General features: G+C 71.7%; 92 protein-coding genes, 3 tRNA genes and 1 pseudogene (1 of these 96 cut by a window edge). 41 read left to right on the top strand and 55 right to left on the bottom strand.

Features of this window, described 5'->3' with window-relative positions:
• Positions 1–818, bottom strand: partial view of an ROK family protein gene (locus tag ACFQSB_RS26715; RefSeq protein WP_380829688.1) — the 5' portion only. Its footprint begins 394 nt before the window's first position; 818 of the gene's 1,212 nt are visible here — the first part of the coding sequence; the start codon lies at positions 816–818; its stop codon lies off the left edge, out of view.
• A 329-nt stretch (positions 819–1,147) separates the two neighbouring features.
• Between ACFQSB_RS26715 and ACFQSB_RS26710 the strand changes: the two genes are divergently transcribed.
• From ACFQSB_RS26710 to ACFQSB_RS26695, 4 genes are all read left to right on the top strand, one after another.
• The gene (locus ACFQSB_RS26710; RefSeq protein WP_380829687.1) at positions 1,148–2,860 is read left to right on the top strand and encodes an extracellular solute-binding protein; all 1,713 of its coding nucleotides are present in this window, start codon (positions 1,148–1,150) and stop codon (positions 2,858–2,860) included.
• A gap of 84 nt (positions 2,861–2,944) precedes the next feature.
• Positions 2,945–4,000 (top strand): ABC transporter permease, encoded by a 1,056-nt coding sequence (locus ACFQSB_RS26705; protein WP_380829686.1) that lies wholly within the window; start codon positions 2,945–2,947, stop codon positions 3,998–4,000.
• Positions 3,997–4,902, top strand: coding sequence for a carbohydrate ABC transporter permease (locus ACFQSB_RS26700; RefSeq protein ID WP_354849937.1), 906 nt, complete (start codon positions 3,997–3,999; stop codon positions 4,900–4,902). Before ACFQSB_RS26705 ends, ACFQSB_RS26700 begins: the two co-directional genes overlap by 4 nt.
• Positions 4,903–4,912: 10 nt before the next feature.
• The gene (locus ACFQSB_RS26695; protein ID WP_380829685.1) at positions 4,913–6,541 is read left to right on the top strand and encodes an alkaline phosphatase family protein; all 1,629 of its coding nucleotides are present in this window, start codon (positions 4,913–4,915) and stop codon (positions 6,539–6,541) included.
• 51 nt (positions 6,542–6,592) lie between these two features.
• Here ACFQSB_RS26695 and ACFQSB_RS26690 read toward each other — a convergent pair whose 3' ends face one another.
• A complete protein-coding gene (locus tag ACFQSB_RS26690; protein ID WP_354849931.1) occupies positions 6,593–6,841 on the bottom strand; it encodes a hypothetical protein in 249 nt (82 codons plus the stop codon).
• A gap of 301 nt (positions 6,842–7,142) precedes the next feature.
• Here ACFQSB_RS26690 and ACFQSB_RS26685 point away from each other — a divergent pair, with 301 nt between their 5' ends.
• Together ACFQSB_RS26685 and ACFQSB_RS26680 are read left to right on the top strand one after the other, a co-directional pair.
• Positions 7,143–9,203: a serine/threonine protein kinase gene (locus ACFQSB_RS26685; RefSeq protein ID WP_380829684.1), complete on the top strand. Its 2,061-nt coding sequence runs from the start codon at positions 7,143–7,145 to the stop codon at positions 9,201–9,203.
• Between the two features lie 5 nt (positions 9,204–9,208).
• On the top strand, positions 9,209–11,269 hold the full coding sequence (locus ACFQSB_RS26680) for a protein kinase domain-containing protein (RefSeq protein ID WP_380829683.1): 2,061 nt from the start codon (positions 9,209–9,211) through the stop codon (positions 11,267–11,269).
• Positions 11,270–11,369: 100 nt separating this feature from the next.
• Here the strand turns inward: ACFQSB_RS26680 and ACFQSB_RS26675 are convergent, their stop codons facing one another.
• Both ACFQSB_RS26675 and ACFQSB_RS26670 read right to left on the bottom strand, forming a co-directional pair.
• Complete coding sequence (locus ACFQSB_RS26675; protein ID WP_380829682.1) at positions 11,370–11,570, bottom strand: DUF397 domain-containing protein; 201 nt, start codon at positions 11,568–11,570, stop codon at positions 11,370–11,372.
• On the bottom strand, positions 11,561–12,391 hold the full coding sequence (locus ACFQSB_RS26670) for a helix-turn-helix domain-containing protein (RefSeq protein WP_380829681.1): 831 nt from the start codon (positions 12,389–12,391) through the stop codon (positions 11,561–11,563). The genes ACFQSB_RS26675 and ACFQSB_RS26670 overlap by 10 nt, the downstream gene beginning before the upstream one ends.
• Positions 12,392–12,736: 345 nt before the next feature.
• Here ACFQSB_RS26670 and ACFQSB_RS26665 point away from each other — a divergent pair, with 345 nt between their 5' ends.
• Both ACFQSB_RS26665 and ACFQSB_RS26660 read left to right on the top strand, forming a co-directional pair.
• Complete coding sequence (locus tag ACFQSB_RS26665) at positions 12,737–13,039, top strand: type II toxin-antitoxin system VapB family antitoxin (RefSeq protein ID WP_380829680.1); 303 nt, start codon at positions 12,737–12,739, stop codon at positions 13,037–13,039.
• Positions 12,984–13,406 carry a PIN domain nuclease gene (locus ACFQSB_RS26660; protein ID WP_380829679.1) on the top strand — a complete coding sequence of 141 codons (423 nt, stop codon included), beginning with the start codon at positions 12,984–12,986 and terminating at the stop codon, positions 13,404–13,406. Before ACFQSB_RS26665 ends, ACFQSB_RS26660 begins: the two co-directional genes overlap by 56 nt.
• Positions 13,407–13,423: 17 nt before the next feature.
• On the opposite strand, the gene ACFQSB_RS26655 is transcribed toward ACFQSB_RS26660, so the two are convergent.
• The 11 genes from ACFQSB_RS26655 to ACFQSB_RS26605 all read right to left on the bottom strand — a co-directional run bounded on the left by ACFQSB_RS26655 (position 13,424) and on the right by ACFQSB_RS26605 (position 28,068).
• A complete protein-coding gene (locus tag ACFQSB_RS26655) occupies positions 13,424–14,995 on the bottom strand; it encodes a SpoIIE family protein phosphatase (protein WP_380829678.1) in 1,572 nt (523 codons plus the stop codon).
• Positions 14,992–16,659, bottom strand: coding sequence for an ATP-binding response regulator (locus ACFQSB_RS26650; RefSeq protein WP_380829677.1), 1,668 nt, complete (start codon positions 16,657–16,659; stop codon positions 14,992–14,994). Before ACFQSB_RS26650 ends, ACFQSB_RS26655 begins: the two co-directional genes overlap by 4 nt.
• Positions 16,656–17,651, bottom strand: coding sequence for an ATP-binding protein (locus tag ACFQSB_RS26645; RefSeq protein WP_380829703.1), 996 nt, complete (start codon positions 17,649–17,651; stop codon positions 16,656–16,658). Before ACFQSB_RS26645 ends, ACFQSB_RS26650 begins: the two co-directional genes overlap by 4 nt.
• Positions 17,648–18,049 (bottom strand): anti-sigma regulatory factor, encoded by a 402-nt coding sequence (locus ACFQSB_RS26640; RefSeq protein ID WP_380829676.1) that lies wholly within the window; start codon positions 18,047–18,049, stop codon positions 17,648–17,650. The genes ACFQSB_RS26645 and ACFQSB_RS26640 overlap by 4 nt, the downstream gene beginning before the upstream one ends.
• Positions 18,046–18,411 (bottom strand): STAS domain-containing protein, encoded by a 366-nt coding sequence (locus ACFQSB_RS26635; RefSeq protein ID WP_380829674.1) that lies wholly within the window; start codon positions 18,409–18,411, stop codon positions 18,046–18,048. Before ACFQSB_RS26635 ends, ACFQSB_RS26640 begins: the two co-directional genes overlap by 4 nt.
• Positions 18,411–19,247 carry an STAS domain-containing protein gene (locus tag ACFQSB_RS26630; protein ID WP_380829673.1) on the bottom strand — a complete coding sequence of 279 codons (837 nt, stop codon included), beginning with the start codon at positions 19,245–19,247 and terminating at the stop codon, positions 18,411–18,413. The genes ACFQSB_RS26635 and ACFQSB_RS26630 overlap by 1 nt, the downstream gene beginning before the upstream one ends.
• A 241-nt stretch (positions 19,248–19,488) precedes the next feature.
• A complete protein-coding gene (locus ACFQSB_RS26625; RefSeq protein WP_380829672.1) occupies positions 19,489–22,449 on the bottom strand; it encodes a glycoside hydrolase family 3 C-terminal domain-containing protein in 2,961 nt (986 codons plus the stop codon).
• A 51-nt stretch (positions 22,450–22,500) separates the two neighbouring features.
• Positions 22,501–23,391 (bottom strand): carbohydrate ABC transporter permease, encoded by an 891-nt coding sequence (locus ACFQSB_RS26620; RefSeq protein ID WP_380829671.1) that lies wholly within the window; start codon positions 23,389–23,391, stop codon positions 22,501–22,503.
• Positions 23,388–24,329 (bottom strand): carbohydrate ABC transporter permease, encoded by a 942-nt coding sequence (locus ACFQSB_RS26615; protein WP_380829669.1) that lies wholly within the window; start codon positions 24,327–24,329, stop codon positions 23,388–23,390. The genes ACFQSB_RS26620 and ACFQSB_RS26615 overlap by 4 nt, the downstream gene beginning before the upstream one ends.
• Before the next feature lie 115 nt (positions 24,330–24,444).
• A complete protein-coding gene (locus ACFQSB_RS26610) occupies positions 24,445–25,764 on the bottom strand; it encodes an ABC transporter substrate-binding protein (RefSeq protein WP_380829668.1) in 1,320 nt (439 codons plus the stop codon).
• A gap of 18 nt (positions 25,765–25,782) precedes the next feature.
• Positions 25,783–28,068 (bottom strand): TIM-barrel domain-containing protein, encoded by a 2,286-nt coding sequence (locus tag ACFQSB_RS26605; RefSeq protein ID WP_380829667.1) that lies wholly within the window; start codon positions 28,066–28,068, stop codon positions 25,783–25,785.
• A 463-nt stretch (positions 28,069–28,531) separates the two neighbouring features.
• Between ACFQSB_RS26605 and ACFQSB_RS26600 the strand changes: the two genes are divergently transcribed.
• The 5 genes from ACFQSB_RS26600 (at position 28,532) to ACFQSB_RS26580 (ending at position 33,623) form a co-directional block, all read left to right on the top strand.
• Positions 28,532–28,705, top strand: a complete 174-nt coding sequence (locus ACFQSB_RS26600; RefSeq protein WP_354849880.1) for a hypothetical protein — start codon at positions 28,532–28,534, stop codon at positions 28,703–28,705.
• 163 nt (positions 28,706–28,868) lie between these two features.
• Complete coding sequence (locus tag ACFQSB_RS26595) at positions 28,869–29,279, top strand: hypothetical protein (protein ID WP_380829666.1); 411 nt, start codon at positions 28,869–28,871, stop codon at positions 29,277–29,279.
• Between the two features lie 33 nt (positions 29,280–29,312).
• Positions 29,313–29,483 carry a hypothetical protein gene (locus ACFQSB_RS26590; RefSeq protein ID WP_380829665.1) on the top strand — a complete coding sequence of 57 codons (171 nt, stop codon included), beginning with the start codon at positions 29,313–29,315 and terminating at the stop codon, positions 29,481–29,483.
• 19 nt (positions 29,484–29,502) lie between these two features.
• Entirely contained in the window at positions 29,503–30,354 is an 852-nt protein-coding gene (locus ACFQSB_RS26585) for a cupin-like domain-containing protein (protein ID WP_380829664.1), read from the top strand.
• On the top strand, positions 30,297–33,623 hold the full coding sequence (locus tag ACFQSB_RS26580; RefSeq protein ID WP_380829663.1) for a lantibiotic dehydratase: 3,327 nt from the start codon (positions 30,297–30,299) through the stop codon (positions 33,621–33,623). The genes ACFQSB_RS26585 and ACFQSB_RS26580 overlap by 58 nt, the downstream gene beginning before the upstream one ends.
• Here the strand turns inward: ACFQSB_RS26580 and ACFQSB_RS26575 are convergent.
• Positions 33,571–34,227: a class I SAM-dependent methyltransferase gene (locus ACFQSB_RS26575; RefSeq protein ID WP_380829662.1), complete on the bottom strand. Its 657-nt coding sequence runs from the start codon at positions 34,225–34,227 to the stop codon at positions 33,571–33,573. The genes ACFQSB_RS26580 and ACFQSB_RS26575 overlap by 53 nt on opposite strands.
• Positions 34,228–34,376: 149 nt before the next feature.
• On the opposite strand from ACFQSB_RS26575, the gene ACFQSB_RS26570 reads away from it, so the two are divergent.
• From ACFQSB_RS26570 to ACFQSB_RS26550, 5 genes are read left to right on the top strand one after another with little or no spacing between them, the layout of a single operon-like run.
• Entirely contained in the window at positions 34,377–36,350 is a 1,974-nt protein-coding gene (locus ACFQSB_RS26570; protein ID WP_380829661.1) for a B12-binding domain-containing radical SAM protein, read from the top strand.
• Positions 36,351–36,409: 59 nt separating this feature from the next.
• Positions 36,410–36,601, top strand: coding sequence for a hypothetical protein (locus ACFQSB_RS26565; RefSeq protein ID WP_354917548.1), 192 nt, complete (start codon positions 36,410–36,412; stop codon positions 36,599–36,601).
• Positions 36,598–38,112 carry a polyprenyl synthetase family protein gene (locus ACFQSB_RS26560; RefSeq protein WP_380829660.1) on the top strand — a complete coding sequence of 505 codons (1,515 nt, stop codon included), beginning with the start codon at positions 36,598–36,600 and terminating at the stop codon, positions 38,110–38,112. The genes ACFQSB_RS26565 and ACFQSB_RS26560 overlap by 4 nt, the downstream gene beginning before the upstream one ends.
• A 10-nt stretch (positions 38,113–38,122) precedes the next feature.
• Entirely contained in the window at positions 38,123–40,192 is a 2,070-nt protein-coding gene (locus ACFQSB_RS26555; RefSeq protein ID WP_380829659.1) for a prenyltransferase/squalene oxidase repeat-containing protein, read from the top strand.
• Complete coding sequence (locus ACFQSB_RS26550) at positions 40,192–40,464, top strand: ester cyclase (protein ID WP_380829658.1); 273 nt, start codon at positions 40,192–40,194, stop codon at positions 40,462–40,464. Before ACFQSB_RS26555 ends, ACFQSB_RS26550 begins: the two co-directional genes overlap by 1 nt.
• Before the next feature lie 15 nt (positions 40,465–40,479).
• On the opposite strand, the gene ACFQSB_RS26545 is transcribed toward ACFQSB_RS26550, so the two are convergent.
• Together ACFQSB_RS26545 and ACFQSB_RS26540 are read right to left on the bottom strand one after the other, a co-directional pair.
• Positions 40,480–41,280: an MBL fold metallo-hydrolase gene (locus ACFQSB_RS26545; RefSeq protein WP_380829657.1), complete on the bottom strand. Its 801-nt coding sequence runs from the start codon at positions 41,278–41,280 to the stop codon at positions 40,480–40,482.
• Positions 41,281–41,516: 236 nt separating this feature from the next.
• Positions 41,517–42,035 carry a winged helix-turn-helix transcriptional regulator gene (locus ACFQSB_RS26540; protein WP_380829656.1) on the bottom strand — a complete coding sequence of 173 codons (519 nt, stop codon included), beginning with the start codon at positions 42,033–42,035 and terminating at the stop codon, positions 41,517–41,519.
• Positions 42,036–42,114: 79 nt separating this feature from the next.
• On the opposite strand from ACFQSB_RS26540, the gene ACFQSB_RS26535 reads away from it, so the two are divergent.
• Positions 42,115–43,482 carry an MFS transporter gene (locus tag ACFQSB_RS26535; RefSeq protein ID WP_380829655.1) on the top strand — a complete coding sequence of 456 codons (1,368 nt, stop codon included), beginning with the start codon at positions 42,115–42,117 and terminating at the stop codon, positions 43,480–43,482.
• Between the two features lie 10 nt (positions 43,483–43,492).
• Here ACFQSB_RS26535 and ACFQSB_RS26530 read toward each other — a convergent pair whose 3' ends face one another.
• On the bottom strand, positions 43,493–43,975 hold the full coding sequence (locus tag ACFQSB_RS26530) for an Lrp/AsnC family transcriptional regulator (protein ID WP_380829653.1): 483 nt from the start codon (positions 43,973–43,975) through the stop codon (positions 43,493–43,495).
• A gap of 99 nt (positions 43,976–44,074) precedes the next feature.
• Between ACFQSB_RS26530 and ACFQSB_RS26525 the strand changes: the two genes are divergently transcribed.
• Genes ACFQSB_RS26525 through ACFQSB_RS26510 form a run of 4 tightly spaced genes read left to right on the top strand, consistent with a single transcriptional unit; the run spans position 44,075 to position 48,787 of the window.
• Positions 44,075–45,523 carry an amino acid permease gene (locus ACFQSB_RS26525; RefSeq protein ID WP_380829652.1) on the top strand — a complete coding sequence of 483 codons (1,449 nt, stop codon included), beginning with the start codon at positions 44,075–44,077 and terminating at the stop codon, positions 45,521–45,523.
• Between the two features lie 48 nt (positions 45,524–45,571).
• Positions 45,572–46,267: a TetR/AcrR family transcriptional regulator gene (locus tag ACFQSB_RS26520; RefSeq protein ID WP_380829651.1), complete on the top strand. Its 696-nt coding sequence runs from the start codon at positions 45,572–45,574 to the stop codon at positions 46,265–46,267.
• Positions 46,260–47,180 (top strand): ABC transporter ATP-binding protein, encoded by a 921-nt coding sequence (locus ACFQSB_RS26515; protein WP_380829650.1) that lies wholly within the window; start codon positions 46,260–46,262, stop codon positions 47,178–47,180. Before ACFQSB_RS26520 ends, ACFQSB_RS26515 begins: the two co-directional genes overlap by 8 nt.
• The gene (locus ACFQSB_RS26510; protein WP_380829649.1) at positions 47,177–48,787 is read left to right on the top strand and encodes an ABC transporter permease; all 1,611 of its coding nucleotides are present in this window, start codon (positions 47,177–47,179) and stop codon (positions 48,785–48,787) included. Before ACFQSB_RS26515 ends, ACFQSB_RS26510 begins: the two co-directional genes overlap by 4 nt.
• A 50-nt stretch (positions 48,788–48,837) precedes the next feature.
• On the opposite strand, the gene ACFQSB_RS26505 is transcribed toward ACFQSB_RS26510, so the two are convergent.
• The 3 genes from ACFQSB_RS26505 to nrdR form a co-directional block, all read right to left on the bottom strand.
• On the bottom strand, positions 48,838–49,770 hold the full coding sequence (locus tag ACFQSB_RS26505) for a diacylglycerol/lipid kinase family protein (protein WP_380829648.1): 933 nt from the start codon (positions 49,768–49,770) through the stop codon (positions 48,838–48,840).
• Positions 49,771–49,900: 130 nt separating this feature from the next.
• A complete protein-coding gene (locus ACFQSB_RS26500) occupies positions 49,901–52,759 on the bottom strand; it encodes a vitamin B12-dependent ribonucleotide reductase (RefSeq protein ID WP_380829647.1) in 2,859 nt (952 codons plus the stop codon).
• Between the two features lie 122 nt (positions 52,760–52,881).
• Complete coding sequence (gene nrdR, locus ACFQSB_RS26495; protein WP_354849823.1) at positions 52,882–53,343, bottom strand: transcriptional regulator NrdR; 462 nt, start codon at positions 53,341–53,343, stop codon at positions 52,882–52,884.
• Between the two features lie 574 nt (positions 53,344–53,917).
• On the opposite strand from nrdR, the gene lexA reads away from it, so the two are divergent.
• The gene (gene lexA / locus ACFQSB_RS26490) at positions 53,918–54,697 is read left to right on the top strand and encodes a transcriptional repressor LexA (protein WP_380829646.1); all 780 of its coding nucleotides are present in this window, start codon (positions 53,918–53,920) and stop codon (positions 54,695–54,697) included.
• A 107-nt stretch (positions 54,698–54,804) separates the two neighbouring features.
• Here the strand turns inward: lexA and leuS are convergent, their stop codons facing one another.
• A complete protein-coding gene (leuS, locus tag ACFQSB_RS26485) occupies positions 54,805–57,270 on the bottom strand; it encodes a leucine--tRNA ligase (RefSeq protein ID WP_380829645.1) in 2,466 nt (821 codons plus the stop codon).
• 522 nt (positions 57,271–57,792) lie between these two features.
• On the opposite strand from leuS, the gene ACFQSB_RS26480 reads away from it, so the two are divergent.
• Complete coding sequence (locus ACFQSB_RS26480; protein ID WP_380829644.1) at positions 57,793–59,412, top strand: hypothetical protein; 1,620 nt, start codon at positions 57,793–57,795, stop codon at positions 59,410–59,412.
• A gap of 66 nt (positions 59,413–59,478) precedes the next feature.
• On the opposite strand, the gene ACFQSB_RS26475 is transcribed toward ACFQSB_RS26480, so the two are convergent.
• The 3 genes from ACFQSB_RS26475 to ACFQSB_RS26465 form a co-directional block, all read right to left on the bottom strand.
• The gene (locus ACFQSB_RS26475; RefSeq protein WP_380829643.1) at positions 59,479–60,759 is read right to left on the bottom strand and encodes a cytochrome P450; all 1,281 of its coding nucleotides are present in this window, start codon (positions 60,757–60,759) and stop codon (positions 59,479–59,481) included.
• Between the two features lie 70 nt (positions 60,760–60,829).
• Positions 60,830–62,089, bottom strand: coding sequence for a cytochrome P450 (locus ACFQSB_RS26470; protein ID WP_380829642.1), 1,260 nt, complete (start codon positions 62,087–62,089; stop codon positions 60,830–60,832).
• Position 62,090: 1 nt separating this feature from the next.
• Positions 62,091–63,635, bottom strand: a complete 1,545-nt coding sequence (locus tag ACFQSB_RS26465; protein WP_380829641.1) for a GMC family oxidoreductase — start codon at positions 63,633–63,635, stop codon at positions 62,091–62,093.
• Positions 63,636–63,805: 170 nt separating this feature from the next.
• Here ACFQSB_RS26465 and ACFQSB_RS26460 point away from each other — a divergent pair, with 170 nt between their 5' ends.
• Both ACFQSB_RS26460 and ACFQSB_RS26455 read left to right on the top strand, forming a co-directional pair.
• Positions 63,806–65,359 (top strand): long-chain-fatty-acid--CoA ligase, encoded by a 1,554-nt coding sequence (locus ACFQSB_RS26460; RefSeq protein ID WP_380829640.1) that lies wholly within the window; start codon positions 63,806–63,808, stop codon positions 65,357–65,359.
• 177 nt (positions 65,360–65,536) lie between these two features.
• A complete protein-coding gene (locus ACFQSB_RS26455) occupies positions 65,537–66,847 on the top strand; it encodes a M14 family zinc carboxypeptidase (RefSeq protein ID WP_380829639.1) in 1,311 nt (436 codons plus the stop codon).
• 218 nt (positions 66,848–67,065) lie between these two features.
• On the opposite strand, the gene ACFQSB_RS26450 is transcribed toward ACFQSB_RS26455, so the two are convergent.
• Positions 67,066–68,325, bottom strand: a complete 1,260-nt coding sequence (locus tag ACFQSB_RS26450) for a class I SAM-dependent methyltransferase (RefSeq protein ID WP_380829638.1) — start codon at positions 68,323–68,325, stop codon at positions 67,066–67,068.
• Positions 68,326–68,338: 13 nt separating this feature from the next.
• Complete coding sequence (locus ACFQSB_RS26445; RefSeq protein WP_354849795.1) at positions 68,339–69,688, bottom strand: FAD-binding oxidoreductase; 1,350 nt, start codon at positions 69,686–69,688, stop codon at positions 68,339–68,341.
• Between the two features lie 597 nt (positions 69,689–70,285).
• Between ACFQSB_RS26445 and ACFQSB_RS26440 the strand changes: the two genes are divergently transcribed.
• Entirely contained in the window at positions 70,286–71,383 is a 1,098-nt protein-coding gene (locus ACFQSB_RS26440; protein WP_380829637.1) for a CaiB/BaiF CoA transferase family protein, read from the top strand.
• 343 nt (positions 71,384–71,726) lie between these two features.
• Here ACFQSB_RS26440 and ACFQSB_RS26435 read toward each other — a convergent pair whose 3' ends face one another.
• Entirely contained in the window at positions 71,727–72,233 is a 507-nt protein-coding gene (locus ACFQSB_RS26435; RefSeq protein WP_380829636.1) for a GyrI-like domain-containing protein, read from the bottom strand.
• A 195-nt stretch (positions 72,234–72,428) separates the two neighbouring features.
• On the opposite strand from ACFQSB_RS26435, the gene ACFQSB_RS26430 reads away from it, so the two are divergent.
• From ACFQSB_RS26430 to ACFQSB_RS26410, 5 genes are all read left to right on the top strand, one after another.
• Complete coding sequence (locus ACFQSB_RS26430; protein ID WP_380829634.1) at positions 72,429–73,868, top strand: GuaB1 family IMP dehydrogenase-related protein; 1,440 nt, start codon at positions 72,429–72,431, stop codon at positions 73,866–73,868.
• Between the two features lie 272 nt (positions 73,869–74,140).
• Complete coding sequence (locus ACFQSB_RS26425; RefSeq protein ID WP_380829633.1) at positions 74,141–75,442, top strand: general stress protein; 1,302 nt, start codon at positions 74,141–74,143, stop codon at positions 75,440–75,442.
• Positions 75,443–75,956: 514 nt separating this feature from the next.
• Positions 75,957–76,331 (top strand): FKBP-type peptidyl-prolyl cis-trans isomerase, encoded by a 375-nt coding sequence (locus tag ACFQSB_RS26420; RefSeq protein WP_354849782.1) that lies wholly within the window; start codon positions 75,957–75,959, stop codon positions 76,329–76,331.
• 442 nt (positions 76,332–76,773) lie between these two features.
• Positions 76,774–78,309, top strand: a complete 1,536-nt coding sequence (locus tag ACFQSB_RS26415; RefSeq protein WP_354917468.1) for an ATP-dependent DNA ligase — start codon at positions 76,774–76,776, stop codon at positions 78,307–78,309.
• Between the two features lie 497 nt (positions 78,310–78,806).
• Positions 78,807–79,649, top strand: coding sequence for a septal ring lytic transglycosylase RlpA family protein (locus ACFQSB_RS26410; RefSeq protein ID WP_380829702.1), 843 nt, complete (start codon positions 78,807–78,809; stop codon positions 79,647–79,649).
• A 67-nt stretch (positions 79,650–79,716) separates the two neighbouring features.
• On the opposite strand, the gene ACFQSB_RS26405 is transcribed toward ACFQSB_RS26410, so the two are convergent.
• Positions 79,717–80,325, bottom strand: a complete 609-nt coding sequence (locus ACFQSB_RS26405; protein ID WP_354917462.1) for a DUF1707 and DUF4870 domain-containing protein — start codon at positions 80,323–80,325, stop codon at positions 79,717–79,719.
• A 145-nt stretch (positions 80,326–80,470) separates the two neighbouring features.
• Here ACFQSB_RS26405 and ACFQSB_RS26400 point away from each other — a divergent pair, with 145 nt between their 5' ends.
• The gene (locus ACFQSB_RS26400) at positions 80,471–80,815 is read left to right on the top strand and encodes a hypothetical protein (RefSeq protein WP_354849773.1); all 345 of its coding nucleotides are present in this window, start codon (positions 80,471–80,473) and stop codon (positions 80,813–80,815) included.
• 335 nt (positions 80,816–81,150) lie between these two features.
• On the opposite strand, the gene ACFQSB_RS26395 is transcribed toward ACFQSB_RS26400, so the two are convergent.
• The 6 genes from ACFQSB_RS26395 to ACFQSB_RS26370 form a co-directional block, all read right to left on the bottom strand.
• Positions 81,151–82,233, bottom strand: coding sequence for a DUF4192 domain-containing protein (locus ACFQSB_RS26395; protein ID WP_380829631.1), 1,083 nt, complete (start codon positions 82,231–82,233; stop codon positions 81,151–81,153).
• Positions 82,234–82,616: 383 nt separating this feature from the next.
• On the bottom strand, positions 82,617–83,408 hold the full coding sequence (locus ACFQSB_RS26390) for an EI24 domain-containing protein (protein WP_380829630.1): 792 nt from the start codon (positions 83,406–83,408) through the stop codon (positions 82,617–82,619).
• A 40-nt stretch (positions 83,409–83,448) separates the two neighbouring features.
• A complete protein-coding gene (locus ACFQSB_RS26385) occupies positions 83,449–84,078 on the bottom strand; it encodes a Maf family protein (protein ID WP_380829629.1) in 630 nt (209 codons plus the stop codon).
• A 139-nt stretch (positions 84,079–84,217) separates the two neighbouring features.
• Positions 84,218–85,174 carry a hypothetical protein gene (locus tag ACFQSB_RS26380; RefSeq protein ID WP_380829628.1) on the bottom strand — a complete coding sequence of 319 codons (957 nt, stop codon included), beginning with the start codon at positions 85,172–85,174 and terminating at the stop codon, positions 84,218–84,220.
• A 355-nt stretch (positions 85,175–85,529) separates the two neighbouring features.
• A complete protein-coding gene (locus ACFQSB_RS26375) occupies positions 85,530–86,237 on the bottom strand; it encodes a peptidyl-tRNA hydrolase (protein ID WP_380829627.1) in 708 nt (235 codons plus the stop codon).
• Between the two features lie 61 nt (positions 86,238–86,298).
• The gene (locus ACFQSB_RS26370; protein ID WP_380829626.1) at positions 86,299–87,720 is read right to left on the bottom strand and encodes an MFS transporter; all 1,422 of its coding nucleotides are present in this window, start codon (positions 87,718–87,720) and stop codon (positions 86,299–86,301) included.
• Positions 87,721–87,783: 63 nt separating this feature from the next.
• Between ACFQSB_RS26370 and ACFQSB_RS26365 the strand changes: the two genes are divergently transcribed.
• Together ACFQSB_RS26365 and ACFQSB_RS26360 are read left to right on the top strand one after the other, a co-directional pair.
• Positions 87,784–88,767 carry a GlxA family transcriptional regulator gene (locus ACFQSB_RS26365; protein ID WP_354917439.1) on the top strand — a complete coding sequence of 328 codons (984 nt, stop codon included), beginning with the start codon at positions 87,784–87,786 and terminating at the stop codon, positions 88,765–88,767.
• A 108-nt stretch (positions 88,768–88,875) separates the two neighbouring features.
• Positions 88,876–90,756: a propionyl-CoA synthetase gene (locus ACFQSB_RS26360; RefSeq protein ID WP_380829625.1), complete on the top strand. Its 1,881-nt coding sequence runs from the start codon at positions 88,876–88,878 to the stop codon at positions 90,754–90,756.
• 172 nt (positions 90,757–90,928) lie between these two features.
• On the opposite strand, the gene ACFQSB_RS26355 is transcribed toward ACFQSB_RS26360, so the two are convergent.
• A tRNA-Ala gene (locus ACFQSB_RS26355) sits at positions 90,929–91,001 on the bottom strand.
• Between the two features lie 401 nt (positions 91,002–91,402).
• On the opposite strand from ACFQSB_RS26355, the gene ACFQSB_RS26350 reads away from it, so the two are divergent.
• Entirely contained in the window at positions 91,403–91,951 is a 549-nt protein-coding gene (locus tag ACFQSB_RS26350) for an EF-hand domain-containing protein (RefSeq protein WP_354849717.1), read from the top strand.
• A gap of 137 nt (positions 91,952–92,088) precedes the next feature.
• Here ACFQSB_RS26350 and ACFQSB_RS26345 read toward each other — a convergent pair whose 3' ends face one another.
• Positions 92,089–93,615 (bottom strand): vWA domain-containing protein, encoded by a 1,527-nt coding sequence (locus ACFQSB_RS26345; protein ID WP_380829624.1) that lies wholly within the window; start codon positions 93,613–93,615, stop codon positions 92,089–92,091.
• 197 nt (positions 93,616–93,812) lie between these two features.
• Positions 93,813–94,466, bottom strand: coding sequence for a class I SAM-dependent DNA methyltransferase (locus ACFQSB_RS26340; RefSeq protein ID WP_354849711.1), 654 nt, complete (start codon positions 94,464–94,466; stop codon positions 93,813–93,815).
• Positions 94,467–94,874: 408 nt separating this feature from the next.
• On the opposite strand from ACFQSB_RS26340, the gene ACFQSB_RS26335 reads away from it, so the two are divergent.
• The gene (locus ACFQSB_RS26335) at positions 94,875–96,284 is read left to right on the top strand and encodes a cellulose binding domain-containing protein (protein WP_380829623.1); all 1,410 of its coding nucleotides are present in this window, start codon (positions 94,875–94,877) and stop codon (positions 96,282–96,284) included.
• A 96-nt stretch (positions 96,285–96,380) separates the two neighbouring features.
• On the opposite strand, the gene ACFQSB_RS26330 is transcribed toward ACFQSB_RS26335, so the two are convergent.
• The 7 genes from ACFQSB_RS26330 to ACFQSB_RS26300 all read right to left on the bottom strand — a co-directional run bounded on the left by ACFQSB_RS26330 (position 96,381) and on the right by ACFQSB_RS26300 (position 103,183).
• A complete protein-coding gene (locus ACFQSB_RS26330) occupies positions 96,381–97,202 on the bottom strand; it encodes a GNAT family N-acetyltransferase (protein ID WP_380829622.1) in 822 nt (273 codons plus the stop codon).
• A 51-nt stretch (positions 97,203–97,253) separates the two neighbouring features.
• Positions 97,254–97,928 (bottom strand): GntR family transcriptional regulator, encoded by a 675-nt coding sequence (locus tag ACFQSB_RS26325; protein WP_380829621.1) that lies wholly within the window; start codon positions 97,926–97,928, stop codon positions 97,254–97,256.
• Positions 97,929–98,034: 106 nt separating this feature from the next.
• A tRNA-Ala gene (locus ACFQSB_RS26320) sits at positions 98,035–98,107 on the bottom strand.
• A gap of 191 nt (positions 98,108–98,298) precedes the next feature.
• On the bottom strand, positions 98,299–99,525 hold the full coding sequence (locus ACFQSB_RS26315; RefSeq protein ID WP_380829620.1) for a CynX/NimT family MFS transporter: 1,227 nt from the start codon (positions 99,523–99,525) through the stop codon (positions 98,299–98,301).
• Between the two features lie 202 nt (positions 99,526–99,727).
• Positions 99,728–100,498: an SRPBCC family protein gene (locus tag ACFQSB_RS26310; RefSeq protein WP_380829619.1), complete on the bottom strand. Its 771-nt coding sequence runs from the start codon at positions 100,496–100,498 to the stop codon at positions 99,728–99,730.
• 180 nt (positions 100,499–100,678) lie between these two features.
• Complete coding sequence (locus ACFQSB_RS26305) at positions 100,679–101,545, bottom strand: COG1361 family protein (protein ID WP_380829618.1); 867 nt, start codon at positions 101,543–101,545, stop codon at positions 100,679–100,681.
• 351 nt (positions 101,546–101,896) lie between these two features.
• Positions 101,897–103,183 (bottom strand): MFS transporter, encoded by a 1,287-nt coding sequence (locus ACFQSB_RS26300; protein ID WP_380829617.1) that lies wholly within the window; start codon positions 103,181–103,183, stop codon positions 101,897–101,899.
• 99 nt (positions 103,184–103,282) lie between these two features.
• Here ACFQSB_RS26300 and ACFQSB_RS26295 point away from each other — a divergent pair, with 99 nt between their 5' ends.
• Entirely contained in the window at positions 103,283–104,155 is an 873-nt protein-coding gene (locus ACFQSB_RS26295; RefSeq protein ID WP_380829616.1) for a DUF5937 family protein, read from the top strand.
• Between the two features lie 691 nt (positions 104,156–104,846).
• On the opposite strand, the gene ACFQSB_RS26290 is transcribed toward ACFQSB_RS26295, so the two are convergent.
• The 4 genes from ACFQSB_RS26290 to ACFQSB_RS26275 all read right to left on the bottom strand — a co-directional run bounded on the left by ACFQSB_RS26290 (position 104,847) and on the right by ACFQSB_RS26275 (position 108,852).
• Positions 104,847–105,659 carry a hypothetical protein gene (locus tag ACFQSB_RS26290; RefSeq protein ID WP_380829615.1) on the bottom strand — a complete coding sequence of 271 codons (813 nt, stop codon included), beginning with the start codon at positions 105,657–105,659 and terminating at the stop codon, positions 104,847–104,849.
• Between the two features lie 131 nt (positions 105,660–105,790).
• The gene (locus tag ACFQSB_RS26285; protein WP_354917394.1) at positions 105,791–107,062 is read right to left on the bottom strand and encodes a D-arabinono-1,4-lactone oxidase; all 1,272 of its coding nucleotides are present in this window, start codon (positions 107,060–107,062) and stop codon (positions 105,791–105,793) included.
• A gap of 195 nt (positions 107,063–107,257) precedes the next feature.
• Positions 107,258–107,815: a GNAT family N-acetyltransferase gene (locus ACFQSB_RS26280; RefSeq protein WP_354849677.1), complete on the bottom strand. Its 558-nt coding sequence runs from the start codon at positions 107,813–107,815 to the stop codon at positions 107,258–107,260.
• A 119-nt stretch (positions 107,816–107,934) separates the two neighbouring features.
• Positions 107,935–108,852 carry a LysR substrate-binding domain-containing protein gene (locus ACFQSB_RS26275; RefSeq protein ID WP_380829614.1) on the bottom strand — a complete coding sequence of 306 codons (918 nt, stop codon included), beginning with the start codon at positions 108,850–108,852 and terminating at the stop codon, positions 107,935–107,937.
• Between the two features lie 261 nt (positions 108,853–109,113).
• On the opposite strand from ACFQSB_RS26275, the gene ACFQSB_RS26270 reads away from it, so the two are divergent.
• Positions 109,114–110,643 carry an MFS transporter gene (locus ACFQSB_RS26270; protein WP_380829613.1) on the top strand — a complete coding sequence of 510 codons (1,530 nt, stop codon included), beginning with the start codon at positions 109,114–109,116 and terminating at the stop codon, positions 110,641–110,643.
• A gap of 84 nt (positions 110,644–110,727) precedes the next feature.
• On the opposite strand, the gene ACFQSB_RS26265 is transcribed toward ACFQSB_RS26270, so the two are convergent.
• The 4 genes from ACFQSB_RS26265 to nadD all read right to left on the bottom strand — a co-directional run bounded on the left by ACFQSB_RS26265 (position 110,728) and on the right by nadD (position 112,637).
• Positions 110,728–110,800 (bottom strand) — tRNA-Ala (locus tag ACFQSB_RS26265).
• Between the two features lie 124 nt (positions 110,801–110,924).
• Positions 110,925–111,581 (bottom strand): histidine phosphatase family protein, encoded by a 657-nt coding sequence (locus tag ACFQSB_RS26260; protein WP_354917385.1) that lies wholly within the window; start codon positions 111,579–111,581, stop codon positions 110,925–110,927.
• The gene (gene rsfS, locus ACFQSB_RS26255; protein ID WP_354849662.1) at positions 111,574–111,981 is read right to left on the bottom strand and encodes a ribosome silencing factor; all 408 of its coding nucleotides are present in this window, start codon (positions 111,979–111,981) and stop codon (positions 111,574–111,576) included. The genes ACFQSB_RS26260 and rsfS overlap by 8 nt, the downstream gene beginning before the upstream one ends.
• Before the next feature lie 50 nt (positions 111,982–112,031).
• Entirely contained in the window at positions 112,032–112,637 is a 606-nt protein-coding gene (gene nadD, locus ACFQSB_RS26250) for a nicotinate-nucleotide adenylyltransferase (RefSeq protein WP_354849659.1), read from the bottom strand.
• Positions 112,638–112,776: 139 nt separating this feature from the next.
• Here nadD and ACFQSB_RS26245 point away from each other — a divergent pair, with 139 nt between their 5' ends.
• Positions 112,777–113,793 carry a M48 family metallopeptidase gene (locus ACFQSB_RS26245; RefSeq protein WP_380829612.1) on the top strand — a complete coding sequence of 339 codons (1,017 nt, stop codon included), beginning with the start codon at positions 112,777–112,779 and terminating at the stop codon, positions 113,791–113,793.
• Positions 113,794–113,975: 182 nt separating this feature from the next.
• Here the strand turns inward: ACFQSB_RS26245 and ACFQSB_RS26240 are convergent.
• Positions 113,976–115,054 (bottom strand): annotated as a pseudogene (locus ACFQSB_RS26240) (serine/threonine protein kinase); the annotation flags it as partial.

Here is a 115,054-nt window from a genome sequence, read left to right as displayed (position 1 = left end):
ACGGCCTCCAGGCAGCCGCGGCGCCCGCAGCGGCACTCGGCGCCCGAGGGGTCGATCTGGATGTGGCCGATCTCGCCGGTGAAGCCCTGGCCGCCGCGGCGCAGCCGGCCGTCCATGATGACGCCCGCGCCAACGCCGACCGCGCCGGTGAGGTAGACCAGATCCGCCGCCCCGCCGTGCGGGCCGAAGCGGTGCTCCGCGAGCGCGGCGAGGTTGGCGTCGTTGTCCACCAGCACGGGGAAGCCCGGGTCGCGCAGGGCCTTGGCAAGGTCGCCGGCCAGGTCGACGTCATGCCAGCCCAGGTTGGGCGCGATGCGCACCGAGCCGCCCACGTCGACCAGGCCCGGCACCGCGACCGTCAGGCCGAGCACCTGGCGGGCCTCCTTGCCCATGCGGCCGAGCACCCGCCGGGCCAGGGCGGCGACCGCGGCGACCGCCTGGTTCGGGGTGGCGGTCGCGCCGGGGAAGGACCGGCGCCACGACAGCAGCTCGGTGCCCGCCAGGTCGACGGCGACGGCGGTCAGGTAGTCGACGTTCACCTCGATGCCGATGGCGGCGTAGGGGGAGCCGTCCAGCACGAGCATGGTGGCCGGCCTGCCGACGCGGTTCTCGGTGAGGCCGGTCTCGCGCAGCAGCCGCCGGTCGATGAGGTCGGCGACCAGGCTGGACACCGTGGCCTTGTTGAGCCCGGTGGAGGCCGCGATGTCGGCCCGGGAGCAGGGCGCGTTCTCCCGTACGAACCGCAGCACGACCGCGAGGTTGGTGGCCCTGACGTCGGCGAAGTCCGCCGGCTGAGGCCCGGTGTGCGTATTGATCAAAATCAGCCCCGTTCCCGCTGAGCCCCGGTGGGCCCATCATGCCGCATCGTCGAGCCGCTGGTCATACCTCGCCCCTGTGCTCCCTCGCCGCGCTCCCTCGACGGCCGCTGTCACCAATCCGTGACCGGCCGCCCGGGGGAACGGCCGGGCCGTCCCTTGTGGCGCCCGGGCCCCTGGACTAATTTGTTTGGTCATCAGACGAACTAACTCTACCCCGGGGCCCGCCCCTCCCGACACCCTCGACCCTTCACACACCTGGCCCGACCTGAAGGAGCGCCGTTGACACCCCCCGTACGAAGCGCCGCACACCCCCGCGAAGGGAGCCTCCGATGACATCTCCCACTGACGGCGCGAGCGCCGTCACCCATCCCAGCCGCCGGGGGTTCCTCGGCCTGGTCGGCCTCGGCGCGGCCTCGCTCGCCGGAGGCGGCCTCGTGGCCGGCTGCTCCACCCCCTCCGGGCGCAGGCCCGGCAGCGGTGGCGCCACCGCGGCCGCGGCCGACAAGCTGAAGTCGCTCACCCCGTCCTACGTGCCCTTCCAGGGCGTGAAGCCGGACGTCCCCGGCACCGTCTCCAACCTGCTCGGCGTGCCCGACGTCGGCGGCGGCTTCCTGAACTACCCCGCCACCCTGGCCGACGCCGTTTCCGGCACGGCCGGCAAGGGCGGCTCCTACAAGGCGATGACGCCGCTGTGGGGCCCTCCCCCGCCCGGACTGTCGGAGAACGCCTACTTCCAGGCGTGCAACGCCGACATCGGCGCGACCATCGACTTCCAGATCGCCGACGGGATCACCTACGTCGACAAGGTGACGGCCCGGCTCGCGGGCGGCGACATCCCCGACCTCATGGTCATCCCGCAGTGGGAGATCGAGAAGATGGCCGACTTCAACCGGGCCGTCGACCAGGCGTTCGAGGACCTCACCCCCTACCTGCAGGGCGACAAGGTCAAGGCCTACCCGATGCTGGCCAACCTGCCCAGCCCCGCGTGGGGCTTCTCGGTCTTCAACGGCAAGCTCATGGCGGTGCCCTTCCCGACCGACCCGTTCCCCCTCGCCCTGCTCTACCGCAAGGACATCTTCGACCAGCACTCCGACTGGAAGATGCCCACGACCGCCGACGAGCTGTTCGACCTGGGCAAGGCGATCACCGATCCCAAGGGCAAGCGCTGGGCGTTCGGCGACATCCACGAGATGGTGTGGCCCGTCTTCAAGGTCCCGCAGGAGTGGCGGCTGGAGGGCGGCAAGCTCGTCTACAAGTACGAGACGCCCGAGTGGGAGGCGTGCGTCGCCTTCATGCGCAAGCTCTTCCAGGAGGAGCTCATCCACCCGAACGTGGTCAGCGCCAACCGCGGCGCCAACGAGAAGGACCTGTTCGCCTCCGGCCAGATCGTCATCTACCGCGACGGCCTCGGCGCCTGGCACGAACTGCTGCAGCAGCACCGCGGCAAGAACCCGAAGTTCGCCATCGAGGCGATGCCGCTGTTCTCCCATGACGGCAGCACGCCGATCATGTACCACAACAAGCCGGCGGGGATCTTCACGTTCGTGAAGAAGGGCCTGGGCAAGGACAAGATCGCCGAACTGCTGTCGATCCTCAACTGGTGCGCCGCCCCGTTCGGCACCAAGGAGTACGAACTGGCGACCTACGGCGTGGAGGGCAAGCACTTCACCCGGGACGACAAGGGCGTGCCCCAGTTCACCGACCTCGGGCGCAAGGAGGCGCAGCCGACCTACGTCTTCCTCGGCGGCAGGCCGATCGCCGCCGACTACGTGGCCTTCCCCGACGCCGTCCGGGGCAGCGTCGGATGGCAGAACGCGTCGTTCAAGTACATCGAGAAGACCCCGCTCGACGGCATCCGGGACCAGCGGCCGTCCCGGATGGCGGGCCTGCAGATCCCCACCGAGGACAAGTTCACCGACATCATGCGCGGACGCCGGCCGGTGAGCGACGTCAAGCAGATCGTCGCCGAGTGGCGGCGCGACGGCGGGGACGAGGCGCGCGAGTTCTACATGAAGGTCCTGCGGGACAACGGCCGTGCGTAGCCGCCCGACAAGCATGGCGAGCGCGACGACCGTGCGCGACGTCCGAACGGGCCGGCCCCGGCCGGGCGGGCGAAGGCGGCCGGAGTGCTGAGAAAGGCCACGGAGACCGGCCCGGCGGGTGACCTGACCTCACCCGCCGGAACCGGCACCACTAACAATGTCCGCAACACCGCCTCCAAAGCAAGCCGGAACGGCAGGAAACCGGGCGGCGGCGGCGCCGATCCCGCCCGCAGGCCGTTGCCGAGCCGCCTCCGGCGGGACTGGCCGCTGCTGCTGATGACGTTCCCGGCGGCCGGACTGCTGCTGGTCTTCCACTACGTGCCGCTGCTCGGCAACGTCATCGCCTTCCAGGACTACTCGCCCTACGTCGGCTTCAAGGACAGCCCGTTCGTCGGGTTCAGCAACTTCCAGTGGCTGCTGGCCGACCAGAGCTTCTGGGACGCGACGCTGAACACGCTGAGCATCACCGCGTTCCAGCTCGTCTTCTACTTCCCCGTGCCCATCGCGCTGGCCATCCTGCTCGACAGCGTCGTGCGGCCCCGCCTGCGGTTGCTCATCCAGGGCATCGTCTACATGCCGCACTTCTTCTCCTGGGTGCTGGTCGTGACGCTGTTCCAGCAGATGTTCGGCGGGGCCGGGCTGATCTCGCAGATCTTGCGCGACCACGGGCACAAGGGCGTCGAGCTGATGACCAACCCCGACACCTTCCTGCTGCTGGTCACCGCGGAGACCGTCTGGAAGGACGCGGGATGGGGAACGATCATCTTCCTGGCCGCGCTCGCCGCCATCGACCAGAACCTGTACGAGGCGGCGGCGGTGGACGGCGCGAGCCGCTGGAAGCGGATGTGGCACATCACGCTGCCCGGCCTGCGCCCGGTGATCATCCTGCTGCTGATCCTGCGCCTCGGCGAGGCGCTCAACGTGGGGTTCGAGCAGTTCTTCCTCCAGCGTGACGCGGTCGGCAGGGAGGCGGCCGAGGTCTTGGACACCTTCGTGTACTGGCGCACGCTGACCACCGGCGAGTGGAGCTACGGAGCGGCGGCGGGCCTGGTCAAGGGCCTGGTCGGGCTGCTGCTCATCCTGGTGGCCAACAAGGTGGCCCACCGATTCGGCGAGCAGGGGATCTACAAACGATCATGACGACCACGACTTCGCGCCCGGCCTGGGACGAGGCGCCGCGCCTCGCCGGACGGCTGGCCAAGAACCTGACGCTCACGCTGATCGCGGCCTGCGTCGTCTTCCCGGTCTACATGGTGGTGCTCACCAGCCTGTCCACCCAGGAGACCGTCACCCGGGCCGGCGGGCTGGTGTGGGTGCCCGGCGAGCTGTCGTTCGCCGCCTACGGCGAGCTGTTCTCCGGCGGAGTGGTCACCCGCGCCGTCGTGGTCAGCCTGGCCGTCACCGCCGTCGGCACGGCGATCAGCCTGTCGGTGACCGTGCTGGCGGCCTACGGGCTGTCGCGGCCCGGCTCGCTGTTCCACCGCCCGCTGCTGTTCATGATCCTGCTGACGTTCCTGTTCGGACCGGGGATGATCCCGAACTATCTGCTGGTCAGTTCGCTCGGGCTGATCGACAGCTACTGGTCGCTGATCCTGCCCGGGGCCGTGAGCGCGTTCAACCTGGTCGTGATGCGCGCGTTCTTCATGAACATCCCCGGCGAGATGACCGACAGCGCGCGCGTGGACGGCGCCGGCGAGTTCCGCATCCTGTGGCGCATCGTGCTGCCGGTCTCCAAGGGCGTCATCGCGGTCATCGGCCTGTTCTACGCGGTCGGCTACTGGAACTCCTTCTTCAACGCCGTGCTGTACCTCAACGACGCGAGCAAGTGGCCGCTGCAGGTCGTCCTGCGGCAGTACGTCCTGCAGGGGCAGTCGCTGATCGTCGGCCAGACCAGCGACACCATCGCCGGCCATCCCCTGCCGCCGAGCCTGGCCATCCAGATGTCGATCGTCACGGTCGCGCTGATCCCCGTGCTGTTCGTCTACCCGTTCGTGCAACGCCATTTCACAAAGGGAGTCATCATCGGCGCGGTCAAGGGGTGATGATGTGCGGATGCGAGCGAGAAGAAGACCTCTGACGGCCGTCGCCGCCTGCGGGTTGCTGGGCGCCCTGTCGCTGCCGGCCTGCGCGGCCGTGGCCGACGGCGGCCACGGCCGCCCGGAGCCGCACGTGATCGGCGGTTACCGCCACCTGGTCGTCATCTACGAGGAGAACCACAGCTTCGACAACCTGTACGGCGACTGGGGCACGGTCGGCGGGCAGCGCGTGGACGGCCTCGGCCGGGACGCCGTCCGGGTCAGGCAGGTCGCCCAGGACGGCACTCCCTACCGCTGCCTGGCCCAGAACGACGTCAACCTCGCCACCCCTCCACTGGCGGACACCTGCCAGGACGCCGCGCACGGCGTGGCGGCCAGCCACTTCGCCAACCGGCCGTTCACCATCGACGACTACATCGGGCCCGAGGACAGGACCTGTCCGGCGCCGGGCGTGTCGGCTCCCAACGGCGTGCCGGAGGACGCCGACGGCGCCGAGCCCGGAGGCTGCACGCGCGACCTGGTGCACCGCTTCTACCAGGAGCAGTACCAGATCGACCACGGCCGGCAGGACCGCTACGTGACCGGCAGCGACGCCATCGGCCTCACCATGGGCGTCTACGACACCCGTGAGCTGCCCATCTGGAAGTACCTCCACTCGGCCGGCGCGCCCAAGTACGTGATCGCCGACCGCTTCTTCCAGGGCGCCTTCGGCGGCTCGTTCCTCAACCACCAGTGGCTGATCGCCGGCCGCGCGCCCGTCGACACCAGCGCGGGCCCGGGCGGGCCGAACGAGGGGCTGCACTCGGTGCTCGACGCCGCGGGGTTCCCCAACGCCGGCTACCCGCTGTACAAGCCGGCGACGGCGGTCAAGGACGCCCAGCTCACACAGGCGTGCGGGCCCACGGCCAACCCGGCGTTCGCCTGCGGCGACTACGCGGTCAACACCATCCAGCCGGCGAGCGCGCCGCACGGCGGCGGGGCGCGGCTTCCGCTCATCGACGACGCCGAGTACCCCAACATCGGCGACCGGCTCAGCGGCAAGGGCGTCAGCTGGGCCTGGTACTCCGGCGGCTGGGACGACGCGGAGGCCGGGCACCCGGGCCCGCTGTTCCAGTACCACCACCAGCCGTTCAACTACTTCGCGGCGTACGCGCCCGGGCAGCCCGGCCGCGCGCACCTGAAGGACGAGACGGCGTTCGTCGAGGCGGCCGAGGAGGGGACGCTCCCGGCGGTCAGCTTCGTCAAGCCCTACGGCGCCGAGAACGAGCACCCGGGCTACGCCAGCGAGCCGAACGGCAGCGACCACCTGGTGGACCTGCTCAAGACCGTCCAGAGCGGGCCACAGGCCAAGGACACCCTGGTGGTCGTCACCTACGACGAGTTCGGCGGCCAGTGGGACCACGTCGCGCCGCCCGGCAGGGACGGCCGCACCCGCGGCGCATCCGACCGGTTCGGGCCCGGCACCCGCATCCCCGCGCTGATCGTCGGCGGGTCGCTGCGGCACTCGGGCGTGGACCACACGGTCTACGACACCACTTCCATCATCGCCACGATCGAGCGAGGGCTGAGGCTGGCCCCGGTCGGCGTCCGTGACACCAAGGTCAACGACCTGACGGGCGCCCTGCGGGCCGCCGGCTCGCTGTGACCTCGGCGCCGGCCCTCTGGTGACACAGGGGGCCGGGCCACGGGCCGGTGGTCAGCGGGAGACGGCCCCAACGTGGTCGACCAGCTCGGAGATGCCCTTCTCGCGGGCGCAGTGGGCGCAGCAGTACCAGTGGCCGCTGGCCTCGACACCGTGGCCGATGATGCGGCACCCGCAGTGCTCGCACACGGGCGCCATGCCCTGGATGGCGCACTCGAAGCAGTCATAGGTGTGCACGCCGCCCTTGGCATGCACTTCGAAGCTCATCTCATAATCATTACCGCATACTTCGCATCTAGCCATGATCTTCCTTTCGAGTCGACTTTATCCCGAAGTACCCAGAAAGAACGCCCAACCCGCTAAGCCGGTCGATTCCGTACACACCTTTGATGCACTCCGGAAAGCCGGGCACCGGCCCGGACGGCGTGCCACATCGGGCCTCGCCGCCCGCCCGCTCCCCGTCGCCGCCAGGCGCTCCCGCAGGGCACCCAGGCGTGAGAGTCTGGTCAAAGTCCGGCAAAAGTGATGAGCACTCCCCCACCATCGCTTTTCATCCGCATAATTGACGATCTACCGATGGACTTTCCCTAAGGAGAATCCCGACATGCCGGAGGCTTCGCCCCTCCTCACGGATGATCCACCCGATTTAGGCGGCTACCAGGTCCTCGGCCGGCTCGGCGAGGGGAGCAAGAGCACGGTCTACCTGGCGAAGGGGCCGGATGACGAGCACGTCGCGCTCAAGCTGCTGCACGCCGGCCTGACCGGCGCCGACCGGTTCCTCGCGAAGGTCGAGGAACTGCGGCAGGTGTCGGCCTTCTGCACGGCCCAGGTCATCGAGACCGGGCTGGCGGGCGAGCGGCCGTACGTGGTCAGCGAGTACATCGACGGGCCCACCCTCAGGCGGGCCGTCGAGCAGGACGGCCCGCTGCGCGGCCCGGCGCTGCACCGGCTGGCCATCGGCACCATGACCGCGCTCGTCGCCATCCACCAGGCCGGCATCGCCCATCGCGAGTTCGACCCCAGCAGCGTCCTACTCGGCCCGGACGGCCCCCGGGTGATCGACTTCGGCATCGCCGAGGCCCTGGACGCCGGGGTCTCCAGCACGACGCGCTCGGTCGGCAGCCCGGCCTACCTCACTCCCGAACAACTGGAGGGCTCGGCCGTCGGCGCCGCGTCCGACATGTTCGCCTGGGCCGCGACCATGCTCTTCGCCGCCTCCGGGCGCGACCCGTTCGACGCCGGCAGCATGTCCGCCACGATCAACAAGGTCCTGCGGGACGAGCCCGACCTGAGCGTCCTGGACGGCGACCTGCTCAGCCTGGTGGGCCAGTGCCTGTCCAAGGATCCCGTCCGCCGCCCCACCTCCGGCGAGGCCCTCCTCCGCCTGGTCGGCCACTCGCAGATCCTCGCCACGGCCGAATCGATCGCCGCGGCGCCCGGCGCGTCCTCCCCGCACGCGGCGGACGCGACGCCGCCGTGGCCCCCGGGCGACCTGCGTTCGGCGCCGCCCCCCGACCCGGCGTCCCGCGTGACGCTCCCTCCCCCAGGAAGGGGCGCTCGCCGGCGCCGCGCCCTGCTGCTCGCCGCGGGCGCCGTCGCCATCGCCCTCGTCTCGGGCGGCGCGGTCTACGCGCTGGTTCCGCGCACGACCGTCACCGCCGTCGCGCGCGCCACCCCGACGCCCGTGCCGGCGCCGTCCGCCTCGGTCATCCAGGCCTCGCCCAGCCCGCCGGCCCCGCCGACCAAGGACGTGACCCTCCCCGACACCAAGATCGAGCTGCACGAGAACCCGGCGGACCCACTCCAGGTCAACGCCTACCTTCTCCAGAACATCGACGACAAAGTGCTGAGGAGCTACGCCCGCGACGCCGGCACCGACACCTTCCGCAAGATCGCCGAGAACGGCGAGTTCGGCGATCCGACCATCTCGCCGGACGGCGCCTGGGTCGCGATCAACCCGATGCTGAAGTTCGCGGCCGGGAACTACGACAACGTCGTCTTCCTCAACCGCAGGACCGGCGAGAGATTCGTCGTCGACACCCTCAAGCAGCCGCTGCGCGGGCTGGCCGGCGTGTGGAGCAGGGACGGCAAGCGCTACCTGCTCACCTTCTACCACTTCACCGACAAGAAGGAGCAGCAGTACCCCGGTGGCTTCGTCGTGGTGGACGTCACCACCCGCAAGGCCACCGTCGTGATGACCGACGACCAGCGGGACGGGTTCGGCAACTTCGACTGGAGCCCGGACGGCGCGTACGTCGTCGGCGGCTACGAGACCAAGGGCAAGCCGAGGTTCGGACTGCGCTTCCGCGACCTGAACGGCGACGTCGTGCGCACCCTGCCGTGGGTGAGCCAGATCCCCGGGGCGGGACTCTTCTCCCCCTCCGGCGCCTCCTTCTACAGCTACTGCCCGGAGTCGGAGTCGACGAAGGACACCAGCATCTGCGTGTGGAACCTCGCCTCCGGCAACCGCACGGCCACCATCCCGGCCTGGACCGAGATGTCCATCCAGGGCTGGTGGGACGAGCACCACCTGGTCCTGTACGACCAGCGCAAGGCCGACAGGAAGCTCGTCGTCATCGACTTCCACGGCAAGACCACCCGCACACTGGCCGAGATCCCGAAGAAGGACGCCAAGGCGGTTCAGCTCCGCCTCGGCCGGAAGTAGCGGGCATGAGCTCCACGGTCCCCCTGCGCCCCGGCGATCCGGTCCGCGTCGGCGACTACGAGGTCACCGGCCGCATCGGTGAGGGCGGCCAGGGCTCGGTGTTCCTCGCCAGGACCCCCGCCGGCGAGTCCGTGGCGATCAAGGTGCTGCGGCCCGGCCCGGCGGGGCAGGACACCGTAGGGCCGGGTTCACCGGACCGGTTCCTGCGCGAGACCGAGATCCTGCGCCGGGTGGCCCCGTTCTGCACGGCCCAGGTCGTGGAGAGCGGCACCGCCGACGGCCGCCCGTACATCGTCAGCGAGTACATCGAGGGCCCCACCCTCCAGCAGGTCGTCGACGCCGAGGGCCCGCTGCGCACCACCCGCCTTCACCGGCTGGCCGTCGGCACCCTCACCGCGCTGTCCGCGATCCACCGGGCCGGGGTGGTGCACCGCGACTTCAAGCCGAGCAACGTGCTGCTGGGCCGCGACGGTCCGCGGGTGATCGACTTCGGCATCGCCCGCGTGCTGGACACCTCGGCGACCGGCTCCGGCGCGATCGGCACGCCGCCGTACATGGCCCCCGAGCAACTGGAGGGCGGGCTCGTCGAGCCGCCCGCCGACCTGTTCGCGTGGGGATCGACGATGGTCTTCGCGGCCACCGGGCGTCCGCCGTTCGGGATGGACTCGCTGCCGGCGGTCGTGAACCGCATCCTGCACCGCGAACCCGACCTCGGCGACCTCCAGGGCGACCTGGGCGACCTGATCGCCGACTGCCTGTCCAAGGACCCGGCGCGCCGCCCGGCCGCCCGCGACGCCCTGCTGCGCCTGCTCGGCGCCCAGGAACGGCCCGCCGGGACCGACCTGCTCTCCGCCGGCTCCGCCGTCGCCGCCGGCGCGACGCCGCCCCCGTCCCCTCCCGGCGAGACCTCCGCCCCATCCCCTCCCGTCGAGACGCCGGCCCCGGCCTCTCCCGGCGAGATCGTCACCGTGCCGGGCGCGGCCTCCGCCGGGCGCCCGGGGGTCGTGCGGCTCGCGGCGGGCGCGGTGGCGCTGGCGCTGCTGTCGGGGGGCGTCGTGTACCTGCTCGGCCGGACCGGCGACGCGGAGGGAGGCGGCCCGGCGAGCCCGTCCGCCGGCTCGGTCAAGGCCGTCGCGGAGGTCACCGCCGCACCGGGCCCGGCAACCTCGACCACGCGGCTGCCCGGTCTGAAGACCACGCTGCACGAGAACCCCGCCGACCCGGTCCGGATGTCCTCCTTCATGTACATCGGGGGTCAGTCGACGCAGAGCTACGAGCGTGACCCCGTCTCGGGCCGCTTCACGGCCACCGGCCCCCTGCTCGAACCCGCGATGTCGCCCGACGGCAGGTGGACGGCCATGCTGCCCTGGCTGAAGGACCAGACACCCCAGCCGTACGACTTCGTCCGGCTGGTGGAGCGGGCGAGCGGGCGGGAGTTCGTCGTCCGGCTGACCGACAAGCGGCTGCAGAACTACAACCCTCAGTGGTCCTCCGACAGCCGCAGGCTGCTGCTGACCACCTACGACAATTCGTCCGGGGTCAGGAAGCCGGTCGGGTTCGCCGTCGTGGACGTCGCCACGACCGCGGTGACACCGGCCACTCTCGACGCGGAGGGCGCGGACGGGGCGCCGGTCATGTGGGCCCCGGGCGAGAGGACCGTCGCACTGCGCTACGGGCGGGGCCCGAGCGCCGGCCTGCGCTTCTACGACCTGCGCGGCAGAACCGTTCGCACCATCCCGGACGTGGGCGAGGCCTACGCCACCGAGAACGCCATCTCCCCCGCCGGCAAGTCGTTCGTCACCACCTGCCCCGACGTCTACGGCAGCATGTGCGTCTGGGACACCGCGACGGGCCGCCGCCGCTCCTCGTTCTCCGTGGGGAAGTCGTTCCTCACCATCGGGTGGTTCAACGACGCCTACGTGATGTACCAGGACACCTCGAAGAACCCCCAGCAGATCATCGTCGCCGACCTGAAGGGCAGGACCGCCCGCGTGCTCGCCGACATCCCGGCCTCCGAGGACAACGGCAAACCCGGCACCTCCGTCCACCGCTTCACCAGACGCTAGCCGGACGGGCACCACACCGGGGCGTGCGCCGGATCCCGGCATCTCACCACTCAGGAGCCCCCGAGCAGACGCGCCGGGGGCTCGGTCACTTCATGTGTCGTCAGACAGCGAACCGGCCCGCCTTGACGCCTTGGAGAAACGCCGCCCACCCGTCGTCCGCACACACGACAACAGGCCCGCGCACGTTTTTGGAGTCGCGCACGAGAACCGCCCCGGCGACATTGGTCGCCACCTCGACGCACTCGCCGCCGTCCCCACCCGACCAGCTCGACTTACGCCAGCGCGCACCGCTCAGGTCCATTTCTCCGTCACCGCTTCCTTGATGATCTTGCAGGACAGGTGTTGCGGGTAGGCGTCCGCCCGGACGGCGTCATAGCGGTCGATGATTTCGGTGATGGTGTCTCTGTCGGTTATCGTCCGCCCTCGCGGTTGGGACTCCACTCGAACCGTATACGCGTTACCGCGCATTTCGGCAATGGCGTACGCGCCGATCAGGCCCGACAGGGCCTCCGCGCCGTAGGGGACGATCTGAATGGTCACCTTGGGCCTGGTCGCCATCTCCAGCAGGTGTTCGAGCTGTTCACGCATCACCTCGGCGCCGCCGACGGGCCTATGCAGAACGCCCTCGTCGATCAGGCACATGACGGTCGGCGGATCGGTCCGGGAGAAGATCGACCTTCTCTGCATGCGCCCGGCGAACCGCTCCTCCATCTGCTCACAGGTCAGGCCGGGCTCCCGCTCGAAGATGCGGCGGGCGAACGCCTCGGTCTGCAGCATGCCCGGGATGAGAAGCGGGGCCCAGAAGCGGAGTGCGGTGGCCCTCTGCTCCTCTATCGCCCAGTCGCGGAAGTGGGCGGGGACGGGAGGCGGGGGCGGCCAGACCTCCAGGTAGAGGCGGCCCAGATCACCCTCCAGCCCGAAGACCTGGTCGCACAGCCCGGCGAAGTGCTCCGAGGGCCGGAACTTGCACGTTTCGACCATGGCGACGGCGCTGGTGGAGAAGCCGATGCGCCGTGCCAGCTGCTTCTGGGTGAGCCGCGCCGCCAGCCGGTGGCGGCGCAGCTCGTAGGCGAACCGCGCCCGAGGCGACTCCTCGGGATCGATGTCGATCATCTTGGTCATGAGGTCCCCTCGCGACACCTGGCCAGACCTGACTCACCGACCTCAGAGCGACTCTGAAGCCGTTGCGTAGTCGATTCGCCACCAAGAGTAAAGGCAGCGCTCCAAGCCTGGGGCGGGAAAGAGCGACTCCGTGGACGCATACGGAAAGTCACCGATATCGCGATGCGTCATCCCACCGACGACAACCGCCCACGACCGACGATCCACAAGCCACGGGAAAGGGCAACGGACATCCGCTCTCAGCATTACCATCCGTTGACATGACGATGACTACGTTAGGTGAACGACAGAGCACGGTGCGCTCGAGTACACTCCTGACAGAGCGTGGCGGACCGGAGGTGGGCTATGTCCGAGATAACGGTCGACGTGGACGATCAGGTCTTGACGGCAGCGGCACAAGCCCTGCGGACGTCCACCGAGAAGGACACAGTCAACGCCGCACTGCGCGCAGCGGTCGAACACGGCGGCATCTCTCACTCCGCCCCTCCCACTGCCGACGCCGACGAAGCCTTCGATCACGCCTGGAACAGGCTGGCGGAGATCGCGGAGTCCGGCGTATGGGACTGGATGTCCGACAAGAGAGCGTATCGCGGTGGCTACCCACTACCTGATCGACTCGAGCGCCCTCTGGCGGATGATGCGCAATGAGGCCGTCCGCGACCAGTGGCATGAAGAGACCAAGGCGAGATTGATCAGCCTCTGCCCTCTCGTCGAGATCGAGATGTTCTTCGGCGTGCGATGCCCACGCGAGCGTCGCGAATGGCGCGACCTGTTCCATGCGATGTTCGGATGGGTCTTCATACCGGACCGCGTATACGAGCGCGCCATCCAGACGCAGGAACTCATGATCGAACTGGGCCAGCATCGGTGTGCCAGCCCTGTTGATCTGCTGGTGGCGGCGACCGGGGAGCTCAATGGTCTGACCATCCTGCACTACGACCGTGACTACGAGACCATCGCCAAGGTCACCGGACAACCAGTGGAATGGCTGGCCCCTCCTGGATCCTTGAACTGACCTTGGGAGCGGCGGGGTCAGGGGTTGCGGCGGACCGCTACCAGGGCTACGTCGTCGGTGCGGGGGCCGAATCTGCGGGTGAGGCGGTCGCAGAAGTCGTTGAGGTCGTCGCCGATCGTCTCGGAGATGCCCCTGACGATCTCCAGGCCGTCGTCGAGCAGCATGGTGCGTTCCTCGACGAGCCCGTCGGTGAACAGCACGATGCTGTGCCCGGGGGCCAGGTGCAGCTTGTCGACGCGGTAGACCTCGTCGGTCACCCCGAGCAGGAGGTTGCCGAACCCGTGGTACTGGGCGGCCTCGCCGACCAGGAGCGGCGGAATGTGCCCGGCGTTGGCCAGTTCGACCTCGCCGGTGGCGGGGTCGATGATCAACATGCAGACGGTGGCCGTCATGCCGGGGTGGTAGCGGCGCAGGACCTTGTTGAGCAGAGCCATGATCTCGCTCAGGTCCTCCGTGCCGATGATCGAGGCGTGCAGCGCGTACCGGAGCTGGGCCATCACCGTCGCCGCGTACAGGGAGTGGCCGACCACGTCGCCGATCGCGACCAGCAGCCGCGCCCCCAGCGGCAGGATCTCGTAGAAGTCGCCGCCGACCTGGACGTTCTCGGCGGCCGGTTCGTAGCGGACGGCGAAGGCGATGCCCGGGACCTCGGGAAGGCGGGACGGCAGCAGGCTGCGTTGCAGGGTGAGCGCGATGGTGTGCTCTTCGGTGTAGACGCGCAGGGCGTCGACGGCCAGGGCCAGGGCCTGCCCGAGCTGCTGGAGCAGGTTGACCTCGTCGGGATCGAGGGGCGAGTGGGTGCGGGTGCCCAGATAGACCGACGGCCGGCCCTTCTTGCTGCGGCACAGCACGCCGGACGCCGGGGCGGCCGGGTCGGCGCCGGGCATGCCCGGCGGCCAGTCGCCGGGGTCCAGGACCACGGCCCGGACGCCCGCCTGGTCGTCCGGTGCTATGCGCTCGAATCTCTCGAGCATGTCCGGGGAGCCGTCGTTGGCCACCGCCGTGCCCCCCGCCCGGCCGTCGTACCAGCGCACTCTGCCGTCCGGCGGGAGGGCCAGCACCTCCGTGTGGCGTCTGAGCATCTCGCCGGCGCCCACGACGGCCACCTGCAGCAGGTGGTCGAAGGTCTCGGCCTCGTTGATCTTCCGGGTCACCTCGGCGAGGAGCGCCAGGCGGGCGGCCATCTGCTCGGCCCGCTGCCGCGCCCGCGAGTAGCGCAGCGTCGCCTCGACCGTGGCCGTGAACTCCTGGGGCTCGACCGGTTCCGACAGGTAGACGTCGGCGCCGCGCTCCAGTCCCTCGGTGCGGTCGGCCGGCGTCACGGCCTTGCCCGATATCTGGATGACCGGGATGGAGGCGGTGGCCGGGTCGGCCTTGATCCGCTCGCAGACCTCGAAGCCGTCGATGTCGGGCAGCCGCACGTCCAGCACGACGAGCTCGGGCCGCAGTTCGGCGACCTTCTCCAAAGCCTCCTGCCCGCCCGCCGCCTCGTGGACCCGGTGGCCGGCCCGGCGCAGCCAACTGGAGAGGATGTAGCGCTTGGTCTGGGTGTCGTCGACGACCAGCACCGTGGCGGGGGTCTCGTTCATGTTCTTCTACCCATGGCGGTGTGGATGGCGGCGAGCAGCTTGTCCCTGCGGAGTCCCTGCTTGGACAGCGCGGGGTGGGAGGCGGAGCTCTGCTGGGCGTTGTTGGTCACCGTCACGACGGGCACGTCTCGGAGCAGGTCGTCGTCGGCCATGTGCTGCAACAGGGCGGTGCCGTCCAGGCGGGGCATCAGCAGGTCGACCAGGACCACGTCGGGCGCGTTGGCCCGCATGAGCGCCAGGGCCTCGGTGCCGTCGCGGGCCTCGTCGACGTGCGCGGCGACCCCGCTCAGCAGGCGTCTGGCCAGGGCACGGAAGTCCGCGTCGTCGTCGGCGATGAGCATCCGCCCCATCTCGGGCGGCTGCATCTGGTGCGGCAGCCGCAGCACCACCGTGGTGCCCTGGCCGGGACGGCTGCTCAGCTCCAGCGTGCCGCCGAGCGCCTCCGCCACCCTGCGCGCGTAGGGCAGCCCGAGGCCGGTGCCCTTGGCGGTGACCTGGATGGGGCCGGGGACCTGGAAGAACTCCTCGAAGACCTTCTCCAGATTGTCGGCGGCGATGCCGATGCCGGTGTCGGCGACGGTGAAGACGACCTCGTTGGTCGAGGCGTCCAGGTCGGCCAGCAGTCTCACGGTGCCGCGCTCGGTGAACTTCAGCGCGTTCGACACCAGGTTGCGCAGCACCCTGCTCAGCAGCACCTCGTCGACGAGCACCTCCTGGACGGAGTCGGCCACCTCGACGTCGAGCGTCACCGCCTCGGCCTCTCCGGAGGGGCGCAGCGTCATGGCGAGCTGTTCGGCCAGGGCGATCAGGTCGATGACCGAGGGCCGGGGCTCCAGCCGGCCCGCCTCGGCCTTGGCCATGTCCAGCAGCTCGTCGACCAGGTTGAGCAGGGTTCTCGCGGAGGACTCGATGAGGCTCACCTGGTGCGGCTGTTCCCCGGTGAGCGGGTCGCCGCCGGGGCCGGCCATGAGCCGGACCAGCCCGATGATCGAGTTCAGCGGGGTGCGCAGCTCGTGGCTGACACTCGTCCAGAAGCGCTTGCTGGCTTCGCTCGACTCGCGCAGCTGGCGCGACTTGTCGTCCAGTTCCGCATACAGCGCCACCACGCCGCGGTTGGTCTCGTCCAGCTCCGCCGACAGCTGGCTGTACAGGGCCATGACCCCGTGGTTGGTCTCCTGCAGCTCCTCGTTGAGCCGCAGGACCTCCTCCAGGGTCGCGGCGAGTTCGCGGTTGTGCTCACGGAGCTCGTCCAGGACGGAGGCCGGAGCCAGATGGCCGAGCCGGGCGCGCATGTCGTCCATGCCCGCCACGCGGCCGCCCGAGGGCAGCCTTTTGATCATGCGGATCCGGCCGCCCGCGGGGTCGAGGGCGACCTCGTCGACCAGGCGCCCGGCCAGTTTGACGCCTTCGGACCTGCCGAGGTCCACACCCGAGGGGTGGTCCACGGTGATGAGCAGCTCGTGCTCGCTCACGGAGAACACGACGGAGGTGCCGGCGTGCACGCTGAACGCCTCCCGGCCCACCTCGCTCAGCGCGGTGGCCACCCTGATCTGATCCTGCCCTTTGAGCCCCACCAGCTCGGCGATCTCGCGGCCGATCCGGCGGATGGCGAACACGTCCTGGTGGTCGCCCAGGGCGATCCGGATCAGCTCCTGGTGGGTCATGTCGCGGCCTTCACCGTCACCACGCACGCGTCGTCTCTGCGGGTGCCGGCCTCGCGCAGCAGGGTCGCGCTGATGACCGATGGCGACCGGGCGAAGAGGCCCGGCATGGTCGCCGCGTTCCAGCGGCTGGTCAGCCCGTCGGAGTGCAGCACCACCGAGGCGCCGGCGGGCAGCGGGTAGACGAACTGCCGCAGCCGCCTGCTCTGGTGGCCGACGATTCCGGGCAGCGACACCATGCCCTGGCGTTCGTCGCCGTGGACGATCCAGCCGGCCACGTTGCCGAGGCCGGCGAAGGACACCTCGTCCCGGCCCACCCTGGCGACCGCGATCGCGCCGCCCCGGGTGTGGGTGAGGCCCCGGTGCACCCGTTCGAGGATCTCGGTGGGCCCGAGATCGGGCGTCTGGCGGAACACGCGCATCGCCTCGCGGGACGCCTCGGCGGCCAGGTAGCCGTGGCCGAGCCCGTCGCACAGGACCACGGTGGTCCCCGCGCCGGTCTCGACGGCGGCGTAGGAGTCGCCGCACACCGTTTCCTCGCCGATCGGCCGGGTCAGGCCGCTCGCCCGCAGCGGCGGCCCGGCCGCGCCGTCCTCCCAGAAGTGCATGGTCAGCACAGTGCCCTTGCCGGGCTGGGAGTACACGTCGTACCCCGAGGCCATGCGGGACATGGCGCCGAGCCCGATGCCGAGCGTGCCGGCCGTGGAGTGGCCGTCGCGCAGCACCCGGGCGAAGTCGCTGAAGCCGGGGCCCTTGTCGATGGCCACGAACTCGACCGCGGCGGCCGACTCGGGGTGCGCGCGGAGCAGGACGGTGCCCTCCGTCGCGTGCTTGACCAGGTTGGAGACCGCCTCGCCGACCGCGATCGCCATCTGCTCGGTGCGCACGGGGGTGAACCCGGCGGCCACGGCGAGTGTGGCGGCGGTCTTGCGCAGGGCCCCGACGACGCTGCGGTCCTCGGCCCGGGTCCAGGTGTCCCCGGGGGCGATCGTCATCTCGCCCACTTGGTCACCGTCACCACCGTGCCCACGCCGGGCGTGGAGGTGAGGTCGAACTCGTCCATCAGACGGCGTGATCCGGTGAGCCCGAGCCCCATCCCGCGGCCGGTGCTCCATCCTTCGGTGAGCGCGAGGTCGAGGTCGGGGATGCCGGGCCCCTCGTCGCCGAAGGTCAGGCGCAGGCCCTTGCGCGCGCCTTTGGTGACGACCTCGACGCGCGCCCAGCCGCCGCCGGCGTACACCAGTGCGTTGCGGGCGAGTTCGCTCGCCGCGGTCACGACCTTGGTCTGGTCGACCAGGGACAGCCCCACATCGATCGCGGTGTTCCTGACATGCTGACGCACGAGCACCACGTCGCCGTTGGCGGCGATGGGCAACTCCCGGGCTTCGGTCACCGCGCGGGATCCCAGACGTGATCCAGGAGCGCGATGCCCTTCTCCAGGTTGAGCGCCGTGCGCACCCCTCCCAGCGACAGGCCGAGCTCGACCAGCGTGATCGCCACGGCGGGGCGCATGCCCACCACGACCGTCTGCGCGTCCAGCATCCGCGCCACCCCGGCGATGGTCGCCAGCACCCGTCCGATGAAGGAGTCGACGATGTCCACGGCGGTGATGTCGATGATCACGCCGTGCGCGCCCGTGCTGACCACCATGTCGGACAGATCCTCCTGCAGGGCCAGCACGCTCTGGTCCTCCAGGTCGACCTGGATGGTGACGATGAGGACGTCGCCGAGCTTGAGGATGGGGATGCGCTCCATCAGGACCTCTCAGCCCTGACCGAGATGCGGGCCGAACGGGCCGCGGTGATCTCGACCCCGCTGCGCCTCAGCGCGTGGGCCAGAGCGTCGGCCAGCGTCGCCTTGGTGACGATGTCGCCGAACTCGACCCCGAGGGTGACGATGGTGTTGGCGATCTGCGGGCTGATGCCGGAGATGGCGCACTCGGCGCCCATCAGGCGCGCCGCGGCCACGGTCTTGAGCAGGTGCTGGGCGACCTCGGTGTCGACGGCCGGGACGCCGGTGATGTCGATCACCGCGTGCTCGGAGCCGGTGTCGACCAGCATCTGGAGCAGCTTCTCCATCACGACCTGGGTGCGCGCGGAGTCGAGCGTGCCGATCAGCGGCACCCCGACGATGCCGTCCCACAGCTTCACCACCGGGGTCGACAGCTCCAGCAGCTGCTCCGCCTGGTCACCGATGATCTTTTCCCGGGCCGCGGAGTAGGTCTCGAACGTGAACAGGCCGAGGTCGTCGATGAGCTTGGAGAACCAGATGTATCCGCGCAGCGTCTCGGCGTCGCTATCGGCCTCCACCGCCTCGTACACCGCTTCCTTGAGCCCGAAGATGGCGCGTGAGGTCTCCGAGGGGGTCAGGCCCTGCCGTGCCCGGGCGCGGGAGAACTCCGCGAGCAGGCCGCGCACGTCGCTGAAGTCCCCCTGGGGATGGGACAACGCCGTGCGCAACGCCGCGTATATCTCGCGCAGCTCGTCCGGCGAGGTCTCCGCTATCTGCCGCCAGCGCTCGAGCACCTGGGCCTCGGCGGCGCCGAGCAGGTCTTCGATGCGCTGCCGAGCCGCGATATTAGAGGTGGTCAAAAAGACTCCTAATTGTGTCGCCCCAAGGGATACTCGTCGGTCAGCCTATTGGCCGCGTCCCTCGCCACATAAGTGCGCATCCCATCGCAGGACGGCGCAAAACGAAAACAGTGGGTCATCGACTCTAACCCAGGCCCGATCGTGCTGTGACACCGGACACCGGACACCGGACACCGGACAGCGGCACGGCGCCTCGCCATGACGGGCGAGGCGCCGTGCCTTCCTGCGGATCGTGTGCGGACTACTTGGTCAGGGTGAGGTCCCTGACGCGGAGGTCGCCGGTGAAGACGAGGTAGAGGTCGTGGCGGCCGCCCGCCTTGGCGAGGGGCGTACGGGCGGTGGTGTAGGTGTACAGGCCGCCGGTGGCCGGCACCTGGAGGGTGCCGAGCGTCCTGCCGGTGGGCCCGTCGAGGCGCACCTCGATCTTCCCGGGGGCGGTGGCGGCCACGCCGGCGGTCAGGCCGGTGGCGCCGGTGCGCAGGTCGGCGTCCTTGAAGGCGATCCAGTCGCCGGTGGCCGTCCTGCCGACCGCGTCGCCCGCCGCCTTGGTCTCGTCGACCAGCTCGACGCCCGCGTAGTCGTCGAAGTCGGCGGCGCGGGTCGTCCTGAACAGGTCGCGGGGCGGGATCTTCTCCCCCGCGACGTCGAGCGTCGTGCGCTGGTGGACGGCGGAGGAGGAGCCGCCGACCATGACGTCGTGCCGGGCCTTCTCGACCGTCCACCTGCCGCGGGTGACGTCCCACAGGGCCAGGTCGGCGGCCTTGAACGACAGAGTGACGGCCTTGGTCTGCCCGGGCGCGAGGTGGACGCGCTGGAAGGCGCGCAGCTGCTTGACCGGCTGGGTCACCCGCGAGGTCGCCTGGTGGGTGTAGAGCTGCACCACCTCGTCTCCGGCCCGGCCGCCGGTGTTGGTGACCTTGACCGTCGCGGTGACCGTGCCGTCCGGCCGCGCCGTGCCGCTGTTGAGCTTCAGCCCCTGGTAGGCGAAGGTCGTGTAGCTGAGCCCGTGCCCGAAGGGGTACAGCGGGGAGCCCTTGTAGTAGAGGTAGGTGTGGCCGGTCTTGGTGATGTCGTAGTCGAGGATGCTCGGCAGGCCGGCCTCCGACTTGTACCAGGTCTGGGTGAGCCGCCCGGCGGGGTTGACGTCACCGAAGATCACATCGGCCAGCGCGTGGCCGGTCTCCGCGCCGGCGTGGGTGGTCCACAGCAGCGAGCCGACCTGGTCCTGCACCTTGGGCATGGTCGTCGGGTAGCTGTCCTCGAGGACGACGACGGTGTTGGGGTTGGCCTTGGTGACGGCCGCGATGAGGTCCTGCTGGCTGTCGCCGAGCGCCAGCCCGGTGCGGTCGTGGTTCTCCCGCCCGGCGACGAACGGGTCGCTGCCGACCACGACGACGGCGGCGTCGGCGGCCTTGGCCTGCGCGGCCGCGGTGGCGGCGCCGCTGGTGAGGACCTCCTTGGCGAAGCGGGCGGCGTCGGCCTTGGCGCCCATCTTCAGCGTGCCGTCGGCGTCGATGGTCACGTACGGATCCGCGGGCGACCACCAGCTCTCGTTGATCTCGTAGCCCACGTACTTGACGAGGTAGGCGCCGTCGGCCTGCTTCTCCAGCTTGAACTGCTGCTGGACGAACCAGCCGCCGGGGGTGTCGGAGTTGGCGAGGAAGGTGCCCCAGTTTCCGGTGAGCAGCTTGCCGTTGCCGGCGTTGCGCAGGGTGGTCACGCCGTCGGTCCAGTCGGTCAGGTCGAACTGCGAGGCGGCCGTCGGCGTCGTGTCGGACACGGTGACCGCGGCCGAGTCCCCGGTCACGGTGATGTACTTGCCGGTCTTGACGTCCTTGAGGGCGACCCGGTCCAGGGCCTCGGAGCCGGTCACGGTGGCGCCGGCGCCGAGCCGCTCCTTGATGCCGTCCAGCGGGGTGACCTGGTAGGGCATCTTGCCGCCGTACCAGTCGCTGAGCAGGGTGTCGTGCAGCGGGCCGATGACGGCGACCTTCTTGGCGCGGGCCGGGTCGAGCGGCAGGGTCCTGCGGGAGTTCTTCAGCAGCACCATGGCCTTGCCGGCGGTCTCGCGGTTGAGCCGCTGGTTGGCCGGGCTGTTGACCACCTCCTTGGTGATGGAGCCGTAGGGGCCGCCGCCGGGGTCGAACTGGCCGAGCCGGAAGCGGATGGACAGGGCGTGCCGCACGGCGCGGTCGATGTCGGACTCGGCCAGCAGGCCCTTGGCGAGGGCGTCCTTGATCAACCCGGTCATCACGGCCGGTTTGTCGTCGTCCACGGTGAAGCTGTCGATGCCCGCCTTGAGGGCGGCCGCGAACGCCTCGGTCTCGTTGTCGAAGTAGTGCTCGGGGTCGGTGAGCGCGTGCGGCGCCCAGGCGTCGCTCACGTTGTACAGGGTCTTGTCCGTCCAGCTCCGCACCAGGCCGCCGAGGTCGGGGTTGACGGTGTTGGGCCGCCCGTTGACCAGGTTGTAGGACCCCATCACGCCGGTGGCCGCGCCGGCGGAGATCGCCGGCCTGAACGCCGCCTCGTCGTACTCGTGCTTCACCCTCGGCGGGAGGTTGGAGGAGGTGAGGCTGCGCTGGTACTCGTTGTTGTTGGCCAGGTAGTGCTTCAGCACCGGGGCGGTCTTGAGGTGGAGCGGGTCGTCGCCGGACAGCCCCTTGCCGTAGGCGACCGAGATCGCGCCGGTCAGCAGCGGGTCCTCGGAGTAGCCCTCCTCGTTGCGGCCCCAGCGCGGGTCGCGCAGCAGGTTGACCACCGGCGCCCACACCTGGGTGCCCCAGGCGACCGGGTCGGCCGAGTTGTAGCCGCGCACCTCGTCGCCGACGGCCGAGCCGACCTTCTTGATCAGCTCGGGATCCCAGGTGCTGGCCAGGCCGACGGCCTGCGGGAAGACCGTGCCGCTCGCGAAGGTCTGGCTCCAGCCGTTGGCGTCGTCGTTGGACCAGGCCACGCCGTGCAGGGCCTCGGTGCCGTTCTTGTGGTACGGCACGCCGAGGCGCGGGATCGCGGCCTGCGACTGGTGCAGCAGCGAGATCTTCTCGTCCAGCGTGAGCCGGCCGAGCAGGTCGTCGACGCGCTGGTTCAGCGGCAGGGACGGGTCACGGAAGGGCGGGTCCTCGGCCGCCGCGGCGGGGGCCGCCAGCAGCGTGGTGAGCAGGCCGAGGACGGCCGCGAACAATAACGGTCGCCGGGGGGACATGGGGCGCCTCCAGGTCAGGTGGTGTGCGCGTTCGACAGGGGATTCAGCGGGTCATTTGACGGCGCCCACCGTGACGCCGCGGGTGAGCGTGCGCTGGAAGATCAGGAAGAAGGCGACGGCCGGGACGATGCCCAGCAGGGCCGAGGCGCTGCTCATGGTGGCGTCCATCATCTTCTCGCCCTGGAGCACGCCGAGCGCGACGGGCACGGTCTGGTTGTCGTTGGAGATGAGGAAGATCAGCGGAAGGAAGAACTCGTTCCAGGTCCAGATGAAGAAGAAGATCATCAGGACCGAGAGCGTGGGGCGGCTGATCGGCACGACGATGCGCCACAGGATGCGCCACCGGCTCGCGCCGTCCATGGCCGCCGCCTCGATGATCTCCTTGGGGAAGTCGCCGAGCACCGCCGACAACAGGTAGGTGCCGAAGGCGCCCTGGACGACGGTGAAGATGATGATCACCGCGAGCCGGCTGTCGTACAGGCCGGCGGCCTTGGACAGGTAGTACAGCGGATAGGCCAGGGCCTCCTGCGGAAGGGTGTTGGCCACCAGGAACAGCACGAGGATCCACAGCCGGCCCCGCACCCGGCCGATGCCCAGGGCGTAGGCGTTGAGCACCGACAGCACCACGGCGAGCACCGCGACCGACGCGCTGATCACCAGGCTGTTGAGCAGCTTGCGCCCGAAGTCGACCCGGTTCCAGAACTCGATGATGCCGTCGAGGTAGAGACCGTGCGGCAGGCTGAGCGGCCCGCCGGAGGAGTACTCGGCCGGGCTCTTGACGGCGTTCAGCGTGACGATGGCGAACGGCAGGAGCATCACCACGGCGAGCACGGCCAGCGCGGCGAGCACCGCCCACCTGCCGGGCCCGGCCCCGGGGGCCCGGCCGCGCACCTGGCCCGCCCGTCCCGCGCGCGTGGCCCGGGGTACCGGGAGCGTGGTCATGACGAGCGCTCCTGGATGCGCAGGAACAGGAAGGTGACGACCACGATGATGATCGCCAGGACGGTGGCGATGGCCGAGCCGTAGCCGACGTTCGCCTTCTCGAAGAAGTTCTGGTAGCTGAAGTACGACGGCACGATCGTCGCCTTGCCCGGGCCGCCCCGGGTGAGCACGAAGATCGGCCCGAAGACCTTGAGCGCGGCGATGGTGCAGGTCAGCAGCACCACGAAGGTCTCGGGCCTGATCTGCGGCACGGTGATGTGCCAGAACCTGCGCCACCAGGACGCGCCGTCGATCTCCGCCGCCTCGTACAGCGCGGGGTCGACGCGCTGGAGCCCGGCCATGAAGATGACGACCGGGTAGCCGAGCTGGAACCAGACCATGACGGCCATGACGGTGGCCAGGGCCACGTCGGGGTCGCCCAGCCAGTTCTCGGCCAGGGCGCCGAGCCCGACCGCCTTGAGCACCTGGTTGAGCGCGCCGTAGGACGGGTGGAGCATCCAGCCCCACACGACGCCGGCGACCGCCACCGGCAGCACCTGGGGCAGGTAGTACGCCGCCCGCAGCGCGCTCGCCGTGCGGGGTCCGAAGCGCTTGCCGATGTAGTCGAACAGCGCGGCGGCCAGGATCAGGCCGGCGAAGGTGGGCAGGACCGCCATGGCGAGGATCAGCGCGACGTTGTGCTGGAAGGAGGCCCAGAAGGTCTCGTCCCGCAGCAGCCGCCGGTAGTTGTCGAGCCCGGTCCAGGTGGGCGTGCCGACGCCGCTCCAGCGGGTGAAGCTGGTGGCGACGTTCATCAGGAACGGCACGATGATGACCGCGAGGAAGAGAACCGCGCTGGGTACCAGGTAGACCCAGTACCCGGCGCTCCCGCGCGACCGCCGGACGGGCTCGGGCGTCCGGGCCCTCGCGGGCCGGGCCGCCGGAGCTTGTACTGCCATCTATTGCTCGGCCCCGGCCCCGCCGCCTGGTGGCGGCGGGGCGTGCCGTCCCTCCCCTACGTACACGATGTTCCGGTCTTCTCCGGCTTTGTCACGACTTGTTCGGGCGTGCGGGTCAGCCGCCGATGTCGGCGAGATTGTCGTTGTAGGGCTGCGCCAGCTCGTCCAGCACCTGCGCCGGCGCCTTGCCGCCGTTGATCAGTTCCTGGACGCCGGCGACCAGGACGTCGTAGTAGCCGGGCGCCGGCCAGTCGGGGTAGAAGGCCAGCCCGTCCTGGGTGGACAGCTTGTTGAAGTTCTCGATCAGTTCCTTGTTCTTCTCATCGGTGATCGCCGAGGGGTCGGCCGCCACCGGCACGCCGCCCGCGTTGCCGAGCTTGTTCTGGATGTCCTTGTTCATGGTGATGTCGATGAAGTCGTAAGCCAGGTCCTTGTTCTTGGACTTCTCCGGCACGACCCACAGGTTGCCGCTGGAGCCGGCGCTCATCTGGTTGCCCGGCCACAGGAAGCTGCCCCACTGGAACCCCTTGGCCTCGGTGGCCACCCGGCCGTACCACCAGCTGCCCGAGATCATGATCGGGAACTTGCCGGACATGAAGGCCGTGCCCATGTCCTCGGCCTTCAGCCCCGCCGAGTCCTTGGCGATGTAGCCCTTCTTCACCCAGTCGGCGAAGGTCGTGGCCGCGTAGGTCCATTCGGGGCCGTGGAAGTCGACCTTGCCCTTGTAGAGCTGGAAGGCGTCCACCCAGGGACGCTGCGCCTTGCTCAGCGCGAGCTGGTACACGATCTGCTGGGCGGGGTACTCGGCGCCGCCGAGCGAGATGGGCGTGACGCCGGCCTTGGCGAACTTGTCCAGCGCGGCGGTGAACTCCTCGAACGTCGTGGGCACCTTCACGCCCTGCTTGTCGAAGGCGTCCTTGTTGTAATAGACCATCACGTACTCGGCGTAGTTCGGGATGCCGAACCACTTGCCCGTCCCCATGATGCCGCGGTCGTCGTAGCGCGCCGTGGTCTGCAGGCTCGGGCTGAGCAGCTTGTCCCACCCGCGCTTGGCGACCTGCTCGCTGAGGTCGGTGAGCAGCCCCTGCTTGGACAGCAGGCCCGCGGTCGCGTTGCCCTTGTTGTACTCCATGATGTCGGGCGCCTGGTCGGACCCGAGGACCATGCTCGCGGTCTTCTGGATCTGCTCGAAGCCCTTCTCCTCCACCTTCACCTTCACGTTCGGGTGGCTCGCCTCGAACCGCTTGACGGCCTCGGCCCAGGCGACGCCCATGGCGCTGGTGGCTCCCTCGTAGTGCCACAGCGTCAGGGTCTTGGCAGCGTTCGAGCCGCCCCCGCCGCTCGTGCCACTCGTGCCCGAGGAACCCGATGAGCCGCAGGCGGCGAGTGTCAGCGCCGCCGCGACCAGCGCGGCGACGATCCCTGTCTTGGACATGGTGTTTCTCCAGTTGTGCTAGCCGACGACGACCGTGGCCGGAGCGCCGGCGACGGGGGCGATCTCGACGGTGGTGATCGGCAGGGGACCGGTGACGCCGACGCGCAGCACATCGCCGTCCCGGACGGTGGTGATCGTGGTGTCGCCGTCGACGTCCCTGATGATGGTGCTGCCCCCGCCGCCGTAGGCGACGACGGCGACATCGGTGAACGGGCCGTCGCCGACCGTGTCGCGGACCTCGGTCACCGGGATGAGGGCGCCGTGCCGGACGAACAGCGGGATCTGCTCCAGGGGCTTGGTGACGGTGATGTAGCGCCCGCCTTGGTGGACCTCGTGGGTCCAGTAGTCCACCCACTCACCCTGGGGCAGATACACCTGCCGGGTGCCGTCGGCGGAGGTCATCGGGGCGACCAGCAGGTCGCGGCCGAGCAGGTACTCAAGGTCGGCCTGCCAGGCCACCGGGTCGCCGGGGTGGTCGACGCACAGCGCGCGCATCATCGGCGCGCCGGTGCGGGCCGCCTCGACCGCGGCCGAGTAGATGTAGGGCATGAGCCGGTAGCGCAGCCTGATCGCCTCGACCGCCAGGTGCTCCACCGCGGGGAACTCCCATGGCTCGCGGCTGGTGGTGCCGTGGAAGCGGACCAGCGGCGACAGCGCGCCGAACTGGGCCCACCGCACGTACAGGTCGTCGGAGGGGGTTCCGGTGAAGCCGCCGGCGTCGTGGCTCCAGAACGGGATGCCCGACAGGCCGTGCGACAGGCCGCCGCGGATGGTGCTGCCCATGGCGGGATAGGAGGTGTAGGTGTCCCCGCCCCACTGCGCCGAGTGCCGCTGGCCGCCCAGGAAGGACGAGCGCGCCCACACCATGCCGTGGCCGTTCACCTCGCGGGTGACGCCGGAGACGACGTCGTTGAACATCAGCGAGTAGACGTTGTGCAGCTCGGTGCCGCTCATGCCGTTGTGCGCCACCGCGTCGCTCGGGACGCCCTCGGCGAAGTCGGTCTTGAACAGCGCCACGCCCTGCCGCAACAGCCCGCGCAGCAGTCCGGTGAACCACTCGACGGCCTCGGGGTTGGTGAGGTCGATGATGCCGCAGGCCGGGTACGAGCCGTGCCAGGAGTCCGCGACGTAGGTCTCACCGTCCTGGTCCTTCAGGAAGTACCCCTTGGCGGCGGCGTCGGGAAAGTCCGGGCTGAGGTGGGAGACGTAGGGGTTCATCCACAGGCAGGTCTCGAAGCCCTGCTCGCGCAGCGTGGCGAGCATGCCCTCGGGGTCGGGGAAGCTCTCGGCGTCCCACCGCAGGTCCGACCAGTGGCCGAGGGTCTGCCAGTAGCAGTCCAGGTGGAGCACGTCGCAGGGGATGCCGCGCTCGCGGATCTTCCTGGCCCGCGCCAGCACCCGCTCCTGGCTGTCCTTGAAGAAGCCCGAGGAGATCCAGCTGCCGAAGGCCCACTTGGGCGGCAGGGCCGGCGCGCAGGTCAGCGTGTCGTACCGGGCCAGGACCTCCGGGATCGACGGGCCGGCGATCAGGTAGTAGTCGATCAGGTCGTCCGGGACGACGATCTCGACACAGCTGTGCGTCGCGCGGCAGAGGTCGAACTCCACCGGCATGCCGCTGTCCACCAGCAGGCCGTAGCCGCGGCTGGAGACGAAGAATGGAACGTTCTTGTAGGAACGGTCGGACTCCGCGCCGAAGGCGTCGAAATTCCACATCAGCGGGCGCTGGCCCCGCTTGTCGAGCGGGGTGAACTTCTCCCCGAATCCGCCGAAGTGCTCGTCCGGCTGGGCGACCAGGCTCTCCTGGTAGGCCACCGCCGCGCCCTCGACCAGGGACCGCCCGAACGGCAGCGTGCGCAGCCGGCCGCTGATGTCCACATGGCCGCGGTCCTGCTCGGTCAGCAGCCGCCCGTCGCCGTCGGTGAAGCGCAGGTGCCAGGGGTCCAGGGTGATCTCGGCGCGCACCGCGCCCGCGTCGACGACGACCCGGCCCTCGCCCGCCTCCACCCGCGCCCCGCCGAACCGGCCCGGGCGGACCATCTCGATCGCGCGCGCCGACCGGGTGCGCGCCGCGACGTCCTCTCCGAGCCGCACGCGGATCACACCCTCGCCGGCCACCCCGACCTGGACGACCAGCACCTCCTCGGCGGAGGTGGAGGCCTTGAAGGTCACCCCGTCGCCGCCGGAGGCCATCACCTCGGCCCGGACGAGCGCGGAGAGCCCCTGCTCCCCCTGGGCGCGTACCGGCAGCTCCGGCGGATCAGCGCTGAAGTACTCGTGCGCGACCAGGGGGGGACGGTACGGCATTGCGGCGCTCCTGGCGGTCCGGGTGAAGACGACGCGAATTAGTTTGCCGACTATACGAACAAACGTCAACGCCATGGGCGCCGGTGGACGTCCCGTTGACAGCGCGGCGGACCCGTCCTTAGTTTGAGCACCGTACGAATTCACGGCGGCCCGCGACCGTAACCCGAGGAGAGGCCATCGACCGCCCGCGCGCCTCGCCGGGCGGGTGCAAGCGGGCGGCAACAGGATCGCAAGCGAGCGGAGGGATGGTTCTCCCAGACACTCGGCCTCCATTGGAGGGAGAACGCGATGAGACGCGTCAGGATCGCCCGGCCCCGCCCGGGACACCGTCCCGAGACGATGATCCCTCTCGATCTGCGCTCGCCTTCCGGGCGTCCGCTGCCATACTAGAGATCTTTACAATAGTCTTACGCCGACCTCTGTAGACATCTCATGTAACGAGATCATCACGCCGGGGGGCTAGATGAGAAGGCTGGCCGTGGTGCCCGCGTACGTTCCGCGGCACAAGGTGCGCGACATCGGTTCGGCGCACCGTCGAAAGCCCGCGAACGAGAGCAAGGTCGTCCACCTGCAGGCCTACACCGGCCGCAACGTGATCCGCTTCCCCCGCCCGGGCGGCGGCACCCCCGCCGCCTGACCGGCGTGCCCTCATCGTCCCGCTACGGGTATTCGCACGGGGTATTCGCACGGGGACGGAACGTGTCTATGCTGAGTGCCTGGAGCGCAGGGGGCCGGGGATTCGCGGGGGCCCGCCCACCGAGGCATGACGCGACGAGTCGCGAAGCACCAGGGAGGGCACCGTGATCGAGAACGACGAGTCACCGCCGGCCGCCTCCGCGGCGAACGCCCGCCGGGAGTTGCCGTTCACCGAGGGCTCGGTCTGGTCCATCCAGTTCGCCCAGACCAAGCCGGGCATGACCGCGGAATACCTGCGCAACCTGGGCGCCGGTTGGACACCGCTGATGGACGAGGCCAAGCGCGAGGGCCTGATCCTCGACTACCGCGTGCTGGTCGCTCCGCATGTCAATCGCGACGACTGGGATGTGATGCTCATGGTCGAGGTGCGGAACATGGCCGCCCTCGACGGATACCAGGAGAGGATGAACGACCTGGCCGGCCGGGTCAGCGCGGGGAACGCCAAGCAGGACTGCGGCCAGTTCCGCGACTTGCTCGGCATGAAGCTGGTCCGCGAGATCACCCTGAGGAAATAGGCGTCGTCGGCCGAGACCGGAGGAGTTCGCGTCATGGACGCAGCATCTGAGACGACCACCCCCAAGAAGAGACTGGCGCTCAAGCGGGAGACCGTGCGCGATCTCAACGACCCGATACTCACCACGCAGGGGTGGAGCCTGTGGACCTGCGAAGAGACCGCCGGCATGGGGCGGGGCGAAGGCGGGGGCGAGCAGGGCGGGTGAGCGCCGGAACCGGCCGCGGATGCGCCTGAGGCCGATCCCGCGCGTTTCCCGGGGAGACTTCCGGCCGGCGCGGCTGGCCGGCCGTCCCCTGGTGGTCCTGGACAACACGCCCGGCTGGCCCGCCTTCACCCGCTGGCACGAGGGATACCTGAGATCCGTGGCCGGCCACCGCGAGGTGGCCGTGCGCGAGACGAACGGGCCACCCCGCAACATCTTCCAGAACCTCGCCGAGGGCGGTCGCGTGCCGTTCGGCGACTACCTGGACTGGGTGGTCGAGACGGCGCGGGAGCTGGAAGGCATCGCCGGTCACTCCGGCGTCCGGGACATCACCCGCGCCGTCGCCGGCAGCGGATTCGACGTCTCCTACTACCTGGACGCGAAGCTGGGCCAGTTGTCGCGGACGCTCCTCGCGGACGCGCCGGCCCCCGGCTGGTACCGCTCCGCTCCAGTGGACACCAACCTGTGGCTGGGCGTCCTCGGCACCTCCTCCGGGCTCCACTGCGACGTGACGCCCAACTGCAACGTGCAGGTGATCGGCCGCAAGCACTTCATCCTCTTCCCGCCCTCGCAGTCGCGGCGGGTATATCGCATTCCACGCCTCACACATTGCCGGTTCGATCCCAACGACCCGGACTTCGACCGCTTCCCGCTCGCGCGCCGCGCGTCGGGCTGGCAGTGCACGCTTTCGCCGGGCGAGTCGCTGCACATCCCGGTCGGCTGGTACCACCAGGTCACGGTGGTGTCGTCCTGGGCGCTGAACGTCAACTTCTTCTGGCGACGGCCGTTCCCGCAGGGCATCGCGACGCCGCCGCTGTGGCGGTTCCTGCTGCGGCGAGGGTGGGCACGGGCGAGACGGCGGCGCGGGGAGTGAGGAGCGGGCGCGGGGAACCCGCCTGGGAGGCGTCGGGCTTCTTCGTGCTCCGCACGCCCAGTCTCCCGCTCGACGCGCTGCTCGCGCTCGGCGAGGGCCTCGAAGGCGCGGCCCACCCGCATGAGGAGGCACTGCTGGACCGCGACCGCGCCCGCGTCCTCGACAGGCTGCGCGCGCTGTGCCTGCGGCCCGACGTGCGCGAGGCGCTCATGGTCGCGTCCCCGTCGCTGGAGCGGCGGCTGGACGACTGGGCAGGCGCCCCGGACGGCGCGCCCCGCGCCGGGCACAGCCTCCTGCGCTACGTCGCCCGCATGGCGGGACGCGCCACCCCGTTCGGGCTCTTCGCCGGCTGCTCGGTCGGGGTCGTCGGCGACGAGACCCGGCTGCGCCTCCCGGGAGGGGAGACCTACCGGCGCCACACCAGCCTGGACGTCCGCTACCTCGACGCCGTGACAGAGGCCCTGCAATGTGATCCGGCCGTGCGGCGGCACCTCAGGTACAGGCCCAATTCCAGCCTGTACCGGGTGGCCGGGCGGCTGAGGTACACCGAGGCGCGGCCGGCCGGCACCGGGACGTCGTACCATCTGGTGGCCGTCGAGCCCTCCGCCCACCTGGACGCCGCGCTCGCGCGTGCGGCGGCGGGCGCGCTGCCCGGCGAGGTGGCCGACGCCGTCCGCGCCGCCGTCCCCGAAACCGGCCCCGATGAGGCGCTGGACTTCGTGGACGACCTGATCGGCGCCCAACTGCTGGTCTGCGAGCTGACCCCGGCGGTCTGCGGGCCGGAGCCGATCGACGAGGTCCTCGGAAGGCTGGCCGGCGCGGCCGGAGCGCGCGCGGCGCGGGCCCGCGCCGTCCTGGGCAGGGCGCGTGCGATGCTCGCCGGCCTCGACCGGTCGCCGCCCGGCGCCGCGCCGGCACGCTATCGCGAGGTATCCGAGGCGCTCGACGCGCTGCCGATCGGGCCCGTGACCCCCGTCGCCTTCCACGTGGACCTGACCAAGCCGGCCGCCGTGGCGCTGGGGCGCGAGGTGGCCGCCGAGATCGAGCGCGGCGTGCGCGTCCTGCATCGCGTCAGCGGCGTGGGCCGGCGCACCGACCCCCTGGAACGGTTCCGCGAGGCGTTCGACCGCCGGTACGGCGGGCGTGAGGTGCCGCTCTGCGAGGCCCTGGACGAGGAGATCGGCATCGGATTCCCCGCCGCAGAGGCGCCCGGCGCGGCGCCGGCACCGCTGCTGGACGGCCTGGCGTTCAGGCCTGCGCCGGACGTCGGCGCGGCGCATTTCGGCCGCCGGGACGCGCTGCTGCTGCGCTGGCTGTCCGAAGCGGGACGCACCGGAGCGACCGAGATCGCCTTGGGTGGGGAGGAGCTGCGCGCCTTGCGGGAGGCCGGCGAGGAGGCGGCCGTCATGCCCGACTCCTTCGGCGTGATGGCCACGATCCTCGCGACCGGTGAGGAGGCCGTGGCCGCGGGCCACTACCGGATCCTGTTGTCCGGCGCCGGCGGCCCGTCCGGAACGAACCTGATGGCCCGCTTCTGCCGCCGGGACGAGGAGCTGAGCCGCCACGTCCGGGCGCATCTGCGGGCCGAGGAGGCCCTGCGCCCCGACGCCGTCTTCGCGGAGGTCGCGCACCGCCCGCCGGGCAAGGTGGGCGACGTCCTGGTCCGGCCCCATCTCAGGGACCACGAGATCGTCTATCTCGGGCGTTCCGCCGAGCCCGGGCGCCGGATCGCGCTCACCGACCTCGTGGTCGCCGTCACCGGCGGGCGGGTGGTGCTGCGCTCCCGCTCGCTCGGCCGCGAGGTCCTCCCCCGGCTGGCGACGGCACACCGCACCGGCGGGGCCGGCAACCTCGGCGTGTACCGCTTCTTGTCCGCTCTGCGAGGGCAGGGCGTGACGAGCGGGCTGTCCTTCTCCTTCGGGGCGCTGGAGGACGCGCCGTACCTGCCGCGGGTCACCGCCGGCCGGCTGGTGCTGTCCCGGGCGCGCTGGAACCTGTCCGGCGGGCAACTGGCGGAGCTGGACGGGCCGACCGCGGCGGCGCGGTTCGCCGCCGTACAGCGGCTGCGCGCGCGCCTGCGCCTGCCGCGCTGGGTCGCCGTCGCCGACGGGGACCGGCGCCTGCCGATCGACCTGGACAACGCGCTGTTCACCGAGATGGCCGCCGGCCTGCTGCGCGGTCGCTCCTCGGTCCGGATCGAGGAGGTGTTCTTCGGCTCGGACGAGGTGCCGGTGACCGGGCCCGAGGGCCGGTTCGCGCATGAGCTCGTCGTGCCGTTCCTGCGCGTACGAGACCCGGCGACGTCCTCACGGCCGAGCCCGGCGGCGAGGCCGGCCCGTCGCGGCGTCCCGCTCGGCGGGGTGGGGTCGGTCAGGCGAAGCTTCCCTCCCGGGTCCGAATGGCTCTACGCCAAGCTGTACACCGGGCCCGCGAGCGCGGACGCGGTGCTCCGGCGCGTCGTGCGCCCGCTCGTGCGCGACGCGGTGTCCGGCGGCGCGGCCGACCGCTGGTTCTTCGTCAGGTACGCCGATCCGGACGCGCACCTGCGCCTGCGCCTGCACGGCGACCCCGCCCGCCTGACGGGCGAGGTGCTGCCCGCGTTGCTCGGCGGCTGCGCGGCCCTCCACGCCGAAGGCATTCTGTGGCGCACCCAGTTGGACACCTACGAACGCGAGGTCGAGCGGTACGGCGGCCCCGAGGGGATCGTCCTGGCCGAGCGGCTGTTCCACGCGGACAGCGACGCCGCGCTCGACGCGGTCGGGACGGTCCCGGGCGACGCGGACGCGCGCTGGCGGCTGACGCTGGCCGGTCTCGACCGGTTGCTCGGCGACCTCGGCCTGGACCTGACCGACCGGCTCGCCGTCGCCGGGGCGCTGCGCGACCGATTCGGCAGGGAGTTCCGGGTGGACGCCGCGTTCACGCACCGCCTCGGCGCGCGCTACCGCCGCGAGCGCGCGGCCCTTGAGACGCTCCTCGGGCCGGAGTCGCCCGCCGGCCCGCCGCCCTACGCGGCACGGTCTCGCGCGCTGGCCTCCGTGGCCGGCGACCTGGCGGCGTGCGCGGAGGCCGGCCGCCTCACCCGTCCGCTCACCGCGCTCGCCGGCGGCTTCCTCCACATGCACGCCAACCGGATGCTGCCCTCCGCCGCCCGAGCCCAGGAGCTGGTCCTGTACGACTTCCTCGGTCGCTGGTACCGGTCGCGGGCGGGGCGGCGGCTCAACGGGGCCGGCGCAGCAGCAGCGCGTCCGGCCGCCGGTGCTCCACGATGAATCCGGCGCCGAGGAACGGGCCGGCGTGGCGCGGGTTCAGGTAGACGACGTGGAATTCCCGGGGGGCGCGGTCGAGTGATTCGCGTATGCGGTCGACGACCGCGCGCATGGTGTCGGCGCCGAACGGGTTGAACAAGTACGCCACGGTGACCTCCGGGGGCACCTCGAAGGACGCGGCGTCGGCGCACGTGACCGACAACGCGCCCGGACGGCGGCGGCCGTATCTCGCGATGTTCGCGGTGGCGATCGCGCACAGTTCGGGTGATGATTCGACCCCGATCGCCGTGCCGAAGCCGTGTTCGGCGGCGAGCATGAGCGCCCGGCCCTTTCCCGCGCCGAAATCCACCAGGGCGCGGCCGTCCGCGGCGAACCCGGCATGCCGCAGGATCTCCGCGAAGAGCAGCGGATTGGTGCCCTCGTGCGCGGTGGCGCGGCCGGGCGGTTCCATCGAGGTGTCCGTCCCGTGCCGCAGGTCGAACAGCACTTCGTACAGGGCCAGCCGGGCCGTGCGGGCGACGCCGCGTCCGCGGCGCGCGGCCGCGAAGGAACGCGCGATCATCCACGCCTGACCCGCGAGCCGGCGGATCATTGTGCGCCTTCCCATGGCCGTCCTGAATATCATTTCACCGGCATTTCCACAAATCATCTCAATCCACCCAGAACGGATTGGCATGATCGACGCCGAAAAGGCCCTGGACGGAAACAAAAGACGTCTCTAGACTCTGGGAATCTGCACTATCAGCGGGGGTGCGCATGCGCATCGCGCTTGTGACCTGTTTCAATGCCGACTGGCACCACGGCAAGGTGCCCTCACCCTATGTGCCCCTCAATCTGCTCACTTTGGCGGCGCACGTGCGCGCGGCCGGGCACGAGCCCATCGTCGTGGACCAGACGCTCGCGCTTTTCGACGGCACGGCGACCGACGGCCCCGGTTTCCACCGGGACGTCGCCGGCTTCATCGCGGGCTTGAACCCGGACGTCGTCGGATTCACCACGATGTGCAATTCCTATCCGCAAACGCTGGCATTGGCCGGAGAATGCCATGATCTCCTGCCGGAATCGAAGATCGTCCTCGGCGGGCCCCAGGCGAGCGTCGTGGACGTGGCCACGCTGACGGAGTTCCCCTCGATCGACGCCGTCGTGCGCAACGAAGCCGACGTCTCCCTCAGCGCCATGCTCGGCGAGCTGTCCGGCGACGGCGACCTGGGCCGCGTCCCCGGGGTGACGTGGCGGCGGTCCGACGGCACGGTCGTGCGCAACCCCGGCGCGCCGCTGCTCCAAGACCTGGACGAGCTGCCCTACCCCGCGTACGACCTCTACCCTTTCGACCAGATCAGAGTGGGTCTGGCGCCCGTCGAGGCGGGGCGGGGCTGTCCCTACGGTTGCACGTTCTGTTCCACCAACGTCTATTTCAACCGGCGGCACCGCATCAAGTCGCCCGAGCGGCTGGTCGCGGAGATGCGGTTCCTGCACCAGGCCCACGGGTTCTCCCGGTTCGATCTCGTGCACGACATGCTCACCGTCGACCGCCGCTGGGTGCGGCGGTTCTGTGAGGTGCTCCGCGAGGGCGGCGAGGGGTACTCCTGGGGGTGCAGCGCGCGCACCGACAGGGTGGACGACGCGTTGCTGTCGGAGATGGCGGACGCGGGGTGCATGGGGGTCTTCTTCGGCGTCGAGACCGGCGCCCAGCCGTTGCAGCCCTCCATCAAGAAGCGCCTGGACGTCTCCCGTGTCCTTCCCGTCATCTCTTCCTGCGTCGACAACGGCATCTCCCCCACCGCGTCGTTCATCACAGGGTTCCCCGACGAGACGGTGACCGACGCGCTGGACTCCTTCGAGCTCGCGCTGGACGTTCTGGAGCTGTCGCCCAAGACCTCGGCGCAGATGCACCTGCTGGCCCCGCTCACCGGCAGCCCGTTGCACGCCCAGCACCAGGACGACCTGCGGTTCGACGGGCACAGCTCGGACATCTCACTCTTCCTGCTGAACGAGGCCGAGATCACGCTCGTCCGCCGCCACCCGGCCATCTTCGGAAACTTCTACTTCATCCCCACCCCCCACCTCGACCGAGAGCTGGCCAAGGCGGTCTCCGCCGCCACCTACACCTGCCCTCTGCTGTTCATCGCCTTACGGCACGCCGGCGCCGACCCGCGCCGCGTCCTGACCGGATGGACCGCGTGGCAGCGCCGCACCCTTTCCGGCGAGCAACGCGCGCAGGACTATTTCCTGTACCGTTTCGTGCTCGACCTGTGCGCCTACGTCAGGGCCGAACTGCTGCCCGAGCTGATCGACCGGGCCCCGTATCTCCCCGACCTCGTCGAGTACTTCGAGGTGCGTTACGCCCTCCAGCGCGGGCTCATCCCGCGGCCCACGGTCTTCCGCCGGTTCGACTGGGACGTGCGGGCGCTCAGCGAGTCGTTGCGCGGCGCCGGCGGCCCGCCCGACGCCAGGCCCGGCGCGCACGACCTGTTGTTCGTCGACCTGAAACTCATGCGGCAGCGCGGTTACGTCTTCCTGGAAGCGAGCGTGCCACGGACGCCGAACCCGCTCGTGCGGGCCGGCGACGTCCTGGAGATCCGCGACATCGCACGGCAGCTCGTCAGCCGGCCCCAGCTCGTCATCCGCAACCTCTCACAGCAGACGGGCTTCACCACCAGACACCACCTGGAGGAGCGGCATCTCAGGGCGATGGGGCTCATCCCGGCGCAGGCCCCGAGCCCCGTGTAGCCAGGCGCCGATCACGCGGAGCCGGGCCGCAGCCGAACACCAGACCGGAGGAAAACGCGATGGACACCCCCGAGACGACCACGCCCTTCGACGAACTGCCCTTCGAGAAGCTGCCGTTCGACGAGCTGCCGCTCGAAGAACTGCCGATAGAGGACCTCGGGCTCGTGGAGCTCGAGTCGCGCATGGAGGCGGAAGGGGAAGCGGGCGGCGTCGTCACCGTGGTCACGCAGATCGTCACGGCGCAGTGGTGACCGGTCGCCGGCCCGGGAACAACCCGGGCGCGGCGCCCGTCAAGCAGGAGACGCACGTCGGCTGGCAGGGTGACAACGTCCTGGTGAACGACGCCCGCCGCCCGATCACGCGCCGGCTCCGGCGAGCGCTGAGCGTGGACGGCCTGCCCGCCGCCGGCGCCCCGCCCTCGGAACGTCGCATCGCGGCCGGCGTCGACACGCGCGGCTTCTCCACCTACCCGCTGCTGTTCTACGGCGCCTTCCCGAACGTCTCGCTCGCGGAGCTGCGCGCCCTGTGCACCTGCGGATCCCTCCTTTTCGATCACGTGCTGTGCCTGGACCAGTTGTGCGACCGCCCATCGCCGGACGATTCCGGGACGCTGCTGCTGAGCACCGCGCTGTACCGGGAGGCGCTCGGCATGCTGCACGAGCTGTTCCCCGCCGGCAGCCGCTTCTGGACCTGCTTCGACCGCAACTACGAGCACTTCAGCCGGGCCATGCTCGCCGAGGGGGCACGCCATCGCGACCTGGTCACCCCCTACCCGCCGGACGACCTGGAGATGATCTACTCGGGGAAGTCGGCGGTCGCCAAGAGCTGCCTGGCCGCGCTCGCCGCACTCGACGGGAACCAGCAGGTCATCGAGACCCTGGAGGCGTCGCACGACCTGTTCTACATCGGTTTCCAACTGGCCGACGACCTGGACGACTGGCGCGCGGACTACGAACGCCGCATGTACACCTATCCGCTGACGCGCGCCTTCCTGTCCGCCGGCTGGCGGGACCGCGTCGAGTCGGGCGCCAGGCCGAGCGCCGAAGAGGTCGGCGACCTGCTCGCGCGCTCGGGCGCGGCCGAGGAGACGCGGGCGCTCGCCCTCCGCTATCTGGCGCGGGCGCAGGCCGCCGCGTCCGGTCTGGAGGTGGACGGCTGGTCGGGGGCGATCAGGAACGCCCACCGGCGGATCAGCGAGATGCGCTTCGACGGGACACGGACCGCCGAAGCGGACGGCCGGCCCGCGGTCGAACCGGCGCCCGAAGACGGGGTCCGGATGCGCTGGAGCGGCGGGCGTGCGGCCGACGCCCCGATCGCCCGCACCTGGTATCCCTGGCTCGCCCCCGCGAGGGAGCCCCGTGTCACCGACGAGGACATCCTGCGCGAGCAGGCGGGAATCCTGGCCGAGGGCCAGGGCGTCCAATCCCTGAGCGAGGCGCTTTACGACGTCGGCCGGGCCGTCCACGCCTCACTGCGCGCCTTCCCCGGACGCGGCCTCGAAGCGCATCTCGGCGTGTCGGCGGCGGAACTGGCCTGGCTCCGGCGCCACGACGCCTGGCTCGACGGATTGCTGGCCGACGGCCTCGATGAGCCGCCAGAACTGTGGACGCCCGCCGAGCGGAGTTCGGGATGGGCGCCCCCCGCCGTAGGCCGGTATCTCGGCTACCGGCTGATCTCCGACTGCTCCGGGGAACCGGCGGCGGCCGCGGTCCCCTCCATGGACGCCGTCTTCCGGCACCACCGCATCCGGTCGATCGCCTGAGGGGCCCGGGATGACGTTGCTCATGGTCGAGACGCGGCGCGCCGACGAGAGGTTCGGCGCGCTCTGGTCGGCCTGGCAGCGCGAGCAGGGCCGGCCCGGTGCCTTCGGGCGCCGCGGCGCCGAGGCGCTGTTCGACCACTTCCCCTTCCTGCTGTGGGAGCACTTCCCGGCGGTCACGCTGGGGGTCGCGCGCCGCATCGGCCTGGCCGCCCGGGCGCACGGCATGGCCTCCGCGCTGCGGGACGCCTGCGCGCGCGGCGAAGACGAGACCTCCGGCGCCGGGAGCGCCCGCGCCTGGCTGCACGAACTCGCGCGGCGGCAGCTCGAGCCGCTCATCCCGCCGGGCGACCCGTACTGGCGGCTGCTCGCGGACGGCCCCGAATCCGCGGTGCTCCCTGCCTGGAGCCGCCTGCCGCACGCGACGGCAGCGGCCTTCGCCGCCTGCGGCGGCGACCCGGAGAGCCTGCCGCCGGTCCAGGAGTCACAGACGCACCTCTACGCCGGCCTGGTGCTCTACCGCGACTGCGTGCGGTGGAAGCGGGACTTCCTAGGCGGCCACCGCTCGGAGGTCGTCGCCCGCGTACTGGACGCGCTCGGCACACCCGCGTTCGGCACGCTCCCCAGCTTGCCCGGAGCCGGAGCGCTCCCGGCCGCGCCCCAAGCCGAAGCGCTTCCGGCCGCGCCCGGAGCCGGGGAACGCGAGGCGCGACTGACCGCCGCCGCCCGCGCCTTCCACTACGGCGGCATCGCCGAGCGCGCGCTGGACGCGGCGACCGAGCACCTCGCCCGTTCGATGGCCGCCGTCACCGACCTGCCCCCGGTCTCGTGGGCCGCCATGCTCGCCCGCCTACACGGCGAGGTGCTCCGGCTCCGCTCCGACCTCGCCGAGACGCGCGCCCGTCACCTCGCCGCGGCACGCGGCCACACCACCGGTCCCCCGCGCCCCCGGACCGCCGCGCGCCTGGCCGACATGAGCGAGAAGGCGGTCCGCGCCGCCGTCGCCCACATGAGCGGGGAGCAGTACGCGGACGGCCACTGGGGCGACTTCCTGGTGCTGACCCAGCAGAGCACGTCCTGGGCGACCGGCTACGTCGGCTGGAACCTGGCCCGGGCCGGCGTCGGTGGACCCGTCCTGGACGCGGCCGCGCGATGGCTGGTCGAGAACCGCTCGCCCGGCGGAGCCTGGGGGTACAACGGCCACTGGCCCTGGGACATCGACTCCACCGCGAACGCACTGCTGTTCCTGGTCGACCGCCCCGGCGTCGACCGGGCGCTGCTGGAACCGGCGCTGGACCACCTGCTCGCCTCCCAGGCCCCCGATGGCGGCTTCACCACGGTCGACGACCTGGACGCCTGGCTCGTCCGGTTCCGCGCGCCGACCGACGACGCCCCGGGGTGGACGGCGGCGCATCCCTGCGTCACCGCGATGGTGGCGCTGCTGCTGAGCCGCGTCGACGGCGACCGGGCGAAGACGGCGGCGGAGGCGGCGCTGACCTTCCTGCAGCGCGGCCAGCGTCCCGCGGGGTACTGGGACGCCTACTGGTGGGTGGGCGGGCTGTACACGACATGCCGCGCGGTCCAGGCGCTGTGCGCCGCCGGACGAGAGCTGCCGGGCACCGGCAGGACGCTGACCCGCGCGGCCGAATGGCTGCTGCGGAGCCGGCGGGCCGACGGCGGATGGTCCGGAGGCCACCGGGAGGGCAGCGGCGCGTTCCAGACCGCGCTCGCCGTGCAGGCCCTGTGCGCGCTGCTGGACGACCACCACGACCGCGACCACCACGACCGCGACGCCCTCGAACGCGCCGTGGCGGGCGGCGTCCGGTGGCTCGCCGAGCACCAGCTCCCGGACGGGAGCTGGCAGGCCGAGCCCATCCTGCGCGTTCCCCGGCCGGCCGTCGTCGAACCGTGGCGAGGCGTCACCTGGACCGAGTCGATCCTCGGCCTCGACATCGTCGTGCCCGACTGGCGCCGCCTGTTCACCGGCGCGGCGGCCGTGCACGCGCTGCGTCAAGCCGCCGGCCCAGAGAGCGGCCCGGAGAGCCGGCCCACACGAAAGCACGCGTTGAAAGGAGAAAGGTGATGTCAGAGCAGGCGACGCCGAAGAATCTCCCGGTGCGCATCCGCGCCACGGGCCCGGAGGAGGTGCGGCGGCTGACCGCCATGATCCGCCAGGCGCTCCCCGACGCCACGTTCTCCGTCCAGGAGCGGGTGGAGGACGACAAGGGGTCGGTCGCGGTCGTGGTGACGGCCCGCGGCACGCACACCGGCCAGGTGGGGAACTACGCGCCGACCGGCGAGCCGGCGACGGTCGTCATCGTCTCCAGCCTCGCGACCCGCCCGAGAGCCGAGTAGCGCCCGGAGCGCGGGTCAGGGTGCGAGGGGGCGGGCCAGGGCGTCGGAGGTGAAGGGCTCGGGATACGGCGAGCGGGCCAGCGCCTCGGCGCGGGTCAGCTCGCCCGCGGCGACGGCCCGGCACAGCCGGGCGACCTCGGCGAGCTCGTCCCGCTGCCGGGCGACGAACGCCGCGTCCACCGGCTCGCCGTGCCCGGGGACCACCGTGCGCGGCGCGAGCTCCAGCAGCCGGTCGAGCGCGGAGGGCCAGGCCTGCGGGAAGGCGTCCTCGAACGCCGGGGGCGCGCCCTGCTCGACCAGGTCGCCGGCGAACACCACGCCGCTGTCGGGCACGTGGACCACCAGGTCGTGACCGGTGTGCCCGGGGCCGGGACCCGCCAGCCGCACCACTCGGCCGCCCAGGTCGAGCTCGGTCGCCGTCCCGGCCGCGTGATCGGGAAGGACGATGCGCGCGGCGGACAGACGTCCGGCCGCCTCGGGGTCGCCTTCCTTGTGGTAGTGCTCCACCCAGGCCGAGCGTTGCCTCTCGCCGGTCGCGACCAGGTCGGCGCGGCAGCCGGGGTGCGCCCAGACCGCGCACTGTCCGAAGGCCGCCGTGCCGAAACAGTGGTCGAAGTGGGCGTGGGTGAGCGCGACCGACCACGGCAGGCCGGTCAGCTCGCGCACGGCCGCCGCGAAGGCCGCTCCCTGCGCCTCGTCGGCGCCGGTGTCGACCACCAGGCAGGCGCGGTCGCCCGCCACCAGGCCGAGGGTGAGGTCGAGCTCGTCATGGCGCCGCGCCCAGGCCCGGTCACCGACCTCGACCCACCGCCCCATCCGTGCCCTCCGCCCTCGACTACCGGCCCAGTCTAACGAGCGGGACACGGGGACGACGGCGGCGAGCCCACGGCCGGACGCGGGACCACGATGGGGTCGCGCCCGCGGCACGACCCGCGCCCACGCCGCGCCGCAGGTTCGGGCGTCCTGGCATTCCACGTGCTCGCGTGCACGGCGTGGGTACGGCGGGCACGGCCCCAGGCGTTCGGATGTGCCCGGCCGCGGGATCGGCGGGGTCAGGGAAGGGGGGTGAGCATGCGGTGGGGGATGCGCATCGCCACGGTGACGGGGTCTTCCCGGTCGTTCGGCAGGCCGGGGCCGGGGCGCACTTCGACCTGGTCGGGCTCGGTGTGCGCGCCGCACGCGGTGCACGCGGCGTACCGGTCGAGCGGCGCGTCACAGGGCTGGTGGAAGAACAGCCGCCACGGCTCGTTGGTGACGGCGTGCCGCTCGCCCCATCGGCCCAGCATGTAGACCGGCGGCCACAGCTCGCGGCCCGCGGCGGTGATCACGTACTCCTCGCGCGCGGGCGAGTCCTGGTAGCGCCGCTTGGTCAGCACCCCCGCCTCCACCAGCGTGTGCAGCCGCTGCGACAGCACGGCGCGGGGGATGTCCAGGTGGGCGAGGAAGTCGCCGTAGCGGCGCACGCCGTAGAGCGCGTCGCGCACGACCAGGAGGGTCCAGCGCTCGCCGAGCAGTTCCAGCGCCTTGGCCAGCGCGCAGTTCTGCCCGTCGTAGTTCTTGCCCAATGCCATGCCACCATCTTAGTTCATTGAACGAACCGAGCCGTGTTACTGTCGGTTCATTCATTGAACTAATGGGAAGGCCCCCGCCGTGTCCCTCACTGCCGTCACCGCGCCTCCGCGGTCAGGCAAGACGCCGCGTACGACGCTCGCCGTGGCGTGCGCCGCTCCCCTGCTGGCGCTGCTGAACTACACCGTGCCGATGGTCACGCTGCCCGAGACCGCCCAGGCCCTCGGCGCCGGGCCCACCGGCCCGGCCTGGATCCTCAACGCCGTCTCCCTGGGCCTTGCCGCGCTGCTGCTGGTGGCCGGGGCCATCGCCGACGACCACGGACGCAGGCGGACCTTCGTCGCCGGCACGGCCACGCTCGCCGCCGGGGGCGTCGTCGCCGCGCTCGCCCCCACCACACTGGTGTTCGTCCTGGCCCGCCTGGTGCAGGGAGGCGCGAGCGCGGCCCTGCTCGCCGCCAGCCTCGGCATCATCGGGCACGCCTTCCCCGCCGGGCACGACCGCGTGCGTGCCACCGGCCTCTACGGGGCGATGCTCGGGCTCGGCGTCGCGCTCGGCCCACTGGTGTCCGGGGTGCTCGCCACGGCGGCGAGCTGGCGCGGCGTCTACTGGACGGTCGCGCTGTCCGCCGCCGTGCTGGCGGTGGTGGCCCACCGGTCGCTGCCGGAGTCGCGCGCCGCCGAGCCGCGGCGGGTCGACGTCCCGGGTGTCGTCACGCTGAGCCTCGGCCTGGCCGCGCTGATCGCCGGGGTCATCGAAGGACGGCTCGGCTGGGGCAGGCCCGTCGTGCTGTGGGCCTTCGCCGCGGCCGTCGTGCTGCTTGCCGCCTTCGCCGTCATCGAGACCCGCCGCCGCGAGCCGATGCTCGACATGGGCCTGTTCCGCCGGCCGCCGTTCCTGGTGGCCACCGGCGGCGCGCTCGTCACCGGTTTCGCGCTGATCGGGCTGATGAGCTACCTGCCCACCGTGCTCCAGGTCACCCGGGGCATGACGCCGCTCGGCAGCGCCGCGCTGTTCAGCATCTGGTCGGGCCTGTCGTTCGTCGCCGCCCTGCAGGCCCGCAGGTTCCTCCCGCACGCCAGGGCCAGGCTCGCGCTCGGCCTTGCCTTGTCGGGCGTGGGCACGCCGGTGCTGCTCGGACTGGTCACCGGCTGGTCCTGGTGGAAGGTCGTGCTCGGCCTGGCCGTGTCGGGCGTCGGCAGCGGCCTGGTCAACGCCGCTCTCACCCACCTGGCGATCGAGAGCGTGCCGCAGCACCGGGTGAGCATGGGCTCGGGCGCCAACAACACCGCCCGCTACGTCGGGTCGTCGCTGGGCGTGGCGATGATCGCGGCCATCGTCGGCGGCCACGGACCGGCCGGGGGCATCGACATCGGCATCGCCGTCTGCTCCGCCCTGATGCTGCTCACCGCCCTCGCCGTGGCGCTGGTGCGCACCCACCGGGCGTGACGCCGGGCGCTCAGTCGAGCGCCGTCGGGTCGGGAAGCCTGCTCAGGACCGTGTTGTGCAGGCGCTGGAAGACCATCGAGGTGCGAAAGCTCACGATCTCCTTGCGCTTGCTCAGCCGGTCGAGCAGGAACGCGTGCAGGTGGTCCAGATCTTGGGCCGTGACGTGCAGCAGGAAGTCGTCGCCCCCGGAGAGCACGAAGACGCTGAGCACCTCGGGCAGCCCGCCGACCGACTCCTTGAACGCCGTGATGACCGTGCGGCTCAGCGGGCGCACCTGCACCGACACCATCGCCTGGACGCCCCGGTTGAGCGCCCCGAGCTCGATGTCGGCGTGGTAGCCGCGGATCACCCCGCGCCTGGTGAGCGAGCGCACCCGTTCGAGGCAGGTCGAGGGGGCGACGCCGAGCTGACGGGCCAGCTCACGGTTGGACTGCCGAGCGTCCGCCTGGAGCAGGCGGACTATCTCCGAATCAAGTTCGTCCACGGGCGGCATTCTGCCACCACTTCCGGCCGGACGTTCGATCGAGAGGCTCGCTGAACGGCCGTATGGCTAGCTTCGACGGTGTTCACCGACCGTCTGAAGGGATCCGCCATGCGACCTCCGACGAAGGCACCCCGTGGGACGTGCGACGGTCCCGCCGCCTTCCGCCAGCCGACGTGTGACCTCACCGGCCCTCCCCGGGTGGCCTCCGGCGATTCCCCCGGCTCCCGCCCTGGGACGCGCGAAAACCCCGCCGGCTCTCCCCCGGCTCCGGCCGCGCCACCCCGTACCACCGCACCCCGTACCGCCGCGCCGCGTGCGGGCGGGCACCGGCTGGGCCTCGGGCAGGGCACCGCGCTGCTGGTGGGCGCCGTGCTCGGGCCCGGCGTCCTGGCGCTGCCGCGCCTCGCGGCCGACGCGGCCGGCCCCGCCTCGGTCCTCGCGTGGGCCGGCCTGCTCGCGCTCAGCGTGCCCGTCGCCCTCACCTTCGCCGTGCTCGGCGCGCGCTTCCCCGGCGGCGGAGGCGTGGCGGCGTTCGCCGCGCGCGCGTTCGGCCCGGCGGCCTCCGTCGTCGTGGGCTGGTGGTTCTACTTCTCCATCCCGATCGGCGTGCTGGCCGGCGCCCTCATCGGCGCGCAGTACGTCGGGGAGGTGCTCGGCCTCGGCTCCGGCGGCACGCCCGCGGTCGCGGTCATGCTGCTGACGGCCGCGTTCGCCGCCAACCATGCGGGGCTACGGGTGTCGGGACGGCTGCAACTGGTCCTCACCTGCCTGCTGGCGCTGCTGCTGGTCGTCGCGGTGCTGGTGGCCGCGCCGCACATCCGCGCGGCCGGCTTCACGCCCTTCGCCCCGCACGGCTGGGCGGGGGTCGGCCACGCGGCGGGCGTGCTGTTCTTCGCCTTCGTGGGCTGGGAGGCGGCGAGCCACCTGTCCGGCGACTTCGCCGACCCGCGCCGCGACCTTCCCCGCGCCACGGCGCTCACGCTCCTAGTCGCGGGCGTGCTGTACCTGGCCCTGGCCGTGACGACGGTGGGCGTGCTGGGCGCCGGAGCGGCCACGGCCGCCGTGCCGCTCGCGGCGTTGCTCGGGCACGGCCTCGGCCCCGCCGCGGGCCCGGCCGCCGCGGCGGCGGCCGTCCTGTTGTCCTTCGGGGCCGTCAACACCTACATCGCCGGCGCGGCCCGGCTCGGCGTGACGCTGGCCCGGGAGGGCGCGCTGCCGCGGCGTCTGGCGACGGGCGCGGCGGCCGGCCGCGGCCTCGCGCTGCCCGCCGTCCTGACGGCGGGGTCGGCGGCGATCACCGTGGCCTTCGCGCTGGACCTGGACACGCTCATGCGCGTCACCTCCGCCTGCCTGGCGGCGGTGACCTTCGCGGGCTGCGCCGCCGCGACCCGCCTGCTGAGCGGCCGCGGACGGTGGACGGCGGCGGTCGCGACGGTGTTCACCGTCGTCGTCCTGCTGTCCTGTGGCGCCTACCTCGCGGTCCCGGCCTGCCTGGCGGCCGTCGCGGCGCTGACCCGGCCAGGGGGGCGATGGACGACCGGCTATACGCGTGTGTAGTCTCATGCACAAGCGAATAGGAAACTGCACCGAGAGATAGGAGAAGGCGTGACGGCGACCGGGCCGGACCATGAGGACCTGACCGCACGGGCCCGCATCCGCGAGGCGGCGCTGCGCCAGTTCGGGGAGCACGGGCTCGAACGGGCGACGATCCGGGGGATCGCCGCCGAGGCGGGCGTGTCCCCGGGGCTGGTGCGCCACCACTACGGCTCCAAACAGGGGCTGCGTGAGGCGTGTGACGACCACCTGGTCAAGATGGTCCGCCGGCTCAACGACCTGGCCAAGGACGACGTCTCCCACGGCCAGATGGGCAGCGTGGCCGCCTCCCGCGCCGCGCTGAAGCCCTACCAGCGCTACATGGCCCGCGCCCTGTCCGAAGGGGCCGCCGCGGCGCTGTTCGACGAGATGGTCCGCCTGTCGGAGGAATGGCTCGCCGAGATCGACGCCAGACGGCCCGACCCTCCCAAGGTCGACCGCAAGGTCCGGGCCACGCTCGGCACCGCGATGGCGCTGGCGATCCCCGTCCTCTACGAGCACGTCTCCCGGGGGATGGGCGTGGACATGTTCAGCCCGGAAGGCGACCGGCTGCTCTCCCTGGCCATGGTCGACATCTATTCGCACCCCCTGATCAGCCCGGAGGAGGCCGCCGTCTACAACGACGCCCTCGACCGCACTCCCCTCCGGGCCACCCCAGCCGAGCGCGAAGGCGCGCCCGGCCGAGATGAGGAGCACCACGATGACTGACGCCATCTCGGCGTCCGGGCTCGTCAAGACCTTCGGGCCGACGCGGGCGCTGGACGGCCTCGACCTCACCGTCCGCACCGGTGAGGTGCACGGCTTCCTCGGGCCGAACGGCGCGGGGAAGAGCACCACGATCCGCGTCCTGCTCGGCATGATGCGCGCGGACGCGGGCACCGCGCGACTGCTCGGCGGCGACCCGTGGGCCGAGGCGACCGAGTTGCACCGCAGGCTGGCCTACGTGCCGGGGGACGTCACGCTGTGGCCCCAGCTGTCCGGCGGCGAGGTCATCGACCTGCTCGGCCGCATGCGCGGCGGGCTGAACAAGCAGCGCCGGGCCGAGCTTCTGGAGCGCTTCGACCTCGACCCCCGCAAGAAGGGGCGCGCCTACTCCAAGGGCAACCGGCAGAAGGTCGCCCTGGTCGCCGCGCTGGCCTCCGACGTGGAGCTGCTGCTGCTCGACGAGCCGACCTCCGGGCTCGACCCGCTGATGGAGGAGGTGTTCCGGGACGCCATCCGCGAGGAGAAGCGCCGGGGCGACCGCACCGTGCTGCTGTCCAGCCACATCCTGGCCGAGGTCGAGGCGCTGTGCGACCGGCTCACCATCATCCGCGACGGCCGCGCCGTCGAGACCGGCACGCTGGACGACCTGCGCCACCTCACCCGCACCACCATCGACGCCGAGCTGACCGCCCCGGCCGACGGGCTGGCCGCCCTGCCCGGCGTGCACGACCTGCGCGCCGGCGAGGGCCGGGTGCGCTTCGACGTCGAGGCCGCCGCGCTCGAGCCGGTCCTGCGCGAGCTGGCCGCCGCCGGGGTGCGAAGCCTCGTCAGCCGCCCCCCGACGCTGGAGGAGCTGTTCCTGCGGCACTACGACAGGTCCGGCGCGGCGGCGGCCGCGGAGAAGGTGTCGCGATGAGAGAGCTGACGGGCGTGGGCGGGCTGATCCGCCTCATCCTGCGCCGCGACCGGGTGCTCACCCCGCTGTGGGTGCTGTTCGTCGGCCTGGTGCCGGTCTCCTACGTGGCCGCCATCGACGGCCTGTTCCCGACGGAGGCCGGGCGGCGGGCGTACGCGGCGGCCAGCGGGCACAACGGCGGGTTCGTCGCCCTGTACGGCCCGCTGCACGGTTCGAGCCTCGGCGAGCTCGTCGCCTGGCGGGCGGGCTTCATTCCCATCGTGATCGGGCTGTTCAGCATCCTGACCGTCATCCGGCACACCCGCACCGAGGAGGAGGCCGGCCGCCGCGAGCTGCTCGGCTCGACCGTGATGGGCCGGCACGCCGGACTGGCCGCCGCACTGGCCGTCACCATGGCCGCCGACTTGGTCCTCGGCGCGATCCTCGCGGGCGGCCTGGTCGGCCAGGGCCTGCCCGCCACCGGGTCGTGGGCGCTCGGACTCGGTTTCGCCGCCTGCGGGTGGGTCTACGCCGCGGTCGCCGCCGTGGCCGCGCAGCTGACCGGCGGCGCCGGCGGCGCGCGGGGCATCGCCATCGGCCTGCTCGGCGCCACCTTCGTCCTGCGTGTCACCGGCGACCTGAGCGGCCTGTCCAGCGACGGCACGCTCACGTGGGCCTCCTGGCTGTCGCCGATCGGCTGGGCGCACCGCGTGCGCCCGTACGCGGGCGAAGCCTGGTGGCCTCTGGCCCTGGCGGCCGGCGTCGCCGCGCTGCTGGTCGCCGTGGCCGTCGCGCTGTCGGCGCGGCGCGACATCGGTGCCGGCCTGCTGCCCCAGCGCCTCGGCCCCGCCTCGGCGGGGGCGGGCCTGCGCTCGCCGCTCGGCCTGGCCTGGCGCCTGCACCGCTCCCTGCTGGCCGGCTGGACCGCGGGGTTCCTCGCGCTCGGCGTCGTGCTCGGCTACCTGGCCGCGGGCATCGGCGACCTGGTGCGGGACGCCCCCGCGATGAGCGACATCATGATCCGCATCGGCGGGGTCCGCGGGCTGGTCGACAGCTACTTCTCCGGCCTGGTGGCACTGTTCGGGCTGCTCGCGGCCGGGTACGCCATCCAGGCCACGCTCAGGGCGCGCGAGGAGGAGTCCTCCGGGCGGGCCGAGCCGGTGCTGGGCACCGCCGTGGGCCGGGTGCGGTGGGCCGCCGGCCATCTGGCCTTCTCGCTGCTCGGCCCGGCCGTGGCGCTGGCCGCCGCCGGGCTGGCCATGGGGCTGACCCACGGGCTCAACACCGGCGACGTCGGCCGCGAGCTGCCCCGGGTGCTCGGGGCCGCCATGGTGCAGCTCCCGGCGGTGTGGGTCCTCGGCGCGGTCGCGGTGCTGCTGTTCGGCCTGCTGCCCCGCCTCGCGGCGGTCAGCTGGGGAGCGCTGGCGATCTGCCTGCTGATCGGGCTGGTCGGCCCGGCCCTGCGGGTGGACGAACGACTGCTGGAGGTCTCGCCGTTCACCCACCTGCCGCGGCTTCCCGGGGGCCCGATGAACGTGACGCCGCTGCTGTGGCTCGCCGTCGTGGCCGCGGTGCTGGCCGGGGCCGGCCTCGCCGCCCTGCGCCGCCGCGACATCCCCGCCGCCTGAGCGCGCAGAGAGGGCCGGCCCGCGACGGGACCGGCCCTCTTCGCCGTCGGTCACGCCTGGGCGGCGTCCTGGTCGCCTCCGGCGCCGGCGCCGACCGGTTCACGGACGGCGGGGACGCAGACCGTGAGCGCGTCCGGCGCGATGGAGGCCTTCAGCTCGGTGACCTCCTCACGGTCGCCGCCGTCCAGCTCGTACATCAGCGGGGCGCCGAAGGTGGCGCTGACCTTCCTGGCCCGGGTGATGCGCACGAAGGGCGACTCGTCGGAGCGGCCGGCGGTCATCTGGCCGAGCACCCGCGCCCACTGGATCGGCCCCTTGGCGGTGGAGACGCCCACCTCCAGCCATCCGTCGTCGGGACGGGCGTCGTCGAACGCCTCGATGCCGCCGGTGATCGTGCCGACGTTGCCGAGCAGCAGGCAGCTCGCGTCGCCCTCGAACCACGTCGTGCCGTCGATCTTGATGGTCATCGGCACCAGCGGCCCGCCGACGTGCCGCACGGCGGCGCTGATGTAGGCCAGGCGGCCGAGCCGGCCCTTGGCGTCCCGGTCGGAGTCGGCCATGATCTTGGCCTCGAACCCGGCGCCCGCCATGACCGCGAAGTGCTCCCCGTTGAGCACGCCGAGGTCCAGCTTCCGGTGCTCGCCGTGGAAGCCGATGCGCACGGCCTCCGGAAGGTCGATCGGGATGCCCATCTCGGTGGCGAACAGGTTGCCCGTCCCGGCGGGCAGGATCGCCATCGGCACCTCCGACCCGGCCATCACGTCGGCGCAGCGCTGCACCATGCCGTCGCCGCCCCACACGAACACCAGATCGGCCCCTTCCTTCAGGGCCTTGCGCACCTTCTTGGGCGCCTTCTTGCTCTTGGGCACCTCGTACCAGAGCAACTCGCCGACGTCCTGCTCGGTGATGAGCACGCGGAGCCGGTCCAGGCCCGCACCGAGCGTCTTCTTCCGATGAGCGATGACCGCGACCGTTGGAGACATGGTTTCCGACTACCCACCAGGGGCGGCTTATGCCCGCCGGACACCCGGGAGGGGAGCCGGTACGGGCCGGGGTTCCCCTGGTGCACGCCGGTGGGCGGCTCTACGGCCGCCCACCGGCGTCACGACCCGGTCAGCTGCAGCCGCTGGTGCTGCCGCAGCCCTCGCAGACGTAGCAGCTTCCGGCCGGGCGCATGTTGGTGCCGCAGGTCAGGCACAGCGGCGCGTCCGCCGTGCGGCCCTGGTGGCTCTCGAGCGCCGCCGTGCCGTTGGCCCGGCTCGCCGGAGCCGCGGGCGCCTGCGCCGCCTCGGCCACCGGCCCGGCGGCCTCCGGCCTGTCCTCGATCGGCGCCGACTGCGCGAGCGCGGCGGTGTCGATGATGACCTCCTGGACCGCGGCCGGGTCCTCGCCGCGCTGCTGCGCCGCGCGCTCGGCCGCCGAGAACACCCCGAGGGCCGCCCGCTCCTCGTAGGGCAGGTGGTCCAGCGCCAGGCGGCGGAAGATGTAGTCGACCACCGAGGCCGCCATGCGCACGTCCGGGTCGTCGGTCATGCCCGCCGGCTCGAAGCGCATATTGATGAACTTGCTGACATAGGTGTCCAGCGGGACCCCGTACTGCAGGCCCACCGAGATCGCCACCGAGAAGGCGTCCATGACGCCCGCGAGGGTCGAGCCCTGCTTGGACATCTTCAGGAAGACCTCGCCGAGGCCGTCGTCGGGGTAGGACGAGGCGGTCATGTAGCCCTTGGCGCCGCCGACCGTGAAGCGGGTGGTGCTGCTCGGCCGCTGGTTGGGCAGGCGGCGGCGCTTGGGCTTGGGCACCTCGATGATCTGCACGACCGGCTCGGCGGCCTTCTCGGTGACCTTCTCGTCGGCCTTCTTGGCGATCGACAGCGGCTGGCCGACCTTGCAGTTGTCCCGGTAGACCGCCAGGGCTTTCAGGCCGAGCCTCCAGCCCTCCAGGTAGACCTGCTCGATGTCCTCGACCGTGGCCGACTCGGGCAGGTTGACGGTCTTGGAGATCGCGCCCGACAGGAACGGCTGGGTGGCCGCCATCATGCGGACGTGCCCCATGGGGGCGATGGCCCGCTCGCCCATGGCGCAGTCGAACACCTCGTAGTGCTCGGGCTTGAGCCCGGGGGCGTCCATGACGTGGCCGTGCTCGGCGATGTACTCGACGATGGCCTCGGCCTGCTCGGGCTGGTAGCCGAGCTGCTTGAGCGCGCGCGGGATGGTCTGGTTGACGATCTGCATCGAGCCGCCGCCGACGAGCTTCTTGAACTTCACCAGCGCCAGGTCCGGCTCGATGCCGGTGGTGTCGCAGTCCATCATCAGGCCGATGGTGCCGGTCGGGGCGAGCAGCGACGCCTGGGCGTTGCGGTAGCCGTTCTTCTCGCCCAGGCGCAGGCACTCCTGCCACTGCTTGGTCGCCTCGGCGAGAATCGGCCGGTCGAGGGCGTCCATGGCGCGAAGCGCGTCGCTCGCGGCGGCGTGCTTGCGCATGACCCGCTTGTGCGGCTCGGCGTTGCGCTGGTAGCCGTCGTAGGGGCCGACGATCGCGGCCAGCTCGGCGCTGCGGCGGTAGGACGCGCCGGTCATCAGGCTGGTGATGGCCCCGGCGACCGCCCGGCCGCCCTCGGAGTCGTAGGCGTGGCCGGTGGCCATCAGCAGCGCGCCGAGGTTGGCGTAGCCGATGCCGAGCTGGCGGTAGGCCCGCGTGGTCTCGGCGATCTTCTCGGTCGGGAAGTCGGCGAAGGTGATCGAGATGTCCATCGCCGTGATGATGAGCTCGGTCAGCTTGACGAACCGGTCGACGTCGAAGGTGTCGTCCTCGCGCAGGAACTTCAGCAGGTTGATGCTGGCCAGGTTGCACGAGGAGTTGTCCAGGTGGACGTACTCCGAGCAGGGGTTGGAGGCAGTGATGCGGCCGGTCTCGGGACAGGTGTGCCAGTCGTTGATGGTGTCGTCGTACTGCACGCCCGGGTCGGCGCACTCCCAGGCGGCCTGGGCCATCTTGCGGAACAGCCCCTTGGCGTCGATCTCCTCGATGACCTCGCCGCTCAGCCGGGCCCGCAGCCCGAACCGGCCGCCCGCCTCGACCGAGCGCATGAACTCGTCGGAGACCCGGACGGAGTTGTTGGCGTTCTGGTACTGGACCGAGACGATGTCCTTGCCGCCGAGGTCCATGTCGAAGCCGGCGTCGCGCAGCGCGCGGATCTTGTCCTCCTCGCGCGCCTTGGTCTCGATGAACTCCTCGATGTCGGGGTGGTCGACGTCCAGCACGACCATCTTGGCCGCCCGGCGGGTCGCGCCGCCGGACTTGATGGTGCCCGCCGAGGCGTCGGCGCCGCGCATGAACGACACCGGGCCGCTGGCCGTGCCGCCGCTGGACAGCAGCTCCTTGCTGGAGCGGATGCGGGAGAGGTTGACCCCCGAGCCGGACCCGCCCTTGAAGATCACCCCCTCCTCCTTGTACCACTCCAGGATCGACTCCATCTGGTCGTCGACCGACAGGATGAAACAAGCCGACACCTGCTGCGGAGAGGCGGTGCCGACGTTGAACCAGACGGGGGAGTTGAAGCTGAACACCTGGTGGATCAGGGCGTGCTTGAGCTCGTGATCGAAGATCTCGGCGTCCTCGTCGGAGGCGAAGTAGCCGTTCTCGCGGCCGGTGCGGGTGTAGACCCCGACGACGCGGTCGACGAGCTGCCGCAGGCTCGTCTCGCGCTGCGGGGTGCCGACGGCGCCGCGGAAGTACTTGGTGGTGACGATGTTGGCCGCGTTGACCGACCAGGAGTCGGGGAACTCGACGCCCCGCTGCTCGAAGTTGATCGAGCCGTCCCGCCAGTTGGTCATGACGACGTCGCGGCGCTCCCAGCGCACCTGGTCGTACGGATGCACGCCGGGAGTGGTGTAGACGCGCTTGATCTTCAGGCCCTTGTGGGGCCGCTTGCCCCCGCGCCCCACTGAGCCGCTCACCGTCTCCGTCATGCTCTCCCCCTTCCGGGGCTCCGAGGAGCCCTCGTCTTGGAAACACATCGTCACGCCGCTGGCATCCCCCGGCGCCGGGGCAACATCTGGTCGTCGGGCCCCGCCGGGCCCGCGGTGGGCGATCAGCCTTCTCTGGCGGCTCGCGCCGACCTGAGCTGCTGGATCTCCTCTTCGAAGTCGGCGAGCGTCTCGAAGCCCCGGTAGACCGAGGCGAAACGCAGGTAGGCCACCTCGTCCAGCTCGCGCAGCGGCCCGAGGATCGCCAGCCCGACCTGGTGGGCGGGGATCTCGGCGGAGCCGGTGGCCCGGATGCTCTCTTCGACGCGCTGGCCGAGCTGCGCCAGCGAGTCCTCGCTGACGGGCCGCCCCTGGCAGGCCCGGCGGACGCCGGCGATCACCTTGTCCCGCGAGAAGGGCTCGGTCACGCCGCTGCGTTTGCCCACCATCAGCAACACCGTCTCCTGCGTGGTGAACCGGCGCCCGCACTCAGGGCAGGTGCGCCGCCGGCGGATCGCCGCGCCGTCCTCGGTGGAACGGCTGTCGATGACCCTGGTGTCCGGATGACGACAGAATGGACAATGCATGTCGCCTCCTTTTCTCGGCTCCCACCGGTCACAGGAGCACCGCCCCCGAAATCGCGGGAGCCCGGGACGCGCGTCCCGGTAAAAGCCGCCCTATGTTTGCGCATTCGCGGGACGCGCGAGAGGCCTTCGCGCGCGCATGCGAATAAGCTCGCGCACGCACTGCGGCCTGCCTTCAGCGCGCCGACGGAAACACAACCTATGGTGAACCACATCGGTGTAACTACTAGATGTTGTGGTCCAACCGTAGGAGTGACGCACCATGAACGCAAGTCGGAACCGCCGGTGCGCCGCGATCGGGCCCGCCATCAGGGCGAACGGCGGTGGAACCGGCGTGTCGCGGGGCGCGCCCCCTCGTCCGCAACCAGGGCATCAGCGGTCACCCCGGCACCGCGCCACGGTTGATCGACTTCGGCGCCCCTCCGGCATAAGATCGCGTGAGTCGAACACGATATCGATCGAACTCCCGTACGATGTCGTTCACCGGACGGTTCACCGAATGGGCGACTCTCGAACAACTGTTTGATGACGATCTTGAACAGGGTTATTGTCGCTGTGTGCGACACGAGCAATACGGATGGGGAGCCGGCCGGGCGGTTTGGCGTCAGAGGGCGTCCTTGGGGCGTCCGGCGAGGAGGACATTGTGAGCGAGCAGCAAGAGATCGGCACGGTCGTCAGCGATCTGGCGGTGCGCAGGCGTGACTCCCTTGGTCTCACCCCGCGGCAACGCAAGATCCTCGAGGTGATCCGTGACTCGGTCCAGCAGCGCGGGTATCCGCCGTCCATGCGCGAGATCGGCGAGGCCGTCCAGCTCACCAGCACCTCCAGTGTGTCCCACCAGTTGACCGCACTGCAGCGCAAGGGCTATCTCCGCCGTGACCCGCACCGTCCCCGCGCACTGGAGGTCCGCCTGCCCGGCGAGCCGGCGCTGTGGGTCGACCCCGTCGCGCCCGGCGAGGACGAACAGCTCGTGACCCGCCCGACGGCCGCGTTCGTCCCCCTGGTCGGCCGCATCGCCGCCGGTGGCCCCATCCTTGCCGAAGAGCGGGTCGAGGACGTCTTCGCCCTGCCCAAGCAGCTCGTCGGCGAGGGCACGCTGTTCCTGCTCCAGGTCGCCGGAGACTCGATGATCGACGTCGCCATCGCCGACGGCGACTGGGTGGTCGTGCGCCAGCAGCCGGTGGCCGACAACGGCGACATCGTCGCCGCCATGATCGACGGCGAGGCCACGGTGAAGACCTTCAAGCGCAAGGACGGCCACGTCTGGCTGGTGCCGCACAACGCCAACTACGACCCCATCCCCGGTGACGAGGCGACCGTCCTGGGCAAGGTCGTCGCGGTGCTGCGCAAGCTCTGACCGCCGCCCCCGCCTCTCGCGATTCCCCGTCCGCGCCTGAGCGCTCACCCTTCCGGTGAGCGCTCAGGCGTTTCGCATGCCGCCCCGGCCGGTGCGCGGCCGGCGGGTCAGGGAACGATGTTGACGAGCTTGGGCGCCCGCACGATCACCTTGCGCGGCGCGCCGTCGAGGTAGGCCCGCACCTTCTCCGAGGCGAGCGCCAGCTCCTGCAGATCGGCCTCGGAGATCGTCGGCGCGACCTCCAGGCGGTCTCTGACCTTGCCCGCCACCTGCACGACGCAGGTGACCGACTCGCGCACCAGCAGGGCGGGGTCGGCGACCGGCCAGCCGCCGCGGACGATCGTCGGACCGTGGCCCAGCCGCTCCCAGCCCTCCTCGGCCACGTACGGCGTGACCAGCGACAGCATGACGGCCAGCGCCTCGGCGGCCTCCCGCACGGCGGGGTCGGCCGCGCCGGGGCCCGCGTCGATGGCCCGGCGCGCGGCGGTGGTCAGTTCCATCATGCGGGCGATGGCCACGTTGAAGTGGTAGGACTCGATCAGCCGCGTGACCTCGTCGATGGCGCGGTGGGTGACCTTGCGCAGCTCCAGGTCGCCGGCGGCGGGGTCCACGCCCGGCGCGGAGGCCGCGCCGGCCTCGGCCATGACGCGGAACGCCCGGGCCAGGAACTTCTGCGAGGCGCCCGGCGAGACGGCCGCCCAGTCGATGTCGTCCTCCGGGGGACCGGCGAACAGCATCGTCAGGCGGACCGCGTCCACGCCGAAGTTGTCGATCTGCTCGCCCAGGTCGACGCCGTTGCCCAGGGACTTGGACATGCCCTTGCCCTGGTTGATGACCTCGCCCTGGTTCAGCAGGCGCACGAACGGCTCGGTGAAGTCGACCATGCCCATGTCGTGCAGGACCTTGGTGAAGAACCGGGAGTACAGCAGGTGCAGCACGGCGTGCTCGGAGCCGCCGACGTACTGGTCGATCGGCCCCCAGCGGCGCACCTGCTCGACGTCGAACGGCCCGTCCTCGTAGTGCGGCGAGCAGTAGCGCAGGTAGTACCAGGAGGAGTCGACGAAGGTGTCCATCGTGTCGGTGTCGCGCTGGGCGGGGCCGCCGCACTTGGGGCACTCGACGTTGACCCACTCGGTGGCGCTCGCCAGCGGCGAGACCCCCTTGGGGGCCAGCGCCTCGCCGCGCAGGTCGGGCAGCGTGACCGGCAGCTGCTCGTCCGGGACGGGCACCTCGCCGCAGTCGGGGCAGTGGATGATCGGGATCGGCGTGCCCCAGAAGCGCTGGCGCGACAGCAGCCAGTCGCGCAGGCGGTAGTTCACCGCCGCGCGCCCGGCGTCGCGCTCGTCCAGCACCTCGATGATGCGGGCGATGGCCTCGGTCTTGGACAGGCCGTCCAGCGGCCCGGAGTTGACCAGCGTGCCCTCGCCGGGGGTGGCCACGCCGGTCTCGCCGGGGTCGGCCAGTCCGGTGTGCACGACGACCCGCACGGGCAGGTCGAACTTCAGCGCGAAGTCCAGGTCGCGCTGGTCGTGGGCGGGCACCGCCATGATCGCGCCGTGGCCGTAGCCGGACAGCACGTAGTCGGCGGCCCACACCGGCAGGCACTCGCCGTTGACCGGGTTGACGGCGTAGCGGCCCAGGAAGACGCCGGTCTTCTCCTTGTCGGTGGCCAGGCGCTCGATGTCGGTCAGCTTGGCGACCTGGGAGCGGTAGGCCGTGAGCTCCGGCAGCCGCTCGGGGTCGCACAGTTCCTCGGCCAGCGGCGCGTCGGCGGCGACCACGAAGAACGTCGCGCCGTACAGGGTGTCGGGGCGGGTGGTGTAGACGGTGACCGGCTCGTCGCGGCCCTCGATGGCGAACCGGACGTCGGCGCCCTCGGAGCGGCCGATCCAGTTGCGCTGCATGGTCAGGATGCGCTCGGGCCAGCCGCCCAGCTGGTCCATGTCCTGCAGCAGCCGGTCGGCGTAATCGGTGATCTTGAAGTACCACTGGGTCAGCTCGCGGCGCACGACGTCGGCCCCGCAGCGCTCGCAGCGACCGGCGACGACCTGCTCGTTCGCCAGAACCGTCTGGTCCTTGGGGCACCAGTTGACCAGGCCGCCCTTGCGGTAGGCCAGGCCGCGCTCGAAGAAGCGGTTGAACAGCCACTGGTTCCAGCGGTAGTACTCGGGGTCGCTGGTGTGCAGGCGCCGGGACCAGTCGAAGGAGATGCCGTACCTCTTGAACGAGGTGGCCTGGGTCTCGATGTTGGCGTAGGTCCACTCGGCGGGGTGGGCGTTGCGCTTGATCGCGGCGTTCTCGGCCGGCAGCCCGAAGGAGTCCCATCCGATGGGGTGCAGCACGTTGTCGCCGCGCTGCAACCAGTAGCGCGCGACGACGTCGGCGATGGCGAAGACCTCGCCGTGCCCCATGTGGAGGTCGCCGGAGGGGTAGGGGAACATGTCGAGCAGGTACTTGCGCGGACGCGCGTCATCGGCGTCCTCGTTCGCACGGAAGGCGTCCAGTTCCTCCCACCGGGCCTGCCACTTCTCCTGCAGCGCCTGCGGATCGTACTGCTCGTCACTCACGGCCATGTCCCTCGGATCGACTCAGCGCGGATGGCTGGACCAATAAAGAAACCCCTCGTGGGCACGAGGGGCAGCCGCGTCGACCGGTGTCTCAGCTCGGTCGGCGCGGCCCGCTAAGAAGCAGGGTCCTGCCACGCATAGCTCAAGGGTAGCGCAGCGGGCAATCGGTCTTCATGGCCTTCCGGCGGCACCCCTGATAACCCCGGGAAAACGGGCAGGCGGCGGACCAAAGGTGATAGATCCGTTGTGACCTCATATGTCCCTTTAGTTTACCCTTTTCGCGTGGCGAACTCGTATGAACCGGCACGTGGCCCCAATGTCGCGGAAGAGAGCCTGCCGATGCAGGACCCTCCGACCGACCCGACAGGCCTGCAGTTCAGGGGAGCTTTCTCGGATTCTCCTGCGGAGACCCCCGCTCCGCATGAGATCATGCCGAGCACCCCCAATCCGGGCATGATGTCGGGAGGTTCGCCAGCAATGGCTCCTGAGCAGTCCAGCCGGTCCACGCGACCCCCAGCGTGGCCGGAGATGCCGCCTCCTCCCCCGCCCCCATCGCCCTCGGTGTTCGACCCGGCGCCCTACGGCGGCCGCGCCGCCGACCCCCTCTCGCCCGGAGAGGGGCATCAGTACGGCGCCCCCGCCCCTCGCGACACCGCCACGCAGACGGCCTTCCCGCCTCCGCCACCGCTCGCCGACCCGCCGTTCTCCCCCCAGCCCACCGGGCCCCAGCAGTACACCCCCCAGTCCACCGGACCGCAGTACACCTCCCAGCCCACGGGGCCGCAGCAGTACACCCCGCAGCCCGGCGCGCCGCAGCAGTACACCCCCCAGCCGACCGGGCCGCAGTACACCTCCCAGCCCTCCGGGCCGCAGTACACCCCGCAGCCGACCGGGCCCCTGCCGCACGGCCCCTCGACCGGCCCGCAGCAGCCGCACACCCCGCACCCCGGTTCCGTTTCCGGGCCCCAGCGGCAGGCGGCCGCCGGTCCGCAGGCCTACGCCCCCGCCGGCGACCAGCGGTACACGCCTTCGCCCACCGGCCCGCAGGGGTACGCCCCCTCGCCGTCCGGTCCCCAGCAGGCGCCCGGCCGCCAGGCCCCGCCCGCGACCGGCCCGCTCCAGGCGCCGACGGGCGCGTACGTCCCGGCCGGCACCGAGACCACCATGCGGGTGCCCGGCCCGGCCGCGCCCGAGGCCCCGCCGGGACGTCGTCACGCCGCCCCGGACGACCCCGCCGACCCCTACAAGCCGTTCGTCACCGCCGGGCAGATCAGCGGGCCCAAGACCCCTCCCCCGGAGCGCCAGCAGGAGCTGTGGAACACCGTCTTCGGCGAGAACTACGACGCGATGGGCGAGGAGGGCGACGACGAGGCCGGCAACGGCAGGCGCGTATGGCTGCCGGCGCTGGTCGCCTCGGTCCTGGTCGCCCTGGTGGCGGCCCTGCTGTGGGCGTTCCTGGTGGGCCCGCTGAGCGGCTCGGGCGGGAACGGCTCCACCGCCTCCGGCGATCCCTCCCCCAAGAGCACCGCCAAGGCCTCCACCTCCGGCAAGGGGGGCACCGGCACCACCAAGCCGCAGTCGATCGGCCGGCTGCCCAGGTACCGCGGCCAGGCCTCGCCCCGCGCGGGCATCCTCACCGACAAGGCCGCCGGCCTCAGCGTCGTGCGCCTCGGCGGGCCGTGGCGGCTGGACCTTCGCTCCCAGCACGTCCAGGAGACCTACGGCTACACCACGCGCCAGTACGTCGCCGCGGGCACCGACCCGGCGGGCAAGCCGCAGTTCGCGCACGTCATGACGGGCCGGCTTCCCGCGGCCCTGGCCTCGAAGTACGACGCGGCCAAGCCGGACGACCTGGCCCCGGTGATCAGTTCGGTGGCCTTCGCCGCGCGCAACAAGTTCTTCCCGGCGGGCAACAAGATCGTCAAGACCGCCGAGCAGAAGGTCGCCGCCGGCGGGCACCCCGCGCGCCTGGCCGCCTACCAGGTCATGGCGGGCGACGCCAAGACGACGCTGGTCGTCGCCGCGGTGAGCACGGGGGCCGATCTGCCGGTGATCGTCTACATGGCGGTGCCGGACGGCAAGAAGGAACTGCTGCCCGACGTCAACACCGTGTTCTCCTCGATCAGGCCGGCCGGCCCCGCCTCCTGACCCCGGCGGGCCGCCTCCGGCCCGGCCCGCCCCCGGCCGTGAGCCGGGGCGGCGGCCGGCGGCCCGCTAGAAGTCGCAGGGCAGGTGCTTGACGCCGTTGATGAAGCTGGAGAACAGCCGCTGGGGGCGGCCCGCCTCGATGCGCGGCACGCGGTGGAGCAGCTCGCGGAACATCAGGGTGATCTCGCGGCGGGCCAGGTGGGCGCCCAGGCAGAAGTGCGGGCCGGGGCCGCCGAAGCCGACATGCGGGTTCGGGTCGCGGGTGATGTCGAACCGGTAGGGGTCGGCGAACACGGCGGCATCCCGGTTGGCCGACCAGTAGTACAGCACCGTCTTCTCGCCCTTGTGGTAGGTCGTGCCGTTCAGCTCGATGTCACGGGTCACCTTGCGCCGCATGTAGTTCACCGGCGAGGCCAGCCGGACGATCTCCTCCACCGCCTTGGGCGCGTGGCCCTCGACATCGCTCAGCCAGCGCGCCTTCTCGGCGGGGTTGCGGGTGAGCAGCAGCAAACCCTGCGAGATGGCGTTCCTGGTGGTCTCGTTGCCGGCCACGACGAGCAGGATGAAGAACGACCCGAGCTCCTGCATGGTGAGCCGCTCGCCGTCGACGTTGGCGTTGACCAGCGAGGAGGTGAGATCGCCCGTGGGGTTCTCGGCGCGGAAGGCGGCGAGGTCCTGCACGAGCTGCTGGAGCTCCATCCCCGCGGTGAGCAGGGCGCTGACGATCTCGTCCTGGTCGCCGGAGGGCACGTACTCGGGGTCGGAGGCGCCGAGGATGACGTTCGACCGGTCGAAGACGTACCCGTAGTCCTTCTCGGGGATGCCCATCATGTCGCAGATGATCTTCAGGGGCAGGCGGGCGGCCACCTCGGTGACGAAGTCGCAGCCCGGCCCCTTCTCCAGCAGCTCGTCCACGATGCGGGCGGCCGCGGTCCGCACGTCCTCCTCGAACTTCTGGATCATCTTCGGCGTGAAGGCCCGCGAGACGATGCGCCGCAGCCGGGCGTGCCGCGGGTCGTCCATGTTGATCATCGAGCCGAAGTACTCGGCGAACTCGGCGGGCATGTCGGCGATGTTGGTGGCGCCGCCCTCGCCCGAGCTGAACACCTCCGGGTTGCGGCTGATCGCCAGGACGTCGGCGTGCCGGACGATCGCGTGGTACCCCTCGCCCGGGGGCGCGAACGACAGCTCCGGCTCGGCGAAGAAGACCGGGGTCTCACGGCCGCGCAGCAGCTCGAAGGCGTGCTCGCGCTCGGCCATCGGCCGTGCCCAGAAGTCCCAGTCGGACAGGTCGATCTGGTCGTAGGAGGTGATCGGTCGGCGGCCGGGGGGTGTTTCCACGCTCATGCTTCCATGATTGAGAGAAGTGCTCACTTACGTCAAACCGCGCGCGATCTCCCCGGCGGCCGCGGGCGGCTCAGCGGGTCCGGTAGGACATGTGCTTGATGCCGTTGATGAAGTTGGACAGCAGGTAGTCCGGCTCGCCGGTGGCCCGGATGCCGGGCAGGCGGGTGAACAGCTCGCGGAACATCACCGTGATCTCCCGCCGGGCCAGGTGGGCGCCCAGGCAGAAGTGCGGGCCCGGGCCGCCGAAGCCGACGTGCGGGTTGGGGTCGCGGGTGATGTCGAAGACGTCGGGGTCGTCGAACACCGCCTCGTCCCGGTTGGCCGAGTTGTAGAACAGCAGCACCTTGTCGCCCTTGGTGTAGCGCTGCCCGTTCATCTCGTGGTCGCGGGTCAGCGTGCGGCGAAACTGGATCACCGGGGTGGCGTGCCGCACGACCTCCTCGACCGCGCCCGCGACGCGGGCGTCGAAGTCGCCCAGCAGCAGCTCGCGCTGGCCGGGATTGTCGGTGAACAGCTTCAGGCCGTGGGAGATGGCGTTGCGCGTGGTCTCGCTGCCGGCCACGACCAGCAGGATGAAGAACGACCCGAGTTCCTGGGAGGTCAGGTGCTCCTCGCCGTTGACCAGCATGCCGGTGAGGTCCTCGACGGGCACGCCCCGGCGCTCGCGTCCGAGCCGGCGGGCCAGCGCGCTGAGCTCGTGCCCGGCGCGCAGCAGCTTGGCCAGGCCCCGGGCGACGTTCCACCGGTTGATGTCGGGACGGATGCCGCTGTACTCGGCGTCGGCGTTGCCCAGGATGATGTTCGTGTTCCGGAACACCATTTCTTGATATTTCGCGGGAATGCCCATCATGTCGCAGATCACCTGCACGGGCAGGCGCGCGGCGATCTGCAGCACGAAATCGCCCGGCCCCTCGGCCACGGCCCGGTCGACGATCTCGCGGGCCGCCCGGGCGAGGTCCACCTCCATCTTCCGCAGGATCTTCGGAGTGAAGGCCCGGGAGACGATGCGCCGCAGCCGCGCGTGCGCCGGATCGTCCATATTGATCATCGAGCCGAAGTAGACGGCCAGCCACCTCGGCATGTCCGGGATGCTGTTGGCCGTCGGCTCGCTGCTGAACACCCCCGCCGCGCGGCTGGCCGCGGTGACGTCCGCGTGCCGCACCAGCGCGTAGTAGCCGGGCCCGTGCCCGATGAACGGGATCTTGTTCTCCCGGACGAACAGCGGCCGCTCCAGCTCCCGCAGCCGCCGGAACGCCTCCTGCCGACGGCGCGGCGGCAACCCCCAGAACGGGATCTCCGACAGGTCGACGCCGGTCAGGTCCGCGGTCATCTCACGCCCCGCGGATCAGGTCGGCCGCCCGCTCGGCGATCATGATGGTCGGGGCGTGGGTGTGGCCGCGGTTCAGCATCGGCATGACCGAGGCGTCCACCACGCGCAGCCCCGGCACGCCGATGACGCGCAGCGAGGGGTCCACCACCGCGTCGTCCTCGATGCCCATCTTGCAGGTGCCCGCCGGGTGGTACAGCGTCTCGGAGCGCTCGCGGACGTACCGGGCGAGCTCCTCGTCGGTCCGCGCGCCCTCGTAGGGCTTCATCGGCGCGCCCGCGTACGGCGCGAGCGCCGTCGTGGCGAACGCCTCCTGCGCCCTTCTCAGCCCGGCCACCATCCGGCGCACGTCGGCCTGCGCGGTCAGGTAGCGCGGGTCGATCACCACGTCCCGGCCGTCCAGGGTGATCCGCCCGCGGCTCTCGGGCTGGAGCAGGATGACGCCGATGGTGATCCCGTGCCCGGGCGGCGGGGTGAGCCCGTGGTCGACGAACGGCGCCGGGGCGAACAGCAGCTCGATGTCCGGGGCGGGTTCCTCGGGGGAGGTCCGGACGAAGGCCACCGCCTCTCCGACGTTGGAGGTCAGCAGGCCGTCGCGGCGCAGCAGGTAGCGGGCGAGGTTGCCGAGCGACTCGGCGCCGGCCAGGGTGACCGGCCGGGGGCACTCCAGCATGACCGCCGAGGCGAGGTGGTCCATCAGGTTGCGGCCGACTCCGGGCAGCTCGTGCCGCGGCTCGACCCCGGCGGCCCGCAGCGCGTCGGGGTCGCCGATGCCCGAGAGCATGAGCAGGTGCGGCGAGCCGACCGCCCCGGCCGACACGATGACCTCCTTGCCCGCGCTCACCCTGCGGCCCCCGCCGTACTCCACGCCCGTCGCCCGGCCGTCCTCGTCCAGCAGGAGGCGCTCGGCCTGCGCGGCGGTGAGCACGGTCAGGTTCGGGCGGCCCATCGCGGGCCGCAGGTAGGCGTCGGCGGCGCTCCAGCGGCGCCCCCGGTCCTGGGTGACCGGCGTCGGGGAGAAGCCCTCGTTGGAGGGGCCGTTGAGCTCCGGAAGGCGGGTGAGCCCCATCTCCTCGCAGGCGCGCAGGAACGCCTGGGTGGTCACGTTGGGGGCGCGCAGCTCGGAGATGTAGGTCGGGCCGTCGGTCCCGTACACCGCGCCGTGATTGGAGCCGACCCGCCGCTCCGAGCGCCGGAAGTACGGCAGGACCTCCTCGTAGGACCAGCCCGGCAGGTTCCAGCCGTCGTAGTCGGCCCGGTGACCGCGCACCCACATCTGGGCGTTCATCGACGAGGAGCCGCCCAAGGTCCTGCCGCGGGGCCAGTACAGCCTGCGCCCGCCCATCTCCTTCTGCTCGGCGGTGGTGAAGTCCCAGTCGTAGGGGGTCTTGAACAGCTTGGAGAAGGCGGCGGGCACGCGGATCTCGAACTTGCGGTCGGCCCCGCCGGCCTCCAGCAGCGCCACCCGCACCGAGGGGTCCGCCGAGAGCCGGTTGGCCAGGACGCAGCCGGCCGAGCCCGCTCCGACGATGACGTAGTCGTACTGCATGGGGGCCTCCGGGGGGACGTGATCGGCTCCCACCGTACTTACGCCCGCGCGCCGCCCCGCGTCCACGCTCGTTACCGGATAGTAGCTATCGGCTGGCAAGATGACGCCGACCCCCTGCGAGCGCCACCACGCCGTTCGCGCCGGGGCGCCGGCAGCACGAGGAGATCGCCATGCTCAACCTTTCCGTCGTCCTGGAGGACAGCGCACGGGAGCGTCCCGACCGCACGGCCGTGGTGTTCGGAGACCTGCGCATGTCCTATGCCCTGGTGAACTCCCTGGCAGACCAGGTGGCGGGCCTGCTCGCCTCGCGGGGCATCGGCAGGGGCGACAAGGTCGCGCTCGCCTGCCCGAACCTGCCCTACTTCCCGATCGTCTACTTCGGCATCCTCAAGGCCGGCGCGACCGTCGTCCCGCTCAACGTGCTGCTCCAGGCCCGCGAGATCGCCTACCACCTGCGCGACTCGCGGGCCAAGGCGCTGTTCTGCTTCGAGGGCACCCCCGAGCTGCCGCTCGGCCGGCGCGGCCACGAGGGGTTCCGCGAGGCGGTCTCCGAGGGCGGGCCCGACGCGGACGGGTTCTTCATCCTGCCCGCCACCCCGCTCGGCACCGAATCGGGCATCGAGGGCGTCCCGACCCTCTGGACGGCGCTGAGCGGGCTCCCCGACCGGTTCGAGACCGTGGCCACCGCTCCGGAGGACACCGCCGTGATCCTCTACACCAGCGGCACCACAGGGCAGCCCAAGGGCGCCGAGCTCAGCCACCAGAACATGCTGCTGAACGCCGTGGTCTCCGACGAGATGTTCGAGCTGACCGGCGACGACGTCTTCCTGGCCGCCCTGCCGCTGTTCCACTCCTTCGGCCAGACCGTCATCATGAACGCCGGCTTCCGCCGCCGGGCCGCCCTGGTGATGGTGCCGCGCTTCGAGCCGGCCGCGGCGCTGGCGCTGATGCGCGAGGAGCGCGTGACCATGTTCGCGGGCGTGCCCACCATGTACTGGGCGATGCTCACCTCGGTGCACGCGGACGGCGCCGAAGTGCCCTCCACCCTGCGTACGGCGGCCTCGGGCGGCGCGTCGCTCCCCGTGGAGGTGCTCAAGGACTTCGAGAAGACCTTCGGCCTGCCGGTGATGGAAGGCTACGGGCTGTCGGAGACCTCTCCGGTGGCGAGCTTCAACCAGCGCGGGCGGCCCGCCAAGCCCGGGTCGATCGGCACCCCGGTCTGGGGTGTGGAGATGAAGCTGATCGACCCGGCGTGGAACACCGTCGAAGGCGAGGGGCCGGGCGAGATCGCGATCCGCGGGCACAACGTCATGAAGGGCTATCTCGGCCGGCCGGAGGCCACCGCCGAGGTGACGAAGGACGGCTGGTTCCGCACCGGGGACATCGCCACCCGCGACGCCGACGGCTACTACTTCATCATCGACCGCGTCAAGGACATGATCATCCGCGGCGGGTTCAACGTCTATCCGCGCGAGCTGGAAGAGGTGCTGATGACCCACGAGGCGGTCTCCCTGGCCGCCGTCGTCGGCGTCCCGCACGGCTCCCACGGCGAGGAGATCAAGGCGTACGTGATCCGCAGGCCGGGCGCGACCGTCACCGAGGACGAACTGCTCGCCTGGTGCAAGGAGAACATGGCGGCCTACAAGTACCCGCGGCTGGTGGAGTTCCGCGATTCGTTCCCGATGACGGCCAGCGGCAAGATCCTCAAGCGCGAGCTGCGCTGACGGCCCTCGGCCGCCGACGTCATGGGCATCGGCATCACGGGCATCGGCATCACGGGCATCGGCCGCACGGATCCCGGCCGCCGTAGAGCAGGGACTCCAGGCACGCGACCTCCCCAAATTCGGGCAAAACAACAAGGAGGCGGGTCGAAGGATCTCCCCTGAACTGGAGGCGATGCCATGGACGTCCGCGATCACATGCGGCGGGTCCCCGAACTGGACAGGTTTCCCAGCGTGGACGAGATGGGCGCCGAGCTGGACGAACTGGCCGCCCGCTACCCGGGCCTGGTACAGGTGCGCCGCATCGGCGCCTCACGCCTGGGCGAGCCGCTGCGGGCGCTCACCGTCGGCGACGGGGACCGCGACGCGCTCATCATCGGCGGCCCGCACCCCAACGAGCCGATCGGCTCGCTCACCGTCAGCCACCTGACCCGTCTGCTCTGCCAGGACGCCGCCCTGCGCGAGGGGCTCGGCTACCGCTGGCACCTGATCCCGTGCGTCGACCCCGACGGCGCCCGCCTCAACGAAGGCTGGTACGCCCGCCCCGGCGACCGGCGCCACTACGCCCGGCACTTCTACCGGCCCGCCTGGCGCGACCAGGTGGAGTGGACCTTCCCGATCTCCGGCGAGGGCTACGCGTTCGACCGCGCCCTCCCCGAGACCGAGGCGCTGATGCGGCTCATGGACCAGGTGCGGCCGGCCTTCGTCTACTCCCTGCACAACGGCGAGTACAGCGGCGCCTTCTTCTACCTCAACCACCACGACCCGGTCCTCGCCGCCCGGCTCACCGAACTGCCCGCCCTGGAGGGCATCCCCCTGCACCACGGCCAGCCCGAGCTGCCCGGCTCGGTCGCCATCGCCCCGGCCGTCTACCCCACCCCCGGCGGGCCGGGCCAGGCCAGGATCTTCGGCTCCGGCGGCGGCAGCGCCGACTACGCCGCGAGGTTCGGCGCGCTGCACCTGATCACCGAGTTGCCGTACTGGGCCGACGAGCGCGTCTGCGACCCCAGCCCCACGGCCACCTCCTACGGCGAGGTCATCAAGGCCGGGCTCGCCGCGCAACGCGAGGCCATCGACGTCCTCAACGCGATCATGGCGGCGGTGCGGGCCGACCTCACCGTCCACTCGCCCTTCCGCCGCTCCGTCGAGGACATGCTCGACACCTACCGCAGGTTCGCCGACGTGTGGGAGGGCCTGCCCGGCGTCGAGCGCCCGGCGACCGTCGCCGAGCAGTTCGGCAACCGGCAGACTCTGCACATGCGCCGATTACGCTCCTGCGGGACCTTCCGCCGCATGCTGCACGCCGAGGCCGCCGCCGGCAACCTCACCCCCGCCATCCGGGCGCAGCGGGAGCGGCTGGGCGAGCTGTTCGACGCATGGTACGCCGAGGCCGACGCCGAGTCGGGCGGACGGCCGATCGCCATCCGCAAGCTGGTCGCGGTCCAGCTCGCCGCCGGCCTGGTCGCCGCCGAACACCACGCCCGGCGCTGAGCGGTCACGCACCCCCTCTGAGCCGTCCGGTCAGGTGCGGAACCGTGGCACATACGGCGCCGTGGCGCACACTGGGCCGCAGCGCGTACGCCGCCGTGGCACACACGAGGCCGTGGCACGTACGCGGCCGGGCACGTGCCGGGAGAAGGCGGCGGCCCGCCCGGGCTCCTCAGGGGAGGCCGGACGGGCCGTCGTCACGTGATCGCGCCGGGCGCCGATCAGGGCCAGTCGAGCGCGGGCCGCAGCGGGACGCCCGACTCGCCCCGGTCGCCGAGCTTCACGCCGAGCACCTGGTGGAGCTGCACCTTGTTGCGCTCGAAGCCGACGATGCAGCCGGCCATGTACAGCCGCCACACCCGCGCCGTGCCGGGGCCGACCTCCTCGACCGCCTCGTCCCAGTGGGCGTCGAGGTTGGCGCACCACTTCTCGAGGGTCTTGGCGTAGTGCTCGCGGAGGTTCTCCTCGTGCCGGATCTCGAAGCCGGTGTCCTCCATCTCGCGGACGAGATGACCCACCGACTCGAGCTCCCCGTCGGGGAAGACGTAGCGGTTGATGAAACCGCCCTTGTTGATCGTCCTCTCCTTGCCGGTCGGCCGGGTGATGCAGTGGTTGAGCAGCCGGCCGCCGGGCTTGAGCTTGCCGTACAGGAAGCCGAAGTAGCCGGGAAGCTGGTCCTTGCCGATGTGCTCGGTCAGGCCGATGGAGCTGACCGCGTCGAAGCCGGTCTCGGCGACGTCGCGGTAGTCCAGGTGACGCACCTCGGCCAGCTCCGACAACCCCGCCTCGGCGATGGCCTTCTGCGCCCACTCGGCCTGCTGGCGCGACAGCGTGACCCCGAGGCCCTTGACCCCGTAGTGCTTGGCCGCGTGCATCACCATGCCGCCCCAGCCGCAGCCGACGTCCAGCAGACGCATGCCCGGCTTGAGGGCGAGCTTCTTGGCGACCAGGTCGAACTTGGCGAACTGCGCCTCCTCCAGCGAGGAGCCCTCCTCGGGGAAGGTCGCACAGGTGTAGGCCATGGAGGGGCCGAGCACCCACTCGTAGAACCGGTTGGAGACGTCGTAGTGGTGGTGGATCGCCTCGGCGTCCCGCTGCTTGGCGTGGCGGCTGCCGAGCCTCGCCATGGCGCTGCGGCGGACCTCCTGCGGGGGCGGCGGCACCCGCATGAGCAGCGGCTTGACGCCCAGCGACCGCGCGACGGAGATCTTCTCCTTCACCGGCATGTCGTTGAGCGTGATCTGCGCCATCTCCGACAGCAGGGTGTACATGTCGCCGTGCACGTCGATGTGACCGGCGATGTAGGCCCTCGCGAGCCCCATCTCCCCTGGGGACTGCGCCAGGTAAGCCACCGCTATGGGCGACTTGACCTCGATGCGGACGGAAGCGCCCGACGGCCCGGCCTTGCTGCCGTCGTACGCCGCGAACTCGATGTTCGCGTCCGGCCCGACGATCTTCTCGAAGATCTGGGCGAGTGTCATGCGACCAACCTCCTCAACGCCCCCGTACGCATTTCTCATAGAGGTCGAGCAGCCGGGCGCCCGGGTCGTAGGCACGTTTGACCGGCCAGTAGGCGTCGCCGTTGTAGAGACGCCAGAACTCCTCACGGGGGTAGAACGATGTCGAGTACAGGGACTTGTGGCCGCCCAGGTCGTGCACGGAGTTCTCGATCAGCCGGTTGTGGTAACCGTCGGCCTGTCCGCGCGGGAGGGCGACCATGCCCCAGAACCCGAAGTTCACATAGAGCTTTCCCGGCTCCAGCGGGTACAGCGGCCACTCGCCGGTGGCCTTCAGCGGGCACATCCACACGGGCGTCATGCCCACCTTGCCGTGGAAGAACTCCAGGAAATCGGCGCCTCGCTCGACCGGGACCTCCACGTCCTGGATGACCGACTCCTGTACCGGGTTGCCGCGCCACCGGTCCACGCGGGCCGTCACGCCGTACCTCTGGTCGAGCCCGACCAGCTTGCGGTAGACGTCCGAGCGCAGGTAGCGCCGCGGCATCAGCGAGCGCACCAGCGGCTGCTGCACGCCGAAGGCCCGCGAGCACCAGAACCAGTCGGTGTCCCAGCGCCACAGGTAGTCGCGGACGGTCAGCCAGTCGCGGGTGCGGGTGCGGATCGACTGGTAGTAGATGCGCATGCCGGTGTAGTCCGAGGCGTACGGCGCGCGGTCGGCGAACTGGCCGACGGTGATGTACATCTCGCCCGGCTCGAAGAACGTGCCGTCGACGAAGTCGACCTTCTCCCCCTCGTAGTGGCCGCTGTCGCAGATCTCCTGCATGGCCAGCATGCACTTGGCGGCGTCGGAGAAGGGGATGTGCGTGAGCCGCACGTACGGCTTGACCGGGAGCAGCTTGATGCGCAGCCTCAGCGCGTAGCCCAGGGTGCCGTAGGAGTTGGGGAAGGCGTGGAACAGATCGCTGTGCTCGTTGTCGTCCCTGGCCACCACGACGCGGCCGTCACCGGTGAGGATCTCCATCTCCTCGACCGACTCGTGCGGCAGCCCGTGGCGGAAGCTGGAGGACTCGATGCCGAGCCCGGTGACGGCGCCGCCCAGGGTGATCGTCTTGAGCTGCGGGACGACGTACGGCATGAGGCCGGCCGGGAGCGTGGCGTCCACCAGGCGCTCGTAGGTCGTCATGCCCTGGACCTCGGCGGTCCTGCTCTCCGGGTCCACCTGGATCACCTTGTCCAGGTCGCGCGCGGTGAGCTTGGCCGTCTTGCCCGGCTCACGGAACCGGAACAGGTTCGTGGTCGGCTTCGCCAGCCTCGGAGAGGCTCCGTCCGGGAGGGCGGTGTAGGACTCCCTGATCTGCTCCACAGCCGCTCGATGGGCTGTCATCTGGGCGGTCGTCCTCACCGTGCGATCTGGCATGCCACCACCCCCTATAACTAAGTGCGTGGAGATCGACGCTACGACGCTATCTCCTGTCTTGACCATCGACCAGAGTAGACACGTTAAACCCGCGCAAACTCCCGACCCCCCTTCAAAGCGTTGTGGCACAAGGGTTAGCGTCATGTTCGCAGGTGAGGGGCGGGGCGGTGGGAACCGTTTTCACCAAGCGTTTGCTTGCTATCGCGATGGGGACTATCGTCGGCATCGCACCCGAGGAGAACAGCGATGAGCACGAACGGCGCCCCGGACCCCCATAACGCCCCGGCACCGCGCAACGCCCCCAAAACGCCCCCTCTTCCTGCCTCCACCACCTCGGCCGGAGCCGCCGACGACTCCCCTCCTCCTGCTGCCGGCGGCCCCCAAGCCGCCACTCCCGAAGGATCCCCGGCCGCCCCGGAAAACGGCCCCACTCCTGCTCCCGCCTCCGCCTCCGCGTCCGGCCCCGGCCCTGCCTCCGCCTCCGCTTCTGGCCCTGCCTCCGCCTCCGCGCCCGGCCCGGCCGCCGGCGCCGGGAGCCGCTCTCAGGGCGGACCGCTCGCCGGGGTGCGCGTGCTGGAGCTCGCAGGGCTCGCGCCCGGGCCCTTCGCGGGCATGATGCTGGCCGACCACGGCGCCGAGGTGCTCAGGGTCGACCGCGTCTCCACCGTCGCCAGGAGCGGCGACCGCCCCCGCCCCGACGTCATGGACCGCGGCAAGCGCACCATCGGCCTGGACCTGAAGTCCCCCGACGGCGTCGCCGCGTTCAAGCGGATGGCCGCGACCGCCGACGTCGTCATCGACGTCTTCCGCCCCGGCGTGGCCGAGCGCCTCGGCATCGGCCCCGCCGACCTGCACGCCGTCAACGAGCGGCTCGTGTACGGCCGCATGACCGGCTGGGGCCAGGACGGCCCGCTCGCGCCGACCGCCGGGCACGACATCGGCTACATCGCCATCGCCGGCGCCCTGTCGATGCTCGGCCGCGAGGGCGACAAGCCCACTCCCCCGATCAACATCCTCGGCGACTTCGCCGGCGGAGGCCTCATGCTCGCCTACGGGGTGGTGCTCGCCCTGTTCGAGCGCGAGCGCACAGGCCGCGGCAAGGTCATCGACGCCGCGATGGTCGACGGGGCCGCCTCCCTGTTCGCGATGTTCTACCACACCGCCCAGAGCGGCCTGTGGGGCCCGCGCGGCACCAACCTGCTCGACACCGGCGCCCCGATGTACGACACCTACGAGACCGCCGACGGCCGGTACCTCGCGGTCGGCGCGCTGGAGCCCGCCTTCTGGAACGAGATGGTCTCCCGCATGGGCCTGACCGACCTGCCCGACCGGAACGACCGCGCCAACTGGCCGCAGATCCGCGAACGGCTCGCCACCGCGTTCAGATCCAGGACACGCGCCGAGTGGGAGGCCGTCTTCGAGGGCTCGGACGCGTGCGTCACGCCCGTCCTGGACATGGGCGAGGCGTCCCGGCACCCGCACAACCTCGCCCGAGGGTCGTTCGTCGAGGTCGGCGGCGTCACCCAGCCGGCGCCCGCGCCCCGCCTGCTCGGCAGCGGCCGCAGCGACCTGGCGCAGGCCACCCGGCTGCACGACCTCACCTCCTGGGGCCTGTCCGGCGAGCACGCCAAAGCCCTCCGCGCAGCCGGCGTCCTCGCCTGACCCTCACCGGCAACGTCCTCGCCCAACCCTCGCCCCAACGTCCCCGTCTGAACCCGAACCGGCAGCGCCTCCGCCTGAACCCGAACCGGCAGGGTCCTCGCCGCCCCCTCGCCCCGGCGTCCTGACTGAACCGTTCCGCCTGCGTCCTCGCCGAACCGCTACCGCCTGTGTCCTGGTTGAGCCGTTACCGCCGGGTCCTCGCCGAACCACTACCGCCCGCGTTCCGGTTGAACCGTTTCCGCCGGGCCCTCGCCGAACCGCTACCGCCGGGGTCCTCGCCTGTACCCTCGCCGGCGGTGTCCTCGTCCGCTTCGGTGACCACCGGCCCCCGCGCGGGCTCGGCTCACGCCTGGGCGCGGGCGTGGTCCATGCCGGCGGGGACGGGAGTGTGGCCTGGCAGGACCGCCAGATACAGATCGACCCCGGCCCGGTGGTGGACCTCCAGGTCGGTGGTGAAGGCCCGCGCCGGCACCCCGCCCGACTCGGTGTGCCGCCACACCTGCTGCCACGCCTCGATGAGCGACTGCGGCATCGGGCCGTGCGCCTCGACCTTGAGCGCCTGGACCCCGGGCACACGCACGGCCACCATGCCCTCGGGCAACCCGGCCGCCGTGCGCACCGCGACCCCGACGACCTGGGTGTAGGCGCCCTGATGATCGCTCTCGTAGTCGATCATCACCGCGTAGAGATTCTCGTCGATGCGCCCGGGAACGTGGGCGAACGCGCCCGGAGCACCGGCCCGTCCCCACAGGACCGGCAACTGCGCCCGCGACGGATCGGCCTCCGCCGCGTTGCTGGTGCGCACGGCGTACCCGACGACGAGCACCTCCGGTCTGTCAACGATGATCATAACGCCTCCCCACTCGAGGGCCCCCCGCCTGCCCATCGCATCGCGCGGTCAATGCGGCCGGACCGGCCGTCAGCCGACACGATCATCGCGCACAGAGGAGTGGGCAGGGGTGCCCGGTCAGATCATCTCGCACGGAGCACCCAGCTGACCTGGGAAGTCCCATTGTTTACCATGAATCGCCTAGGCTGGACCAACGTGCGATTCCTCAATGATCAGGCGCCGATCTACGACCTGACCTACAGCGACGTCTTCATGGTCCCGTCACGCTCGGCCGTCGGCTCGCGCCTCGCCGTGGACCTCTCGAGCCGCGACGGCACGGGCACCACGATCCCCATCGTGGTGGCGAACATGACAGCGGTGGCCGGCCGGCGCATGGCCGAGACCATCGCCCGGCGCGGGGGCATCACCGTCATCCCGCAGGACATCCCCATCGACGTCGTCGCCGACGTGATCGACTTCGTGAAGAAGCGCGACCTGGTGCACGACACCCCCATCACCCTCACCGCGCACGAAACCGTCGGCGAAGCCCTCAACCTGCTGCCCAAGCGGGCGCACGGCGCGGTCGTCGTCGTCGACTGGGACAACCGGCCGATCGGCGTCGTCACCGAGGCCGACTGCCACGGTGTGGACATGTTCACCCAGCTCTCCCAGGTGATGTCGGGCTCACCGCTCACCATCCCGGCCGGCACCGACCCGCGGGCGGCGTTCGAACTGCTGCACAACGGACGCCACCGCCTCGCCCCCGTCGTCGACGGGGAGGGCCGGCTGGTCGGCGTCCTCACCCGCACCGGCGCGCTGCGCGCCACGCTGTACGAGCCCGCGGTGGACTCCCAGGGCCGCCTGCGCGTCGCCGCCGCCGTCGGCATCAACGGCGACGTCGCCGCCAAGGCCAAGGAGCTGGTGGACGCGGGCGTCGACTGCCTGGTCGTCGACACCGCCCACGGCCACCAGGAGAAGATGCTCTCGGCCCTGGCCGCGGTGCACGCCCTCGACCCCGGCGTCCCCGTCGCCGCCGGCAACGTCGTCACCGCGGCGGGCGTGCGCGACCTGGTCCAGGCCGGCGCCGACATCGTCAAGGTGGGCGTCGGGCCGGGCGCCATGTGCACCACCCGCATGATGACCGGTGTGGGACGGCCGCAGTTCTCCGCCGTCCTCGAATGCGCGGCCGAGGCCCGCGGGCTCGGCAGGCACGCGTGGGCGGACGGCGGCGTGCGCCACCCGCGCGACGTGGCCCTCGCCCTGGCGGCCGGCGCGTCCAACGTCATGATCGGCTCGTGGTTCGCGGGCACGTACGAGTCGCCGGGCGACGCGCGCACCGACGCCGACGGCCGGCGGTACAAGGAGAACTTCGGCATGGCCTCGGCCCGGGCCGTACGGCTGCGCACCGCCGAGGACACCCCCTTCGACCGCGCCCGCAAAGCCGTCTTCGAGGAGGGCATCTCCACCTCCCGGATGTACCTGGACCCGGTGCGGCCGAGCGTCGAGGACCAGATCGACGCCATCGTCGCCGGTCTGCGCTCGTCGCTCACCTACGCCGGCGCCACCTCCCTGGAGGAGTTCCACGACCGCGCCGTCATCGGCATCCAGAGCTCCTCCGGCTACTCCGAAGGCATGCCCCTCCACCAAAGCTGGTAGCCCCACCACCTTGCGGTCCACGCCCCCGCACACCAGCACGAGGGCACGGCCACCCGCACAAGGACACGGCTGACCGGGGGGAGGGGCGCGAGGCGATGGGTGAGAGCTGGGGGTGAGGGCTGGGGGTGATGGCGGTGGCCGGTGGTCGGTGGACGAGGGGTGATGCCACGCGGGAGGTGTCGTCATTGTCGGTGGTGACGGCGGAGTGATAAGTCGCCTTCGCCGGGTAGTCCGGGTCGGCAGGTACCCCCTAGCCGCGGAGGCGAGATCTCATGATCGGTTCGTCACCCGAGCTGGCCGCGCCGTCCGCCATCGACCGGCGACTCCTGGTCAGCTACGACAACTATCCCGCCGCGCAGCGCGCGGTGGACACCCTTTCCGACGCCGGATACCCCGTGCAGAACGTGGCCATCGTCGGCAACGACCTGCGACTGGAAGAGCTGGTCACGGGACGGCTCACCAATCCCCGCGCGGCCCTCTCCGGAGCCATCAGCGGAGCCGTCTTCGGCCTCGTCGTGGGCCTGTTCCTCGGACTGTTCACCACGACGACCGCCTCGTTCTTCGCCCTTGTGGTGTGGGCGATCCTGTGGGGCGCCGTGATGGGCGCCGCCTTCGGGTTCGCCGGCCACGCGTTCAAGGGCGGCACCCGCGACTTCACCTCGCGCAGCGCCATCGTGGCCGGCAGGTACGACGTCCTGGTGCCCGCCGCCGCGATGGAGGAGGCCCTGGCGGTGCTGGAGGGCGGGAACAAGCCCGCGGACACCGTGGTCGTCGCCCGGCCTCCGTCCAGCGGCCCTCTGCGCACCCCCGGCGCCTCCGGACCTGAGACCACCGCCCCTTCACGCCCCGAGACCACCGGCACCTCACGCCCCGAGAGGACGGGCACCTCCAGCCCCGAGACGACGCCTGGGGCCACCGGCACGGCCCCTCCCACCTCCGACCCCTTCATCCCGACCACCGGGACGATCCTCCCCATCCCCGAGACGGTCTCGCCGGCCTCGCCGACGGCTCCCCCGGCTTCCGAGGTGGCCCCTTCGGCCTCCGAGACCTCCATTCCGAGCACCGGGACGATCCTTCCCACCTCCGGGACGGTCCCTCCGGCGTCATCGGACGTGAACGTCCCCGCCGGTGACCCTGTGACCGGCGAACCCGCCGTCGAATTCCCCGCCCAGCGTCCGGCGCCGGCCCCTGAGCCCGTTCTCCAGGTTGAGGACGAGGCCGGCCACGCCGGGTCCCCCGACCCCGCGCACGCCGACCCCTCCCATGCGGACCCGACCTCCGCAGACGTCATCTCGTCGGACACCACCTCTTCCGGGACGGCGGAGTCGGCCATCGTGCCGCCCGCCACCAGCCGCGCGGAGGCGATGGAGGAGGCCACCATCGCCATCCCGCTCTCCGCCGTGCCGCGCACGTCCGCTTCCGGACCTTCCACACCGGCCTCCGAGCCGTCCTCGCCCAAGGAGACCGACACCACTCCCACGGCCTCGGAGAACGCCGGCCTCGATGCCGAACCGGCCGACCAGGCCCCCGCGAGGAAGGCCGAGGAGAAGCCGAGCGACGTCCGCGCCCGGTAGCCCACTCTCCGGCGAACCCACCAACGGCCGCGGGCACGACCTCACCAGCCGGCCAGACGAGTCAGCTCACGGGCACGGCGTCCACGGACAGCCAACACACGCGGCGCCCCGCCCGCCGGGAAACGACCCACGGACACCACGTCCACGGACGGCGCACAGGAGACGGCCCACGGGCCCCCGGACGGCCAGTCTGACGGGACATCCTTGTACGGCCCCGTCAGGGGACGTCCTACGGGCGTGGTGACTCCGGAGGTCCCCACGAGGGGGACAGACGGCCTCCCCTGGCCGCCGGCCCCCCGGACCGCCTGTGGCCGGCCGGCCGCGGACCCTTGGCCGAGGGTCCGCGGCCGGTCGGCCGTGGGCGGGTTCCGTACGGAAGCCCCCAAGGGATACGCCCTCGCCGTTCGCCGGCTCCCGGAACCCCGTAGAGTCGTGCGGTCGGCCCGACAAGGGCCGGCGATCGGTCCAGGCGCCCGTTCGGACAGGCGGGGCGCAACCTAACCAAGGAGAACACGTGGCACTCGAGAAGCCCGAGATCGACTTTCCGGAGGGCGACGCGCCGGCGGATCTCGAGATCGTAGACATCACCGTGGGCGACGGTGAGGAGGCCAAGCCGGGCCACATGGTGACGGTTCACTATGTCGGCGTGGCGTTCTCCACCGGCGAGGAGTTCGACGCGTCGTGGAACCGCGGCGACTCCTTCAACTTCCCGCTCGGCGCCGGCCGCGTCATCGCCGGATGGGACCAGGGTGTCGCCGGCATGCGCGTCGGCGGCCGTCGCAAGCTGGTCATCCCGCCGCACCTGGGCTACGGCAACCGCGGCGCGGGCAACGCCATCAAGCCGGGCGAGACGCTGATCTTCGTCGTCGACCTGCTCGGCGTCAGCTGACCCGACCCGCACGCCCGATGCCGATCGCCCCGAGTCGCGCCCGGCATCTTCACGCGGTGTCCAGGAACGTTCACCACGCCGCCCGCCATACGACGGCACCCGCACCGCCGTGCCTTCCTACCGCCGCGGCGCCATCGGCGCACGTGTCCGGATGGGTGAAAATGGCGGTGCTCCGCCGTGTGCGCGGGCGGGGCGGATGTGGCCATGAGCCACCACCGACGACTTGCCGTATACACGGGTGTCCGCACCGCCACGCCGACCCATCGGCGCACACGTCTCGGATGTGAAGGCGGGTGGTCGCCGCGCTACCTGCTCGGCCAGGGTGCCGGCACCTCGCGGCGTGGTAGGCAATACGTAGTCGTTTATCAGGACATTGAGCGTTTTGTCGGCCATGGGGGACGGCTGCCACCTGGGCGCGCGGGGGGCGGCGTGAACTGGCACGATGAGACGTGTGTTGCTCATCGACCTCGCACGCACTTCTGCCTCCGTAGCAGCGGACTCGGCCCGCCTCGCCAAGATCGGACATATCGCCGAACTATTGAGCAGAGTGCGGCCGGAAGAGGCCGAGATCGCCATCGCCTATCTGTCCGGTGAGCTACCCCAGCGGCAGATCGGCGTGGGATGGCGCACCCTCCAGGACCTGCCCGAACCACGCCAGATCGCCAGCGCGAGCCTGACCCGCATCGACGACCTGCTCAGCCGCATCAAGGCGCAGAGCGGCCCGGGATCCCAGGCCGCGCGCAAGGAGCTGGTCGGGGAGCTGTTCCGTTCGGTGACCCGCCAGGAGCAGTCGTTCCTGCTGCGCCTGCTGGCGGGCGAGCTGCGTCAGGGAGCCTTGAACGGGGTGATGGTCGAGGCGGTCGCCAAGGCGTCGGGCACGCCCGCGGCGGAGGTCCGGCGCGCCCTCACGCTGCGAGGATGGCTGCCCGCCGTGGGCGCCGCCGCGCTCACCGGCGGCGTGGAGGCGCTGCGCGCGTTCCACCTCGAGGTGGGCCGTCCCGTGTCGCCAATGCTGGCGCAGAGCGCCCCGAACATCCCCGCCGCTCTGGAGAAGCTCGGCGGGCTCGCGGCACTCGAATGGAAGCTCGACGGGATACGGGTGCAGGCCCACCGCTCCGGCTCGGACGTCAAGGTGTTCACCCGCACCCTGGACGAGATCACCGCGCAGGTCCCCGAGCTGATGGAGGCCGTGCTCGCGCTGCCCGTCGACGACATCGTGCTGGACGGCGAGGTCATCGCGCTGCGACCCGACGGCCGGCCCGAGCCGTTCCAGGTGACCGCCTCCCGGGTCACCAGCAAGATCGACACCGCCCGTCTGCGCGAGACCACGCCGCTGAGCGTGTTCTTCTTCGACGCCCTCCGCGTGGGCGGCGTCGACCTGCTCGACCTGCCCGACAGCGAGCGGCACGCGGCGCTCGCGCGGTCGGTGCCTGCCGAACTGATCACTCCGCGCCTGGTCACATCCGATCCCGACGAGGGCATGGCCTTCTTCGCGGAGGTCGTCCGACGGGGACATGAGGGCGTCGTGGCCAAGTCCCCGAACACGCCGTACGCCGCCGGGCGACGCGGGGCCGGCTGGGTGAAGGTCAAGCCCCGCCACACCCTCGACCTGGTCGTGCTGGCCGCCGAATGGGGCCACGGCCGGCGCCAGGGCAAGCTCTCCAACCTCCATCTCGGCGCCAGGGACCCTCAGTCGGGCGATTTCGTGATGCTCGGCAAGACCTTCAAGGGCCTGACCGACGAGTTGCTCGCCTGGCAGACCGAGCGCTTCCTGGCTCTGGCCGACGGACCGAGCGACGAGTGGGTGGTCAGAGTGCGTCCCGAGATGGTGGTCGAAGTCGCCTTCGACGGCGTGCAGCGGTCGCCGAGGTACCCCGGCGGCATGGCGCTGCGCTTCGCCCGCGTGCTCCGCTACCGCCCGGACAAGCGTCCCGAAGACGCCGACACAGTGGACTCGGTCCGCGAGCTCCTGTTCTGACCCCCACTCTTCACACCCTGTTCTAGCCCCACATCCTCACACCCTGTTCTACCCCCCGCACGTCCGCGCCCTGTTCCGACGCCGCCCGCTCATCACGCTGACGCTCATCGGGCTGGTGACCACGCGCCCGGTGCCACTCCGGGCACCACCCTGTTGCCGCCGGCCACCAGCCCCTCATCGCTCCCGAACCGGCCAGGTGTATGGGGGTCATGAGTTGGCCGGCCTTGAGCCGTTCCGCTCACGTGTGGGGTTCGGGCAGGTCGGCCGTGATCACGCTATGAGCATGGATGATCACTCTCCGAGTGACTTATGTCACTTTGCACGCGCTTTATCTCCCTTTACTCCCCGTTTGTCCCATATGGTGCTGCGAATTACGTAGTGGGCGGATCCCGCTCGCCGCGTACCGGGACGACGGCATGTCCCCCCATGCCGCGTGCGCTCCCCCGCGCCGTGTCCCGTGTCCTGTCCCCTATCTAGGACCGTGGTTCCCCTTGGGTATGCACGCCTCCCCCTCCCGCTGGTACGAGAAGAGCCTCTCCCGGTCACGCAAGGGCGCCGAGCGGCGCCGGACCTCGCTGGCCGTCCCTCTCACCACCACCATCGCCGTGACCGTCGTGATGACCGCCGCCCTGGTGAGCGGCTGGGTCTGGTTGAACGGCGGCGACCCCACGACCACGACCATGAGCGCAGGCATGCGTCCGGCGGCACCGGCCACCACCGCCGTGCGCACCACGGGTGCACCGGACAGTTCGGCCTCCCCATCCAGCTTCTCGGCGCCACCGGACCCCTTCAGCGAGCTCACCTCGGCCGGCTCCGCACCGAACCCGCTCGCCCCTCCGGCGTCCGACGCCGGATCGCCGTCCCGGTCGGCCGAGACCGAGAGCTCGGACGGCGCCGCCCCCACCAGCGCGGAGGGGGATGAGCACGCCGCCGGATCCGACACCACGACCAAGGCGGCGGCGACGGCCGATGACACCGCGAGCACCCCGAAGAAGCCCGCCGCGCCTGCCGAACCCGCCAAGAAGCGGACCGCCGCGAAGAAGCCCAAGGTGATCGCGTCGGGTCGGTGCGGGGCCTCGTACTACGACGAGGGACAGATGACGGCCAGCGGCGAGCGGTTCAACCCCAACGCGATGACGGCGGCCCACAAGACCCTCCCCATGGGCAGCCGCGTGCGCGTCACCAATCCGAACAACGGCAAGACCGTGACGGTGCGCATCAACGACCGCGGGCCGTATGTCGGCGGCCGTTGCCTGGATCTCTCGCGCGCGGCGTTCGACGCCATCGGCAACCTCGACACCGGCGCCATGAGCGTCGAGTACGCCGTCCTGGCCCACTGACCACCCGGTCGCCACCTTCCCCCTCCTCGTCCGCCGATGGCGGGAAGGTGGGGACCGTGAAGGTGGGCTACTTGATCAGGCGAAGGGTCAGCGGGTAGCGGAACCGGTTGTCGTTGAGGGCCGCTGCCGCGCCGACGATGCCCAAGACGAAGGCCGCGATCCAGATGATCGGGACCAGGACGATCCCGATGATGGTGAACGGCAGCAGGATGGTGGCGCCGAGCACGGTGAGGTGGAAGTTCAGCGACTCGACCGCGTGCTGCCGGATGTAGGGCGAGTGGCGCCCACCGGTCAGCATCATGATCAACGGGCCGATCACCGTCAGCCCGGCGAGCGGGAGCAGATGTCCGGCCGCGGCCCCCAGACGGTCGCTCCCCGTCAACGGCATCGGATGGTGTGCCGGTGCGTGCGACCGTGGTTGCGGGATGCGGGGCATGGTCCACGAGGGATACAGGTCGCGCATGATCGGAGCGAGGTCGGCATGGGTGCGCGCGGTCATCGCCCGGTGCAGCCTGTCGTCGAACTCCTCCTTGTCGAGCCTGCCCTCCGCGTAGGCGGCGGTGACGTGCTCGACCACCTGATCCCGATCGTCGTTGGTGACCCGGAGCTGAGGGTGAGGAGGCGCCCCCCACCCTCCGGTGGACGGTGTCGCCGAAGGTCTCACTACCCCTGCCATTAGTGGCCGTGCCTTTCCCATAGAACGCGTCGTCTTTCCCATTCTTCGTCGCCGGCCGAAGCCGGTCTATCCGGAACAACCCCGACGCGACCCCGATGTGGCCCGGAGGCACCCATTTGTGACCCGGGCCAGGTATACAAGGGATATGGGATGGCGAGATCGCTATGGGATTCGTCGGCTGCGCGGCACGAGGATCGCCAAGTTCGACCGCGAGGCCAACGACGGCGACATCGAGACGCTGATCGCCTTCGCGAAGTCCCGCCGGGGCGTGGAGTTCTACGTCGAGCCCGAGACCTTCGCCACCGACACCACAGCCGTCGCCGTCGCCCATGACGGCGAGTGGACGCGCCGCAGGGTCGGCTCTCCCGCGGTCATCATCAAGGTGGCCAGAAACCTCGCGCTTCCTGTGTACGACGTCCAGCTGACCGGATACCCGAACCGGATGCGGGCCTACAACGAGCGCCGCCGGACCGACCCCGCGCAGGACTGACAGCGAGCCCGCGAGCTTCCCCCTCAAGCACCGCCCGATACCAACCCGCCACCGTCGGACATCCGCCACCTTGCGCAAGGTCCCGCGTGGACGGCCGAGCCGAGGCCGGCGGTGGATGGGCCCACCCGGCATGCAAGTGAGCGGTCCAGATGTGGCCGCCCACCCCGTGCGAGTGGGTGATCCGGATGGGGCCGCCCACCCCGTCGTCCTCACCTGCACCCGGTGACGACAGGCGGTTGTCTCCCAAGAGCGAACCGGCCGGAGCCGTGACCACGATCGGACGCCGCCCGACATCAGGAAGAGGAGGTCCGGCGGGGGCTTCGGGGATGCGGCGGTCATGGTGTGCGGAGGGTGTGGTCGTCGAGGAGTTCGAGCATGGGATGGAGCCACTCCATGCGCGGCGGCCCCATGCTCGCGTCGAGTTCCTCGGGGGTGGGCATGCGCTGCCGGAGGACCGCCGGGCTCACGAGCTGCTGCAGGCCCTGCGCGAGAAGGTTCGCCATCGAGTAGGACGGGTCCACGGCGAGCGCCCGCTCGACGGCTATGCCCGCGAGCGCCGAGTCGCCGCGGCGCCAGGCGGCGGCGCCCAGCAAGGAGGCGGCCGGCGGGACGAACGGAGCCTCCAGCCGGCGCGTGAGGTCGCCCCACAACGCGACATGGGTGTCCTGGGTGTCGTCGTCCATGAGCGTCCACGCCTCGTCGCGGACCCGGACCACGGACAGGTCGATGCCGAGCCGGGCGGCCTCGTGGTCGGGAAGCGGCCCGAGCCGGTGGAAGGCGTCGATGGACCGGCGGACCCGCTCCAGCCCTTCGGCGACGAACGCGGCGGGAGCCTCGCGCGGCTCCGCCACGGTGACGATCTTCGCCCGCACGTCCGCGGCCACGGAACGGGTGGCCTCACGCATGGTGACCCGGGCGGCTCCCGTGACCGGGACGATCGAGCGTCGCAGGCTCTCGCGGTCGGGCAGCGCCATGAGGCCGGCGAAGGTGGCCTGGGCGGCGACCTCCCCCGCGAGCGGGTCGTACGGCCGCCCCTCGGGCGGACAGCACTCGGCGCGGGTGCAGACGTAGGACCAGTAGCGTCCGTCGTCGGCGCGCAGCGCCTCGATGACGTTGACGCCGGCGTCCGAGAGCAGCCGACGGACCTCGTCCATGGCCGGCGTCACGAGGACGCCGTCGCCGAACCCGGCGAGGATGGTGTGCGTGACCCCTTCGCGCTGGAAGAGGGGGACGAGCCGGTCGAGGGCTCCGGGTGCGATCGGGAGATCCCAGCGCGTGGTGACGCGCAGCCGGCCGCGCGCTCCCCTCCCCGCGAACGCGATGACCACGAGACTGTCCGCCGGGTGGAAGCCCAGGATGTAGGGCACGGCCCCGAGGATGTCGTCGGGGGAGGTGAGGAGGATCGGTGATGGCGTCATGCACGCGAGAATCGCCGACCCTCGACGTGGCCATTCGCGGGAATCCCGTCTCTGTGGACGAGCAACGGAACGCCGTTCGCGAGCATCGGGGGTGGCGAATGGCCAAGGTACGGCCATATCGGCCGCTTATCTCACGCCATAGGTGGTTTTATCCGGCTGGGACGAACGTCGCCTGCCAGCGAATTGGGATGCATCGGGCTGCGGAGAAGCGCACGGCCTTGTCCACAGCCATCCCCGCGCGTCGAGAACCCCGCGGATCACGTGAGCGGGGATGACGGAAGGGTCCCGCGCCGCGTCGTACCACCCGGGGACGGTGAGGGCTCTCGTGGACCCCCCGCGGGCGTCCGGTCGAGGGATGGACGCCCGCGGCCCGCGCACGCGGGTCAGGCTGTGCGGGGCGGCGGGGTGGGTGAGAGGCGGGTGCGGACCAGGATGGTGGCGCCGGCGACCGCGGCGGGCATGGCGACGACCGCGCCCAGAGGGATCAGGAAGATCAGGAAGACCACCACGCCGAACCCGAGGGCGGCGGCCCGGTCGGCGCGCAGCAGCGCGAACCGCTGCTTGCGGCCGAATCCCCTGCGCTCCATGGCCAGCGCGGTCAGCTCCACCGACAGGAAGAACCCCGACACCGCCGCGCCCAGCACCGGGACCACCGTCTGCCCGACCACCGGCACGAACCCCAGGACGAAGAGCGGGATGGTGAACATCAGCACGTACGCCAGCGTGATCAGGCTGTCGCGCACGGACCGGATGATGGACCTCCAGAGCGGGATGTCGGCGGTCTTGTCGACACCCCCCATTTCGTGCTCGACCCGTTCGGAGAGCTTCTCGTAGAACGGCTCCCCGATGGCCAGCGTGGCGGCGGTGAAGGTGATGACCGACAGCACCAGGCCGAGGGCGAAGACCACGATGCCGAGCAGTGTGCGCACGGTGCCGCGGAGGGCCGGCTCCCAGTCGTCGGCGAACGGCGTGGCCCAGGCGGCGAGGTCTCCGGCGTAGGTGCCCAGGAGCACGAGCGCGACGACGTAGAGCACCAGAGCGATCAGCGCCGGGATGAGCCCGAAGACCCACTGCCCGGGGTGCCGCGCCACCCAGCCGAGGCCCTGGAAGAAGTACTTGACGCCGTCGGCGAAGCCGCCGATTCCACGGCGGATGGGCTGCCCCATGCTGTTCATGCCCGGCAGGCTAACGCCTCCGGCCCACTCGATCGCAAGATCAGCCGAAAGATCCCTGTTTCCAGAGAGAAGTCACTTCAACGCCCAGTTGCCGGAAGAGGCGGCGGAGCAGGGGCAGCGAGATGCCGAGCACGTTTCCATGGTCGCCCTCGATGCCCTCCACGAACCAGCCGCCGCGGCCGTCCAGCGTGAAGGCGCCCGCCACCCGCAACGGCTCACCGCTGCCGGCGTAGGCCGCGATCTCGTCGTCGCCCGGTGTGCCGAAGCGCACCACCGTCGAGCCGACCTCGGCCGCCTCGGCGCCCGTGGCGGCGTCGATCACGCAGTGCCCGGTGAGAAGCCTGCCGGTGCGCCCGCGCATCGAGCGCCACCGCGCGATGGCGTCTTCGGCCGACACCGGCTTGCCGTACGCGCGCCCGTCGAGTTCGAGCACGGAGTCGCAGCCGATCACCAGGCCCGTGGTCAGGCCCTTCGCGACCACCGACGCCTTGGCACGGGCCAGGGTGAGGCCGAGCTCGGCGGGCGAGGCGGCGGTGACGGCCTCCTCGTCCACACCGCTCACGATCACCTTGGGGTCGAGCCCGGCGCTGCGCAGCAACGCGAGCCGGGCCGGTGAGGAGGACGCGAGAACCAGCTCCGCCTTGTCTTCCGCGTCTGCGATCTGCGTCATCTCATCCGATCTTCCGCGCCTGGGCTCTCCGTTACGCCTCCCGAGCCTAATGCGCCCCGCGAGCCGGGAAGTCCGCCGCCTCAGCGCTCGACCGGCCCCGGTGGCGCCCGGCCACAGGTCCACAGGACGCGGACGGCGGTCAGAGCGGACGGATGCTGCTGATCAACGTGTTGATGTCGGCCCAGCGCTTCTTCTGTGCGTCGGGGATCGTGATGAAGACCATGGCCGGCTTCGCCGCCGGAACGTCGACCAGGGCGACGGCCGCGGTGGCCACGTGCTTCTTCCCGCCGGCCTTGTAGGTGACCCTGTAGCCGAGCAGCCAGCCCTCCCGCTTGCCCGCCTTGAAGCGCTGCGAGGCGGTCCACGTGATCTTGGAACCGTCGGGGTGGTAGTTCAAAGTCCAGCGGGCCGCCAGAAACGCGGTGTCCTTGAGCTCGTCCTGCACCGCGATCGGGACGGGGCAGGTCGCCAGCAGCCCGCGGTGCCCGACTCCCTTCACGGCGGGGAGCACTCTGCGCGTGGCGAACGGCGAGGACTTGGTGAGCTTCCACTGCTTGACGAAGCGCGTGAAGGAGATGCCCGACCTGTTGTCCTTCACCCGTCCCTTGGCCGGCGCGCCGTGCCCGGGGTAGTTCGCGAGCCGGCGGTTCGCCGGAAGCGCGGGGACGCGCGGGTCGGCTTCGGCGTCGGCGAGGGCGCTCTTGCCGGGCTGCGGGGTGGCGACCGGCGTCGACCCGGCCCCGGCGGGCTCCGTCGTGACTCCCGGCGACGCGGATGTCCCAGCGGTCGCGGCGACCCCCGGCGACGCGGACGCTCCCGGGGCGGTGGAGACGCCCGGATCCGCGGCGGATCCGGAGGCCGGCGCCGCCGCGGAGGCGGACGTCCCCGCGAGGGGCGCCTGTGAGGTGGAGGGGGCGCCGGACGATGGCGCGGCGCCTGTGCCCTGGACCGGCAGCGTGGACGGCGGCCCCGCCGGGGCCGGACCGGCGGCCGTCGGGGCGCCCTTGCCGAGGTCGGTGACGGAGAACGCCACGACGGCCGCCACGACGGCCACGGCCGCGACGACGCCGGCCAGCAGTCGGTAGATGACGCGCATCGGCAGGTCGCCCAACCGGGCGATCGGCGATCGGCGCTTGGCGGGTGGTGGCGGCGGAGGAGGCTCCTCGACGGTGATCTTCGGCAGCGGCGCGGTCGGCGCGTCGGCCGTTACGTACGTTGGGACGGCTTTTGTCCCGTAGTTCCCACCCACCCCATTTGGCACGTTGGGGAGCGTACGGCAATTCGCCGGACCATGCCCGAGTTCCCGATCACACTTCGGGAACGAGTCCCTACCGCATCGAGGTTTCCGTACGCCCTGACCTCCCCTTTCGCCTTCCGGTCAATGGCGCGGGAGAGCCGGTCACGCCGCCGCGGCACGCCCCCTACCAGCCGGTATGATCATGGAGCGACGGCTACCGCGACGGGTCGCGCAGCGGTCCCCAGCCGGCCGGGCGCAGGCCGCCGGCCCTCAGCCACGGCGCGTCCGCGACGACCGTTCGCGAGCCGGGCTCGATCTCGGTGAACCCGGCGTCGCGCACGACGGGAAGCCCGCTGTCCACCAGGGCGGCCCACCGCCACGGCTCGGCCGTGCGCACGGTGACCGCCAGGCCGCCGGCGTGCCACGCGGCGCGGGCGGCCTCGTCGGTGCCCCACCAGGCGAGCTGGGCCGCGTGACCGGCCTGGGCCATGGCCTTGCCCGCCGACATGTCCAAAGAGGGGTTGAACCACAGCACGACGCCGCCGGGCGGGGGCTGCGAGGGCGGCGCGGAGTCCACCAGGTCGGTGCCGGAGACCTGCAGGCGCGACAGCTCCTTGGGCCAGGCGTCGAGCGGGATCGGCGGGTGCACCCGCACCTCGGCCGAGCGCAGCGTCACCGTGGCGCCCGGAAGCTCCTCGACCCGCCGCCACTCGGCGCCCCTGGCCCGGCGCACGACCTTCCTGATGCCGATGGTCTCCCACGCCTGGACGGACTCGGCCCACTCACCGCTCACCGCGCGCTCGTCGGTCAGCAGGGTGAGCACGGCCATCGCCGCCGCCTCGAGGGCGTCGGTGCGCTCGGGCGGCGTGGCACGCTCGATGCGGACGACAAGGGGGAGCACTCTCTGGTCTGGCGCGTTCACGCCCCCAAGGATCTCACCGCCCACCGACAGGCGAGCGCCGAGGCGCGAGACGGGCCGGGGGTCAGGTAGCGGTGGCGGCGGTGACCGGTTCGGCGGTGGGGGCCGCGCCGGAGGCGGACCCGCCCCTGCCGACGCGCAGCGACATGACCGCGGCCACGGCGCACAGCAGGCCCGCGCCGTACCAGGCCGCGTCGTAGTGGCCGAGATGGTCGCGGGTGAGGCCCGCGGCGACCGCGGCGATGGCCGCGCCGACCTGATGAGAGGCGAAGACCCAGCCGAACACCACGCTGCCGTCCTTGCCGAAGAGCTTGCGGCACAGCGCCACGGTCGGCGGGACGGTGGCCACCCAGTCGAGGCCGTAGAAGATGATGAACACGAGCATGCTCGGTTCGGCCGTCGCGGCGAACAGGGGCGGCAGCACCAGCAGTGACGCGCCGCGCAGCGCGTAGTACGCCCCGAGCAGCACCCGCGAGTCGACCCGGTCGCTGAGCCAGCCGGAGAAGATCGTGCCCGCGATGTCGAAGACGCCGATGAGGGCGAGTAGGCCGGCGGCGGTGGTCTCGGCCATGCCGTGGTCGTGCGCGGCGGGGATGAAGTGCGTTCCGACCAGGCCGTTGGTGCTCGCGCCGCAGATGGCGAAGCCACCGGCGAGGTACCAGAACGAGCGGGTACGCGCGGCCGACCGCAGCACGCTGATCGCCCGCACCGCCGCGCCTCCCGGCCGCCCGGCCGTACGCGCGCCGCCGCCGCGGACGGCCGTGTCACCCGCGGCCGGCCCAGCGGCAGCGGAACCGGCCGGACCACCGGCCGCGGAACCGGCCGCAGGGGCCGCGGGGACGACCGCGGGTTCGGCGCCCAGAGCGGTCAGGCCGACGTCTTCGGGGCGGTCGCGCAGGAGGAGCCAGACCACCGGGACGACGGCGAGCGCCGCCACGGCCACCACCACGGCGGCCGTCCGCCAGCCCGGCCCCTCGGCCAGCCAGGCGAGCACGGGCAGGAAGATGAGCTGCCCCGTGGCGCCTCCGGCGGTCAGCACGCCGGTGACGACGCCGCGGTGCCGCACGAACCACCGGTCGGTGACCGTGGCGACGAAGGCCAGCGCCATCGAGCCGGTGCCGAGCCCGACCAGCACACCCCAGCACAGGATGAGCTGCCAACTGGAGGTCATGAAGACCGTGAGCCCGCTGCCGAGGGCCACCAGCAGCAGCGCGGAGGCGACCACGCGGCGCATGCCGAGCCGGTCCATCAGAGCGGCGGCGAACGGCGCGGTCAGGCCGAACAGCATCAGGTTCACCGACACCGCCAGGGAGATGGTCCCCCGGGACCAGCCGAACTCGGTCTCGAGGGGGGTGATCAGCACTCCCGGTGTGGCGCGGAAGCCGGCGGCTCCGATGATGGCGACGAAGGCCACCGCCGCCACCGCCCAGGCCCGATGCGGCCACCGTCCGCGCCTCACGTCTTGCGTCAGCATCATGCCGACCATAGTGAGGTGTCCGATTCACCGGCCACGAGTGGCTTGACAGCCAACATGTGAAAGAATCCGGCCATGGTTCACCGCATCGCCGTCGTCGCCCTGGACGATTTCGCGACTCTGGACCTCGGCGTCCCCGGCCAGGTGTTCCGGGTCGCCGAGGACGCCGATGGCCGGCGGCTCTACGAGATCGTCACCTGCACCCCCGGCGGGCGCACGGTGCGCGGGCCCGCCGGGTTCAGCGTGATCCCCGACCACGACCTGTCGGTCCTGGCCACGGCGGACACCGTCATCGTCCCGGGCGTCCACAGCGGCTCCGCTTTCAGCGACGGCACGATCGACGACGAACTGCGCGACGCGTTGCGCGGGGCCGCCCTCCGGTCGCGGCTGATGTCGATCTGCACGGGAGCGTTCGTGCTGGCCGCCGCCGGGTTGCTGGACGGCCGGCCGGCCACGACGCACTGGAGGAGCGCCGAGCTGTTCCGCTCGCTGTACCCGCGGGTGCTGCTCGACCCCGACGTGCTGTTCATCGACGACGGCGACCTGCTGACCTCCGCCGGCGTCGCGGCGGGCATCGACCTGTGCCTGCACGTGATCCGCCGCGACCACGGCAGCGAGATCGCCAACCGGGTGGCACGGCGCTGCGTCACCCCGCCGTGGCGCGAGGGCGGTCAGGCGCAGTACATCGAACGCCCGCTGCCGGCCGCCGGGGACGCCACTACCGCGCCCACCCGGGCGTGGATGCTGGACCGGCTCCAGGAGCCGCTGGACCTGGCCACCTTGGCCAGGCACGCCCGCATGAGCGTGCGCACCTTCACCCGCCGCTTCCGCGAGGAGACCGGGCTCAGCCCGGCACGATGGCTCATCAGGCAGCGGGTCGAGCGCGCCCGCCATCTGCTCGAGACGACCGAACTCCCGGTCGACCAGGTGGCGGTCCGGGCGGGCTTCGGCACGGCCGTCTCGCTGCGCCAGCACCTGCACGCGACGGTGGGCGTGGCCCCGCTGACCTACCGGCACACCTTCCGCGCGGAGGCCCCGGCGGCCTTCCGCTCCGCCTGACCCGGCCGGGCCCCTCGCCCCGTCACGCCGTCGGGCTGTTGCTCTGTCCTGAGACGGGGGGCTGAGTCATGATGGCGGTTCAGGCGATCGGTGAGGGAACGAGGAACCATGTCGTACGCGGACGCCTTCGCGATGAGCATCGACGATCCGGACGGGTTCTGGGGCCGGGCGGCCACGGCCGTGACCTGGGACCGCATCCCCGACATGACGCTGGACGCCGATGCGGCCCCGTTCTACCGGTGGTTCCCCGGCGGCGAGCTCAACACCTGCCACAACGCCCTGGACCGGCATGTGGCCGGCGGTCGCGGCGGGCAGGCGGCGCTGATCTACGACAGCCCGCTCACCGGGACCTCCCGCACCTACACCTACGCCGAACTGCTGGAGGAGGTGGCGCGGTTCGCCGGCGTGCTGCGCGGCCTCGGCGTCGGCAGAGGCGACCGGGTCGTCATCTACATGCCGATGGTGCCCGAGGCGGTCGTGGCCATGCTCGCCTGCGCCCGCCTCGGGGCCGTGCACTCGGTGGTGTTCGGCGGCTTCGCCCCGCGTGAGCTGGCCGTGCGCATCGACGACGCCCGGCCCGTGGTGGTCGTGTCCGCCTCCTGCGGCATCGAGCCGTCCCGCGTGGTGGAGTACAAGCCGATGCTCGACAGCGCGCTGGAGATGGCCGCGCACCGGCCCGCGCACTGCGTGATCCTCCAGCGCGAGCAGGCGGCCGCCGCGCTGACGCCCGGCCGCGACATCGACTGGCGCGAGGCCATGGCCGCGGCCGAGCCGGCGGAGTGCGTGCCGGTGGCGGCGACCGACCCGCTCTACATCCTCTACACCAGCGGCACCACGGGGAAGCCGAAGGGCGTGGTGCGCGACAACGGCGGCCACGCGGTCGCGCTGCTGTGGAGCATGCGCAACGTGTACGCCATCGCGCCGGGCGAGGTCTTCTGGGCGGCCTCGGACGTGGGGTGGGTGGTCGGACACTCCTACATCGTGTACGCCCCGCTGCTGCTCGGCGCGACGACGGTGCTGTACGAGGGGAAGCCGGTGGGCACGCCGGACGCCGGGGCGTTCTGGCGGGTCATCTCCGACTACGGGGTGCGCGCCCTGTTCACCGCGCCGACGGCGTTCCGCGCCATCAAGAAGGTGGACCCGGAGGCGGCCTACCTGGCCAAGTACGACATCTCCTCGTTGCGGACGCTCTTCTTGGCGGGCGAGCGGCTGGACCCGGACACCTACCACTGGGCCACCGAGAAGCTCGGCGTGCCGGTGGTGGACCACTGGTGGCAGACCGAGACCGGCTGGGCCGTCGCCGCCAACCTGCGCGGCCTGGACCCGATGCCGATCAAGCCGGGGTCGCCCACGGTCGCGGTGCCCGGATACGACGTGCGCGTGCTCGACCCCGAGGGCCGGCCGTGCCCTCCGGGCGTGGACGGGGCGATCTGCGTGCGGCTGCCGCTTCCGCCGGGCACGCTGCCCACGCTCTGGCGGGACGACGAGCGCTACGTCGCCTCCTACCTGTCGGCCTACCCCGGGCATTACCTGACCGGCGACGGCGGGCACGTCGACGAGGACGGCTACCTGTACGTCATGGGACGCACCGACGACGTGATCAACGTGGCCGGGCACCGTCTGTCCACCGGTTCGATGGAGGCCGTGCTGGCCGGCCATCCCGCCGTCGCCGAGTGCGCGGTGATCGGCGTGGCCGACGAGCTGAAGGGCCAGGTGCCGCGCGGCCTGGTCGTGCTCAAGAGCGGCGTCGAGGCCGACCCCGGGCGGCTGTGCGAGGACCTGGTGCGGCTGGTGCGCGACCAGATCGGGGCCGTGGCGGCGCTGAGGCGGGTGGACATCGTCCCGGGGCTGCCCAAGACGCGGTCGGGGAAGATCCTGCGCAAGACCATGCGCGGCATCGCCGACGGCGCCGACGAGCCCGTCCCCTCCACCATCGAGGACGCCTCCGTGCTGGACACCCTGCGCCCGATCCTCCGCGCTCATCCCTGATCGCGGGCGCCCGCCCCGGGCGCCGCACCCCGGCCGTGCGCCGCGCAGGGATCGGGCGAAGGCCGTGCACTGGGCAGGGTCGAACAAGGCCCGCAAACGCGAGATCCCGGCTGGACGGTGTCCGGCCGGGATCTCGTGGTGCTCTCGTGCCGCCCGCGAGGACGGCCCCAGGTGGAGCTATGGGGATTCGAACCCCAGACCTCCTCCATGCCATGGAGGCGCGCTACCAGCTGCGCCATAGCCCCTGGTCGCTCGGCGGACCTCCTTGCGGCGGCGCCGTGCCTCGCCAGTGTATCGGAATTCGCGACCCCGGCCGAACCGCCGGAGCGGGCACCGGCGGCTCCGGAGCGGCGCGCCGCCGCACCGGCGGTCCGCCCAGCAGGCACGTAGACGGCCACACACCCTCTGGCCTGCGGCGATGGCCACACGCAAGTGAGCGCCATCACGACTTGCGGCCAGTCGGTCACCGTATCGGAGGGGACGGTTTCCCGGCAGGACGATCGTCATGATCGGCCACTGACGAGGGCCCCGCTCATCCCGGCACCCGAGGCAGGGTTTCCCGGTCGGCAAGCTCACCCGCCTTGACAGCGACTCTTACTTAGGGTGACCATTAGTCGCCCTGCGTAATCGTCCGCTAGGAGCCGACATGCATCGCAGCCCCCACGCGCTCAACGCCGGATCCGCGTTCGACACCAGCGATGTCGATCAGGACGGCTACATCGACAAGGAGGACATGCGCCTCATCGGCCTGCACCTGGCCGACCGGCTCGGCCTGCCCGCCGATTCCCCCGCCCGCGCCGGCCTGCTGGCCGCCTACGCCCACGTCTGGGCCAACGTCGTGGCCGCGGTCGGCACCGACGACAACGGCCGCATCAGCCGGCAGCGGTACATCGAGTACGCCGTCTCCCCCACGCTCGACCGCACGCGGTTCATCGTGGCCATCGTCTGGCCCATCACCGACGCGCTGTGGGACGCGCTGGACGCCGACGGCGACCAGAGGCTCAGCATGCACGAGTACCTCCGCCTCTGGTCGGCCTACGACGTCGAGACGGCCGAAGCGCGCGAGGCGTTCATCCTGCTGGACACCGACGGCGACGGCCACCTCGGCAAGGACGAGTTCGCCCAGGCCATGTACGACTTCTACTTCAGTGACGACCCGCGCAAGGCCGCCATCCCGATCCTCGGCCGCTCCTGACCCCCGCTCACCCGCCTGAATCCCGCTCGACCCGGCCGCACCTCTCGCCCGCCGGAACCCGGCTCACCCCGAATCCCCGTCATCTCGGCCATCTCGGCCATCTCGGCCATCCCGGCCATCCCCGGCCTGGCTCGTGCTCATCGCAGTGAGCCGGCCCTGCGGATCAGTCCGGCCAGCTCCCTCACCATGGGGTCCTCGGTCGCCGCCGAGAGCCGCTCGGCGTGGCCCGCCAGCGTGCCGAGGTCCTCGGTGAACATCTCGTCCTCGGCATGCCTGAGCCGCTGGGCGAACGCCGCGACCACCGCGTCCACCTGCAGGCGCGGCGCCGCCGTCTCCCACAGGCGGTCCGACAGCCCGCCCACCTCCAGCGCGCGGCTGGCCTCGGCGGGCTCGCGGGTGTCGGGGTCCTGCCAGCGAACCGTTGCCACGGCGAGCTGCCCCGAGGTTCCCGGGCGCAGGCGCACCGCGTACAGCGCGGTGACCGCGTGGCCGGGCCCGACCTCGCCGCCGTCCTTGGTGTCGTCGCGGAAGTCCTCCGCGGCGAGCGCCCGGTTGTCGTATCCGAGCAGCCGGTAGGACTCGACGGTGGCCGGGTTGAACGCCACCTGCGCCTTGGCGTCGCGGGCCCGCAGGTCGAGGTTCGCCGGCAGACGCTCGACGAAGACCTCACGCGCCTCCTGCTGGGAGCCCACGTAGACGGCGGCGCCGTCGCCGTGGTCGGCGAGCTGCTCCATCAGCGTGTCGCCGTACTCGCGGCCGACGCCGACGCACAGCAGCGTGACGCGGCGCCCGGCGAACTCCTCGACCCGGTCGAGGATGCCCTGCCAGGTGGTGTCCCCGGTGTTGGCAAGGCCGTCGGACAGCAGGATGACCCGGTTGGTGGCGACCGGCCGGAAGGCGCGCGCCGCCTCCTCGTACCCGGTGACCAGCCCCGCCTGCAGGTCGGTCGATCCCTCGGTGGCGAGGGTGTCGATGGCGGCGTGCAGGTCGTGCCGCTCGCTCACCGGCGTCATGGAGAGGCGAACCTTGGCCTGGTCGCTGAAGGACACGATCGAGACCTGGTCGCCCGGGCCGAGCTGGTCCACCAGCGTGTGCAGGGCGTCGCGCACCAGGTCGAGCCGGCCGGGGTCGCCCATGGAGCCCGAGACGTCGACCACGAAGGTCAGGTTGGCGGGCCGGCGGGCGGCGGCGTCGGCGGTGCGGGTCTGCAGTCCGACCCGCAGCAGGGCGGTGCCTTCGGCGGCGCCCCTGGCCCCGTCGAGCCGGACCGCGAAGCCGTCGCCCGGCGGCTCGGGGTATCCCTGCCGGAAGGCGTTGACCCACTCCTCCGGCCGCACCTGCGCCGGGTCGGGCAGGCGTCCGGCGTTGATCGTGCCCCGCGCGTAGCCGTAGGAGGCGGTGTCGACGTCCAGCGCGAAGGTGGAGATCTTGTCCGGCGGCTCGGCCTGTCCGGTGGGCGCCGGCGGCGCGGTCGCGCCGGGCTCGTCGTTCGCGGCGGCGTTGCCCTGCCCGGACTGCCCGGATTGTCCGGACCCTTGCCCGGAGGTGGCGCCGCCGGGGCGGGACGGTTCGCGCGCCCCGGAGGTGTCGTTGGAGGTGCCGCCGCATGCTGAGACGAGCAGCACGAGCGCGGCCAGGACGCAGATGAGGATTCGTGACTTCACAGGAGGCCCCCTCTCGGTGTCACCTCCTACGACGGTCCCGCGGACGCCCGCGCCGGAGCCGTCACCCAAGCGTCGGCGAACCGTGCCCGCCGCGTGACCACCCGGCGGCGGCCGGGCACCCGCGATCCACACGGCGACCACGAACGGACGCCGAACGGATCATGAACGGACCATGAACGGACACCGCCGCCGGACGGTCAGAAGGTGTTCCTGCGGCAGTTCAGGAACAGCTGCATCTCCAGCGGCTCGTCCTCGGTCGCGGGGACGTAGGCCAGGTCCATCTGCTCGCGCACGCTGAACCCGGCCTCCTCGACGACGGCCCGCAGCGCGTAGCGGGCGTAGCCGGTCATCCGCAGCCAGGTGTCCAGGACGCGGATGGGGGCGTCGTCGATGTCCATCTCGACCATGCCGATGGCCAGCCAGCCGCCGGGGACGAGCAGGTGGTGCAGGCGCAGCAGGGTGGCCATGATCTCGTCGCGCCGCAGCATCGACAGGGAGAAGTAGGCCACGACGGCGTCGAACCGGCCGAGGCCGTCGTCGATGTCCACGACGTCCAGCCGGCGCAGGTCGGCCTCGGGCACGTTCCCGGCGGCGAGGGCCAGCATGACCGGCGAGATGTCGATGCCGGTCACCTCGCAGCCGGCGTCCACCAGTTGCCTCGCCGTGGGCAGACCGGTGCCGCAGCCGACGTCGAGCACCCGCGCGCCCGGGCGGAGCTTGCGGAGAATCCATTCGGCGGAGGCGATCTGGCCCCCCTTGTAGGGGAACGCCTCGTCGTACCGAGCGCCGATGCGGTCGAACGCGTCCGCCTGCGCGGCCCGGTGCGCCGGACGTGAGCGTCTCGCAGTCATCCATTCCACCCAACACTGAGCCGTCAACTTGTTTCTCATTAGATAGAGTGCCAACACTATGTAAGTCAAGACCAGTCAGGACATGAGTTGATGCAGTTAATGTGACAATTACCGCTCACAGCGCATTCAATGACTGTGCGACGCCGGCGGCCGGTTTCCGGCCCGGTCGAAGCCTTAATTCGCGCACGCCCTTCCCGGCCCACCAACGGGCGCGACGGGTACGCCCCCGGCTCGAGGGGTGGTGGAAGTTTCAGCCGCGAACGCCGGGGTCAGGGCGGCGACCTGCGAAACCCTCCGCCGCCGCCGACCGGCGTTGTCCCGCGTTTCCGCGCCGACTTAGGGTGACCCCGCCCCGCGTGGGAAGCCGGGCCGGCCGGTGTGGCCGGGCGACGGCGTGAGGAGGCGGCGATGAGGATTGTGTACCGCGCTCGACCGGCGGGAGCGGCACCCGGCGGCCGGAGGCGACCGTCCCGATCGCGCCTCGTCATCGCGGTGCTGCTGTCGGCCGTGGCCGTGTTCCAGCTCTCCGCGCGGGCGCTCGCGCTCGCCGATCCGCCCGCGCCGGTGACCGGCAACGCCACCTACTTCGACGCGCTGGGCGCCCCCTACGGGGGATGCGGGCTGCCGCAGTCGGTGCTGGAGAGTCAGGACTTCGTCGCGCTCAATGTGTACAACACCCCGGGCGACTACGGCTTCTACGCCCGCCCGCTGCCGCCGTCGATGGCCGACAAGATCGGCATGTGGGACAACGGCCGCAACTGCGGGCGCTGGGTGCAGGTCTCGATCGCCGACTACTGCACCGGGGTGAACGACGGCGCGCAGAGCCAGGCGTTCTGCCGCAACGGCTCGTGGGTGAGCGACGCCTACAACGGGGCCACGCTCACCATGCTGGTGGCCGACAGCTGCGGCGACACCAACGCCTGGTGCCGTGACGACCGCTACCACCTCGACCTCGCCAAGGACTCGATCAACAGGTTCGCCAAGAACGGCGCCCCGGTCGGCGACCTGTACCCCAACCACTGGAACAACCGGCACGTCACCTGGTCGTTCGTCCCCGCACCCGGGTACACCGGTGACATCCAGATCGGGTTCATCCAGGGCGCGCAGCGCTACTGGCCGGCGATAGCGGTGTCCCGCCTGCCGAACGGGCTGCACGGGGTGGAGTACCAGGTGGGCGGCGCCTGGCAGCAGGCCCAGATGAACGGCGACATGGGGCAGTCGTACATCATCGCCCCGACCGAGACCGGCGGGACGCGGTACCGGATCAGAGCGCGCGACGCCTCGGACGCGCCGGTCAACGCGGGCCGGGTGTACGAGTTCTCGCTGCCCTCGGCGTGCTCGCCGTGCGGCGCGGCCTACACCAAGGTCACCTACACCACCGACACCTCGACGCCCACGCCCACTCCCTCGGCCACGCCGACGCCGACGCCCACCGCGACGCCGACGCGCACGCCCACTCCCACCCCGTCGGCGACCCCGACGCCCACTCCTACGCCCACGCCCACGTCCTGCACGGCCCGGTACGCCACGCAGAGCCAGTGGCCGGGCGGGTTCACCGGGCAGATCTCGGTGACCAACGGCGGCCCGCCGCTGTCGAACTGGACGATCACCTTCACCGTGCCGGCCGGCGTCACGGTCGCCTCGGGCTGGAACGGCACCTGGACGCAGTCGGGCAGCACGGTGACCGTGAAGAACACCTCGTGGAACGGATCGGTCGGCACCGGAGGGATCATCACGCTGGGCTTCAACGGCACCACCACGGGCTCCGCCGCCCCGGGCGCGACGGCGTTCACCCTCAACGGCTCCCCCTGCGCCTGACCACGCCCGCCGTCACCCGGACGCGCCCGCCGTCACATCGAACGGCGGGCGCGTCCGCGCGTCACCCGCCGTCGCTCGCAGCGGCGGGCGGGCACGTCACGACCGGGCGGCCAGCGTGATGGCGGCGTAGTCGGCGACCGGCTCGTAGCCGAGCGCCTGGTAGACGGAGTTCGACGTCGGATTGGCCAGGTCGGTGAACAGCAGCAGCAGGTCGGCCCCGGCCTCCTGTGCCACGCGGCTCGCGCCGTGGGTCACCACCGAGCCGTAGCCGCGCCTGCGGAACTCCGGCGGGGTGTACACCGGGCCGATGCGCGACATTCCGATGATCGGTCGCGAGAAGCCCGCCATGGCGACCGGCCGGCCGGCCTCCTCCGCCAGGACGAACTCGCCCTGGCCGACGCGGTGCTTGACCTGCGCCGCCGGGTCGTCGTGGCCGATCTCGGGCTCGGCCTCGGCGAGGAACTCGCGCATCCACTGGGTGATCAGCTCGACGTCGCGCTCGCCGGCGACGCGGGCGGCGCCCTCGCGCGACGGCGGGCGCAGGGCGCCCAGCCGGTAGAGCCGCATCGACACGCGGGCGGTCTCGGCGCGGCCGGACGCGGCGGCGAACGCCTCGGTCTGGCGCAGCGGCCCGTTGACGCCGGTGGCCTCGCGCTCGCCCAGCTCGCGGGCGAGCGGGGCCACGGTGTCGAGCGGGATGTCGCCGAGCAGCAGGGGGCTCGGCGGGGTGTGGAGCATCGCCGCGCGCACCTCGCCGCCGGAGGTGAACCAGCCGAGCAGCGGATCGTCCTGCCACAGGCCGTGCCGCATGCGGCCGAGCACGGTCAGCGGGACCGTGTTGCGGACCGGATCGCGGCGCAGCCACGCCTCGGCCGCGCCCGGGAACTCGTCAAGGGACGCCGTGAACCTCCACACCATGCGGGACAGTGTGCCAACGAGCACCCCGATCGGGCGAGCCGTTTTCCCCGGTCAGAACTCGTCGGCGCCCGCGACCTGACGGACGGGGAACACATGGCGGGACGCGGCGCACACGGTCTCGAGGACGTGGACGGGAGTGTCGTCGGTGGAGTACCCGGCCCGCAGGATGCGCACGACCCACTCCCCCGGCGGCAGGAGCAGCGTCTCGCGCTCGAAGACGGTGGGCTCGCGGGCGATGAGCTCCTCCTCGGCGTGGCCGAAGCGGTGGCCGAGGGCCTCGATGCCCGCCTGCAGGCTGGGCAGGACGAAGCCCGGCGCGGCGAGCGGCGTGCCGCCGAACAGGTCGAGGCGGAAGTAGCTGGTGGCGATGCGCACGGGAACCTCGTCGGCCAGCAGCAGCTTGCGCCGCGCCAGCACCTCGGCGCCGGGCCGCACGCGCAGCGCCTCGGCGACGCGCTCACCCGCGGGCTCGGGGCCGACGTGGAGCATGCGCCGGTCGGCGCGGACGCCCTGCCGCTCGGCCTCGGCCACGAACAGGGAGGCCGACCCGCGGTCGGCGGGCTCGCTCGGCAGCGCACGGCGCACGACCACCTGGGGGACGCCCGCTTCGCGGTGATCGCCGGCCATGCCCGGAGCGGCCGCCTCACGGGGGTCGCCGCTCTCGCGGCTCTCGCCGGGGCCGCCGGACGCCTCGCGGCCCGCGAGCGCCGCCGCGTCGAGTTCCACGCGAATCGCCTTTCCGATGTCGGCCGTGGCCACAGGGCGCCGTCTCTGCGATCGACGGCCGCCCACCACGTCTCGGGCGGTGATGCCACGCCCGTGTAACGCCAGGTGGAGCTATGGGGATTCGAACCCCAGACCTCCTCCATGCCATGGAGGCGCGCTACCAGCTGCGCCATAGCCCCTTGCGATGCGCCGACAGTCTATCGGAACCCGGCGGGGCCCGTGTACCGATGACCGCCGCCTCCGGCCGCGCGAGAGGCGGCCGTGGAGCGCAGGTCACGACATGGGGATGCCGACGCGTCGGGTAAGACCGTTGAGATGTTCGAGCGGAACCACCGCGTGCTTGCCGAGCGAGCCGGGTTCGCCGGCCCGGTCAGGCGGGCTCGTCCTCCAGGTAGCGGTCGCCCGCGGCGTACCAGCCGGTGAGGATGTGCGCCGCGACCACGGCGAACAGCAGGGTGAAGGGCAGCGTCCACCCGCCGGTGGCCGAGTACAGCACGCCCACGGCGAGCGGCCCGGCGCCGGCGATGAGGTACCCGACGCTCTGCGCGAAGGCCGACAGCGCCTGGGTCGCCTCCGCGGTGCGGGTGCGCAGGGCGAACAGCGTCAGGGCCAGCGGGAACGAGCCCATCGCCACGCCGGTCAGCATCACGAAGACCCACAGCGCCGAGACCGGCGCCCACAGCATGCCGCTCAGGCCGACGAGGTACAGCAGGCCGAGGCCGGCGACCATGGGACGGCGGCCGGTCACCCGTGCGGCCAGGACGGGCACGGCCAGCGAGACCGGGATGCCGAGCGCGGTGAAGACCGCCATGCTGAGCCCGGCCTGACTATCGGTGTATCCGCGGTCCTGCAGGAGCTGCGGCAGCCAGCCGAACATCACGTACGCCACCAGCGACTGGGTGCCGAAGTACCCGGTCACCGCCCAGGCCAGCCGGTTGCGCACCAGCGCCCGCGTCCCGGCCCTCTCTCGCCCGCTGAACCGCTCCGGCTCACTGCGCGACAGCGCAAGCCACGGAATGGCGGCCACAGCGGCGAGTGCCGCCCATACACCGAGGGCGACGTGCCAGTCACCGGCGGCCCGTTCGATGGGGACCGTCGCGGCGGCGGCGAGCATGGTGCCGACGGCCAGTGCCGTCGCGTACACAGTGGTCATGGTGGCGGCGCGCTGCGGGAAGTGCCGCTTGATCAGCGCCGGGATCAGCACGTTGCCGATCGCGCCCCCCGAGAGCGCCACCACGCTCGCCGCGAGGAACACGACGCTGGAACCGGTCATGACCCGCGCGAGCAACCCGGTGCCGAGGAGCAGCAGCGCCCCCAGCAGCAGGCGGTGCTCGCCGAGGCGCCGCGCCAGCCAGGGCGTAACCGAGCCGAACACGGCGAAGCAGAGCACCGGCAGGGTGGTCAGCAGGCCGGCGACGACCCCGGACATGCCGAGAGCGCCGCTGACCTGGTCCAGGACCGGCCCCAGGCTGGTGACCGCGGTGCGCAGGTTGAGCGCCGCGAGCACCAGGCCAAGACCCACCAGCCATGACAGCCGTACCCGCGGCCGGCGGTGCGACGCGGCGGTGGCGGACGGGGCGGTGGTGAGCACGCTCATGGCGGGGACTGGTCTCCGTTGGTCGATCAATACATCGAATCATGGGATGACTGGATGTCATTGATGTTAACAGACCCGCAGACTGTCCGCTTTGCCGGGGTGACACCCCCGCTATGGCCGCCCTTGGCGTCATGTCGACGTGCCCGTCCGGCGGCATGAAGAAGGGGGCGAGCCGCCGCCCGCCCCCTCCTCCTCGCGCGCGTCAGCCCAGGCGCTCGGGGCGCTCGGGCGCCAGCGGCGGCTCCTCGTCCCAGCGAGGGGTGCCCTGCGGCGAGACCGGGCCGGTGCCCGGCGCGGGGAGCGGGGTCTCCGGCGGGTAGTCACGCTGGACCGGCTGCGGCGGCATCGGCTCGCCGTACGCGGCGCCCGTCCCCGCCATCGTGCCGGTGCCCGCCACCGGGTCGGCGCCCGTGGCCGTCCCGGCCGCCGGGGTCACCCCGGGCCCGGCCGTGGTGCCGGTGCTCGGCATCACATCGGCGTCCGGCGCCGTGCGCGCCGCCGCCGCGGAGTCGCCGCCGATCGGCGAGGGCACCTCGCCGCGCCAGCCGCCGGTCTCGCGGCCCCGGGACTCGATGAACTGCTTGAAGCGCTCCAGGTCCCCGTGGACGCGCATGCGCACCAGCTGCAGCTTGTCTCCGACCGTCTCCACGACGCCCTCGGGCTCGAAGTCCATCCGGAGCATGACCCGGGTGCTCTCGGCGTCGAGCGGCTGGAAGGTCACCACGCCGCCCTGGCGGGGCTCATCCATGGACCGCCAGGCGACCACCTCGTCGGGGCGCTGTTCGGTGATCTCCGCCTCGAACTCACGGTGGACGCCGGCGACCTGGACGCTCCAGGCCAGGCGCGTGTCGTCGATCTGCTTGACCGACTCCACCCCTTCCATGAACTCGGGGAAGCTCTCGAACTGGGTCCACTGGTTGTAGGCCGTCCGGACGGGCACGGCCACGTCGACCGAATGCTCGATGGTGCTCATCGGCTTCCTCCCTTTTTGTGGGTTCGGAAACCTGCTCTGCCCATCAATGAAAGCGCTATTCGGACTTCGGTCCGGCAATACCGGGCCATGGGACGATCAACCACTGCACCAGGGGTGCCGGGCCGAAATTCCCGCGTCACCTCCGCCCGGCCGGTCACCGGGCGGAGGCGCCGCGGGCGATCAGTGGCAGTTCACCAGCACGATGGAAACGACCGTGCAGCGCACCTGGGCGGTGTCGTTGGCGGCCACCGGGTCGGTGGGGCTGGAGCTCGTGCGGGCGGCCGTGAAGGTGTAGGGCACGCCGATGTTCAGCAGCCCGACCGGCACCGAGAACTTCCTGGTCTGCGTGGCGCCCGGCGCGAGCGGGCCCACCGTGCAGTTGACCGCTCCCGAAACGGCGGCGCAGTCGCCGGGCGTGGCGCTGAGCCCGGGCGGCAGCGTCGTGGTGACCGTGGCCGTCTGCACCGTTCCGGGACCGTTGCCGGTGACGCCGACGGTGAACTCGATCTTCGGGACCAGCAGGGCGAGCTTGGGCGTCGCGGTCAGGCGCACGGCGGCGTCGGCCTGGTTCACGATGGTCAGGACCGGTCCGGTGACGATCTCGGAGGCGTAGTTCGAGCCGCCGAGCTGGCCCTGGAAGGTCTGGTCGCCGGCCGGCGCGTCGTCGGCGATGTCCAGGGTGAAGGCGACGGTCGCCGAGGCCCCGCCGGACAGCGCCCCGACCGGGGCCTGCACGCCGATGGGCCCGCCGGGGCCGGGAATGGTGGAGCACGGCCCGGCCGCGCCGTCGCATCCGGTCAGCACGGCGTAGGAGGGCAGGACACCGGGCGTGGTGAACAGCCTGGCGGTGGCGTTGAGCACCGTGAAGGCGTGGATGTTGGTGACCTTGACGGTGACCGTGACCGCGTCGCCGGTGTTGACCTGGGACGCCGACAGGGCCAGTTGCACCTCCGGCTCCTCGGCGGAGGCGGAGGTGGCGAACAGCGGGGACAGGACCATCGCGATGACCGTGAACGCGAAGGCGAGGGAGTGCCGGAGGGGTCTCATCGCAGCCTTTCCATCGAAGACCTGGACCATCCGACTATGGCCGTTCATAACCCCGTAGGAAGCGAATCGAGGTAATTATGTGACCACATATGGTGACCAATTGTGGACGCCTGCCACGGCCAACGCACCGCCGGTCCCAAGCGTCCAACACATTCGCCCCGAAGCGGCCGACTCACGGCAGCGGCCCGTCCGCCCATGCGGCAGTGGTGAGCCCGAAGGCGCGGACACGCCGCAGACCGCCTCAGCAGCAAGCGCTACTCCAGCTGCGGCGGGTAGCCGACGCCATCACTAGGTGGATCGCCCAAGCGCCCCGACGTGAGGTGCGCGAGAGGGAGCCGTCTGGGCCACCGATCAGCTGAGACCTTCCTCGGGCCATGCTTCACCTTCCTCCACGTCGCCGCCTACACCGGAGCGCGGGACGGGGAGCCGAACCGTGGCCGGGGACCGATCGTTCTCGGTGGCGACGGCGGAAGCGGACAGGAGCGTCGCGGCGGCGAGGCCGCCCCAGAGTGCGGCCTCGCCGTGGGAGGCGAGAGCGGTGATGACCGCCGGGGAGACGGCGAGGCCGAACCCCGTGGAGAGCTGGAAGCGCGCGAGGGCACGTCCCAGGACAGGGGCCGGAGCAAGGGCGGTGACGAGCGCGGTGGCGCTACCGGCGTAGATGATCTCACCGATGGTGCAGACCACGGCCACCATGTCGACGGCCGGGGCGCCCCAGCCGCGTCCCAGCGAGGTGGCCGCGAGGAAGCCGAGGTAGGAAGCGGTGAGTACCACGCCTGCGAGGGCCAGCACGGTCCGCCGGGAGAAGCGGGACATCAGGACGGTGACCGGAACCTGCAGGGTGACCACCAGCACCGTGTTGGCCACGAAGACGGCTGACGACCACACGGGTGATGCGTGCAACCGGGTCACCAGGACCAGGGGGACCGCGACTTCGAAGATGTTGAGGCAGAAGACATAGACCACGTTGGCGGCCAGCAGCGCGCGCATGCGAGGAGCGGGCCCGTCGTCCCTGCCCCTGGGCGGGGTGGCAGCCGGATGAGCGTGCACGTGGACCGACCACGCCAAGGCCGCCGCAACGAGATAGGCGAGCCCGGTGACGGCTGCCAGCGCCTGCAACGCGGTGGTGCCGCCGGTCAGGCAGGCGGCGGCAAGGAGCGCCCCCGCCCCCAGGCCGGCGTTGCGCAGGGCACGGCCTCCCGCGAGAGCGGCGTCCCGCTCGCGGCCGTGGGCGACCGTGGCCACGAGGGCTGCGTGGGCGGCCGGCCATGCCTGGTTGCCGATGCCGAGGAAGAGCGCCGCCGCCGCGAACAGCCAGACGTGGCCCGCCGGGGCGGCCGGCAGCAGCGCCACACCCAGGACCCGCACCGACATCGACGCCGCCACGACCGTGCTGCGTGCGCCCCGGTCCAGCCATCGGCCGACCGCGGGCATGCACACCAGACCCATGACGGCGCCGACCGTCATGGCGATACCGGTGGCCGACGCGGACAACCTCAGCACCGTCACCCCGTACAGCAGCAGAAAGGGCCGCAGCATGCCGGTGCCGAGCGCGTCCACGGTTAGGGCGACGGCATAGCGGGGGCCGCCGGAGGCACGGACGAGAGCGCGCGGCTGGATCTTGGTGGTGGTCGCCATGGCGCCAACGGTGCGTTCGGGCGCCGCGCTGGGCACGCCGGTTGACGGACACCGTCAATCGACGCGGCCGTCGGCCATGCGACCAGCGATGATGAGGGGATGACGTTGAGGATCGACATCAGCGGCCTGCCGTCCGGGCGACTGCGGTTCGCCGCCTCCCCGCTGGCCGAGCTGACCGCGATGCTCCACGTACTGGCCGAACCCGGGCATCACCCGCGGCTGGCCGCCTGGGCCGCGGACGTCTGGGCCGGGCAGCGGCCGGAGCTGGCCGAGCGGCTCAGGGAGGCGGAGTTCCTCTGGCGTTCCTCACGAGCCGACTTCCTGGTCCCCGCCCGGCCCCGGCCGAGCCTCGCCGAGGAGTTGGACGATGTGGACCGGATCGACGATGAGACCTACGTGACCGCCGCGCTCGTCACCACCTGCGGCAGCAACCGGGTCCGCTTCGGCGCGCCGTCGCCGCTCGCCGACGCGACGGCGCGCGAGCGGGCCCTGGACCTCGCCCAGGCCCGCGGCGCGCTCCAAGAGGCCTTCGCGGAACGGCTGCTCGCGGACCCGGCCGCCGTCCGGGCACGGGTGCGTCACACCCTCGAACAGTGCGCCGAGGCCTTCTTCGACGCCGCCTGGGCAGGCGTCGCCGTGCGACTGGCCACCGACCTGCGCCTGAAGCACGACCTGCTGAAGCGCCAGGGCATCGGGGCGGCACTCGCGTCGGTCTCCGGTGGCGAGAGCCTTGACCCGGCGGTCACCCGCGGTGGCCGAGAGGGCGTACCCGCCGGAGGCGCAGATGCCGAGCAGGCCGATGCGGTCCGGATCGACGTCGCCCCGGCCGGTGAGGAAGGAGACGGCGGCCTTGAGGTCCTCGACGCGCTGCGCGGGGTCCTCCAGGCCGCGAGGTTCGCCGCCGCTCTCGCCTTGGTAGGCCGCGTCGTAGGCGAGCGCGGTGAACCCCTTTCGGCCAGGAGCCGTGCGTAGAGGCCGGCAGCCTGCTCCTTCACACCGGTGCCGGGGTGGCCGACGACGATCGCCGGACGCGGCCCCTCGGGAGGGGTGTCGGGCATGTAGAGATGACCGGCGAGCGGGATGCCGGCGCTGTGGAAGGTGACGTCGATCTTCGCCATGGAACTCTCCGTTGAACGGTCAGCCGGCCCGGCACGGTGCCGGGCTCGTGTCCACGGTCGTCACAGTCCCGAGCAGCCGCGCCGCCGCCGGGTCCGTAACACTTCATGTCGGCTCCGGGGATCTTCTCGGTTGGCCTGTCGGGTCAGAGTCCCAGGTTGAGGAGTTGAGCGCAGAGGTCGTCCGCTTGCTGCTGTGATTCGGCGTAGAGGCCGATGAGCTTTTTCCGGTCGGGAACAGAGAGGAGGAGCCCGCCCAGCCCCCGCCGAGCCGGCGCCGCGGGCGGCGGGCGCCCGCGTCGTTCGGAAGTTGACACAGATGTCACCCGCGGCTCGCCAAGAGGAAACATCGCCCGAGGAGATTGATCACGAGGGCGAAGTCGCTTGTCTCCACGGGAAAGCCGTGTGGCGGCGCGTCCGCCTCCGAGGCCGGGGACGCCTCGGGAGGGCGGCCGCGTCGCCACACGCCGATACCTCGCACAGTTGGCTTCCCAGGATTCAGCCGCCTGGCCCTCCCCGCCCCCGGGCCGGTGAAGGACCCTCGCGGGCTAGCGCGCCAGTGACAGCAGCAGCGCGCCGCCGATGGCGAACCCGTAGCCGGCGGCGGCCAGGGCGAGGACCCGGGTGCGGCGCGGCTCGTCCCAGCGGGTGCGCCCCAGCAGCCAGGCCAGCGCCGGAAGCACCAGCACTCCGTGCAGGCTCACCCCGTGCACGGGCTTGAGGAAGCCGCCGACCTGGTAGGCGAGGTCGGGCCGGCCGGCGGCGACCAGGGTCATGCCACGGGCGATCATCGCGGCGCCCGAGGCCAGCCCGACGAGCAGGGTGAGGAACCCCGCGCGCAGCGCCAGTCGCATGCTCGCCGGCAGACCGGGGTCGCCGCGCAGGGCCTGGACCGAGAAGACGACCAGGACCGCCACCAGGATGACGCCCCCGGCCGCCAGCATCGTCGACACCAGGCCGTCCACGGTGGTCTCGCGGTTGAAGTGCGAGGGGACGTGCCGCCACGCCTGCAGGGTGATGCCGCCCACCTCGGCCGCACAGTCGGCGGCGAAGACCCCGAGCAGCACGGCACGCGAGCGCGGTCGCAGGCGCACGTACGAGGTCACCCAGGCGATCGTGATCAGGGTCAGCCCGAAGGACACGCCGAACGTCGCAGGCTTGCGCCAGGACACCGGCCCCTCCCAGGGACCGCCGAGGACGGCGAACACCCCGAGATGGAACACCCCCGCCGCCACCAGCACCACGCCCACGACGTGACAGACGCGCTCGGCGGCAGGGGCGTCGTCCCAGTGGGACGCCAGGACGGCGAGGCCCCGGCGGAGCGGCGAGGCCGGGCGGGCGCCCGCGGTGGCCGTGGTCATCACGGTTCCACCCTCCCGGCTGCCGCGGAGCCCCGCATCGTACGGCGGGCGGCGCTCGCCGTACGACCACGGGAGTACCCTCAGCGGGATCGACGGGGACCCGCCGCCACGGCGCCTGTGGAGCGTGGCCGTCAGGAGGCGTCGAGAAGATGGCGGGCGACGAAGTCGTTGGCGAACCTGCCGGTGGGGTCGTAGCGGCGGGCGAGCGCCTGGAAGTCGCCGAGGCGGGGGTAGCGCGACCGGAGCGTCTCAGGGTCGACGGTGAAGAGCTTGCCCCAATGGGGACGCGGGGCGTAGGGGGCCAGGCGGTCCTCGATGAGGCCGAGGACGGGCGTGACCGCGTCGGCGTCCTTGATCCAGGTGAAGTGGAAGGCCACGCTGTCGCGCTCGTGGAAGGGGCTGAGCCACTGCCGGTCGGCGGCGATGGTGCGGATCTCGGAGATCTGCAGCACGGGGGCGATGCGGTCGCTGATCGCCTCCAGGGCGTGCAGCGCGGCCACCGCGTCCCGGCGGGCGACCATGTACTCCGACTGCAGTTCCTCGCCGCTGCTCGGGGTGAAGTCGGGGCGGAAGTGCGGCAGCCGCTCGAACCACGGTCCGGGGACGCCCATCTGCTCGGTGCAGTGGACGGCCGGCATGCCGGGCACCGGGTGCCTGGGCCCGTCGGCCGGGGTGGCGCCGAACAGATCGGGGACGGGCGCGGGACCGGTGGCCTGGTCCAGGCGCTCCTTGACCCACACCTGGCCGATGCGCGAGGTGCGCCAGTCGGTGAACATGCTGACGCTGTAGGCGCGCGAGACCAGGTCCTCGAAGTGGTCGTCCAGCGCCTCGACGGGCAGCCCCTCGTAGACGTACTGCCGCACTTCGAAGGCGGGGACGATGTCGAGGGTCAGGCCGACGACGGCCCCGAGGGCGCCGAGCGCCACGACGGCGCCGTCGAACTCCTCCCCGTCCCGGTCGCGGCTCAGCGTCACCAGGTCGCCGTCGGCGGTGACCATCTTCACCGCCGACACGGCCGTCGCGAGGCTGCCGTTTCCGACGCCGGACCCGTGGGTCGCCGTGGCGCAGGAGCCGGCGACCGAGATGTGCGGCAGCGACGCCATGTTGGGGACCGCGTACCCCTTGTCGTGCAGGCGCCGCCCGAGCTCGGCGTACCGCACGCTGCCGGAGACGTGCACGGCCGCCGAGGCGGTGTCGATCTCCACGACCTGCGGCAGCCCGTCCAGCGAGACCAGGGCGCCCGGCGAGTCGGCGACGCGGTTGAACGAGTGCCCGCTTCCGAGCACCCGCACCTTGGCGCTTCCCGCGATCAGGCCGCGCAGCTCGTCCAGCGACGAGGGGGCGTCGAGACGCTCCGCCGCGAAAGTGATATTACGTGCCCAATTAGTCAGCTTCTGCGTCAACTGCGGCCCCCCTCGGCTTTCACGGCAAGTGCTCCATTTGACCGCTGAATGGCACTCTAGACGTAAGGGATCCATCCGGGGAGGCCGCCTGCCCGGCACGGCGTCGGCGCGCCCGCCGCGACGGGCGCCCGACGACCCCGGCCACGGCGGACGCGGCAGAGGCCGCCGGCCGGGCAGGAGTGCGGGAGCCGGGCGTCACGCGCCGCGGCGGGCGGCCCAGTCGGGAGCCAGGACGGACATCACGATCGCGTCGTGCCAGGCTCCGTCCCAGCGCAGCGCGTCGCGCAGCACGCCCTCCTCCACGAAGCCCGCCTTGCGGTACACGTGCCGGGCCCGCTCGTTGAAGTCGAAGACCTCGAGCGAGACCCGGTGCAGCCCCACCGTGGCGAAGACGTGCGCGAGGACCAGCTCTATCGCCTCGGAGCCGTAGCCGCGGCCGAAGACCCGCGGCCCGGCCAGGGCGATGCGCATGCCGCAGGACAGGTTGTCGGCGTCCAGGTCGTTCAACACGATCTCACCGACGTAGTCGCCCTCCTTGACGTCGCAGATGGCGAGGTCGAGCCGATTGTCCTGCTCACCCCGGGTGGAGTACCACTTCTCGATCGCCGCACGGGTGGGCTTCCCGTGCGAGCCCGTCAGGCGCACGGTCTCGGGATCGTTGACGAGTTCCCACAGGCCCTCGACGTGCTCGGGACCGGCCGGGCGAAGCACGACGCGCTCACCGGTCAACGTGGGCTTGCTGGCGAATGTCACCCGCCAGTGCTACCAGCCGCGCACCGGCCGGGACAACCGCTTTCGCGCCCGGCACGCCGCCCGGGCCGACTCGCGCCCGGCCCACCGCCGGGCGGCCCCGCGGCCGGCCGCCCCCTGTCTCACCCGGCCCCGCCCGGCTCACGGCCGGGCGCCCGCCCCCGGCCGGCCCCGAACGCTCGGTGGGCGTGCACCAGCAGCTCACGCGCCGCGGGGCCGTGGGTGTCCTTCCACACCAGGGCGAGCAGGGCCGGTGTCTCGACGTCGTCGATGGGCAGCGCGGTGAGGTCCCGGTGGCCGCCCACCATCGAGTCGCACAGGACGGCGACCCCCAGCCCGCGGCCGGCGAGGTCGGCGATGGCGTCGGCGGCGCTGGCCTGCAAGGCGATCAGCGGCCGGAGGTTCCGCGCCGCGCAGGCCTGGTCGAAGACCGTGCGCAGGCCGGTGCCGGGCGGCATGCAGATGATCGGCAGGTCCACCAGGTCGCGCAGCGTGACCCGGGGCAGGGACGCCAGGGGGTGACCGGCCTGGACCACCGCGACGAGGCGCTCGCTGATGATCGTGAGCGCGCCCAGCCCTTCGGGGGTGGCGGTCGCGGTGCCGATCAGGGCCAGGTCGACGGTGCCGGCGCGCACGCCCTCGACGAGCCGGTCGGAGTTGTCCTCCAGCAGCGAGATCTCCACGCCGGGATGCGCCCGGTGGAAGGCGGCGAGGGCGTCGAACAGGGGCGTGATGGTGCAGCCGATGACCATGCCGACCGTCAGCCGCCCCCGGATCAGGTCGGTCACCTCGCCGACCGCCTGGCCGAGCGCTCCGGCGGCGGCGAGCGCCGCCCGGGCGTGCTCCAGCGCGGCCTTCCCCGCGACCGTGAGGGTGGCCGACCGCGCGGACCGGTCGAACAGCTCGGCGCCGAGCTCCCGTTCGAGCTGCCGGATCTGGGCGCTGACGCCGGACTGGCTGATGTGCACCCGCTCGGCGGCGCGGGTGAAGTTGCGCTCCTCGGCGACGGCGACGAAGTATTCCAGCTGCCGCAGTTCCATGACTGTTGATTCTAGCTTCTAGCAGATCCATCTGTTGGACTTCTGACCGCGGTGCCCGCAACCTGGGACACGTCCGAGCCCGACGCCAGGAGGAAGATCCATGACGGAGTACGAGAAGGCCATGTATCGCCCTCACCTCCACCGCGCCGAGGAACGGCGCCGCCGACCCGACGGCAGCCGGCTCCGCCTCCTCGACCAGCCCGAATTCGTTCCCCTCTCCCACTGAACCACCCTCGACACCACGAAGGAACAGGTATCGACATGCGCAAGTGGCTGCCGCTGATCACGGTCTGCCTGGGCACGTTCATGCTGCTGATCGACGTCACGATCGTGAACGTGGCCTTGCCGGACATGGTGGGCGACCTCGGCGCGTCGTTCGGGGCGCTGCAATGGGTCGTGGACGCCTACGCCCTCGCGCTGGCCGCGCTCCTGCTCGGCGCGGGGTCGATCGCCGATCTCGCCGGGCACCGCCGCGCCTACATCGCCGGGCTCGCCCTCTTCGCGATCTCGTCGGCCGCGTGCGGCCTGTCCCCCGGCACCGGCGTGCTGATCGCCGCCCGCACCGTGCAGGGCATCGGCGCGGCCGCCATGTTCGCCACCACGTTCGCGCTGCTCAACAGCGCCTACACCGGGCGCGACCGCGGCAGCGCGTACGGCGTGTGGGGCGCGGTGGCGGGGGCCTCGGCCGCGGTGGGCCCGATCCTCGGCGGCCTGCTCACCGAGGGCGTCTCCTGGCGCTGGATCTTCTTCGTCAACCTGCCGGTCTGTGCCGTCGCGATCGTGCTCTGCGTCAGAGCGCTCGCCGGCGCGAACGCGCCCGCCCGAGGCCGGGTCGACGTCCTGGGCATCGCGAGCTTCAGCGCCGCGGCCGCCTGTGGCACCTACGCGCTGATCCGCGCGAACGAGGAGGGCTGGTCCGACGCCGCGGTCTGGTGGCTCCTGGTCCTGGCGGCGGCGTTGCTGGCCGTGTTCGCCGTCTTCGAGGCGCGCTCACGCCACCCGATGTTCGACCTGAGGCTGCTGCGCGACCGCTCGTTCGCGGGCGTCCTGCTCGCCGGAGCGCTGATGACGTTCGCGGCCTTCGCCCCCTTCACCTACACCTCGATCTGGCTGCAGTCGGTGCTCGGACTGACCCCCATCGGCGCGGGGCTCACCGGACTGCCGATGTCGGTCATGTCGTTCATCGTCTCGGCGCTGCTGGGACGGGCGCTGCACGGCCGGCGGCCGGACCTGGTGATCGGCGCGGGACTGCTGTTCGTCGGCCTCGGCTGCCTGCTCGCCGCCGCGCTCGTGCACGGTGCGGCCGGCTGGACGGCGCTGCTGCCCGGCTTCGCCGTGATCGGCGTCGGGGTCGGCCTGGCGACGCCGATCCTCGGCTCGGTGTCCATGTCGCTCGTCCCGCCCGAGCGGGGCGGAATGGCCGCCGGCGCGGTCAACACCACCCGCCAGCTCGGCTTCGCCCTGGGCATCGCCGCCCTCGGCAGCGTCTTCGCCGCCCGCGCCCAGACCGGCCTGTCCGAGCACGGCCTCCCGCAGGCCGCCCGACTCGCCCGGGGCATCGCCGGCGGGCAGACGCCCGCGCTGCTGGCCGCCGTGCCGCCCGCCGCGCGCCAGGCGCTGGACGACGCGGCGCACGCCGCGGCCGTGTCGGGCGTCCAGGCCACCTACGCCGTAGGCGGGGCCGCCGGTGTCCTCGCCGCCCTGCTGGTGGTCGTGCTCATGCGGCCGGCCCGGACGCCCGCCGCGCGTCAGGACGACCGGCCGCCCGTCGCGGAGCCGGCCCGCCGATAGGGCCCGGACGCGAAGATCCCGCCCGATCGTTGATCGGGCGGGATCTCGTCGCTTCCCTGGGACCATCCTGAGGACGGGCCCCGGTGGAGCTATGGGGATTCGAACCCCAGACCTCCTCCATGCCATGGAGGCGCGCTACCAGCTGCGCCATAGCCCCTGGTCACCGCTCGGGGTGTTCCCCTTGCGGCGCTCGGAGAGCATATAGCGACAACCCCCCGTTGACCTAATCGACACCTTCCCGCCGCCCGGACGCCGCGCGCCGCCGCGACCGGGCCGCGCGGTCAGATGGCGGCCGGAGCCGAGTCGGGACGGTCGTCGCTGCTGATCGGCTCGGGGAGCGTGCCGGCGTTGTGCTCCAGCAGGCGCCAGCCCTTGCGGCCCTCCTGCAGGACGGACCAGGAACAGTTGCTCAGGCCGCCCAGGATGGACCACAGCTCCTCCGGCAGGCCGAGCAGCCGCGCCAGCCCCAGGCGGATGGCCGCGCCGTGGGAGGCGACGACGAGCAGGCCGCCCTCCTCCAGCCGGGCCACCCAGCGCCGGGTGGCGGCGGCCACGCGGTCGGCGACGTCGGTGACGGCCTCGCCGCCCGGCGCCTCCCACTCGGCGTACTGCACCGGCCAGCCCGCCGCGATCTCGGCGCGGGTGAGCCCCTCCCACTCGCCGCCGCCGCGCTCACGCAGGTCCTTGTCCACCAGGACGTCCAGCCCGGCGACCGTCCCGAGTGCGGCGGCGGTGTCCTGAGCCCGTCGCAGGTGCGAGGAGACGATCAGCGACGGGCGCAGCGACGCGAGCAGCGAGGCCGCCCGCTCGGCCTGGGCCACGCCGGTCTCGTCGAGCGGGATGTCGGTGTGCCCCTGGAAGCGCTGTTCGACGTTCCACAGCGTCTGGCCGTGGCGCCAGAACACGACGCGCCGGCCACCGCGCTTCCCCTCACTCACCTGCCGTCCCGCGGCCCCGCTGGGCCTGCACCCGCCGCACGCTCTCGGGCAGGGCGATGGACGGGCAGTCCTTCCACAGCCGCTCCAGGGCGTAGAAGGTGCGGTCCTCCTCGTGCTGCACGTGCACGACGATGTCCAGATAGTCCAGGAGCACCCAGCGTCCCTCCCGTTCGCCCTCGCGGCGGACGGGCTTGGCGTGGGCCTCGATGCGCAGCCGCTCCTCGATCTCGTCGACGATCGCGCGGACCTGGCGGTCGTTGGAGGCGGAGCAGAGCACGAAGGCGTCGGTGATGACCAGCTGGTCGCTCACGTCATAGGCGATGATGTCGTCCGCCAGTTTCTCGGCCGCCGCCTCGGCGGCGAGCTGGACGAGCTGGCGGGATCTCTCGGATGCTGTCACGATGCGGCTTGTTCCTCCTGTGAAGGGTACGAGGTCCAGCATTCCCATTATCAGGATGCCCGGTAAAGCCCCCGCTTGTTGATGTACTGAACAATCCCGTCGGGGACCAGGTACCAGATCGGTTCCCCGGCGGCCACCCGCTGCCGGCACTCCGAGGAAGAGATCGCGAGCGCCGGGATCTCGACGAGGCTGACCTTTCCCTCCGGGAGGCCCGGGTCCTGCAGGAGATGGCCCGGACGAGTACAGCCTACGAAATGCGCCATCGTGAAGAGCTCATCGACGTCGCGCCAGCTCAGAATCTGCGCCAGCGCGTCGGCGCCGGTGATGAAGTACAGCTCGGCGCCCGGCTCGTACATGGCCGCGATGTCGCGCAGAGTGTCGATCGTGAATGTCGGCCCCGGACGGTCGACGTCGATGCGGCTCACCGAGAAGCGAGGGTTGGACGCGGTCGCGATGACCGTCATCAGATAGCGGTCCTCCGCCGCCGACACCGTCTGCTCGGCCTTCTGCCACGGCCGGCCGGTCGGGACGAACACCACCTCGTCCAGGTTGAAGTGATGGGCGACCTCGCTGGCCGCGACGAGGTGGCCATGGTGGATCGGATCGAACGTCCCGCCCATGATGCCAAGCCGCCTGGTAGGGGCCCCATTTCTCATGCGAGGGACCCTAACGTGCCGCTCGGCCCCGCGGGGCTCCGGCCCCCCGGCGTCGCGGCGGCACCCGGGCGCCCCGCCGGGGCAGGAAGCATCTTCCTGGGCCGCGCGCGGGCATCCGCCCCGACGTAGCATGCCGACCATGACCACCTCCACCCCGGATCGCAACCGTATCCAGCTGCCCGGCATCAGTTCCCGGGCCTACGAGCATCCAGCCGACCGGTCGGCTCTCGTGGCGATGCGCTCCCTGTCGGGCTTCGACTCGGTGCTCAAGCGCATGTCCGGCCTGTTCAGCGAGCGCCGTCTGCGGCTGATGTTCCTCGGCTCCTCGGTGCGGGCCAGCGAGACCCAGTTCCGCGCCCTGTACGACATGGGTCGCGACAGCGCCTACATCCTCGACCTGCACCGCATCCCCGAGGTCTACGTCCAGCAGGACCCGCGGCCGAACGCCATGGCGATCGGCTTCGACGACCCGTTCATCGTGGTCAACACGGGCCTGCTCGACCTGATGGACGAGGAGGAGCTGCGGTTCGTCATCGGGCACGAGACCTCGCACATCCTGTCCGGCCACGCCGTCTACGGCACGATGCTGGCGATCCTGACCCGCCTGGCCACCCGCGTGGCGTGGATCCCGCTCGGGTACATCGGGCTGCGCATCATCGTCACCGCCCTGGAGGAGTGGCACCGCAAGGCCGAGCTGTCGGCCGACCGCGGCGGCATGCTCTGCGGGCAGGACCCCGAGGCCGCCATGCGCGCCCTGATGAAGCTCGCCGGCGGCTCCCGCCTGCACGAGATGAACATCGAGGCCTTCCTGGACCAGGCCCGCGAGTACGACACCGCCGGGGACGTGCGTGACGGCCTGCTGAAGGTGCTCAACCTGCTGGGCTCCACCCACCCGTTCGCGGTGATGCGCGTGGCCGAGCTCGACCGGTGGCGGCGGGACGGCGAGTACGAGACCATCCTGTCCGGCGACTACCCCCGCCGCGAGGACGACGCCAACGCCAAGGTCTCCGAGGAGGTCAAGGCGGCCGCCCGCTCCTACCGCGAGTCGTGGGCGCAGTCCCAGGACCCGTTCATCGGCGTCCTGCGCGACGTCGCCGAGGGCGCGGTCAACGCCGGCGAGCGCATCTTCAACCGGTTCGCCCGCCGGGACAACTGACCGGCGCCCGCGGTCCACGGCCGGCGGGCGAGCCGGCCGCGACCGGTCAGCGGCATCGGCCGGCACGCCGTCGAGCTGCGCACGGGGGCGGACGCGGTGCGCGCCGCCGCAGCTCACGGCCTTTCGTCCCGGCCGGCGGCCCATCCTGACGGGCCCGGGCCCGCCGGGCGGCCCGGTGTCCCTCAGAAGGCGTGCGGCAGCACCCAGGCCAGGACGCGGACGGCGGCGGCGCACACCGCGACGAAGCCGCCGAGGACGGCGAGCGCCCGCAGCCCTTCCCTGCGCAGGTCGGGCACGCGGACGCCGGCCCGCTCGACCTCGCTGCCGACGATGCCGCCGCACACGACGCCGAAGACCACCCCGGCCACGGTCATCGGGCCAGGCTGCGTCCACCATTCGCCCTCGATGCTCCCTCCGGCGGCCACCCAGAACGCCGAGGCGGCGATCGCGGAGGCGGGCACTCCCGGCCACACCGCCGCGCTGAGGATCGACCCGGTCAGGGTCACCGGGAAGCACACCACGCGCAGCGCTCCCCGCACTCTGGCCGACCTTCGGTTCCTGACCAGCCAGTGCCCGGTCCACCAGGCGCGGGCCAGCACGCACAGGGCCGCCGTGACGATGAACGTGGCCGGCGGCCAGATCACCGACACCACCACGCAGGGCACGGCCAGCATGGCCAGGACGATGAGCACGGCGCTGCCGGGCGGGGAGGAGATCGACGCGGCCGGCGCGGCGTCGGTCGCGAGCGCCGACTCCCTGACGTCCGCTGCGGCCCGCCGGACCCTGGCCATCGCCGTGGCCCCGCCGGCCCTGGTGCGGCGCTCGGCGGCCTCACCCCGCACCCGTCGCGCGGAAGCCTCGGCCTTCGCCCCCCGCTCCTGGCCGTCGGCCTTGGCCCGCCGACCGGCGTCGGCCTTACCTCGGCGCTCTACGGCGTCGGGCTTGGCCCGGCGGTCGGCGGCGGCGTCCGCCGCGGAGGCGCGGATCCGGGCGCGCTCCCCCGGCGTCTCCTCCTGAGCCCGGCCTGTGGCGGCGTCCTCGGGCCTGCTCCGGCCGCCCGCGGGACCATCGGCCTTCCCCCGGCCGGCGGCGGCGTCGGGCTTCGCCCGCCCGGCGGCCGGGCCGTCGGCCTTGGCACGGACGACCGGCGGTCCGTCCGCCTTCGCGCGGACGGCCGCGGGACCCTCCGGCCGCGCGCGTGCGGCAGTGGCGCCCTCGGGTTTCGGCCGGGCGACCGGCGGCGCGTCGGCGGCCTTGGCCC

Origin of the sequence: Sphaerisporangium rhizosphaerae, assembly GCF_042665155.1 — a bacterium.
Lineage (GTDB): Bacteria > Actinomycetota > Actinomycetes > Streptosporangiales > Streptosporangiaceae > Sphaerisporangium > Sphaerisporangium rhizosphaerae.
This window is presented reverse-complemented; position numbering and strand designations above follow the sequence as displayed.

Bases quoted from the DNA above. Each gene is read 5' to 3' on its own strand.
- nadD (WP_354849659.1), bottom strand. From the start codon at position 112,637: ATGAGAAATGGGGCCCCTACCAGGCGGCTTGGCATCATGGGCGGGACG.
- nrdR (WP_354849823.1), bottom strand. From the start codon at position 53,343: ATGCATTGTCCATTCTGTCGTCATCCGGACACCAGGGTCATCGACAGC.
- ACFQSB_RS26380 (WP_380829628.1), bottom strand. From the start codon at position 85,174: ATGCGCGTCATCTACCGACTGCTGGCCGGCGTCGTCGCGGCCGTGGCC.
- ACFQSB_RS26670 (WP_380829681.1), bottom strand. From the start codon at position 12,391: ATGACCAAGATGATCGACATCGATCCCGAGGAGTCGCCTCGGGCGCGG.
- ACFQSB_RS26545 (WP_380829657.1), bottom strand. From the start codon at position 41,280: ATGGGGCGGTGGGTCGAGGTCGGTGACCGGGCCTGGGCGCGGCGCCAT.
- ACFQSB_RS26455 (WP_380829639.1), top strand. From the start codon at position 65,537: ATGGACGTCCGCGATCACATGCGGCGGGTCCCCGAACTGGACAGGTTT.
- ACFQSB_RS26525 (WP_380829652.1), top strand. From the start codon at position 44,075: ATGCGACCTCCGACGAAGGCACCCCGTGGGACGTGCGACGGTCCCGCC.
- ACFQSB_RS26590 (WP_380829665.1), top strand. From the start codon at position 29,313: ATGGACGCAGCATCTGAGACGACCACCCCCAAGAAGAGACTGGCGCTC.
- ACFQSB_RS26710 (WP_380829687.1), top strand. From the start codon at position 1,148: ATGACATCTCCCACTGACGGCGCGAGCGCCGTCACCCATCCCAGCCGC.
- ACFQSB_RS26465 (WP_380829641.1), bottom strand. From the start codon at position 63,635: ATGCAGTACGACTACGTCATCGTCGGAGCGGGCTCGGCCGGCTGCGTC.
- ACFQSB_RS26610 (WP_380829668.1), bottom strand. From the start codon at position 25,764: ATGTCCAAGACAGGGATCGTCGCCGCGCTGGTCGCGGCGGCGCTGACA.
- ACFQSB_RS26480 (WP_380829644.1), top strand. From the start codon at position 57,793: ATGCCGCCTCCTCCCCCGCCCCCATCGCCCTCGGTGTTCGACCCGGCG.
- leuS (WP_380829645.1), bottom strand. From the start codon at position 57,270: ATGGCCGTGAGTGACGAGCAGTACGATCCGCAGGCGCTGCAGGAGAAG.
- ACFQSB_RS26635 (WP_380829674.1), bottom strand. From the start codon at position 18,411: ATGGAGCGCATCCCCATCCTCAAGCTCGGCGACGTCCTCATCGTCACC.
- ACFQSB_RS26390 (WP_380829630.1), bottom strand. From the start codon at position 83,408: ATGAACAGCATGGGGCAGCCCATCCGCCGTGGAATCGGCGGCTTCGCC.
- ACFQSB_RS26550 (WP_380829658.1), top strand. From the start codon at position 40,192: ATGTCAGAGCAGGCGACGCCGAAGAATCTCCCGGTGCGCATCCGCGCC.
- ACFQSB_RS26570 (WP_380829661.1), top strand. From the start codon at position 34,377: ATGCGCATCGCGCTTGTGACCTGTTTCAATGCCGACTGGCACCACGGC.
- ACFQSB_RS26700 (WP_354849937.1), top strand. From the start codon at position 3,997: ATGACGACCACGACTTCGCGCCCGGCCTGGGACGAGGCGCCGCGCCTC.
- ACFQSB_RS26620 (WP_380829671.1), bottom strand. From the start codon at position 23,391: ATGACCACGCTCCCGGTACCCCGGGCCACGCGCGCGGGACGGGCGGGC.
- ACFQSB_RS26405 (WP_354917462.1), bottom strand. From the start codon at position 80,325: ATGGCAGGGGTAGTGAGACCTTCGGCGACACCGTCCACCGGAGGGTGG.
- ACFQSB_RS26340 (WP_354849711.1), bottom strand. From the start codon at position 94,466: ATGACTGCGAGACGCTCACGTCCGGCGCACCGGGCCGCGCAGGCGGAC.
- ACFQSB_RS26445 (WP_354849795.1), bottom strand. From the start codon at position 69,688: ATGACAGCCCATCGAGCGGCTGTGGAGCAGATCAGGGAGTCCTACACC.
- ACFQSB_RS26370 (WP_380829626.1), bottom strand. From the start codon at position 87,720: ATGGTCGGCATGATGCTGACGCAAGACGTGAGGCGCGGACGGTGGCCG.
- ACFQSB_RS26475 (WP_380829643.1), bottom strand. From the start codon at position 60,759: ATGAGCGTGGAAACACCCCCCGGCCGCCGACCGATCACCTCCTACGAC.
- ACFQSB_RS26540 (WP_380829656.1), bottom strand. From the start codon at position 42,035: ATGGCATTGGGCAAGAACTACGACGGGCAGAACTGCGCGCTGGCCAAG.
- ACFQSB_RS26295 (WP_380829616.1), top strand. From the start codon at position 103,283: ATGACGTTGAGGATCGACATCAGCGGCCTGCCGTCCGGGCGACTGCGG.
- ACFQSB_RS26685 (WP_380829684.1), top strand. From the start codon at position 7,143: ATGCCGGAGGCTTCGCCCCTCCTCACGGATGATCCACCCGATTTAGGC.
- ACFQSB_RS26395 (WP_380829631.1), bottom strand. From the start codon at position 82,233: ATGACGCCATCACCGATCCTCCTCACCTCCCCCGACGACATCCTCGGG.
- ACFQSB_RS26365 (WP_354917439.1), top strand. From the start codon at position 87,784: ATGGTTCACCGCATCGCCGTCGTCGCCCTGGACGATTTCGCGACTCTG.
- ACFQSB_RS26625 (WP_380829672.1), bottom strand. From the start codon at position 22,449: ATGTCCCCCCGGCGACCGTTATTGTTCGCGGCCGTCCTCGGCCTGCTC.
- ACFQSB_RS26505 (WP_380829648.1), bottom strand. From the start codon at position 49,770: ATGTCTCCAACGGTCGCGGTCATCGCTCATCGGAAGAAGACGCTCGGT.
- ACFQSB_RS26330 (WP_380829622.1), bottom strand. From the start codon at position 97,202: ATGGTGTGGAGGTTCACGGCGTCCCTTGACGAGTTCCCGGGCGCGGCC.
- ACFQSB_RS26450 (WP_380829638.1), bottom strand. From the start codon at position 68,325: ATGACACTCGCCCAGATCTTCGAGAAGATCGTCGGGCCGGACGCGAAC.
- ACFQSB_RS26530 (WP_380829653.1), bottom strand. From the start codon at position 43,975: ATGCCGCCCGTGGACGAACTTGATTCGGAGATAGTCCGCCTGCTCCAG.
- ACFQSB_RS26565 (WP_354917548.1), top strand. From the start codon at position 36,410: ATGGACACCCCCGAGACGACCACGCCCTTCGACGAACTGCCCTTCGAG.
- ACFQSB_RS26650 (WP_380829677.1), bottom strand. From the start codon at position 16,659: ATGACCCACCAGGAGCTGATCCGGATCGCCCTGGGCGACCACCAGGAC.
- ACFQSB_RS26360 (WP_380829625.1), top strand. From the start codon at position 88,876: ATGTCGTACGCGGACGCCTTCGCGATGAGCATCGACGATCCGGACGGG.
- ACFQSB_RS26275 (WP_380829614.1), bottom strand. From the start codon at position 108,852: ATGGAACTGCGGCAGCTGGAATACTTCGTCGCCGTCGCCGAGGAGCGC.
- ACFQSB_RS26615 (WP_380829669.1), bottom strand. From the start codon at position 24,329: ATGGCAGTACAAGCTCCGGCGGCCCGGCCCGCGAGGGCCCGGACGCCC.
- ACFQSB_RS26510 (WP_380829649.1), top strand. From the start codon at position 47,177: ATGAGAGAGCTGACGGGCGTGGGCGGGCTGATCCGCCTCATCCTGCGC.
- ACFQSB_RS26665 (WP_380829680.1), top strand. From the start codon at position 12,737: ATGTCCGAGATAACGGTCGACGTGGACGATCAGGTCTTGACGGCAGCG.
- ACFQSB_RS26555 (WP_380829659.1), top strand. From the start codon at position 38,123: ATGACGTTGCTCATGGTCGAGACGCGGCGCGCCGACGAGAGGTTCGGC.
- ACFQSB_RS26315 (WP_380829620.1), bottom strand. From the start codon at position 99,525: ATGAGCGTGCTCACCACCGCCCCGTCCGCCACCGCCGCGTCGCACCGC.
- ACFQSB_RS26435 (WP_380829636.1), bottom strand. From the start codon at position 72,233: ATGATCATCGTTGACAGACCGGAGGTGCTCGTCGTCGGGTACGCCGTG.
- ACFQSB_RS26470 (WP_380829642.1), bottom strand. From the start codon at position 62,089: ATGACCGCGGACCTGACCGGCGTCGACCTGTCGGAGATCCCGTTCTGG.
- ACFQSB_RS26270 (WP_380829613.1), top strand. From the start codon at position 109,114: ATGCGCAAGTGGCTGCCGCTGATCACGGTCTGCCTGGGCACGTTCATG.
- ACFQSB_RS26335 (WP_380829623.1), top strand. From the start codon at position 94,875: ATGAGGATTGTGTACCGCGCTCGACCGGCGGGAGCGGCACCCGGCGGC.
- ACFQSB_RS26500 (WP_380829647.1), bottom strand. From the start codon at position 52,759: ATGACGGAGACGGTGAGCGGCTCAGTGGGGCGCGGGGGCAAGCGGCCC.
- ACFQSB_RS26695 (WP_380829685.1), top strand. From the start codon at position 4,913: ATGCGAGCGAGAAGAAGACCTCTGACGGCCGTCGCCGCCTGCGGGTTG.
- ACFQSB_RS26515 (WP_380829650.1), top strand. From the start codon at position 46,260: ATGACTGACGCCATCTCGGCGTCCGGGCTCGTCAAGACCTTCGGGCCG.
- ACFQSB_RS26605 (WP_380829667.1), bottom strand. From the start codon at position 28,068: ATGCCGTACCGTCCCCCCCTGGTCGCGCACGAGTACTTCAGCGCTGAT.
- ACFQSB_RS26245 (WP_380829612.1), top strand. From the start codon at position 112,777: ATGACCACCTCCACCCCGGATCGCAACCGTATCCAGCTGCCCGGCATC.
- ACFQSB_RS26415 (WP_354917468.1), top strand. From the start codon at position 76,774: ATGAGACGTGTGTTGCTCATCGACCTCGCACGCACTTCTGCCTCCGTA.
- ACFQSB_RS26600 (WP_354849880.1), top strand. From the start codon at position 28,532: ATGAGAAGGCTGGCCGTGGTGCCCGCGTACGTTCCGCGGCACAAGGTG.
- ACFQSB_RS26655 (WP_380829678.1), bottom strand. From the start codon at position 14,995: ATGAACGAGACCCCCGCCACGGTGCTGGTCGTCGACGACACCCAGACC.
- ACFQSB_RS26410 (WP_380829702.1), top strand. From the start codon at position 78,807: ATGCACGCCTCCCCCTCCCGCTGGTACGAGAAGAGCCTCTCCCGGTCA.
- ACFQSB_RS26680 (WP_380829683.1), top strand. From the start codon at position 9,209: ATGAGCTCCACGGTCCCCCTGCGCCCCGGCGATCCGGTCCGCGTCGGC.
- ACFQSB_RS26585 (WP_380829664.1), top strand. From the start codon at position 29,503: ATGCGCCTGAGGCCGATCCCGCGCGTTTCCCGGGGAGACTTCCGGCCG.
- ACFQSB_RS26290 (WP_380829615.1), bottom strand. From the start codon at position 105,659: ATGACCACGGCCACCGCGGGCGCCCGCCCGGCCTCGCCGCTCCGCCGG.
- ACFQSB_RS26400 (WP_354849773.1), top strand. From the start codon at position 80,471: ATGGGATGGCGAGATCGCTATGGGATTCGTCGGCTGCGCGGCACGAGG.
- ACFQSB_RS26645 (WP_380829703.1), bottom strand. From the start codon at position 17,651: ATGACGATCGCCCCCGGGGACACCTGGACCCGGGCCGAGGACCGCAGC.
- ACFQSB_RS26310 (WP_380829619.1), bottom strand. From the start codon at position 100,498: ATGAGCACCATCGAGCATTCGGTCGACGTGGCCGTGCCCGTCCGGACG.
- ACFQSB_RS26350 (WP_354849717.1), top strand. From the start codon at position 91,403: ATGCATCGCAGCCCCCACGCGCTCAACGCCGGATCCGCGTTCGACACC.
- ACFQSB_RS26690 (WP_354849931.1), bottom strand. From the start codon at position 6,841: ATGGCTAGATGCGAAGTATGCGGTAATGATTATGAGATGAGCTTCGAA.
- ACFQSB_RS26575 (WP_380829662.1), bottom strand. From the start codon at position 34,227: ATGGGAAGGCGCACAATGATCCGCCGGCTCGCGGGTCAGGCGTGGATG.
- ACFQSB_RS26460 (WP_380829640.1), top strand. From the start codon at position 63,806: ATGCTCAACCTTTCCGTCGTCCTGGAGGACAGCGCACGGGAGCGTCCC.
- ACFQSB_RS26305 (WP_380829618.1), bottom strand. From the start codon at position 101,545: ATGAGACCCCTCCGGCACTCCCTCGCCTTCGCGTTCACGGTCATCGCG.
- ACFQSB_RS26425 (WP_380829633.1), top strand. From the start codon at position 74,141: ATGATCGGTTCGTCACCCGAGCTGGCCGCGCCGTCCGCCATCGACCGG.
- ACFQSB_RS26385 (WP_380829629.1), bottom strand. From the start codon at position 84,078: ATGACGCAGATCGCAGACGCGGAAGACAAGGCGGAGCTGGTTCTCGCG.
- lexA (WP_380829646.1), top strand. From the start codon at position 53,918: ATGGGGAGCCGGCCGGGCGGTTTGGCGTCAGAGGGCGTCCTTGGGGCG.
- ACFQSB_RS26675 (WP_380829682.1), bottom strand. From the start codon at position 11,570: ATGGACCTGAGCGGTGCGCGCTGGCGTAAGTCGAGCTGGTCGGGTGGG.
- ACFQSB_RS26300 (WP_380829617.1), bottom strand. From the start codon at position 103,183: ATGGCGACCACCACCAAGATCCAGCCGCGCGCTCTCGTCCGTGCCTCC.